Annotated in this window: 85 protein-coding genes, 1 tRNA gene and 12 pseudogenes (2 of these 98 cut by a window edge); 48 read left to right on the forward strand and 50 right to left on the reverse strand. The window is 60.8% G+C overall.

The window, feature by feature from the left end; translation table 11 throughout:
* On the reverse strand, positions 1–313 hold the 5' portion of the coding sequence (locus AC0L4F_RS18750; RefSeq protein ID WP_244690925.1) for an exopolysaccharide biosynthesis protein. It extends 317 nt beyond the left edge of the window; the window shows 313 of its 630 coding nt (coding positions 1–313); the start codon lies at positions 311–313; the stop codon falls past the left edge of the window.
* A 14-nt stretch (positions 314–327) separates the two neighbouring features.
* Positions 328–1,191 (reverse strand): SDR family oxidoreductase, encoded by an 864-nt coding sequence (locus AC0L4F_RS18755; RefSeq protein ID WP_244690926.1) that lies wholly within the window; start codon positions 1,189–1,191, stop codon positions 328–330.
* Positions 1,192–1,325: 134 nt separating this feature from the next.
* On the opposite strand from AC0L4F_RS18755, the gene AC0L4F_RS18760 reads away from it, so the two are divergent.
* A complete protein-coding gene (locus AC0L4F_RS18760; RefSeq protein ID WP_244690927.1) occupies positions 1,326–1,820 on the forward strand; it encodes a transglycosylase SLT domain-containing protein in 495 nt (164 codons plus the stop codon).
* Between the two features lie 219 nt (positions 1,821–2,039).
* On the opposite strand, the gene AC0L4F_RS18765 is transcribed toward AC0L4F_RS18760, so the two are convergent.
* Positions 2,040–4,202 (reverse strand): esterase-like activity of phytase family protein, encoded by a 2,163-nt coding sequence (locus tag AC0L4F_RS18765; protein ID WP_244690928.1) that lies wholly within the window; start codon positions 4,200–4,202, stop codon positions 2,040–2,042.
* A 148-nt stretch (positions 4,203–4,350) separates the two neighbouring features.
* The gene (locus AC0L4F_RS18770) at positions 4,351–4,764 is read right to left on the reverse strand and encodes a DUF7674 family protein (RefSeq protein ID WP_244690929.1); all 414 of its coding nucleotides are present in this window, start codon (positions 4,762–4,764) and stop codon (positions 4,351–4,353) included.
* Between the two features lie 338 nt (positions 4,765–5,102).
* On the opposite strand from AC0L4F_RS18770, the gene AC0L4F_RS18775 reads away from it, so the two are divergent.
* Positions 5,103–6,206, forward strand: coding sequence for a GGDEF domain-containing protein (locus AC0L4F_RS18775; RefSeq protein WP_244690930.1), 1,104 nt, complete (start codon positions 5,103–5,105; stop codon positions 6,204–6,206).
* A gap of 53 nt (positions 6,207–6,259) precedes the next feature.
* Here AC0L4F_RS18775 and AC0L4F_RS18780 read toward each other — a convergent pair.
* A pseudogene (locus AC0L4F_RS18780) lies at positions 6,260–8,283 on the reverse strand (vWA domain-containing protein).
* Positions 8,280–8,816 (reverse strand): RNA polymerase sigma factor, encoded by a 537-nt coding sequence (locus AC0L4F_RS18785; RefSeq protein WP_244691014.1) that lies wholly within the window; start codon positions 8,814–8,816, stop codon positions 8,280–8,282. The pseudogene AC0L4F_RS18780 and the gene AC0L4F_RS18785 overlap by 4 nt, the downstream one beginning before the upstream one ends.
* 208 nt (positions 8,817–9,024) lie before the next feature.
* On the opposite strand from AC0L4F_RS18785, the gene AC0L4F_RS18790 reads away from it, so the two are divergent.
* A complete protein-coding gene (locus AC0L4F_RS18790; protein WP_244690931.1) occupies positions 9,025–9,942 on the forward strand; it encodes a DMT family transporter in 918 nt (305 codons plus the stop codon).
* 19 nt (positions 9,943–9,961) lie between these two features.
* On the opposite strand, the gene AC0L4F_RS18795 is transcribed toward AC0L4F_RS18790, so the two are convergent.
* The 9 genes from AC0L4F_RS18795 to AC0L4F_RS18835 form a co-directional block, all read right to left on the reverse strand.
* Positions 9,962–10,189, reverse strand: a complete 228-nt coding sequence (locus AC0L4F_RS18795; RefSeq protein WP_244690932.1) for a hypothetical protein — start codon at positions 10,187–10,189, stop codon at positions 9,962–9,964.
* 210 nt (positions 10,190–10,399) lie between these two features.
* Complete coding sequence (locus tag AC0L4F_RS18800) at positions 10,400–11,179, reverse strand: alpha/beta hydrolase (RefSeq protein WP_244690933.1); 780 nt, start codon at positions 11,177–11,179, stop codon at positions 10,400–10,402.
* 74 nt (positions 11,180–11,253) lie between these two features.
* Positions 11,254–11,541 (reverse strand): HU family DNA-binding protein, encoded by a 288-nt coding sequence (locus AC0L4F_RS18805; protein ID WP_244690934.1) that lies wholly within the window; start codon positions 11,539–11,541, stop codon positions 11,254–11,256.
* Between the two features lie 131 nt (positions 11,542–11,672).
* Complete coding sequence (locus AC0L4F_RS18810) at positions 11,673–13,157, reverse strand: AMP nucleosidase (protein ID WP_244690935.1); 1,485 nt, start codon at positions 13,155–13,157, stop codon at positions 11,673–11,675.
* Between the two features lie 154 nt (positions 13,158–13,311).
* Entirely contained in the window at positions 13,312–13,626 is a 315-nt protein-coding gene (locus tag AC0L4F_RS18815; RefSeq protein ID WP_244690936.1) for a hypothetical protein, read from the reverse strand.
* Positions 13,623–14,729, reverse strand: coding sequence for a pyridoxal phosphate-dependent decarboxylase family protein (locus AC0L4F_RS18820; protein WP_244690937.1), 1,107 nt, complete (start codon positions 14,727–14,729; stop codon positions 13,623–13,625). The genes AC0L4F_RS18815 and AC0L4F_RS18820 overlap by 4 nt, the downstream gene beginning before the upstream one ends.
* 168 nt (positions 14,730–14,897) lie before the next feature.
* Complete coding sequence (locus AC0L4F_RS18825) at positions 14,898–15,743, reverse strand: OmpA family protein (RefSeq protein ID WP_244690938.1); 846 nt, start codon at positions 15,741–15,743, stop codon at positions 14,898–14,900.
* Positions 15,744–15,968: 225 nt separating this feature from the next.
* The gene (locus AC0L4F_RS18830) at positions 15,969–16,700 is read right to left on the reverse strand and encodes a GNAT family N-acetyltransferase (RefSeq protein WP_244690939.1); all 732 of its coding nucleotides are present in this window, start codon (positions 16,698–16,700) and stop codon (positions 15,969–15,971) included.
* Positions 16,697–17,419, reverse strand: a complete 723-nt coding sequence (locus AC0L4F_RS18835) for a competence/damage-inducible protein A (protein WP_244690940.1) — start codon at positions 17,417–17,419, stop codon at positions 16,697–16,699. The genes AC0L4F_RS18830 and AC0L4F_RS18835 overlap by 4 nt, the downstream gene beginning before the upstream one ends.
* A 47-nt stretch (positions 17,420–17,466) precedes the next feature.
* Here AC0L4F_RS18835 and sfsA point away from each other — a divergent pair, with 47 nt between their 5' ends.
* From sfsA to AC0L4F_RS18875, 8 genes and pseudogenes are all read left to right on the forward strand, one after another.
* A complete protein-coding gene (gene sfsA, locus AC0L4F_RS18840; RefSeq protein WP_244690941.1) occupies positions 17,467–18,174 on the forward strand; it encodes a DNA/RNA nuclease SfsA in 708 nt (235 codons plus the stop codon).
* A gap of 1 nt (position 18,175) precedes the next feature.
* Complete coding sequence (locus AC0L4F_RS18845) at positions 18,176–18,442, forward strand: hypothetical protein (protein WP_244690942.1); 267 nt, start codon at positions 18,176–18,178, stop codon at positions 18,440–18,442.
* A gap of 136 nt (positions 18,443–18,578) precedes the next feature.
* Positions 18,579–19,391, forward strand: coding sequence for a type I methionyl aminopeptidase (gene map / locus AC0L4F_RS18850; RefSeq protein ID WP_244690943.1), 813 nt, complete (start codon positions 18,579–18,581; stop codon positions 19,389–19,391).
* Between the two features lie 116 nt (positions 19,392–19,507).
* A pseudogene (gene gpmI / locus AC0L4F_RS18855) lies at positions 19,508–21,032 on the forward strand (2,3-bisphosphoglycerate-independent phosphoglycerate mutase).
* Positions 21,029–22,150, forward strand: a complete 1,122-nt coding sequence (locus AC0L4F_RS18860; protein WP_244690944.1) for a murein hydrolase activator EnvC family protein — start codon at positions 21,029–21,031, stop codon at positions 22,148–22,150. Before gpmI ends, AC0L4F_RS18860 begins: the two are co-directional and overlap by 4 nt.
* Before the next feature lie 7 nt (positions 22,151–22,157).
* Positions 22,158–23,495, forward strand: a pseudogene (locus tag AC0L4F_RS18865) (S41 family peptidase).
* A gap of 101 nt (positions 23,496–23,596) precedes the next feature.
* Positions 23,597–24,088 carry an RNA pyrophosphohydrolase gene (locus AC0L4F_RS18870; protein ID WP_244690945.1) on the forward strand — a complete coding sequence of 164 codons (492 nt, stop codon included), beginning with the start codon at positions 23,597–23,599 and terminating at the stop codon, positions 24,086–24,088.
* A 69-nt stretch (positions 24,089–24,157) separates the two neighbouring features.
* Positions 24,158–24,583, forward strand: coding sequence for a hypothetical protein (locus AC0L4F_RS18875; protein WP_244690946.1), 426 nt, complete (start codon positions 24,158–24,160; stop codon positions 24,581–24,583).
* Between the two features lie 49 nt (positions 24,584–24,632).
* Here AC0L4F_RS18875 and AC0L4F_RS18880 read toward each other — a convergent pair whose 3' ends face one another.
* Positions 24,633–25,112, reverse strand: a complete 480-nt coding sequence (locus tag AC0L4F_RS18880; RefSeq protein WP_244691015.1) for a L,D-transpeptidase family protein — start codon at positions 25,110–25,112, stop codon at positions 24,633–24,635.
* 2 nt (positions 25,113–25,114) lie between these two features.
* A complete protein-coding gene (gene ribA / locus AC0L4F_RS18885) occupies positions 25,115–26,209 on the reverse strand; it encodes a GTP cyclohydrolase II (protein WP_244690947.1) in 1,095 nt (364 codons plus the stop codon).
* A 153-nt stretch (positions 26,210–26,362) separates the two neighbouring features.
* Between ribA and AC0L4F_RS18890 the strand changes: the two genes are divergently transcribed.
* The gene (locus tag AC0L4F_RS18890; RefSeq protein WP_244690948.1) at positions 26,363–27,049 is read left to right on the forward strand and encodes a response regulator transcription factor; all 687 of its coding nucleotides are present in this window, start codon (positions 26,363–26,365) and stop codon (positions 27,047–27,049) included.
* 264 nt (positions 27,050–27,313) lie between these two features.
* Complete coding sequence (locus AC0L4F_RS18895; RefSeq protein WP_244690949.1) at positions 27,314–27,811, forward strand: shikimate kinase; 498 nt, start codon at positions 27,314–27,316, stop codon at positions 27,809–27,811.
* 118 nt (positions 27,812–27,929) lie between these two features.
* On the opposite strand, the gene AC0L4F_RS18900 is transcribed toward AC0L4F_RS18895, so the two are convergent.
* Positions 27,930–28,799 (reverse strand): branched-chain amino acid aminotransferase, encoded by an 870-nt coding sequence (locus AC0L4F_RS18900; protein ID WP_244690950.1) that lies wholly within the window; start codon positions 28,797–28,799, stop codon positions 27,930–27,932.
* 157 nt (positions 28,800–28,956) lie between these two features.
* On the opposite strand from AC0L4F_RS18900, the gene AC0L4F_RS18905 reads away from it, so the two are divergent.
* The 6 genes and pseudogenes from AC0L4F_RS18905 (at position 28,957) to dxs (ending at position 34,227) form a co-directional block, all read left to right on the forward strand.
* Entirely contained in the window at positions 28,957–29,451 is a 495-nt protein-coding gene (locus AC0L4F_RS18905) for a MarR family winged helix-turn-helix transcriptional regulator (RefSeq protein ID WP_244690951.1), read from the forward strand.
* The gene (locus AC0L4F_RS18910; protein WP_244690952.1) at positions 29,448–30,149 is read left to right on the forward strand and encodes a response regulator; all 702 of its coding nucleotides are present in this window, start codon (positions 29,448–29,450) and stop codon (positions 30,147–30,149) included. Before AC0L4F_RS18905 ends, AC0L4F_RS18910 begins: the two co-directional genes overlap by 4 nt.
* A gap of 96 nt (positions 30,150–30,245) precedes the next feature.
* The gene (locus AC0L4F_RS18915; protein ID WP_244690953.1) at positions 30,246–31,172 is read left to right on the forward strand and encodes a histone deacetylase family protein; all 927 of its coding nucleotides are present in this window, start codon (positions 30,246–30,248) and stop codon (positions 31,170–31,172) included.
* On the forward strand, positions 31,169–31,411 hold the full coding sequence (locus AC0L4F_RS18920) for an exodeoxyribonuclease VII small subunit (RefSeq protein ID WP_244690954.1): 243 nt from the start codon (positions 31,169–31,171) through the stop codon (positions 31,409–31,411). The genes AC0L4F_RS18915 and AC0L4F_RS18920 overlap by 4 nt, the downstream gene beginning before the upstream one ends.
* A complete protein-coding gene (locus AC0L4F_RS18925; protein WP_244690955.1) occupies positions 31,412–32,281 on the forward strand; it encodes a polyprenyl synthetase family protein in 870 nt (289 codons plus the stop codon).
* Positions 32,282–32,299: 18 nt separating this feature from the next.
* Positions 32,300–34,227 (forward strand): annotated as a pseudogene (gene dxs, locus AC0L4F_RS18930) (1-deoxy-D-xylulose-5-phosphate synthase).
* 2 nt (positions 34,228–34,229) lie between these two features.
* Here dxs and AC0L4F_RS18935 read toward each other — a convergent pair.
* Positions 34,230–34,982: a WecB/TagA/CpsF family glycosyltransferase gene (locus tag AC0L4F_RS18935; RefSeq protein WP_244690956.1), complete on the reverse strand. Its 753-nt coding sequence runs from the start codon at positions 34,980–34,982 to the stop codon at positions 34,230–34,232.
* Positions 34,983–35,232: 250 nt separating this feature from the next.
* Here AC0L4F_RS18935 and AC0L4F_RS18940 point away from each other — a divergent pair, with 250 nt between their 5' ends.
* The 6 genes from AC0L4F_RS18940 to AC0L4F_RS18965 all read left to right on the forward strand — a co-directional run bounded on the left by AC0L4F_RS18940 (position 35,233) and on the right by AC0L4F_RS18965 (position 43,070).
* On the forward strand, positions 35,233–36,354 hold the full coding sequence (locus AC0L4F_RS18940; RefSeq protein ID WP_244690957.1) for a Gfo/Idh/MocA family protein: 1,122 nt from the start codon (positions 35,233–35,235) through the stop codon (positions 36,352–36,354).
* 1 nt (position 36,355) lies between these two features.
* Positions 36,356–37,309: an NAD-dependent epimerase/dehydratase family protein gene (locus AC0L4F_RS18945; RefSeq protein WP_244690958.1), complete on the forward strand. Its 954-nt coding sequence runs from the start codon at positions 36,356–36,358 to the stop codon at positions 37,307–37,309.
* A gap of 2 nt (positions 37,310–37,311) precedes the next feature.
* Entirely contained in the window at positions 37,312–38,577 is a 1,266-nt protein-coding gene (locus tag AC0L4F_RS18950; RefSeq protein WP_244690959.1) for a glycosyltransferase family 4 protein, read from the forward strand.
* Positions 38,574–39,548, forward strand: a complete 975-nt coding sequence (locus tag AC0L4F_RS18955) for a glycosyltransferase family 2 protein (RefSeq protein ID WP_244690960.1) — start codon at positions 38,574–38,576, stop codon at positions 39,546–39,548. The genes AC0L4F_RS18950 and AC0L4F_RS18955 overlap by 4 nt, the downstream gene beginning before the upstream one ends.
* Before the next feature lie 3 nt (positions 39,549–39,551).
* Positions 39,552–41,648 (forward strand): NAD-dependent epimerase/dehydratase family protein, encoded by a 2,097-nt coding sequence (locus AC0L4F_RS18960; protein ID WP_244690961.1) that lies wholly within the window; start codon positions 39,552–39,554, stop codon positions 41,646–41,648.
* 108 nt (positions 41,649–41,756) lie between these two features.
* On the forward strand, positions 41,757–43,070 hold the full coding sequence (locus tag AC0L4F_RS18965; RefSeq protein ID WP_244690962.1) for a nucleotide-binding protein: 1,314 nt from the start codon (positions 41,757–41,759) through the stop codon (positions 43,068–43,070).
* Between the two features lie 299 nt (positions 43,071–43,369).
* Here the strand turns inward: AC0L4F_RS18965 and AC0L4F_RS18970 are convergent, their stop codons facing one another.
* The 3 genes and pseudogenes from AC0L4F_RS18970 to AC0L4F_RS18980 form a co-directional block, all read right to left on the reverse strand.
* Positions 43,370–44,686 (reverse strand): GumC family protein, encoded by a 1,317-nt coding sequence (locus AC0L4F_RS18970; protein ID WP_244690963.1) that lies wholly within the window; start codon positions 44,684–44,686, stop codon positions 43,370–43,372.
* 275 nt (positions 44,687–44,961) lie between these two features.
* Complete coding sequence (locus AC0L4F_RS18975; RefSeq protein ID WP_473446899.1) at positions 44,962–45,795, reverse strand: phosphopantetheine-binding protein; 834 nt, start codon at positions 45,793–45,795, stop codon at positions 44,962–44,964.
* Between the two features lie 44 nt (positions 45,796–45,839).
* A pseudogene (locus tag AC0L4F_RS18980) lies at positions 45,840–49,640 on the reverse strand (MupA/Atu3671 family FMN-dependent luciferase-like monooxygenase); the annotation flags it as partial.
* A 508-nt stretch (positions 49,641–50,148) separates the two neighbouring features.
* Here AC0L4F_RS18980 and AC0L4F_RS18985 point away from each other — a divergent pair.
* Positions 50,149–50,583 carry a hypothetical protein gene (locus AC0L4F_RS18985; protein WP_473446883.1) on the forward strand — a complete coding sequence of 145 codons (435 nt, stop codon included), beginning with the start codon at positions 50,149–50,151 and terminating at the stop codon, positions 50,581–50,583.
* Here the strand turns inward: AC0L4F_RS18985 and AC0L4F_RS18990 are convergent.
* The 4 genes and pseudogenes from AC0L4F_RS18990 to AC0L4F_RS19005 all read right to left on the reverse strand — a co-directional run bounded on the left by AC0L4F_RS18990 (position 50,559) and on the right by AC0L4F_RS19005 (position 59,321).
* Positions 50,559–56,992 (reverse strand): annotated as a pseudogene (locus AC0L4F_RS18990) (type I polyketide synthase). The gene AC0L4F_RS18985 and the pseudogene AC0L4F_RS18990 sit on opposite strands and share 25 nt — an antisense overlap.
* A gap of 114 nt (positions 56,993–57,106) precedes the next feature.
* Positions 57,107–58,474, reverse strand: coding sequence for an oligosaccharide flippase family protein (locus tag AC0L4F_RS18995; RefSeq protein ID WP_244690965.1), 1,368 nt, complete (start codon positions 58,472–58,474; stop codon positions 57,107–57,109).
* On the reverse strand, positions 58,471–58,596 hold the full coding sequence (locus AC0L4F_RS19000) for a hypothetical protein (protein ID WP_348524132.1): 126 nt from the start codon (positions 58,594–58,596) through the stop codon (positions 58,471–58,473). Before AC0L4F_RS19000 ends, AC0L4F_RS18995 begins: the two co-directional genes overlap by 4 nt.
* Positions 58,593–59,321, reverse strand: coding sequence for a glycosyltransferase (locus AC0L4F_RS19005; RefSeq protein ID WP_348524133.1), 729 nt, complete (start codon positions 59,319–59,321; stop codon positions 58,593–58,595). The genes AC0L4F_RS19000 and AC0L4F_RS19005 overlap by 4 nt, the downstream gene beginning before the upstream one ends.
* Before the next feature lie 83 nt (positions 59,322–59,404).
* Here AC0L4F_RS19005 and epsE point away from each other — a divergent pair, with 83 nt between their 5' ends.
* Positions 59,405–60,610: an exopolysaccharide biosynthesis GT4 family glycosyltransferase EpsE gene (gene epsE / locus AC0L4F_RS19010; protein ID WP_244690966.1), complete on the forward strand. Its 1,206-nt coding sequence runs from the start codon at positions 59,405–59,407 to the stop codon at positions 60,608–60,610.
* Between the two features lie 42 nt (positions 60,611–60,652).
* On the opposite strand, the gene AC0L4F_RS19015 is transcribed toward epsE, so the two are convergent.
* The 7 genes and pseudogenes from AC0L4F_RS19015 to urtA form a co-directional block, all read right to left on the reverse strand.
* Positions 60,653–63,598 (reverse strand): calcium-binding protein, encoded by a 2,946-nt coding sequence (locus AC0L4F_RS19015; protein ID WP_244690967.1) that lies wholly within the window; start codon positions 63,596–63,598, stop codon positions 60,653–60,655.
* 97 nt (positions 63,599–63,695) lie between these two features.
* Positions 63,696–64,888, reverse strand: a pseudogene (kynU, locus tag AC0L4F_RS19020) (kynureninase).
* A gap of 42 nt (positions 64,889–64,930) precedes the next feature.
* Complete coding sequence (gene urtE / locus AC0L4F_RS19025; RefSeq protein ID WP_244690968.1) at positions 64,931–65,626, reverse strand: urea ABC transporter ATP-binding subunit UrtE; 696 nt, start codon at positions 65,624–65,626, stop codon at positions 64,931–64,933.
* A gap of 1 nt (position 65,627) precedes the next feature.
* The gene (urtD, locus tag AC0L4F_RS19030) at positions 65,628–66,368 is read right to left on the reverse strand and encodes an urea ABC transporter ATP-binding protein UrtD (protein WP_244690969.1); all 741 of its coding nucleotides are present in this window, start codon (positions 66,366–66,368) and stop codon (positions 65,628–65,630) included.
* Positions 66,365–67,543 (reverse strand): urea ABC transporter permease subunit UrtC, encoded by a 1,179-nt coding sequence (gene urtC, locus AC0L4F_RS19035; RefSeq protein WP_244690970.1) that lies wholly within the window; start codon positions 67,541–67,543, stop codon positions 66,365–66,367. The genes urtD and urtC overlap by 4 nt, the downstream gene beginning before the upstream one ends.
* Before the next feature lie 136 nt (positions 67,544–67,679).
* Positions 67,680–69,647, reverse strand: coding sequence for an urea ABC transporter permease subunit UrtB (gene urtB / locus AC0L4F_RS19040; RefSeq protein ID WP_244690971.1), 1,968 nt, complete (start codon positions 69,645–69,647; stop codon positions 67,680–67,682).
* Between the two features lie 79 nt (positions 69,648–69,726).
* Positions 69,727–70,990, reverse strand: a pseudogene (gene urtA, locus AC0L4F_RS19045) (urea ABC transporter substrate-binding protein).
* A gap of 415 nt (positions 70,991–71,405) precedes the next feature.
* Here urtA and AC0L4F_RS19050 point away from each other — a divergent pair.
* From AC0L4F_RS19050 to ureG, 9 genes are all read left to right on the forward strand, one after another.
* The gene (locus tag AC0L4F_RS19050; protein WP_244690972.1) at positions 71,406–72,269 is read left to right on the forward strand and encodes an urease accessory protein UreD; all 864 of its coding nucleotides are present in this window, start codon (positions 71,406–71,408) and stop codon (positions 72,267–72,269) included.
* A gap of 4 nt (positions 72,270–72,273) precedes the next feature.
* Entirely contained in the window at positions 72,274–72,576 is a 303-nt protein-coding gene (locus tag AC0L4F_RS19055) for an urease subunit gamma (RefSeq protein WP_244690973.1), read from the forward strand.
* Positions 72,577–72,619: 43 nt separating this feature from the next.
* Positions 72,620–72,781: a hypothetical protein gene (locus AC0L4F_RS19060; protein WP_244690974.1), complete on the forward strand. Its 162-nt coding sequence runs from the start codon at positions 72,620–72,622 to the stop codon at positions 72,779–72,781.
* Positions 72,778–73,083 carry an urease subunit beta gene (locus AC0L4F_RS19065; protein ID WP_244690975.1) on the forward strand — a complete coding sequence of 102 codons (306 nt, stop codon included), beginning with the start codon at positions 72,778–72,780 and terminating at the stop codon, positions 73,081–73,083. The genes AC0L4F_RS19060 and AC0L4F_RS19065 overlap by 4 nt, the downstream gene beginning before the upstream one ends.
* A gap of 31 nt (positions 73,084–73,114) precedes the next feature.
* A complete protein-coding gene (locus AC0L4F_RS19070; protein WP_244690976.1) occupies positions 73,115–73,624 on the forward strand; it encodes a GNAT family N-acetyltransferase in 510 nt (169 codons plus the stop codon).
* 11 nt (positions 73,625–73,635) lie between these two features.
* A complete protein-coding gene (ureC, locus tag AC0L4F_RS19075; RefSeq protein ID WP_244690977.1) occupies positions 73,636–75,396 on the forward strand; it encodes an urease subunit alpha in 1,761 nt (586 codons plus the stop codon).
* A gap of 72 nt (positions 75,397–75,468) precedes the next feature.
* Positions 75,469–76,068 (forward strand): urease accessory protein UreE, encoded by a 600-nt coding sequence (gene ureE, locus AC0L4F_RS19080; protein WP_244690978.1) that lies wholly within the window; start codon positions 75,469–75,471, stop codon positions 76,066–76,068.
* The gene (locus AC0L4F_RS19085; protein ID WP_244690979.1) at positions 76,058–76,699 is read left to right on the forward strand and encodes an urease accessory protein UreF; all 642 of its coding nucleotides are present in this window, start codon (positions 76,058–76,060) and stop codon (positions 76,697–76,699) included. The genes ureE and AC0L4F_RS19085 overlap by 11 nt, the downstream gene beginning before the upstream one ends.
* Positions 76,696–77,334 (forward strand): urease accessory protein UreG, encoded by a 639-nt coding sequence (gene ureG, locus AC0L4F_RS19090; RefSeq protein WP_244690980.1) that lies wholly within the window; start codon positions 76,696–76,698, stop codon positions 77,332–77,334. Before AC0L4F_RS19085 ends, ureG begins: the two co-directional genes overlap by 4 nt.
* Before the next feature lie 146 nt (positions 77,335–77,480).
* Here the strand turns inward: ureG and AC0L4F_RS19095 are convergent, their stop codons facing one another.
* The 5 genes from AC0L4F_RS19095 to AC0L4F_RS19115 form a co-directional block, all read right to left on the reverse strand.
* Positions 77,481–79,703, reverse strand: coding sequence for an NADP-dependent isocitrate dehydrogenase (locus AC0L4F_RS19095; RefSeq protein ID WP_244690981.1), 2,223 nt, complete (start codon positions 79,701–79,703; stop codon positions 77,481–77,483).
* A 278-nt stretch (positions 79,704–79,981) separates the two neighbouring features.
* Positions 79,982–80,845, reverse strand: a complete 864-nt coding sequence (nadC, locus tag AC0L4F_RS19100; protein ID WP_473446888.1) for a carboxylating nicotinate-nucleotide diphosphorylase — start codon at positions 80,843–80,845, stop codon at positions 79,982–79,984.
* Complete coding sequence (locus tag AC0L4F_RS19105) at positions 80,842–82,413, reverse strand: L-aspartate oxidase (RefSeq protein ID WP_244690982.1); 1,572 nt, start codon at positions 82,411–82,413, stop codon at positions 80,842–80,844. Before AC0L4F_RS19105 ends, nadC begins: the two co-directional genes overlap by 4 nt.
* Before the next feature lie 5 nt (positions 82,414–82,418).
* Positions 82,419–83,468, reverse strand: coding sequence for a quinolinate synthase NadA (nadA, locus tag AC0L4F_RS19110; RefSeq protein WP_244690983.1), 1,050 nt, complete (start codon positions 83,466–83,468; stop codon positions 82,419–82,421).
* A gap of 295 nt (positions 83,469–83,763) precedes the next feature.
* Positions 83,764–83,849, reverse strand: a tRNA-Leu gene (locus AC0L4F_RS19115).
* Positions 83,850–83,998: 149 nt separating this feature from the next.
* Between AC0L4F_RS19115 and AC0L4F_RS19120 the strand changes: the two genes are divergently transcribed.
* On the forward strand, positions 83,999–84,979 hold the full coding sequence (locus tag AC0L4F_RS19120; RefSeq protein WP_244690984.1) for a complex I NDUFA9 subunit family protein: 981 nt from the start codon (positions 83,999–84,001) through the stop codon (positions 84,977–84,979).
* A 27-nt stretch (positions 84,980–85,006) separates the two neighbouring features.
* Here AC0L4F_RS19120 and AC0L4F_RS19125 read toward each other — a convergent pair whose 3' ends face one another.
* From AC0L4F_RS19125 to AC0L4F_RS19140, 4 genes are read right to left on the reverse strand one after another with little or no spacing between them, the layout of a single operon-like run.
* Positions 85,007–85,738: a proteasome-type protease gene (locus AC0L4F_RS19125; protein WP_244690985.1), complete on the reverse strand. Its 732-nt coding sequence runs from the start codon at positions 85,736–85,738 to the stop codon at positions 85,007–85,009.
* Positions 85,739–85,750: 12 nt separating this feature from the next.
* Positions 85,751–86,572: a transglutaminase family protein gene (locus AC0L4F_RS19130; RefSeq protein ID WP_244690986.1), complete on the reverse strand. Its 822-nt coding sequence runs from the start codon at positions 86,570–86,572 to the stop codon at positions 85,751–85,753.
* A 4-nt stretch (positions 86,573–86,576) separates the two neighbouring features.
* Entirely contained in the window at positions 86,577–87,518 is a 942-nt protein-coding gene (locus AC0L4F_RS19135; RefSeq protein ID WP_244690987.1) for an alpha-E domain-containing protein, read from the reverse strand.
* Complete coding sequence (locus tag AC0L4F_RS19140) at positions 87,518–88,942, reverse strand: circularly permuted type 2 ATP-grasp protein (protein ID WP_244690988.1); 1,425 nt, start codon at positions 88,940–88,942, stop codon at positions 87,518–87,520. The genes AC0L4F_RS19135 and AC0L4F_RS19140 overlap by 1 nt, the downstream gene beginning before the upstream one ends.
* A gap of 2,076 nt (positions 88,943–91,018) precedes the next feature.
* On the opposite strand from AC0L4F_RS19140, the gene rimP reads away from it, so the two are divergent.
* The 4 genes and pseudogenes from rimP to infB all read left to right on the forward strand — a co-directional run bounded on the left by rimP (position 91,019) and on the right by infB (position 96,442).
* A complete protein-coding gene (rimP, locus tag AC0L4F_RS19145; RefSeq protein ID WP_244691017.1) occupies positions 91,019–91,624 on the forward strand; it encodes a ribosome maturation factor RimP in 606 nt (201 codons plus the stop codon).
* 5 nt (positions 91,625–91,629) lie between these two features.
* Positions 91,630–93,264, forward strand: coding sequence for a transcription termination factor NusA (nusA, locus tag AC0L4F_RS19150; RefSeq protein WP_244690989.1), 1,635 nt, complete (start codon positions 91,630–91,632; stop codon positions 93,262–93,264).
* Between the two features lie 86 nt (positions 93,265–93,350).
* Positions 93,351–93,950: pseudogene (locus AC0L4F_RS19155) on the forward strand (RNA-binding protein); the annotation flags it as partial.
* 6 nt (positions 93,951–93,956) lie between these two features.
* Positions 93,957–96,442: pseudogene (gene infB / locus AC0L4F_RS19160) on the forward strand (translation initiation factor IF-2).
* A gap of 242 nt (positions 96,443–96,684) precedes the next feature.
* Here infB and AC0L4F_RS19165 read toward each other — a convergent pair.
* The 4 genes from AC0L4F_RS19165 to AC0L4F_RS19180 all read right to left on the reverse strand — a co-directional run bounded on the left by AC0L4F_RS19165 (position 96,685) and on the right by AC0L4F_RS19180 (position 99,537).
* On the reverse strand, positions 96,685–96,822 hold the full coding sequence (locus tag AC0L4F_RS19165; RefSeq protein ID WP_244690990.1) for a hypothetical protein: 138 nt from the start codon (positions 96,820–96,822) through the stop codon (positions 96,685–96,687).
* 150 nt (positions 96,823–96,972) lie between these two features.
* Positions 96,973–97,374 (reverse strand): 8-oxo-dGTP diphosphatase MutT, encoded by a 402-nt coding sequence (mutT, locus tag AC0L4F_RS19170; RefSeq protein ID WP_244690991.1) that lies wholly within the window; start codon positions 97,372–97,374, stop codon positions 96,973–96,975.
* A gap of 84 nt (positions 97,375–97,458) precedes the next feature.
* Positions 97,459–98,685 (reverse strand): bifunctional glutamate N-acetyltransferase/amino-acid acetyltransferase ArgJ, encoded by a 1,227-nt coding sequence (argJ, locus tag AC0L4F_RS19175; RefSeq protein ID WP_244690992.1) that lies wholly within the window; start codon positions 98,683–98,685, stop codon positions 97,459–97,461.
* Between the two features lie 3 nt (positions 98,686–98,688).
* Positions 98,689–99,537: a peptidylprolyl isomerase gene (locus AC0L4F_RS19180; RefSeq protein WP_244690993.1), complete on the reverse strand. Its 849-nt coding sequence runs from the start codon at positions 99,535–99,537 to the stop codon at positions 98,689–98,691.
* Positions 99,538–99,709: 172 nt separating this feature from the next.
* Here AC0L4F_RS19180 and secA point away from each other — a divergent pair, with 172 nt between their 5' ends.
* The 6 genes and pseudogenes from secA (at position 99,710) to AC0L4F_RS19210 (ending at position 109,599) form a co-directional block, all read left to right on the forward strand.
* A complete protein-coding gene (gene secA, locus AC0L4F_RS19185; protein ID WP_244690994.1) occupies positions 99,710–102,463 on the forward strand; it encodes a preprotein translocase subunit SecA in 2,754 nt (917 codons plus the stop codon).
* A 233-nt stretch (positions 102,464–102,696) separates the two neighbouring features.
* Complete coding sequence (locus tag AC0L4F_RS19190) at positions 102,697–104,040, forward strand: hypothetical protein (protein ID WP_244690995.1); 1,344 nt, start codon at positions 102,697–102,699, stop codon at positions 104,038–104,040.
* Between the two features lie 24 nt (positions 104,041–104,064).
* Positions 104,065–105,630 (forward strand): substrate-binding domain-containing protein, encoded by a 1,566-nt coding sequence (locus AC0L4F_RS19195; RefSeq protein ID WP_244690996.1) that lies wholly within the window; start codon positions 104,065–104,067, stop codon positions 105,628–105,630.
* Between the two features lie 328 nt (positions 105,631–105,958).
* Positions 105,959–106,953: pseudogene (gene deoC, locus AC0L4F_RS19200) on the forward strand (deoxyribose-phosphate aldolase).
* 4 nt (positions 106,954–106,957) lie between these two features.
* Positions 106,958–107,257, forward strand: a complete 300-nt coding sequence (locus tag AC0L4F_RS19205; RefSeq protein WP_244690997.1) for a hypothetical protein — start codon at positions 106,958–106,960, stop codon at positions 107,255–107,257.
* Positions 107,254–109,599, forward strand: a complete 2,346-nt coding sequence (locus tag AC0L4F_RS19210) for an aldehyde dehydrogenase family protein (protein WP_244690998.1) — start codon at positions 107,254–107,256, stop codon at positions 109,597–109,599. Before AC0L4F_RS19205 ends, AC0L4F_RS19210 begins: the two co-directional genes overlap by 4 nt.
* Before the next feature lie 66 nt (positions 109,600–109,665).
* On the opposite strand, the gene tdh is transcribed toward AC0L4F_RS19210, so the two are convergent.
* The 3 genes from tdh to AC0L4F_RS19225 all read right to left on the reverse strand — a co-directional run bounded on the left by tdh (position 109,666) and on the right by AC0L4F_RS19225 (position 112,593).
* Positions 109,666–110,700: an L-threonine 3-dehydrogenase gene (gene tdh / locus AC0L4F_RS19215; protein ID WP_244690999.1), complete on the reverse strand. Its 1,035-nt coding sequence runs from the start codon at positions 110,698–110,700 to the stop codon at positions 109,666–109,668.
* Positions 110,697–111,884, reverse strand: a complete 1,188-nt coding sequence (locus AC0L4F_RS19220; protein ID WP_244691000.1) for a glycine C-acetyltransferase — start codon at positions 111,882–111,884, stop codon at positions 110,697–110,699. Before AC0L4F_RS19220 ends, tdh begins: the two co-directional genes overlap by 4 nt.
* Positions 111,885–112,020: 136 nt before the next feature.
* Entirely contained in the window at positions 112,021–112,593 is a 573-nt protein-coding gene (locus AC0L4F_RS19225) for a helix-turn-helix domain-containing protein (RefSeq protein ID WP_244691001.1), read from the reverse strand.
* A 117-nt stretch (positions 112,594–112,710) separates the two neighbouring features.
* Here AC0L4F_RS19225 and AC0L4F_RS19230 point away from each other — a divergent pair.
* Positions 112,711–113,888: pseudogene (locus AC0L4F_RS19230) on the forward strand (acetyl-CoA C-acyltransferase family protein).
* A gap of 16 nt (positions 113,889–113,904) precedes the next feature.
* Here AC0L4F_RS19230 and pbpC read toward each other — a convergent pair.
* A protein-coding gene (gene pbpC / locus AC0L4F_RS19235; protein ID WP_244691002.1) for a penicillin-binding protein 1C crosses the window boundary here: on the reverse strand, positions 113,905–115,343 show its 3' portion. It continues 592 nt past the right edge of the window; 1,439 of the gene's 2,031 nt are visible here — the last part of the coding sequence; its start codon lies off the right edge, out of view; its stop codon occupies positions 113,905–113,907.

The raw sequence follows: 115,343 nt of genomic DNA on the forward strand, positions 1-115,343 counted from the left end.
TCCAATGCGCAATCGGGGTCAGCCATTCGATCGCCCGCGCCAGCCGGGCGCCGGGCACCTCGCGCCGCAACAGGAATTTCGGCAACCACATATAGGGCCGCCGGGTCAGCCATTGCACCGAAATCAGAATGATCATTGTCGCGCCAAGCGTCGGCGCGCCGGGTATGGCCGACAGCGGCGAAACCAGAAGCACCGCAATCACCAACACAAAAGGCGCAAAAGACCTTTGGCCGATTTCGGTCAGCACGTTATCCACCGACACAGGATCATGACAGTCCGGATCTGGTTGCAGCGCCACCAGAATATCACTCAAACTCCGCGGTGGGGTCATTCCTGGGCAGCGCTGCGCAACAGCGCCTGCAAACCGGTACGATATTCTGGATGTATCAACTGCACACCCAGCTCCTGCTTGATCCTGTCATTTTTCACCCGCTTGCTTTCGGCATAGAAACTGCGCGCCATTGGCGTCATCTCGGCCTGTTCAAATGGGATGGCATCCGGAATAGGCAAGCCCAAAAGACCGGCGGCATAGGCAATCACATCCTGCGGCGGCGCGGGATCGTCGTCACAGAGGTTATAGATCGCGCCGGGATTGGGCTGGTGGATCGACGCCAGCAACGCCTGGGCAATATCGGCGACATGGATGCGGCTGAACACCTGTCCCGGTTTGATGATGCGTCGCGCCGTGCCGGCCCGCACCTTGGCAAAGGGGCCGCGCCCGGGGCCATAGATCCCGGCCAGACGAAAGATATGCAACGGCAGATCCGCAATGGCGCGCCAGTCGTTTTCCGCCGCAACCCGCATCTCGCCCCGTTTGGTGCTGGGGGTCAGTGGCGGTGTGGTCTTATCCACCCAATCGCCGCCATGATCGCCGTAAACCCCGGTGGTCGACAGATAGCCAACCCATTGAAATTGCGACGCACGTGCCGTGATCTGGTCGCGCAGATGGGCCAGCACCGGATCGCCATCACCATCCGGCCCGGCGGAAATCAGAATGTGGCTGGCCTGCTCCAGCGCGTCAGTCATACCATCACCGGGAAACAGCCGCGCCTCGGCCCCTTGGGCCGACAATTCCGCCAGCTTTCCCGGGCTGCGCGTGGTGCCGATCACCCGCCAGTCAGCCGGGTTCAGCACCTGTGAAAGCGCCCGCGCGGAATAGCCGTGACCAAAAGAAAGCAATGTGTTTTTCATCGTCCGCACCCTGTGGCGTGATGGGGCGAATTGCAACCCTCGGCAAGGCTTCGCCGAACCAGATCCTGCCCGATGCGCAAGGCTTTGCGACAGGCTAAAATACCACTGTATTCACAATTCCCGAGTCGTTGCTGATGACCTGTTTTACCCGCCGGACCCTATTGCTGGGCGGTCTCGCCGCTGTTTCCCTGCCGCTTTCCGCCTGTGCCATGCCGGCACAAAAGGCAAAGCCAAAGACCAAGGCACATAACCCGCCGCTCTACCCGAACGAAACCCCGGCGCTGCGGGCCTCGATCAACAAATGGGCCGATCATTACCAAGTGCCCCGCACCCTGGTGCACAAGCTGGCGATCCGCGAAAGCACCCATCGCCCCTGGGCACGCAATGGCCCCTATTGGGGCCTGCTGCAAATCCTGCCCCAGACCGCGCGCAGCATGGGCTTCAAAGGTCAGGCCAAAGACCTGCTCGATGCTGATACAAATCTGAAATACGCGGTGAAATACCTGCGCGGCGCCTGGCTGCTGGCCGACGGCAGCGAAAAAACCGCCATACGCTGGTACGCGCGGGGCTATTATTACGAAGCCAAACGGCGCGGCATGTTGGTGGAAACCGGACTTCGCCCCGGCTGAGATTTGGCATCGCCTCGGGGCTGGATCATCCATTGTTGGGGTTGGGGCGGGCATTGCCGCCAATCACGGCGACCCGTCGCTTTGTCAGGGGCGAATTCGCCGACCACGGGAATGGAACCGCATCGGTCCAAAGGCGGCTTTGGTCATTTCGTGCCATCTGAATGAAAAAGGGGCCCCAAAAGGCCCCTTTCCTGATCAAAGTGATGTCAGCCAGCTGGCTTACATTGCGCCGCCGATCGAGAAGAACATGGTCTCGCCCGAATGGTCGTCGACACCGTCGTTGTCGGTCGAGACGAACATTTCGCCATCAGCGGTGATTGCCAGACCTTCGACCTTGTCCAGAACATAGCCGCCGGTCGATGTCAGATCGGGCAGCAGGTCATGCACCAGCTCTTTGGTCACAACCGGAAGCTCACCGCCCAGCGCGGCGGGCACCATGTCGGCCATCGCGATGCGATAGACCTTCTTGGTCACGGCGCGGTGGTCGTGCTGGTTGTCACGCTCAACGATATAAACGTAATCGCCATGCGCAGTGATTTCCGACAGACCAACCCAGCCGGTTGCGGGCTCGGCCTTTTCATAAAGAACGGCGCCCCATTCCTTGGTCTCGGTGTTATAGGCCACCAGTTTCACGTGGTTTTTCGGATCGTCTTTCCATTCGCGCTGAACGGCCATCCAAAGCGTATCACCAACCTTGGTCACACCTTCAAAGCCAAAACGCTTTTCCACAGCCATCAGTTCCGCTGGCAGACCGATTTCTTCTTCGATCTCGCCCTCGGCATTCACGTGATAGAGCGCATGCGGGATAACCCGGTCGGTGCGGCCTTCGCTGGCGAGCCAGAAGCCACCTTCGCCGTCCAGCGTGATGCCTTCGAGGTCAAGTTTCTGTGCCACACGGCCCGCGCGGGTGATCTGCATCGCATCGGTGATCCGCGCCGGTTTGGAGGACGCGTCGATGGTGAAGATCGTCGGCTGATAGCCATAGAAGCTGTCGTTGACGGCATAGATTGTCTTGCCTTCGCCAGCGACCATGCCGGAAATCGCACCCCAGCCTGTCAGCTCGTCCATGCCTTCGGATGTCAGATGCGGGTATTGTGCGGGGGCATCCTGATATTCAAACAGCATGACATGCGCACGCGCGCCGCCGTCTTCGATCAGGTCGGATTCATTGGCCGAAACCAACAGGTTGCGTTCCGGGATCACAACGTAACCTTCCGGGCCAACACCCGAGGGCAGAAGTTGCTTCAGCACCGGCGCACTGGGATCGGTCACGTCATAGACACCGACGACCGAAGCGCGCTCGGCCCCAACAAACACATAAGGCGTGCCGCCAAATTCGCCAAATGTCACCAACTCGGGCTCTACACCTTTGGCATCAGAACGTTTGTCGGGGTAATGGCCGATCTGAATGATCGCATGTTCGAACGACGTGCCGCTGTCATAGACGACGGTGCCGTCCTTGTGGAAGATCGTCCAGCCGCGCGAACCGCCTTCGTAGTCGCCTTCGTTGGCAGTGGCAAAATGGGTGTCGTCGATCCAGGTCACCGCATCGGGTTCGCGTTTGCGGCCCTGTTGGCTCTCGGTAAAGATCAGCGCGCCACGTTCGTCGGTGGCGTCGATGCCTTCCAGATCAACCGCACCGGCCGAGAAATGGTTCAGGATTTCGCCGTCTTTGGACACAACAACCATGTGGTTGTTTTCCTGCATGGTCACGACAACTTCGCCAGCGGCGTTGATCGAGACATACTCCGGCTCAGGATCGGATCCGGCAACCTCGGCCAGACCGGTCAGGTCCACGGATTTCATCGAAGCACAATCAAGGGTGCCGTCTTTGACGCCCACCATGATCAGCGACCCGGCAGGCATCTGCGGGATCACGCCGTCGTTCAGGTCTTCGTCACGTTCGTTTTCAATCGCCACCGCGATAAAGCTACCGTCCTTGGCCTTGGCCAGGCTGTCAGGTTGACCGCCCAGATCACAAGCGCCCAGCTCGGAACCGTCGGCGGTGTTGATCGCCTTGATCACGCCCGAAGGGGCGACATAGCTTTCCGAGGTGTTCACGCCGACAAAGGCAGTGGTGCCGACAACAGCAACCGAGGTCGGCTCGCCGCCCATGTCGATATTGCCTTTGGGGGCCGGGTTGGCGGGGTCGGTGATGTCGACCAGACCGATCGCGCCCAGCGGGCTGTCGGTATAGACAAGCGTCATGCCATCCGCAGTGACATCAATGATCTCAGGCGAGGTTTCGCGTGACGTATCTTCGCCGTCGGCCATGTTGGTGACGACCGGAAAGGATGCGATGCGATTGAAATTCATCTCGGCCATGGCAGACCCGGCGGTCAGCGCAATGACAGAGGTCAGGCAGATGGTGCGAACGACCATAATACGTCCCCTAATTGGAAAATGCTCCGACCTCCTGCGCGCGGGATGTAACGCACCCATGACAAAAAGGGCACATTCCGATGAAGATCACATTCCGGGCCGTGCCCAGGCGGACCCCAAGCACATAGCCAAATGGCGCAGCTTCGCCTCAGTCCCTGAGGATCGGCTCGGATTTTGACCAAAACCGGTCGACCTTTTGCCAAGAGCGAGCACTCAGCGGGCCCAGGAATTCTTTGAAATCTTCCGGTTGGGTGCCATCGTGCAGGTTTGCGTTTTGCAGATCCTCGATAAAGCCGACGATTGCCATGTCATGCACATATTTGTCGCCCTCGGCGATCCACCGCTCTATCAGGGTAAAAATCCCGGCAATTTCGCGCTTTTTGCCGGCTTGCAGATGTGCCGAGCACCCCCTCACCAAATCCCCCATCAGGATGTAAATTGGCAACTTGTCTTCTGCCAGGCCTGCGTATTCTGCCCGGAACGCGGCGATCACCGGACGAAAGGACGGGCAATTGGCCCACAGATTATCCACGACATTGAACCGGGTTATGATCATCGTCATGGCTTAAATCCCGTTTTACTCAGGCGCATTCTGTCGGCATCTGGTGGACCCGGATAAGGATGACCCGATCTGACGGTGAAGTCGATAATTTACAGGCCCATGCCCAAGACCGCTCGCGATTCGCAGCCCATAGGCGACGGTGATTGCGGCCCTGATTGCCCGGCATTTCCACTTGATTTAGCTGCCCATCGGGCAAAGATCCCCCTGACGTTGCTTGACCCATCAATTAAATTACCCCACAGGCTGGTCATTAGGTTTTCGTTAATAATTACAAACTAGATCTTGCCTAAAATTTTATCGACGTAGATTGCCCCGCTTTTTTCAGATAGGAATCTCAGATGCAGTTCGATCTGACGGCGGTCCTCGTCGCGATCATTTTCGGGGGCGGGGTCATGGCGCTTTTGGCCATTTCCTATGGCGTTATTCATCGGTCCATAACACGTCTCTGGCTGCGATCTGTGCTGAACGGTTTCACCTTTGCGCTTGGCTCGATCCTGGTGATGTTGCAGCCGGTGCAACTGAGCGAGGGTATCATATTTGACGCGCGTAGCATCATTGTTGGCATCGGCGCCGCGTTTGGCGGCTGGCCTACGGCCCTGATCGCCGGGGGCATTACGGCTGGATATCGGCTCATGCTTGGGGGTGTCGGGGCCCCGACCGGGGCAGTCGGCATTTTGCTGGCTGCGGGTCTGGGGCTGGTCTGGGCCTGGAAATTGAAGCCCAAAGGCAAATTGCGGCTTCCGGCCTTTGTCGGGCTTGGGGCGCTGCTTGCGTTGAACACCGCATCCGTTTTGATATTGCCATATGATATCATGCTAAACGTTCTGACCACTGCGGTTCCGGTTATCGCCATTTTCTGTGTCATTGGGGCCGCCATGATGGGCCCGTTGATCGAACGGGAGCGGCATTACATCAGATCCGAAAAACTACTGTTGACCAATGCGTTGACCGACCCGCTGACCACATTGCTGAACCGCCGGGGTTTCCGGGACAGCGTTGACCGGAAACTGTCGGTCGACAATTTGAATTCCAATGCCCTGGTCCTGGTCGATGCAGATCATTTCAAGCGGCTGAACGACAGATACGGTCACGCCGCTGGCGATGAGGCGCTGGTCAAAATTGCACAAATCCTGCGATCCATAACGCCCGATTTCGGTGATGTCGGGCGTGTGGGCGGCGAAGAATTTGCGGTTTTCCTTCCGAACATTTCCCGCAACTCGACAAAACACTTTGCGGAATTGCTGTGCATGGGCATTGGAAAGACTGAATTTCGGTATGAAGGGTCAATTGTCCCGCTGTCTGTCAGCATCGGCGTGGCAATGTCGCCCGGCAGGTCCGGGACAGATTTGCAGGACTTGCTGAAATCTGCGGATCGCGCCCTGTATTTCGCCAAATCAAACGGACGAAACCGGGTGATCTTTGCCGATGCGATCGGCGATTGAAGAGGCGCGCGAAACCGCCCGCCTCTTTTATCCTGTCGTGTGGCCCGCAGATCTTACTCTGCCAGGGTTTGCGCCAACCGCATCAACCGCACCGCTTCGGCCCGATAGCCAAAGTCATCCGCACCTTTGGCCCCATTGGCCAGTGCGATGGCGTCGCCAAAGCTCCAGTCGCCCAGATACGCACCGCCGCGCAGCAATTGCCCGAAACCGGCAATGGCAAAGGCGAACCGCATATCGGCCGTTGACTGCCCCCCGCAACAATCGGGGTTTCAATCAGGCGGCTGCTGTCCTCGCCCGGGGCCTTGTAGCGCAGGCGCAGAAGACCCAGCTCGTCACTGTCATTGGCCGCCGGTTCCGCGCCATAGCGCAGCGGATCGGTCAATCGCGCATCAGAGCCAACCGGCGTGACCTCGTATATCGCGGTCACCTGATGGCCCGCGCCGATATCGCCGGCATCGACCTTGTCATTGTTGAAATCCTCGCGCCGCAAGGCACGGGTTTCATAGCCAATCAACCGGTATTCCGCGATCTGGGCCGGGTTGAATTCCACCTGAATCTTCACATCATCAGCAATCGGGAACAACGCGCCTGTCAGCTGATCAACCAGCACCTTCTGTGCCTCGCTCAGCGTGTCGATATAGGCCGCCTGACCATTGCCGTTCTGCGCCAATGTCTGCATCGTGGTGTCATCAAGATTGCCACGGCCAAAGCCCAGCACGCTTAGATAGGTGCCGCTGTCGCGCTTGACCTCGATAAAATCCCTTAACGCGTCTGGGTCGTGAATGCCGATATTGAAATCGCCATCGGTGGCCAGCAACACGCGGTTGATCTCGCCCTCGCCCTGCATCTTTTCGGCCATGGCATAAGCCGTTTCAATGCCCTGCGCGCCCGCGGTGCCACCGCCCGCGCCCAGCCCCTCAAGCGCGGCCAAGATGGTTTCGCGCTCTGCGGCTTTGGTTGGCTCCAGCGCCACACCGGCCGACCCGGCATAGGTGACAATCGCCACCTTATCCTCTGGGCGCAATTCACCCAACATCAACCGCAGGCTCTGTTTCAGCAGCGGCAGTTTGTTGGGGTGGTTCATCGAACCAGAGACATCGACCAGAAAAACAAGGTTCAGCGCCGGGCGTTCATCGACCTCGGGCAGGGCACCCTGAATGCCGATATGCACCAACCGTGTGCCAGCATTCCAAGGCGTCTCCGCCACCATGACCCCCGCACGAAAGGCCGCGCCGCTATCAGGCCCGGCATCGGGCCCAGCATAGTCATACGGGAAATAATTGACCATTTCCTCGATCCGGACCGTGTCCTTTTGCGGCAATTGGCCGTTTTCCAACATGTTGCGCAGCACCGACCAACCGGCGGTATCCACATCAATGGAAAAGGTCGACACCGGGGATTGCGCCGTCACCTTCAACGGGTTGGTTTCCGCCTCCGGGAAGGCTTCGGTGTCGCCCTCGGGCACAGATGTCACCGGGTCCGGCGCAGGCCGGACATACATGTCGTTGACGCCCTGCTTGGTCCGGGCCAACCCCGTGGAATAGCTGCGCGGCGTCGGGGCCTCCATGCTCAGCAAACCGCCGATCGGCGCATCCGCCATGTCGATCGTGGGCTCTGCCATTGGGGCGGGCGGCGCGCTGGCGGCCCCATCCCGAGCGCCGTTGAAAAACACCTGTGGCCGGGTCACAGCGGTATCAACGTCGCTGGCAATCAGCGCCTCTTCTACCGGGGCATCCATATCCGACACTGTTTTCGGCACCTCCTGCACCGATCTTGGCCCCACTGTCAGCACATCACGGTCCAACGTCGGCAGGATCATGACAACCCCGATCAGGGCAATGGCGGTAGTGGCACCCAGGGCGGCGCGCGGCGACAACGTATTCAACATGGCGGTCAATCCTCTCTGAAACACGCTCCTTTTGGGGCGTTCAAGAGTATGACGGGCGCTGTCATGGTATCCTTGGGCATCGGCAAAGATTTTTTTCGCCGCCGCGATATTGGCCGCTTTGTGTCCTGCGTCCGGCGTGGGCGTCGCAGCGCGCAATGCCTTGGCCAATTTGTCCAATTCGTCGCTCATCTCTCGGCCTCCGATCGCGCTTTCAGGCGCTTGCGTATCTCTGACATGCGCCAGCTTACCGTGCCTTCGGAAATGCCCTGAATTTCCGCGACCTCGGCATGGGTCAGCGGTTCGAGCACCAGCACCAGCGTCTCGCGCAGGTCTTCGGGCAGGTCCAACATCGCCTCGGCAAGCCAGCCCAGCTGATCGCGGGTTTCATCCGCTTCGGCACGGCGCGCCAATTCGACATCCCCCCAGCCAACAGCCGCCCGCGCATGTGATGCCGCGCGCCGCCGCCGGTCATGGGCGGCATTGACCACCACACGGTAAAGCCAGGTGGTCAGCCGGGCGCGGGCGTCAAACCCCCGCAGCTTTGCAGGCAAGGCAGCACAGATATCCTGCGTCAGATCCTCGGCCTCGGCCCGGCTACCAGTCAGACGAAAGGCCAGCGCGAACACCCGGTCATAGACACGGCTCAGCAATTGGGAAAACGCCTCTCGGTCGCCCTCCGATGCCGCAAGGGCCAGGGTTTCATCGCTCACCATATCCCGCATATCCTTGTTAAGACGCGGGTCGGGCTTTGATCCTTGGAACAGGCGTGGAAGAAATTTCATCTTTGGCAATCTTGGCGAAACGGCCCCTTGGTCATCCCAGCCTGCCCGCAAAATGGCAAGCCTGACGAATCACGCATTCCCCAGGCGCATAGCTGACATGCGTCCCGCGCAATTGACCTTTTGCAACAACCGACGCATGTTTCCAAACATGCATATTAGTCGCGGTATCGCGCTCAAAATTTTCGCACTTGCCGTTTTCACGTTCATGACCGTGCTGATCAAGGCCACGGCGGATGTTGTCCCCCCAGGCGAGGCTGTATTCTTTCGCTCCGCATTTGCAATTCCGGTCATTCTGGTCTGGTTGCTGGCCAAGGGCGAGTTGACCACCGGTCTGCGCACCGCGAACCCCATTGGCCATGTGTGGCGTGGGCTGATCGGGGTCGGCGCGATGGGGCTTGGCTTTGCCGCGCTTGGCATGTTGCCACTGCCCGAAGTCACCGCCATCGGCTTTGCCACGCCATTGATCACGGTCATCCTTGCGGCGCTTATGTTGGGTGAAAAGGTGCGGTTGTTCCGCTTGTCCGCCGTTGCGCTTGGTTTGGTTGGGGTGATCATCATCCTGTGGCCACGGCTGAATTTCACCGGCGAACTGGATCAGGTGGCCGCTCTGGGCGCCGGGCTGATGTTGATTTCCGCCGGGATGCGGTCGCTCGCCCAGGTGCATATCCGCCGCCTTGTCCAGATCGAACACCCGGCGGCGGTGGTGTTCTACTTCATGTTGACGGCCACCCTGTTTTCCCTGCTGACCCTGCCCTTTGGCTGGACTGTTCCCAACACCACAGAGACCCTGATGCTGGTTGCGGCCGGAATCACCGGCGGAATCGGCCAGATCCTTGTGACCTCGGCCTATCGGTTTGCCCCGGCCTCGACCCTGGCGCCGTTTGATTATGTTGCGATGCTGTTTGCGGTTGTGGCGGGTTATACCGTGTTCGGCGAACTGCCGACGTCGGCCACCATACTGGGGTCGCTGGTGGTCATTGTGGCGGGCGCGTTGATCATCTGGCGCGAACGCAAGCTGGGCCTGCAACGGGGCAAGGCAAGGCCCAACATGGGACATATGAGCTAGCCCATTCCCGGCGCGAACCCTAGTCAGGCCCCAAATTGGCGCTGTCATGTGGTTTCAGGTCAAGCTCTGCGGTCCCCGCGGTTGCATTGTATTTCGCCGTCAATCTGCCGCGAGACAAAATCAACACAAGGGCGATCACGGCGGTCAGCGCCGCCAAACTTACGATTGCAACAATGGTCAGGGACACGATCAAAGGGTCAGAGAATACGGCAGCCCAGCTGCCGTGCACAATATCAGACTTCAACATGTGACGTTCCTCTCGTGATGTCACGGGCAGAATACGGCACGGATCCACAGACATGTTGCTTCAAGCCAGAGAGGGGGAATCGGCCTTCCGGCTACCTCGTGCCAGACTCTTAAGCGCGCCAATCGACTCGAACGTTAAAGGTTTTTTGACGGTTTTGTGACGGCCCCAGACGGGGGAAGACGGGGGGCAGACAGGGGCAGAAGCCGCCAATCAGCCAAGCAGATCCTCGATCATGTCGCTTTTGGGGTTTTGCAACGCATCAATGACGTCGAAATGATGCCGCCCTTCGGCGATCCGCATCGGGGCCTTCCACGCCTCGGCCAACCACCGCGTCTGGTCCAGAAACGCCGGGCGTTCATCACCGCCAACCCAGAGCCGCACGGCGCAATCGGGTTTCGGTTGAAAGACCGGGCTTTCTGCGGCCGCTTCGACCGGGTCGAGCGCCAGATCAGCATTCATCGCGGTCTGCATCAGCGGGCGCAGGTCGCTCAACATCGAGATCGGCACCACCCGTTGCAGGCGCTGATGTAGCGATGTCGGCAGCATCCCCGGCGCCAACATGCGCGCCACCAGATGGCCGCCCGCCGAATGTCCGACCAGCACGATCGGCCCGCTGGTGGCGGCGGCGATTGCCTGGACTGCCTCTGCCACCTGATGTGTGATGTCGCTGATCCGCACGTTGGGGCATAAATCATACCCCGGCAACGCCATCGCCCAGCCCTGCGCCAAGGCCCCGGCGGCAAGATGTGTCCAGTCGCCGCGCGACATCGCCCGCCAATAGCCACCATGCACAAAGATTACCGTTCCTTGCGCCGCCCCATCAGGCCGCACCATATCCACGGCGCGGCGTGACCCCGCACAGAACCCCGGCAATTCCTGCACATCATGACAGGCACGGAACGCCGCCGCATCTTGGGGCCATCGGCTGCGATACTTGTCCGCACCGGGAATATAGGCGCCATTTTCATAGGCTTCTGTCAGATCTTCCATACCATCCGCCACTTATTGCAACGAAAAAGGGCCGCCCATTGGGCGACCCTTTTCCTGTACTGTCGAGGTCACGATCAATCGTTGACACTGTCTTTCAGCGCCTTTGCAATGGTCACTTTGACCACTTTGTCGGCCTCTTTCTTGAACTGATCACCCGTGGCAGGGTTGCGCACCATCCGCTCGGGGCGTTCGCGCAAATAGAATTTGCCCACGCCCGGCAGGGTCACGGCGCCGCCGCCCGACACTTCGTTGGTGATCACGTTGCATACCGCGTCCAGCGCCGCGCCTGCGGCTTTCTTGTCCGCGCCCATTTCTTCGGCCAGTGCTGCGACGAGCTGGGTCTTGGTCATAGGTTTTGCCATTTTCTGGTCTCCTTACATCTGCCCAGCTATTGGGCCTCATTTGGCGCATTTAACGGTATGTAGGGGGTAAACACAAGAATATGTGTCGCTTGACCCCATAAAAATATGGGTTTTCCGCCGCTGACCCAACGTCAAAGAAATGCGGTTTCGTCAAATGCGCGCAATTTCCGGCTGTGGATACGTTCCAACGGCATTTCGCGCAAGTGCTCCATCGCGCGGATCCCTATGCGCAGATGGCGCGCTACCTGGGTTTGATAGAAATCGCTGGCCATGCCCGGCAGTTTCAACTCGCCATGCAACGGCTTGTCAGAGACACAGAGCAGCGTGCCATAGGGCACCCGGAAACGGAATCCATTCGCCGCAATTGTCGCGCTTTCCATGTCCAGCGCCACGGCGCGGGACTGTGACAGACGTTGCACGGGGCCCTCTTGGTCCCGCAATTCCCAATTGCGGTTGTCGACACTGGCCACGGTGCCGGTCCGCATGATCCGCTTGAGGTCAAAACCGGACAGCTGGGTTTCCTGTGCCACCGCCTCTTCCAGGGCGATCTGAATCTCGGCCAACGCCGGAATCGGCACCCAGACCGGCAGGTCATCGTCCAGCACACGATCCTCGCGCAGATAGGCGTGTGCCAGCACAAAATCGCCCAGCGCCTGGGTATTTCGCAGCCCGGCACAATGGCCCACCATCAACCAGGCATGCGGGCGCAGCACGGCAATATGATCGGTCGCGGTCTTGGCGTTCGATGGGCCGACACCGATATTGACCAGCGTGATTCCCGCGCCCCCCGGCCGCTTCAGGTGATAGGTCGGCATCTGCGGCTGTTTCAACGTGGCGGGAATGTCCTGATCTGCTTCGGTGATCTCGACATTTCCGGTGCTGACAAAGCTGGTATAGCCGCTGTCAGGATCGGCCAGCATCTGGCGGGCATAGGCCTCGAACTCACTGACATAGAACTGATAGTTGGTGAACAACACGTGGTTTTGGAAATGCGCCGGGTCGGTGGCGGTATAATGCGCCAACCGCGCCAGCGAATAATCCACCCGCTGCGCTGTAAACGGCGCAAGCGGCTCTACCCCGTCGGGACCGGACACATGGGTGCCATTGACGATATCATCATTGGTGGTCGACAGATCCGGCACATCAAACACGTCCCGCAGAACAAATTCGGCCGCCCCTTCCTGGGGAACGGTGACATCGGTCCGCGCGGCCACCGCGAAATGCACCGGGATCGGGGTCTCTGACACCGTGACACAGACCGGCACGCCGTGGTTTTCCATCAACAGACGGATTTGCTGCGTCAGATATTGCCGAAACAATTTCGGATGCGTGATTGTCGTTGCATGGGTGCCGGGCTGGGCGACATGGCCAAAGCTCAGCTGGCTGTCGACCTGGGCATAAGACACCGTCGTAATGCGCAGTTCGGGGTAAAACGCGCGAAACCGGGTGGCGGGCTGACCTTCGGTCATGGCATTGCGAAATGCCTCGGACAGAAACGCCGTGGCGCTGTCATACAAGAAACACAGGTGATCAACCGCCGCCTCGGCATCGGTGAAAAACTGATCTCCCGGCAATTCCGGGGTTTGTACCGCGCTGCGCGGATCTCTGTACTGCATGGCTCGCCTCATTCAAATCCGGTGCGCCCCGGGTGGCCATCGCCTGCCACATGGGTCTTTGCGGACCATGCCGCGACGCGACGGGCGGACGCAATGGGTTTCGTCGTGGCATGTGGAATTTCGCATCAGCCCGCCGGTCGGGACGACCGCCGGATCAGAGATCGCGTTCCGCGCGCCAGGCCGCAATGATTTCAGCGACCAACAGATCGGCATCTGGCATCTGCATGCCATAACCGGACACGGAAATCCGAATGATGTCGCGCCCGCGCCAGGCCCCATGTGACGGATAGACCCGGCCCCGGTTCTGCACCCGCGCCAGAACCCGCCGGGTCAGCGCATCACCTTCGGCCCCGGTGGCACAGGTCATTGCCACCTGATTGAAGGCCACTTCGTTCAACACATGCAATCCCGGCTCGGCGCGCAATCCCGCCGCAATATGGCGGGCAAGATCATGGTGCCGCAGGATCATTTCGCGCAGGCCTGAACGACCAAGATGCCGCAGAATCGCATAACTTGGCACGCCACGCGCCCGGCGAGACAGTTCTGGTGTGCTGTCCGAAGGTTCCCAATGTCCCGATTGCGCGGCAGATAGGCCCCGCGCGCCGCCATCGCCTGCACCAGCGTCGAACGATCCCGCACCAGCACCACGCCGGCATCAAACGGTGCATTCAGGCTTTTGTGCAGATCGACGGCCCAGCTGTCGGCCAGTTCCACCCCGGCACAGCGCGGGGCAAGTTCCGGCACCGCCGCCGCCCAAAGACCAAAGGCCCCGTCAACATGGACCCAGCCGCCCCGCGCCTTGACCTGCGGAATTAATTCGGCAAAGGGGTCAAAAGCCCCGGTATTGATCTGACCGGCCTGCAAAATCACCAACGGCGGCGCATCACAGGCGCCCAGCGCCTCGGTCAGCGCATCGGGGCGCATCCGCCCCTGATCATCGGTGGCCACCGGAATGGCCCGCCCGGCCCCCATGCCGGCATAACGCAATGCGGCGGTCACGGCCGAATGCGCATCCTGGCTGATCAGCACCGGCAGCTCGGGCGCCCCGAAAAGCCCATTCCGATCCACGTTCCAACCACGATCAGCCAACATCGCATTGCGTGCCGCCATCACAGCACAGAAATTCGCCACGCTCGCCCCGGTCACAAGCCCGACCCCGGTTGCAGATGGCAGGCCAAACAGATCAATCAGCCAGTTGCACAACGCACGCTCCATCGCCGCCACAGCCGGAGATTCAAGGGTCGACGCGGCATTCTGGCCCCAGGCGGACACCAGCGCATCCGCCGCCACGCCCACAGGATGGGACGCGCCACAGACATAGGCGAAAAATGTTGGCGCACTCATGGCGTGAATGCCGCCGCGCGACGAGTCCACAATCGCGGAAATCACCTGATCCCCGGCGGTTGCCCCATCCGGCAGCGGGGCTTCGAACCGGGTTGCCATTTCATCCATGCTCGCGGTCGGCCGCGCCAAGCCATCCGGCAATCCGGCACGATATGCCACGGCCGCGCGATAGCCGGCCTCCAGCGCTGCGCGCTCTTCCGGCGTCAGGCCTGTTTCCGCAGTTGTCATTTTGCACCCAACCAAACACAAAGCATACAGACACAGAAAACATCTGCCTTCAGTGTACCATAATCCGGCCGCTTACGGCGAAGAATGACATCCGACACATGTGCCGCCGCTTTTTGCCGAATTTTGGCTGGACGCCGGGCTGGGTGTCAGGCTGGACGTCAGACGGGCCTATTCGGTTGATACCAAAACCGCTTCGACGCGGCGATTGGCTTCGCGGCCTTGCAGTGTCAGATTGCTGGTCAGCGGCGCAAGATACCCCATGCCCCCGGCCTCTAACTGGCTGGCAGAAACGTCATATTCCCCGGTCAGCCGCGACAGTACCGATTGGGCCCGCCGACGCGAAAGCGCAATGTTCCCGTCAAGCCCGCCGATACTGTCGGTATGCCCCACCAGGGCAATTCGCCGATTCGGATGGGCGCGCAGATAGGCTGCGATGTCTTGCAGGCTGGCAAAATCGCCAGCGCCCAACGTCGCCGCCCCGGAGTCAAAGGTCAAATCCGCCAGAACCACCCGGCCCGACGTGTCCAATTGCTGAGCAAATGACCCGGTGGCGGGGGGTGGAACCGATGCGGACGGACCTTTCTTGTCGGTTTCAATGCGCCCTGCCCCAACCGCGCCGACCGTGCCAACGCGGATCACCTGGACAAAGCCGGCCGCAGCGCTGCGCGACACCAGCACCGAAATGGCGGTGTTTTCTGGCCCCCGCGCCGAAAGAAACCGAAAATCGGTCAGGTCGACATACATGCCGGGGCCGGGCAGGACCTCTGTCGCGAAGCGAAAATCAAACCCGCCGCAGGCCTGTGTCTTGCAATCCAACAGGGTGTCATAACCCGCATCGACAATTTGCTGACGCAAAGGCGACAAAAGCGCCAAGGTCGATCCAATATCCCCCGGCACCCGCCAGGATTGGCGCAGGACCGCGCCCTCCAGAACCTCGGCCGGCACGATGCCTGCCTTGAACCCTGCGGTGGGCACGGCATAAGAGCCAAGCTCGCGGTGGTCTTCATAGGTCAATTCGGCCCCGGCCTGGCATGATCAGCGCCGACATGCCCCCCTGTGCCAGGCTTGCACTGGCAAAACCCGTGAGCACGCCAAAGGCCACCACCAGACATCCCGGAAATGACGCCCGCCACCGCATCACCAAACCGCGCCCAGAAAGACCGGCGCGGGGCGTGCGGGATCAGAAAGAAGGGAAACACCGGATTGGATCATCATCCTGCGCCAAAGCCTTTCGTGCTGTCAGTCGGCCTTGATACGATAGTGATAGCTGCCGACCTCTGCAAAGCCCAAGGCGCGATACAGCGCATTTGCGCCGGTATTGTCCGAAACACATAACACCGCCAGCCGTGTTCCCCCCTGTTGCACCGTCCAGAAGGCCGCCGCCCGCATCATCCATTGCGCCAACCCCTTGCGGCGCTTTGGCGGAAGAACCTCAAGCGCGTGCAGCATTGCGGTGCCTTCGTGAAGACCAACATAGGCCACGGCGGCGGGGCTATCCTCGATCCGGCCCATCAGCGCGGTTTTTCGACATGCCGCCCGTGTCATCACGGCAATCCGCTCCGGTCCGATCCCGGATCTGGCCCAGAGATCAAGCATCACCGCCAAGGGTTCCCATATGGCAAAGGTCATGATCTTTGGCAGCGGCAGATCAGTCAGGGCAACTGCATCAATGGCATAGAGGGTCACCGGATCAATGATCCTGTACCCGTCCGCCGCCAATGCGGCATCAAAATCCGCATCCTCGGGGCGGATCTGAAACAGCGGGGTTTGATGCATCTCGCGCATCACCTCTTCGGCCCTGCGCAGGTCCTCATCGGTGGCGGTCGCGCCCGGGTTCAATGTTGCGGCAGAAACCCTTTTGCCGCCGCCCGCACCGTCGCGAAACGTGAAAGGCCCCTCGGCAAACTGCCGTGCGGGGGGCCAGGTGGCCTCGCAGACCTGCATCAAGTGATCAGCGGTGGTGGCGCTCATTCAGGAAACAACCCACGCAACCGGATCATGGCGGCATCAATCCGCGCGCCGTCCTGGCCCCGAATGACGATATTGGCACCATAGGCCCCATCCTGCTGAAAGGGGTAAGAGCCAATCGAAAGATCGGAAAATTCTGTGGCCAGCTCTGCCAGCGGCCCGGCAATGTCGCCTTCTCCGCGCTGCAAGCGCAGGGTCTGGCTAAGCAGCGGCGCCCCACCCGCCAATGTCGGCAGCACCGTCGCCACCATCGCCTGAAACACATTTGGCACCCCGGCCATCACATGCACGTTCTGGACCGTGAAACCCGGCGCAATGGACACCGGGTTGTCAATCAGCGTCGCGCTGTCGGGAATGCGCGCCATGCGCAGGCGGGCGTCGTTCAATTCGCGCCCGGTGCTGGCATAGTGATCGGCCAGCAATGCGCGGGCATCATCGCGGACATCAATATGATCATTGAACGCGGCGGCAATGCAATCCGCGGTGATGTCATCATGGGTCGGGCCAATCCCGCCAGAAGTAAAGACATGGTCGAACCCGGCCGACAGCGCCCGCACCGCGGCCACAATCGCCGGGGCATCGTCGCTGACGACACGGACCTCTTTCAGGTCGATGCCCTGTTTCGTCAAAGCGCCCGCCAGAAAATACATATTGGCATCACGCGTGCGCCCCGACAGGATTTCATCCCCGATCACCAGCATTGCGGCGGTTGGATTGGCCATTCTTCCGGCTCCTTGAACCTTGGTTTCCAGAGGTATAGGCCGGGTTCATGCGGTTTCAAACCCCTCTTGTCCCGGCAACGCTGATCCGGCGTTACAAACGGTTCCTTGCCGATTGTCGGCTTGCGGACGGGCGCGAGGTGGTGGCCCATTGCGCCAACCCCGGCTCTATGCTGGGACTGGCCGAACCGGGGTTTGCCGTCTGGCTGGAGCCGAACGACGATCCGAAAAAGAAGCTGGATTATGGCCTGCGGCTGGTGTCGCCGGCGTCCGGCGTGCTGGTCGGGGTGGATACATCGGTGCCGAACCGGGCCTTGCGCGCCGCATTGAATGCCGGTGAAATTGTCGGTCTGGACGGGTATGACACCCTGCGACCAGAGGTGAAATATGGCCAGAACAGCCGGATTGATTTCCTGTTGCAGGGGGCGGGGCGACGCGATGCCTATGTCGAGGTGAAATCCGTGACGCTCAGCCGCCAGCCCGGACTGGCGGAATTTCCCGACAGCGTGACCGCGCGCGGCACCAAACATCTGGGCGAACTGACGGCCATGGCCGAGGCGGGGCACCGGGCGGTGATGCTCTATCTTGTTCAGCGCAATGATTGCACAGAGATGCGGTTGGCAGATGACATCGACCCGGCCTATGCCGCCGCATTTGATGTCGCCCGCGCAGCCGGGGTCGAGGTCATGGCGCTGGGCTGTCGATTAAGCCCCGAAGGGATCTGTCCCGGCGAACCGGTCCCGTTCACAGGCGCATGACATGACGCCGTTCTTTCCGCTGGCACATGCGACGATCCTGCTTTTCCTCGGCATTGCCTTTCAATTTGTCACACGCCCAAAAGTCTGGGACCGCCTTGTGGCGCAACGCCCCGGATATGATCCCGTTGCCGGTTTTGTCGCGAAACGCTGGCCTGTGGTCGCGGGGGCCATCTGGAAATCGGCCCGTTATGCGCTGCGGGTTATCGGGCTGATTGCCATTGCATACGGGATGGTCGTCTGGGCGATTTTTGTGCTGAACTTACTATAAGCGGGATCTGACGCGCGGGCATCCCGCCCACACGGGCTCACCTTGCCTTGTGGATCGCGGAAATATCGCATGGTCTGGCGCTTTTCGCTGCAAGCGCATAAGTAGGACACAAGACGTATTTGATCGGAGCATTTGCATGAACCGCCACAAAGGCCGGATGACCCGCGACGGGATCAGGATTCATGAACAGGCAGACTTTGCCGGTATGCACGCGGCTGGCGCGATTGCTGCGCAGATTTTGGATGAGGTTGCCGAACTTGTAAAAGTTGGCCAAACCACCGGCGCGCTTGATGCCTTTATCGAGCGGCGGGTGACAGAGCTGGGCACGACGTCGGCCACCATTGGCTACAAGGGCTATCAGCACGCAAGCTGTATCAGCGTCAATCATGTGGTCTGTCACGGCATCCCCGGCGACAAGACGCTCAAAGACGGTGATATCCTGAATATTGATGTCACGGTGGTCAAGGATGGCTGGTTCGGCGACACCAGCCGGATGTATGTCGCAGGCAAGCTGCCACGCAAGGCCGAGCGCCTGATACAAGTGACCCATGACGCGCTGATGCGCGGGATCGAGACCGTGAAACCCGGCAATACCTTTGGCGACATTGGCCATGCGATCCAAAGTTATGTTGAAGGCCAGCGCATGTCCGTGGTGCGTGACTTTTGCGGTCACGGTCTTGGCACTGTCTTTCATGCGCCGCCCAATGTGCTGCACTATGGCCGTGCGGGCACGGGCCCCGTGCTGGAGGAAGGCATGTTTTTCACGATCGAGCCAATGGTCAATCTGGGCCGCCCAGAAACCAAGGTGCTGCCGGATGAATGGACCGCGGTCACGCGGGACCGGTCCCTGTCTGCACAATTCGAACATTCGGTCGGTGTGACGGCGGATGGCGTCGAAATCTTCACCCTGTCACCACAGGGAAAGTTTCATCCAACCTACACCCCATAAACGTTGCACCCTTGGCCCCGCCGTGCATGCGTATTTAAAAAGAGAAGAAGCCCTGAATCCGGCCGGGTCATTGCGCCGCCGCGTGACCCGGACCAAATCTGAACGAGGAATTTGACATGTCAGCGCCCAAACCCGTGGTTCTTTGCATTCTTGATGGCTGGGGCCTGAGCGATACAACCGCCTGGCAATGCCGTCGCCCTCGGGGATACGCCAAATTTTGACCGCTTGATGGCGGATTGCCCCAATGCGACGCTGACCACACATGGACGTGACGTTGGTCTGCCGACCGGCCAAATGGGCAATTCAGAGGTCGGCCACACCAATATCGGCGCAGGTCGGGTTGTGGCGATGGATCTGGGGCAGATTGATCTGGCAATCGAAGACAAATCCTTTTTCGACAATGCGGCAATCCTGGCGTTTATCGACAAGCTGAAGGCCACCAAGGGCAGCGCGCATTTGCTGGGGGTGATTTCTGACGGTGGGGTGCATGGCCATATCGAACATGTTCTGTCCGCAGTCGAGATGATCGCCGGCGCCGGTGTGCCAGTGGTGCTGCATGCGGTCACCGATGGCCGCGATGTCGCGCCGAAATCGGCAGATATCTATATGAAAACACTGGTCGACCGCCTGCCTGCCGGGGCGCGCGTTGGATCTGTTGTCGGGCGGTATTTTGCGATGGACCGCGACAACCGTTGGGAACGGGTGGAAAAGGCATTTCGTGTCATGGTGAATGGCACAGCAGAACAGACCGCCGACAGCGCAAGTGCCGCGGTCACCGCCGCATATGAGCGTGGCGAGACCGATGAATTCATCGCCGCAACCCGGATCGGTGAATATGCCGGTGCGCGCGATGGCGACGGGTTTTTCTGTCTGAATTTCCGTGCCGACCGGGCGCGCGAAATCCTGATGGCGGTGGGCGCGCCCGAATTTGACGGTTTTGACACCGGCCCGCGCCCGGACTGGGCCGGACTTTTGGGCATGGTGGATTATTCCAAGACACATGACACCTTCATGACCGCCGCCTATCCAAAGAAAGTGGTGCAGAACACTCTTGGTGCCTGGGTTGCGGCCAAGGGCCTGACACAATTCCGCCTGGCCGAGACCGAGAAATATCCGCATGTCACCTTCTTTCTGAATGGTGGCAAGGAAGCGCCAGAGGTTGGCGAAGACCGCTATATGGCGCCCTCGCCCAAGGTGGCGACCTATGATCTGCAACCGGAAATGAGCGCAGGCGAGGTTTCCGACAACCTCGTGAAGGCCATTGAAACCGGCTATGATCTGATCGTGGTGAATTTCGCCAATCCCGACATGGTTGGCCATACTGGTGATCTTGAGGCCGCCAAGGCCGCCTGTCATGCCGTGGACAGCGGGCTGGGCCGGGCTCTGGACGCGCTGAAAAAGGCGGGCGGGGCGATGATTGTCACTGCCGACCACGGCAATTGTGAAATGATGATCGACCCCGAAAGCGGCGGGGCGCATACCGCCCATACGCTGAACCCGGTGCCGGTGATCCTTGTCGGCGGTCCGGCGGGCGCCACATTGCGCAGCGGCGGGCGTCTGGCCGATCTTGCCCCGACCCTGCTGGGCCTGATGGGGCTGGAATTGCCGGAAGAAATGACCGGAGAGAGCCTGATCGCATGATCCTGCGCGCGTCCTGTTTTCTGGCGGTCCTGGCGGGGGGGGCGCTGGCGCAAACCACCGACCCGGCGGCCCTGGCGCTGGACGCCTTGCGCATTCTGGAAGAATCATCCCAGGCGCTGGAGGCCGCCGAAGGCGGGCGCGAGCGGGTCAAGGCATTGACCGAAACCGTGCAGGGCTATGAAACCGGATTGGCCGCCCTGCGCGATGGTCTGCGCGCCGCCGCCCTGCGCGAGGCGCAATTGGCCGAAGATCTGCGCATCCGCGAAGTCGAAATTGCCCAGCTTCTGGGTGTGCTGCAATCCATGTCGCGCGCACCCACGCCCGCGACGCTGTTGCATCCGGCGGGACCGACCGGCACGGCGCGTGCCGGGATGCTGCTGGCGGATGTCACGCCGGGGCTACAGGCCAAGGCCGACAAATTGCGCCATGATCTGGAAGAGGTGCAATCGCTGCGCCAATTGCAGGAAGAGGCGACCCTCAAATTGCAGGACGGGCTGGAAAACGTGCAAAACGCCCGCACCGCCCTGTCCAAGGCCGTGGCCGACCGCACCGACCTGCCGCAACGGTTTGTTGAAAACCCGATCCAGACCGCCGTGCTGCTGGCGGCGACCGAAACGCTCGAAGAATTTGCCAGCGGTCTTGCCAGCTTTGCCGAAGGAGAGGCCGCCGGCAGCCTGCCCGACATCAGCCATCGCAAGGGCAAACTGTCCCTGCCGGTTCAGGGCCAGCTTCTGCGCCGCGCGGGCGAGGCCGACGCCGCCGGCGTGCGCCGCCCCGGGATTCTGGTCGCCACCGGCGCCCAGGCGATTGTCACCACACCGACCGCCGCCACCATCCGCTATCGCGGGCCGCTTTTGAATTATGGTCTGGTGACCATTCTGGAACCCCAGGCCGACACGTTGTTTGTCTTTGCCGGTCTGGATGCGGTCTATGGCGAGATCGGCCAGGTCGTGCCCACGGGCGATCCGATCGGCCTTATGGGCGGGGAATTGCAAACAGATGTCTCACTATCGGGTGAGGGGGCTGGAAACACCCAGCCGGAAACGCTCTATATAGAAATCAGAGAGCATAATCAGCCTGTGGACCCGCTGGACTGGTTCCGCACCGACAAGGGATAAGAACTTCATGAAGAAATTCGTCATGGCCGCCGTTGGCGGGACGCTGGCAGGCATTATTGCAACAACCCAATTGGCGGGGCCGTTGCTGGCGCAGGACAATGGCAAACAGACGAATGTCTATGAACAGCTGGATCTGTTCGGCGACATTTTCGAACGCATTCGCGCGCAATACGTTGAAGAGGTTGATGAAAGCGAACTGATCGAAGCCGCGATCAACGGCATGCTGACCTCGCTTGATCCGCATTCCAGCTATCTGTCGCCCGACGATGCGGCCGACATGCGGGTGCAGACACGCGGGGAATTTGGCGGTCTGGGGATCGAAGTCACCCAAGAAGAGGGCTTTGTCAAAGTGGTGTCGCCCATCGACGGCACACCGGCGGACGAGGCCGGTGTCGAAGCGGGCGATTTCATCACCCATGTCGATGGTGAGTTCGGTGCTGGGCCTGAATCTGGACGAAGCGGTCGAACTGATGCGCGGACCGGTGGGGTCGGAAATCATCATTACCCTGGTACGCGAAGGCGAGCCGGAGCCGTTTGATGTGTCGATCATCCGGGACACGATCAAACTGACTGCCGTGCGCGCCCGCACCGAGGGCGAGACCGTTGTGATGCGGATCACAACCTTCAACGACCAGACAACACCCAATCTTGAATCCGGTCTCGCCGAACAGATCGAGGCCGCTGGTGGCATCGACAATGTCAACGGCATCGTGCTGGATCTGCGCAACAACCCCGGCGGCCTGCTGACCCAGGCGATCCGGGTGTCGGATGCCTTTCTTGAAAAGGGTGAAATCGTGTCGACCCGTGGCCGCAAGGCAGAAGACGGCGAGCGTTACAACGCCACCCCCGGCGATCTGGCGATGGGCAAGCCGCTGGTGGTGTTGATCAATGGCGGCTCGGCCTCGGCTTCGGAAATTGTTGCCGGCGCCCTGCAGGATCACCGCCGCGCGATTGTGGTTGGCACCAAATCCTTTGGCAAAGGCTCGGTTCAGACGGTAATGCCGCTGCGCGGCGACGGGGCGATGCGCCTGACCACAGCGCGCTATTACACCCCATCGGGCCGCTCATTTAGGCGCTGGGTGTGTCCCCCGACATCGTAGTGCAACAACCCCGCCGCGACCCCGCCACCGAGGAAGAGGAAGAGACCACAAATCGCCTGCGTTCCGAGGCAGATCTGCGCGGATCGCTGGACAATGACAGCCTGACCGAGGACGAGATCAAACAGATCGAAGCCGACCGCGCCAAGGCCGAAGCCGCCGCCGCGCTGCGGGAAGAGGATTATCAGCTGGCCTATGCCATCGACATCCTCAAAGGTCTGTCGGCGCTGGGCCCCAACGCCGAATAAGTCCCCTGTATAACTTCCCTGCGCCGGGGTCGATGATCCCGGCGCAGCCTTTCCTGCGTGCCGAACAATCCGCCACGCACTGACCAGGACAAGAGACCCCGATGACCCCCGAAGACATCGCCAAACTGCCCTATCGCCGCAACGTCGGTGTCATGTTGGTCAACAAGGACGGCCATGCCTTTGTCGGGCAACGCACCGACAGCGACGTGCCCGCCTGGCAAATGCCACAGGGCGGCATCGACAAGGGCGAAGACCCCCGCGCCGCGGCGCTGCGGGAATTGCGGGAAGAAACCGGCGTCCTGCCCGATCTGGTGACAATCGAGGCCGAAAGCACCGGTTGGATCGGCTATGATCTGCCGCATGACCTTGTGCCAAAGATCTGGAAAGGCCGGTTTCGCGGTCAGGAACAGAAATGGTTCCTGATGCGGTTTCACGGAACCGATGATCAGATCGACATTGCCGCGGACGATTTCCAGGAGTTTTCAGAATGGCGCTGGCTGCCGACCGGGGATCTGGTGGCCAATATCGTGCCCTTCAAACGCGAGGTCTATGCCCGCGTGGTTGCAGAGTTCGCCCCCCATCTGTTACCCTAGGTCATGTTTGGAAAAATTGCGGTTGTCCTTTGTGCTTTGACGGCAAGCGGGGCGCAGGCCCTTAGCTGTTTGCCACATGACGTCGCGGCGGTGTTTCATCAGGCAAATACCGGCGAAGATCGCTTTGTCGTCGTGCTGGGCCAAATGAGCTTTGATGCCACTCTGCTGCCCAAGACCGATTTGGCCAACCAGTTGTCCACGCCACCCGATACATGGATTCCCGCACAGATCCGTGGCAAGGCGCTGACAGCCGCCGGTTTCACCTATGACTATGACGCCGCCATCAATTTGAACGCCCAATGTCTGGGGCCGTGGTGCGCCGGGGCGGTCAGCGACACGCAATATCTGGCCTTCGTCAATCTGGACCGTGATGTCCCCGAGGTGACAATCAACCCCTGCGGCGGCTTTGCCTTTGCCGAACCGACCAAGGCGATGGCCGATCAGGTGGTGCAATGTCTGAACGGTGGCACATGTGAGCCGCGCCAGCATCGCTAGGCCCCGGTCCCGGCTCCATTCCCAACGACACCCCCGGCAATAAAACCTGTCACGGCACCAGCAACGGTGTGCCGGGCGCGGCCAGCATCGCGATCTGACGCAGATGATCGGGGCGAAACGCAATGCAGCCCTCGGTCGGAAACCCCGGTCTGCGCCAGCGATGCAAAAAGATCGCAGAGCCCCGACCGGGCTGGGCCTCTGGCCAGTTCCAGTTGGTCAACAGCACCAGATCATACAGCGGATCGGCCCGGCGCAGGCCCTCGTGACTATGAGGGTAAGGCGCGCGCACCGGCTGATTGTAATCGGGTTGCGTGGCATCGTCGGACCAAAGATCGCCGACCCGTATCGGCCGGGCCCAAGCGGTGGGGCGTGCCATACGATCAGGACGGTATAACAGGCCGGTGATCCGGTGGCCGCCGCGTGGTGTGGCGCCGTCGCCCTCGCGCTTGTTGGTGGTCGCCCCGCCGCGCCCGATGGTACAGGGCCAGATCCGTCCGGCAAACCGCAGCCCGCGCGGCGTCAGAACCATGGTCACAACAGATGCCCGGATTTCGCCGCCTTGGTCGCCAGATAGGCCGCGTTCTGATCGGTTTCGCCCACCTTCAACGGCACACGTTCCGACACCGTGACCCCGGCCTTTTCCATCATCGCGATCTTTCGCGGGTTGTTGGTCAGCAAAAGCACAGACCCAAACCCCATGCGTTGCAGGATGTCGGCCCCGATACGGAAGTCGCGTTCGTCATCCTCAAACCCCAGCCGGTGATTGGCCTCGACCGTATCAAACCCCTGATCCTGAAGCGAATAGGCCCGCATCTTGTTGGCAAGGCCAATGCCGCGCCCCTCCTGGTTCAGATACAGCAGCACCCCTGCCCCCGCGTCCCCCATCTGGGCCATGGCGGCATGCAATTGCGGGCCACAATCGCATTTCAGCGACCCCAGCACATCGCCGGTGAAACAAGCCGAATGCAGACGGGCCAAAACCGGTTTCGCCCGGTCCGGGTTGCCGATTTCGAATGCATAATGTTCGACGCCACCATCATCGGGGCGAAAGATCTGCAACCGCCCCCCGCGGGCCAGACGCGTCGGCAGGCGCGCCGCCACCACCGGATGTGGATGATGCGCCCGCGTCAGCAACGGCCCGGCGGTTTCCGCGTCCAGCCGCGTCAGCAACGCCAAATCCGCCTTTGGCAGGAAATCGCCCTCCAGCACCAGTGCCGCCGGCAAAAGCTGGGCCGACTTGACCAGCGAAATGGCCAACCGGTGCAGCGCCGCATCGCCATCACGCAGGGAAAACAACGGGCCTTTCATTGGCACACGCAGATCATCCGCCGGATCGGCCATCGCCCGAATCCAACGGCAATCTGCATCCTCGGGCAATGGCAACCGCGCGACATCACCGTCATAGGCCCGGGCCTTCAGCGTCTCGGCCCGCCGCCCGGTCAGCGCCAGCACCGGCGCGCCGCCCAGATCGCGCAGCGCCGCCAGCCGCTTTGGCCCCATGGTCTCTGCCGCCAACACCAGCGCCGCAGATCCGTGCCCACAGAGCACAACCGGCACCCCCATGCGAAGATCGGCACGGGCGCGGTTGATCAGCTCATTGGTGTCGGGCGTAAAAAATCCTGTCATCACGCCAATCCTCTAGCTGACAACAGATGGAAATTGAAACATTTCTTGTCAAAATTGGCGATGAACACACGAGCGCGTGAACAGCTTGCAGCATTTCTTGTTACTGGCCGTGATCGCCCCAATGTCATTGGCAAGCGAATTGGAGGCCCTGAAATGGCACAACTCAAAAATCTGCTCCTTGTCGATGACGATGATGACCTGCGCGAGGCGCTGGCGGAACAACTGATCATCACCGAAGACTTTGAAGTCTTCGAGGCCGGCACCGGTGCGCAAGCAATGGAAAAGGTCAAGGAATCCCATTTCGACCTGATCATCCTGGACGTGGGCCTGCCCGACACCGATGGCCGCGAATTGTGCCGCCTGATGCGCAAACAGGGGGTGAAGGCCCCGGTTTTGATGCTGACCGGCCACGACAGCGACGCTGATACCATTCTGGGGCTGGATGCCGGCGCCAATGATTACGTCACCAAACCGTTCAAATTTCCGGTGCTGCTGGCCCGTATCCGCGCGCAATTGCGCCAGCACGAACAAAGCGAAGACGCGGTATTTGCGCTTGGTCCCTATACCTTCAAACCGGCGATGAAGACGCTTGTCACCGAAGACGACAAGAAGATCCGCCTGACGGAAAAAGAGACCAATATCCTGAAATACCTCTACCGCGCGCCCGAAGGTGTTGTGCCACGTGACGTGCTGCTCCACGAGGTTTGGGGATATAACGCCGGGGTCACAACGCATACGCTAGAGACACATATCTACCGATTGCGCCAGAAAATTGAGCCCGAACCCTCGAATGCACGTCTTCTCGTGACAGAATCCGGCGGATATCGGCTGAATGCCTGAAAGGTCGCATGGATTGCCGCGCAACAAAGTGCTACTTTGGGGTGACCGCGAAGACGAATAAGTTCCCGTTGCATGTGCGGGTCATCACATGCACCTCCCTGTTGGACTGACCCGGGCTTCGGCTCGGGTCTTTTTTTTGGGGGGCCATTGCCAAGTGATCAAGGTGAGGGTTGATCCAGCTGTGGTGGGGGACAAATCCGGCCCTGGCTGCTAAAATCCGGCCAGATGCGCGCACCGGACGCGTACACCGCGAAAGGATGCACCATGTCGCCCACTGTCATCGCCTTTGAAGGTCCGGTCGGCGTGGGCAAAACAACCCTGGGGCGGGCGGTTGCAGAGCGGCTGGATTTTGGTTTCATTGACGGCGATGCCCATTGCGCCCCCGGCCCCTGGCTTCATTCGGTTCTGCGGACCAGCCGCAGGATCGCAACCGCCTGCGAAGAGCAGCTGGAAAACCGGCCTGCGGTGATCATGGCCTACCCGTTGCGTTGCACGAATTGGCTGTTTTACCGGGAAACTTTCCGGCGACGCGGCATAGATTTCCATTGTATTGGCCTGACCGCCGATATTGCCAGCATCGCCACGCGGGAACGCAGCCTTGCCCCGCATGAATTGGCCAGGGCCGCGCAGATGATTTCCGAGGGATATGGTCAACGCGCGTTCAGCGATGTTTTGATCCGTACCGACGCTGGCAGCTTTGATCTGACCTGTGATCGTCTGGTGGATGCGGTCGCGGGTTTGCCAGGCGGGCGGCCCGGCTGAACCACTTATGCCGATCTGCACGCCGCGTCAGAATATATGTCCGCGCAACAACAAGGTTCCAAAACAAAAAAGAGGCCGCAAATTTGCGGCCTCTGAAATGCGTTGCTGTCAGCGGGGGTTATTCCCGTACCAGCTTCTCATAGGCTTCGGCCATCTCACGTGTCAGCGCGCCAACCTCGAACGTATGTTCGCCGATTTGTGACACCGGAGTCACCTCTGCCGCCGTGCCGGTCAGCCAGCATTGTTCAAAACCTTCCATCTCTTCCGGCATGATATGACGTTCATGCACGGCGATCTGGCGATCTTTCAACATGCCGATCACGGTCTGGCGGGTGATGCCGTTCAGGATGCAATCGGGCAGCGGCGTGTGCACTTCGCCATCCTTGACGAAGAAGATGTTGGCGCCGGTCGCCTCGGCCACGTAGCCACGGTAATCCATGAACAACGCGTCAGAGCATCCTTTGGCCTCTGCTGCATGTTTCGACATGGTGCAGATCATGTAAAGACCAGCAGCCTTGGCCGATGTCGGGATGGTTTCCGGGCTGGGGCGTTTCCATTTGGAAATGTCCAGCTTGGCACCCTGCATCTTGGCGTCACCATAATAGGCGCCCCATTCCCAGGCTGCGACCGCAACCCGCACCGGGTTGCGCGCGGCAGCGACACCCATGTCTTCGCCTGACCCACGCCATGCCACCGCACGCACATAGGCATCGGTCCAGCCATTGGCCTCCAGCACCTCGTATTTTGCGGCCTCCAATTCATCCACTGAATAGGGGATCGGCATATCCAGCAATTCGCCGGATTTGTGCAACCGTTCGGAATGGCGGCGGGATTTAAAAATCTTGCCGTTATAGCACCGCTCACCTTCGAATACCGAACTGGCGTAATGCAACCCGTGGGTCAGGATATGCACATTTGCATCCCGCCAATCCACCAGCTTGCCGTCCAACCAGATCTTGCCGTCGCGGTCATCATAAGCGCCAGCCATGTCGTGTCTCCTGCTTGTTTATTTCCATTTATTGCGCCGCATCGGTCCGGTTCGGACATAATATTGCGTAAAAACTGTGAATCGCTACCAGTTCGGTCTTGGAATGTCAACAAGGCTGACATAGTGTGACCAGAAGATTTGAAATGGGAGGGGCAAGATGGCCGAGCCAAGCGGAGAACAGCTTCTCTATCTGACAGATGAACAGCTGCGTCAGGGCATCGAGGCAATGTTCTTTGCCTATCGTGGATTTACCGCCGATCCCGACCGGATATTGCAGGACCAATCCTATGGCCGCGCCCACCACCGGGCGGTGCATTTCATCAATTGCGCCCCCGGCACCACGGTCAATAACCTGCTGAATATCCTTGGGGTCACGAAACAATCGCTGAACCGTGTGTTGCGGACCTTGATTGCGGACGGTCTTGTGGAAAGCAGGGTTGGGCGATCCGACAAACGCGAACGCCACCTGTACCTGACCGAGGAAGGAAAAGCATTGGAAGCACAATTGTCGGACGCCCAGAGGGCACGGATGCGATCCGCCTATCGCAAGGTCGGCCCCGAAGCGGTGGCCGGCTTTCGTCAGGTGCTGGAGGCGATGATGGATTCCGACATGCGGCGCAATTACCAAACCCTGCGGGAGACAAAATCATGATGATGCCCGACGTACATCTGCTGATTGTCGACGATGATGAACGCATTCGGGTGCTGTTGCAGAAATTCCTGATCCGTAACGGGTTTCTGGTGTCTGCCGCGCGGGACGCGGCCCATGCACGGCGGGTGCTGACCGGGTTGGACTTCGATCTGATCGTGCTGGATGTGATGATGCCGGGCGAGGATGGCATCAGCCTGACCCGCGATCTGCGCCAGACATCCACCACGCCGATCCTGCTGCTGACCGCCAAGGGCGAAACCGAGGACCGGATTGCCGGGCTGGAGGCCGGGGCGGATGATTATCTGGTCAAACCGTTCGAACCCAAGGAATTGTTGCTGCGGATCAACGCCATCCTGCGCCGGATGCCCGAAGTGGCCGAAGAATTCGCCCTGCCCAAGGTGCTGATGCTGGGGCCGCTGCGCTATGACATCGAACGCGGCGAATTATGGCAGGGCGAAGAACAGGTCCGCCTGACCGCGACCGAAAACCAGTTGATGCGGATCTTTGCCGCCAAACCCGGAACCGCCGTCAGCCGTGCGCAATTGGTCGAGGATCTGGGCCGCGACAAGGGGCAGAGCCAGGAACGTGCGGTGGATGTGCAAATCACCCGGCTGCGCCGCAAGCTGGAGGGCGATCCGAAACAGCCGCGCTATCTTCAGACTGTGCGCGGGGCGGGATATATGCTGGCGCCGGATTAAAGGAACTTGCCAGGATGACGCCCATTTGGCGAGGTCCGCGTTGGCGGAACGCGCGGGATTTGCGTATTTAAAAAGAGAAGAAGCAGGGGGAATGCGATGGCAACTTTGGTTTTGAGCCACGAGGCCGGATTGGGGCATGTCACCCCCGACGGCCATCCGGAACAGGTGGCCCGGCTGGACCACATCCTGCACGCGTTGCGCGCCGCCGATATTGCGGTTGAAACCGCACCGGAAGGAAGCCGCGAAGATGTGCTGCTGTGCCATCCGGAAAGCTATCTGACCCGATTGCAAGAGGCCCTGCCCGTCTCCGAGGCTGTTGCGCTGGATGCCGATACCTGGCTTTCGCCGGGTTCGTTGCGCGCCGCACTACATGCCGTGGGCGCGATCCGCGAAGCGGTGGACAGGGTGGTGGCGGGTGACGTCGGCAATGCCTTTTGCGCCATGCGCCCCCCGGGACACCACGCCGAGACCGAAACCCCGATGGGGTTTTGTCTGTTTGGCACGGTGGCGATTGGCGCGAAACATGCGCTGGAACGCCATGGGCTGGCGCGTGTCGCGGTGGTGGATTTCGACGTGCATCATGGCAATGGCACTCAGGCCCTGCTCTGGGATGAGCCGCGCGCCCTGCTTGCCACCAGCCAGCAAATGCCGCTTTGGCCCGGTTCCGGCGATCCATCCGAACGCGGCGCGCATGACAATATCCTGAATGTGCCGTTGCCGCCCGGCAGCGATGGATATGAAATGCGCGACGCCTATACCCACGACATCCTGCCGCGTCTGCGTGCCTTTGCACCCGAGTTGATCCTGATTTCCGCCGGCTTCGATGCCCACCGCGACGACCCATTGGCCGGGCTCAATTGGTCAACCGAAGATTTCATCTGGCTGACGCGCGAAATCTGCATTCTGGCGGATGAAGTCTGCTCTGGTCGGGTGGTCTCTGCTTTGGAAGGGGGGTATGATCTGGCCGCATTGGCAGAGTTTGTCACTGCCCATGTAAAAACACTCCAGGAGGCATCGGCATGAGCGAGAAAAAGGTAGAAGACCTGACATTTGAAGAGGCGATGGCCGAGTTGGAACGGGTCGTTGGCCAGCTGGAACGCGGCGACGTGGCGCTGGACGATTCCATCAAGCTTTATGAACGCGGCGCGGCATTGAAGAAACGCTGTGAGACGAAGCTGAACGAAGCCGAGGAAAAGGTCGCAGCGATCACCGCTGATGCGGATGGGAATGCCGTTGGGCTGAAGCCGGTTGAAGGGCTCTGAGTGTTTCAAGAGTGGCTATTGAACGACGCGCTACAGGTCGCGGCGCATCTGGATGCGCAGATCGCAACCTTGGACGACGTGCCCGTCACCCACGCGATGCGGTATGCAGCCAGCGGTGGCAAAGGGTTGCGCGGTTTTCTGGTGATGGAAACCGCGTATATTTATAATGTGAACCGTGAAAATGCGATTTGGGCGGCTGCCGCGATTGAAGCGATCCATGCTTATTCGCTGATCCACGACGATCTGCCGTGTATGGACGACGACGATTTGCGCCGGGGTCAACCCACCGTGCATGTCAAATGGGACCAGGCGACCGCCGTGTTGGCAGGCGATGCTCTGCATACGCTGGGCTTTGAATTGGTCTGTGATCCGCGGTGCCATGAAGACCCGGCTATCCGGGCCGATCTTGCGCTGTCACTGGCACGGGCCGCTGGTGCGCGCGGCATGGTTTTGGGGCAAGCGCTTGATATAGCGGCCGAAACCGCAGATACGCCGCTCAACCTCGAAGAAATCACCGCCCTTCAAGCAGGCAAAACCGGCGCATTGATCCAATGGTCTGCCGAAGCGGGCGCCCGGCTTGTGGGCGAAGACCCTTTGCTGTTGACCCGCTACGCCAAAGCGCTGGGGCTGGCATTTCAAATTGCCGACGATCTGCTGGATGTCGAAGGCGACGCAGCCGAAGCGGGGAAACGCCTGCAAAAAGACGAAGCGGCGGGCAAAGCCACCTTTGTTTCGCTGTTGGGTGTGGAAGGGGCAAAAAGCCGCGCGAAATCCCTCGTGACAGAGGCCTGTGATGCCCTATCTGTGTACGGTGAAAAGGCCGAAACCTTGCGCGAAGCGGCCCATTTCGTTATCTCGCGCCGAAGCTAGTCGCCTGAAGGGACGTAGATGTCTGACCGCCCAGAAACCCCGCTGTTGGACCGCGTCCTTGGTCCCGCCGATCTGAAACAATTTTCCGATCCGGAATTGGTGCGGCTGGCGCATGAACTGCGCGAGGAAACCATCAGCGCCGTGAGCGAAACCGGCGGCCATTTGGGTGCGGGGCTGGGTGTGGTCGAATTGACCGTCGCGCTGCATTCGGTGTTCGCTGCCCCGCGTGACAAGATCATCTGGGACGTCAGCCACCAATGTTACCCGCACAAGATCCTGACCGGGCGGCGGGATCGTATCCGCACCCTGCGGCAAAAGGACGGGCTGTCCGGGTTTACCAAGCGCAGCGAAAGCGCGTTTGATCCCTTTGGCGCGGCGCATAGCTCGACCTCGATCAGCGCGGCGCTTGGATTTGCCGTGGCGCGCGATCTGGGCGGGGCCTGTGATACCGGGCATGGCGATGCGATTGCGGTGATCGGCGACGGCGCGATAGTGCCGGAATGGCCTATGAGGCGCTGAACAACGCCGGGCATTTGAAAAAGCGGCTGATTGTCATTCTGAACGACAATGAAATGTCGATCGCCCCGCCGGTCGGGGCGATGTCGAATTACCTTTCGCGGCTGTATGCCGAAGCGCCGTTTCAGGATCTGAAAGCGGCGGCCAAGGGCGCGGTGTCGATGCTGCCCGAACCCTTCCGCGAGGGCGCGAAGCGCGCCAAGGAAATGATCAAGGGCATGGCCGTCGGTGGCACATTGTTCGAAGAGTTGGGATTTTCCTATCTTGGCCCGATTGATGGCCATGATCTGAACCAGCTTCTGCCGGTGCTGCGCACGGTGCGGGCGCGGGCGACGGGCCCGATCCTGATCCATGTGCTGACCAAAAAGGGCAAAGGCTATCACCCGGCAGAGAGCGCCGAGGACAAGGGCCATGCCACCGCGAAATTCGACGTGGTGACGGGCAAACAGAAAAAAGCGCCCTCCAATGCGCCGTCTTATACCAAGGTCTTCGGCCAGGAGCTGACCAAAGCCGCCGAGAAGGACAGCCGGGTCTGCGCGGTCACGGCGGCGATGCCGGATGGCACCGGGCTGAACCTGTTTGCTGAACGCTACCCGAGCCGCTGTTTCGATGTCGGCATTGCCGAACAACATGGCGTGACCTTTGCCGCTGGTCTGGCGGCGGGGGGGATGCGGCCGTTCTGTGCGATCTATTCGACGTTTCTGCAACGCGGCTATGATCAGGTGGTGCATGATGTGGCGATCCAACGCCTGCCGGTGCGCTTTGCGATTGACCGTGCGGGATTGGTCGGGGCCGATGGCGCGACCCATGCCGGGGCGTTTGACATTGCGTTCATGGCCAACCTGCCGGGCATGGTGGTGATGGCGGCGGCGGATGAGGCCGAATTGGTGCATATGGTCGCCACCGCAGCGGCGCATGACGAGGGGCCGATTGCCTTTCGCTATCCCCGTGGCGAGGGTGTTGGCGTCGATATGCCCGAACAAGGCGAGATCCTGACGCTGGGCAAGGGCCGGATGGTGCGCAAGGGCAAGGGCGTGGCGATCCTGTCCTTTGGAGCGCGGCTGAAAGAGGTGCTGGACGCCTGTGACGGGCTTGCCGCCAAGGGGATTACCCCCACCGTGGCCGACGCGCGTTTTGCCAAACCGCTGGACCGCGACATGATCCTGCAACTGGCGGCAGAGCACGAGGTTTTGATCACGGTCGAAGAAGGCTCAATCGGCGGTTTCGGCAGTCACGTGGCCCAGCTTCTGGCCGAAGAAGGCGTTTTTGACAGCGGGTTGAAATATCGGTCGATGGTGCTGCCCGACACGTTCATTGACCAAAGCAGCCCGCGTGACATGTATGCCTCGGCCGGGTTGAACGCCGAAGACATCGAAGCCAAGGTGCTGGATGTGCTGGGTGTGACCGATATTCACGCCGGGCAAGCCTAGGGTCAGCCCCGGCGCATCTGCCAGGCATTTCGGACATGCCCCGGCAGGATCGCAATGCATTTGGCATAGCGTGACACCAACCGGCGGGGATTGGCGAGCATCCGCCAGAGCCATTCCAACGCCAGCTTGCGAACAATCCGTGGCGCGCGCACCTGGGTGCCGGCCAGAAAATCCAACCCCGCCCCGATAGAGGCAAAGCCGATCTTTGGCGTGGCCACACGACCGCGCGCCGCCAGCAATTCCTGTTTCGGCGCGCCCAGCGCCAAAAAGGCCAGACGCGCGCCGCTGGCCTCGACCTCGGCCAGAACCGACGCGCCGCCGGGGCCCGTGGGATCGAACCCCATCGGCGGCGAAATGCAAACCGCGATCTCCAGCCCCGGCACGCGGGATTTCAGATCCGCCGCAGCAGCGGCCAGCGCCGCATCGGTGCTGCCAACCAAAGCCACCGAAACCTTGGCCGACGCGGCAAGTTCCGCTAGCGGAATGACCAGATCGGCCCCGGGAATAAGCTCTACCGGGTCGCGCGCCAGACGCGACAGCCAGACCAGCGGATTGCCATCAGCGACCACCATATCCTGTGCGGCATAGGCCACGCGGAACGCCGACGAGGCCCGCAATTTCACCAGATGATCCAGGTTGAGCGTCGCCAATGCAAATCCGTTGTCCCGCAGGAATCGCCGCGCGATTTCCGCCATCAGGCTGTCGCGGTTCGGGATGTTGATTGTGACCTGATAGTCGCTGTCTTTGAAATGCACGCCACTGCCCCAATTGTTTGCGCCTTCTATTGCCGGTCAAAGTGGCAAAGATAAGGGCAATTTGCGAAATCACCTGTGCCCGATGCGGAAATGATGCGATGTAGAATACGCAATGGTGCCATTTCCGGCGAAAAGGCCGAAAAATTGCCATGATCCCATGTTTGAACGGGCGAAAATCAGTAAAATGTTACGAAAAAATTCATATGTGTGATTGCCTTTCCCATCGTCATTCCTGCCTGAGGGGCCTGTGATGGCCGCGCTTGGTATCATTGGCTGCGGCTTTGTCGCGGATCTGTACATGCGGTCCTTTGCGCTCTACCCCGACGTGACCATCGCGGCGGTGCACGACATCGACCCGGCACGTCTGGCGGCGTTTTCGAGCCATTGGAATGTGACGCCACAGGCGGATTTCAAAAGCTTTCTGGCCGCTCTGCCCGAAGACGCGATCATCGTGAACCTGACCAACCCAGCGGCGCATTTTGACATCAACCTGGCCTGCCTGAACGCCGGGCGCCATGTGTGGTGCGAAAAGCCGCTGGCGCTGACGCTGGAAGATGCCCGGCATTTGCATGGCGTGGCGGCGGAAAAGGGTCTGATGCTGTCCTCGGCCCCGTGCAGCGTGTTGGGCGAAGCGGCGCAGATCCTTCTGCGCGAGGTGCGGCGCGGCACGGCGGGGGATATTCGGCTGGTCTATGCCGAATTGGACGACGGGTTCATCCCCCAGGCCCCCTATCAGGATTGGCAGAGCGAAAGCGGCGCGCCCTGGCCCGCTGAGGATGAATTTCAGGTCGGCTGCACGCTGGAACATGCCGGATACTACCTGACATGGTTGATTGCCGCCTTTGGCCCGGTGCGCCGGGTTGTTGCCGCCTCGGCCGAGGTGATCCCCGACAAGCCGGGCAGCGACGGCACACCGGATTTTTCGGTTGGTGTGCTGTATTTCCAGTCCGGCGTGGTCGCGCGGCTGACCTGTTCGATTGCCGCGCCGCATGACCATCGCATTCGCCTGATCGGCGACCGTGGCGTGCTGGCGATCAAGGCCGCCTGGAACAATGCCGCCCCGGTGCGGTTTCACAAACGCATGCGCCTGCGACGGCGGTTGCTGGAATTGCCGATCGGGCGGCGGATCAAGCCAGGCGGCGCAACACATGCCAAGGTGGGTCGCAAAGGCGCGGCTGCGATGAATTTTGCCCTTGGCCCGATCGAGATGCTGGAGGCGCTGCGCGAAGACCGGCGCAACCGTCTGGACAATGACTTTGCCCTGCATATGACCGAGGTGACATTGGCGATCCAGAACGCCCGCGACGCTGGCGGCGCACAAGATATGGCCACCACCTGTACGATGCCGGAACCAATGACATGGGCGCGCTGATATGGACAGGCTGACGCTATTGATCACGGGCGCGGCCGGTTATGTCGGGCGGCATACCGTCGCCGAGGCGCGGGCGCGCGGCCATGCGGTGATTGCCGTGGTGCGCAGCTTTGCGACGCCAAAGGCATGGCAGGGTGACGATGGCATTACGGTGCTGGCCTGCGATCTGAGCGAACCAGAAGGTCTGAACGCCGCCATCGCCCGCGCCGATGTGGTGCTGCATCTGGCGGCGTCGATGTCGGGGGACGCCGCGGCACATGCGCGCGACACAATCGCCGCCACCACGGCCCTGCTCGATGCAATGCCCGACGGCGGCAAGCTGGTGCAGCTCAGCTCGATGGCGGTTTATGACATGTCGACGGTAGAGCCCGGCGATATGCTGGATGAAAGCGCGGCGCTTCTGACACCCGGCGCCCCTGCCGACGCCTATGCCCTCGCCAAAGGCGCACAAGAAAAGCTGGTTGCCGATGCTGCATCGAAAGCCGCTTTGTCCCTGACCATCCTGCGCGCCGGGGCGGTGTTTGGCCCTGGCCGTCTGTGGAATGCGCATCTGGGGTTTTCTCTCGGCCCGGTGCTGGTGCGATTAGGATCGCAGGGGCAAATCCCGTTGTGCCATATTTCGACCTGTGCCGCGGCGTTGGTCAGTGCGGCGGAACGGCCAGCCACCGGGGCAATCAACGTGCTGGACGAAGATCTGCCGGATCGGCGGCGGTACCTTGGCTGTCTCAAGGCCGGTCCAAAACTGACACTTCCGTTCAGCTGGCGGGTGATGATGCCGCTGGCTCTGATGGCGGCGCGGCTGATCCCGGAGACCCGTCTTCCGGGATTGTTGCGCCCAAGCGTGCTGCGGGCGCGGTATCTTCCGATACATTTCGACAACAGCCGCATGCGCCGGGTGCTTGGCCTGCGTCAGGCCAAGGCGTTTGAAACTTTGATGCATGAGGCCCAGGAATGACCATGGCAAGCCAGACACCACCGGGGCCGATTGCCTATCTGACCGGCGAATACCCCCGTGCCACGGATACCTTTATCCAGCGCGAGGTTGCAGCGCTGCGGGCGCAGGGAATAGAGGTCATGACCTGTTCGATCCGGCGCACCGGGGCCGAACATCTGGTTGGTGACGAACAACGCGCCGAGGCGGCCTGCACCTTTCATGTTCTGGAGGCGGCGAAAAACCCGCTGCGTCTGGTCACCGCGAAACTGCGGCTTCTGCGCCGTCCAGGGCGGTTTTTTCGCGCCTTTGCCCTGGCTTGGCGCACCGCGCAGGCGGGGTTTCGCGGCTGGCTCTGGCAGATGTTCTACTTCGCCGAGGCGATGATGCTGGCCGACCAGATGGAACGCAACGGCATCACCCATGTGCACAACCACATTGCCAAGGCCAGCTGCACGGTCGCCATGCTGGCCTCAGAGCTGAGCGGCATTCCCTATAGCTTCACCCTGCATGGGCCTGACATCTTTTTTGCGCCAGATCACTGGCGCTTGGACGAGAAAATCCGGCGCGCCCGGTTTGTCGCCTGTATCTCTGATTTCTGCCGGTCACAGGCAATGCTGTATTCACCGCGCGAGATGTGGGGCAAGCTGCATATCGTGCATTGCGGCATTGAACCGGCGCGCTATGACCCGACGCCGCGCACCGGACCGCCACATCTGTTGTTTGTGGGCCGATTGGCGGCGGTCAAAGGCGTAGGCGTGCTGCTGGATGCTTTGGCCACGCTCAAGACGTCCCTGCCCGATCTGCGCGTGACCCTGATCGGGGACGGGCCGGAACGGGCGCAATTGACCCGGGATGCCGCAGAAATGGGGCTGACCGACACGGTGGATTTCATCGGCTATCGCAGCCAATCCGAAGTGGCCGAGGCCCTGAAAGACACAGATGCACTGGTCCTGCCCAGCTTCGCCGAAGGCGTGCCGGTGGTGCTGATGGAGGCGATGGCGGCGGGGCGGCCGGTGATCGCCACCAATGTCGGCGGCGTCGCGGAACTGGTGACCAATGGCCAAAGCGGCTGGCTGGTTCCACCGGGCAACGCCCCGGCGCTGGCCGAGGCGATTACGGGCGTTCTGACGGATGATCAGGCACGGGCCCGGATGGGGGCCGCCGGACGCGCAAAAGTGACCGAAGACTTTGATATCACCAAGGAATCCAACTGGTTGGCGCGGCTCTTTGCCAGCTATTCCGACACGACGTCAACGCTAGGGACTTCAAAACCAGGGAAACGCCCATGAGCGTGGTTGATCTGGTGCTGATTGGCCGCAACGAAGGCGCGCGCTTGCACCGCTGTCTTGCTTCGGCCAAGGGCGCAGCGCGGCGGGTGGTCTATGTCGACAGCGGGTCACGCGATGGCAGCGTCGATGCCGCACGTGATGCCGGGGCCGAGGTTGTGGAACTGGATCCCGCCCTGCCCTTTACTGCGGCGCGGGCGCGGCACGAAGGTTTCCAACAGCTGGAGTCCTACGGTGGTGCCGCCGAGATCGTGCAGTTCATCGACGGCGATTGTGCGATTGTGCCGGGCTGGATCGAAGCCGGAGTCGCGGCGCTGGAGGCTGACCCGAAACTGGGCATGGTCACCGGCTGGCGACAGGAAATCGCGCCACAGGCCTCGGTCTATAACGCGCTGACCCAGGTGGAATGGCGTCGCCCGGCGGGGGTGATCCAGGCCTGCGGCGGCGACATGATGGTGCGGCGCACGGCCTATGTCGCGGCGGGTGGATTTGATGGCCGGGTGATTGCGGCCGAAGATGACGAATTTTGTTGCCGACTGCGCAAGGCGGGCTGGGTGCTGCGCCGTCTTCCGGTGGAAATGACGCAACACGATGCGGCGATGACCCAGTTTGGCCAATGGTGGCAACGCGCCGTCCGCTCGGGGCATGGCTTTGCCCAGGTCGGGCATTTGCACCCGGACTATTTCTTGCGGGAGCGGCGGCGCGTCTGGGTCTGGGGCCTCTGCGCGCCCTTGCTGGCGCTTGTCGGCCTGATGATTGCGCCCTGGCTGACCGGTTTGGTATTGCTGGCCTATGTCGCAAGCTGGCTGCGCAGCGCCAGGGGGCTGATGCGCAACGACGGATTGGACCGCGGTCCCGCACTCCATCACGGGGTCTTTCTGACCCTTTCGAAATTTCCCAATCTTCTGGGCATGATCCGGTTTCATCTGCGGCGGCTGATGCAACGGGACATGCGCATTATCGAGTACAAGTGAGGCATGAGGCATATGCGGACAGGCATTATTGGCGCAGGATATATTGCGGATTGGCATGGCGACGCGCTGCGCCAGACCGGCGCGGCACAGCTGGCTGCGGTTTGTGATGTGTCACAAGAGGCGGCACAGGGGCTGGCCGATGCCCATGGCGCGGCGGTCTTTACCTCGGTCGAGGACATGATCGCCGCCAATGCGGTGGATGCCGTGCATATCTGCACGCCACCGCAGCTGCATGCCGCGCTGGCGCAACAATGTCTGAACGCCGGGTTGCATTGCTTGGTGGAAAAACCCGTTGCCCTGTCTGTGGCGGAAATGCAGTCCATGGCGCAGGCGGCGACGGACGCGGGCAAGCTGTTGGCAAGTGGTCATAATTTCATGGGCATTCCGGCGTATCAGCGCCTGAAGGCGCGGATTGCCGAGGGGCAATTGGGCCGCATCGCCAGTGCCGAGATCAACTGGAACTTCCCGATGGCACCGCTGCGGTCGGGGCCATATGGTCTTTGGCTGCTGCGCGAACCGGAAAACATGCTGCTGGAACTTGGTCCGCATCTCTATGCCTTTGCGGTGGATCTGTTTGGCCCGGTCGAGGTGCTGCACCTGGAGGTTGGCAAACCTGTCGACCTGCCCGGAATGGGCGCGCGTCCCCAGGTGTGGCGGGTGCTGGCGCGGGCGGGCCATGTCGAAGTGACCTTCAACATTTCTCTGGTCGAGATCATGGATGACCGGTCCCTGACCCTGCGCGGATCATCCGGCATGGCGCGGTTGGACTATGCCCATGACCGGCTGGTGATCAGCCGTGACAACACCGCCGATCTGGTGGCCAATCCGTTTCTCTTTCAGATGGCACAAGCCGGGCAGCATCTGCGCGAAGGTTTCGTCAACGGCGCGCGGCAATTGACCTCGCTGAACCGGAAATCGCCTTATGCCCTGTCGTTTCAGGGGCTGGTCACGGCGTTTTATGAGGCGGCGAAATCAGGCCGCCCATTGGATGCGCGGTTTGCGCCCGAAGCGGGGCTTGAAGTGTCCAAGGCGCTGGCCGCGACATTGGACCGTCTGCCCGTACTGGCCGCGCCGAATATCCCGACCCCATCCCGCACCCCCAAGCCAAAGGCGCTGGTGATTGGCGGCACCGGCTTCATCGGTCGCCATTTGACGCGGGCCCTAGTGGCCAAAGGCCAGGATGTGCGGGTGCTGTCGCGCGGGCGCAGCGGGCCCTTTGCCGATCTGCCCGATCAGGTGGAAACCGTGGGCGTATCGCTCAAGGATGCTGACGGTCTGCGCGCCGCGATGAAGGGCATTGATGTGGTCTATAACCTGGCCAAGTCGATGGACACCACATGGGAGGCCGCGTTGGAAAACGATGTCGGGGTCGCGGTCGGCGTGGCGCGCGCGGCGATGGACGCCGGCGTCAGCCGATTGGTCTATACCGGCACCATCGCCAGCTATGACATGTCCAATCCCGATGTGACCATCACCGAGGCCACCGGATTTGGCGGTGATATGTCGGACCGCAATCTTTATGCCCGGTCCAAGGCCGAATGCGAACGCCAGTTGATGCAGATGCACCGCGACGACGGCCTGCCGCTGACCATTGCCCGGCCCGGTATCGTGGTTGGCCCCGGCGGGCCGCTGCAACACTGGGGGATCGGACGCTGGCACGGGGCGGGCGCGGTCAAGATCTGGGGCCCTGGGCGCAATATCCTGCCATTTGTGCTGATCGACGATGTCTGTGACGGGCTGATCAGGATGGGCGAAGATCCGGCGGCGATTGGTGAGAGCTTTAATCTGGTGGGCGAACCGATGATGAATGCGCGGGACTATTTCGATGCCATTCGCACCGCCACCGGCGCGGGCATTCGGGTGACGTCGGGCAATCTGCATCTGTTCTGGGCCTCGGATGCGATCAAATACCAGCTGAAACGCCGAGTGCTGGGCCGCAAGGGCGCGATCCGCGCCTCTCTCAGCGATTGGAAAAGCCGCGCGCATCTGTCGCCGTTTGACAATTCACGCCCCAAGGACATCCTGGGATGGACCCCAGAGGTCGACCAAAAGGCGTTTATCGACCGCGCCATCACCCGCGCCAATCTCTTTGGGTTTTAGGAATGCACATAAATCGGCTTAATTCTGCCTGATTTTTAGGGCTTCTTGGGCGCAAAGGTATAAAAACCGTAAGCAGAACCGGGTTACCCTCGGCACAGGCAGATGAACATGGAAAAACGCTGGACCAGAAAAAAGCGCGCCGCGCGAGAAGCCGTCGGACAAGAGCCAACACCGGCTTTGTCCGACGCCGCACCCATTGTGCCCGCTGCCGAAACCCCGGAACCAGAGACGATTCAGCCTGCGATTGACCTCGCGCCACAGCCCAAAACCGGCGCACGGCGTCGGCCCCAGCGCTACATGGCGCCGGACCCGACGCGTGCCGCGTCGGCCGAGCCTGAGGTGCAGCTACCAGAGACCCCGGAACCGCAGAACACGAAAAGGCCAATGCCGGATACTTCGGCGCGGCCGACCGGAACGGCGACCAGCGCGCCGAACGACATGCCCGACGATCCCGCGTCGCCGGAACCAGAACAGACGCCGGACATAAAACCAACACGCCCCGCCGCCGCCCGGGTTTCCGAACAAACCGCTGCGGATCGCGCCGATGTCGCCACCGCGCGCCCAACTCAGAGCGCGCCGGAACCGGAAATGGCCCCCGAAACCACGCCCGAACCTGCGGCGAAACCCGCGCCAGTAGCTGACCCCGCGCCTGCGGTTGAACCTGCTGCGGTGCCCACGCCCGCGCTGCAAACTGCACCGGATGGCTGGGACACCCTTAAACGGTTTGAGATCAATGCCCGGCAATTGGAACGCAACCGGATCATCACAGCCACGCGTGAAGACCCGGTGCATTCGGCATTTGACGTGCTGCGCACCAAACTTCTGCGCGCCATGCGGGAAAAAGGCTGGACACGGGTGGCCGTGACCTCGCCCACCGAAGGCTGCGGCAAGACGTTTACCGCCGCCAATCTGGCATTGTCCCTGTCACGGCAAAGCAATTGCCGCACAATTGTTCTGGACCTTGATATGCGTCATCCGGCGCTGGCCAAGGTGATGAACATCCCCAATCCGCCGGACATCACAGCCTTCTTGCGCGGGGAAACCCCGGCGGAAGATTTCCTGATGCGGCCCGGCAAAAACACGCTGCATATCGGCGAAAACATCGCCTTTGGCGTTGCGGGCCGTCGCGAAGAATATGCAGCAGAGCTGTTGCAGGACCAGACCACGGCAGAGACCCTGGATCGGCTGCAAGCCAGCCTGTCGCCGGATTTGATGCTCTTTGACATGCCGCCGGCCCTGGCCAATGATGACGTTCTGGCCGCTCGGTCGCTTTATGATGGTATCATCCTGATCGTCGGCGGCGGGATCACCAAGCCGCAGCAAGTGCGCGATGTGGAACGCCGTCTGGGCGTCGATACGCCGCTTCTGGGCGTGGTGTTGAACAAATCCGAAGGCGACCACACCCAAGCCTACGCGTATTAAGCCAAAGCCGTTGCAGCATCCCAGAATTGCGATGCGCCGCTCGACAGCCCCTTAACAATAATAAGCCGACCACATCGCAGGATGGGGCCGGTTAAAACCGCTGTGTTTTCAATCGTTTTGCGCATGCAGGGACCGGCGGATCAGCTTCGCGGGGACCATCGTGTCCGGCTCACATACCGGTTCAGCGGTTTACATCTGCGCTGGTTCATCCAACGCACCTGAAATGCGTTGGATAATGACCGCCGCCCCAAAGCGAAACGCCGCTGGACTACCGGCCCGTATAGGGCGGCGCTTGTCGATCAGAGCCGGGCTTCCTGGCGCTCGCCCACCTTAAAAGGGGACAGGTTCGCGAGGTTCGGCCACCTTTCGTTGATCAGTCGCACCACCGCCGGGATCAGGGCCAAGGCCCCCAATATCCAGCCAATCACCAGCAATTTCCGCAACCGCCGTTCGCGCCGGGTGGAAACCGCCGGAATGGACACCACGGCCTCGATTCCCAAAGCACGTTCCAATTGGGCGGAACTGCGGATCGCGGGATTGGACATCTCCAGCATGAAGGCCAGCCCCAATGCGAAAATCACACTGGCAAAGCCCCCCATGACCGCGGTTTTCTTGCGGCTGCGCGACACCGGATGTTCCGGCACCAGCGCAGTTTCGAGCACCTCGAAACGCTCTGTTTGTTTTTGTTCCTGAAGCGACCTGTCGGTTTGGGCCGCGGCCTTGCGGGTGGTGACAAGCCGCAGCTGTTCGCGCAATTGGTCCAGATCGCGGTTCAGAATATTCAATTCCTGCTCGACCCGTGGCGCAGCGTTAAGCGCGGCCTCCACCTCGGCGATGCGTTCCTGCACCAGACGGCGCTGTTCCTCCAGCTGGGCAATCTGGCCTTCAACCACACCTTCGCGGGCACGCCGGGTGTTGGTTTGCAATTGAATGATATCGCGATCAATATTCAACTCGGTCTGGCGCAGTGTTTCCAGCCGGGTCCGCTGTGACGTGACGGCGGTTGGCAAACTGTCGGAATGAACCTGTTTGTATTCGGCCAATTGCCGTTCCAGAATCAGGATGTCATCCGTCAGGCGGCGCTCTTCTCCGGTGAAAAACGCCAAGGCCTGTTCGGTCTGTTCCTCTTGGCGCGACCGCCCCTGATCAACAATCCGCGCCAAAAGCTCATTTGCCACATCTGCGGCCTGTTGCGGATCGGACATGGATACCGTGATGGTCAGGCCCGTGGGGCTGCCATCGGTCAGCCAGGGCTGGGCCGAATCCATCACCGGGGTGATATGGGTTAATTCACGGAACAGCGCGACCTTAAAGCCGATCGAGTTGTCGACATCCTGGTACAGGCCGAAATCCTCAATGATCTCGATAACATTGTCGCGGGCCATCATCCGCTGTTCAATCAACTGCAATCGGTGGCCGGCATCGGTGCGCCCGGTGCGGCTATCGACAATTTTCGCATCCTCGATCTGGACGACGGCAATCGCCTCATAGACCTTGGGTTGCCCCAAGGCGAAATAGACCGACAGCGCGCTGCCAAGCAATGCAATCAACATGATCAGGGGCAGCCGACGCCGGATCATCGACTTCAGATCACTAAACGATCCCAACTGGTTCATCATAACGCTCCAACATCGCGCCCCCGCGAGGGCATATTTTCCGACCAACATCGGTCGGTTTGGCCACGAAATGCGCCGAGGTCCGCAAGCGGCCATCGGGCACAGTTCGGGCGTAATGCCCCTCAGAGATCATAGGGCGGCGCCCGAAATTTCGCCACCTTTTTCGATAAATCCTATGGAAACAATCTGTTTCCGTGGCGTATTTTTCATATTAGAATCAATAAATTACCGATCAGTTCACGACTGCGGCACCCTGTTGCCGACCACATCATGGCCTATGCCCCGCGCCGGGCGCGCATTTCACGCCGACGGGCCATAGCATAGAGTCGCGCCGAGGCGCGTGGATTGTCGCTTTCTGGTGTGGTGTCGGCCTGGGCCGGGCGCGGCACCGCAACAGAATTTGCAGGCGGCGGTGGCACATTGCGCACTTTTCGTGCTGGCGCTGCGCCGCCGATTTCGCCAATGCGCGCGGTCAGCCCGGCAAGCGTCGGAAATCCGAACACATCGGCAATCGACAACCGGGGCAGGCCCAGTTCCTTGCGCAATTCGCGATGCACCTGCACCGCCAAAAGCGAATGCCCGCCAAGATCAAAGAAATTCGAACTTGGTGAAATGTCAGCAACACCCAATGTCGCACGCCAGATATCGGCAATTCGGGCCTGAATATCATCGAGGTCAATCTGCCCCTTCGGCGTTGCGACCGGCGCTTCAGCCACAGTCGATTGTGGTGCAACAGGCGCCGCAACAGGTTTTGTGACGGGCGCGGGGCTCCGCTCTGACAGGGCTTTGCGGTCGACCTTGCGATTGGGCGTCAACGGAAATTCGGATACGTTTTCAAACCGTTGCGGCACCATGTAATCTGGGACATCCGCCGCCAGATCCCGCCGAAGATCGTCAGCAGAGGCACTGCCGTTCAGGAAGGCCACCAGCGTTTGACCGCCCTGCACCACCACAACCGCCTGTTTGACGCCAGCCATCGCCTCCAGCCGGGCTTCGATTTCGCCCAGTTCGATGCGATAACCGCGCAGCTTGACCTGGGTATCCGCCCGGCCAAGGAAATCAATCCGACCATCCGCGCGCCAACGGGCCAGATCGCCGGTGTTATACATCCGCCCCGGGGCAAATGGATTGGCAACAAAGCGTTCTGCGGTCAGATCGTCACGCTGGAAGTACCCCCGCGTGACCCCGTCGCCGCCAATGAACAATTCCCCGACAACGCCCACCGGCACCGGATCGCCCGCCTCGTCCAGCACATACATCTGGGTGTTGGCGATGGGGGTGCCGATGTCGCAAATCGCCTCTCCGCCGGTGGCGGGTGCCGTCGACGACCAGATCGTGGTTTCCGTCGGCCCATACATGTTCTCAATTTTCGCGTCGGTCATAGAGCGCAGCTCGTCAACCAGCGCGCCTGCCAGCGGCTCTCCGCCCAGCATGATCTGATCCACCCGGCTCAATGCCGCGCGGGTGTCTGGCGATAACAACAAAAGCCGCGCCATCGACGGGGTGCATTGCAGATGGGTCACGTCATGCCGCGCGATCTGGGCCGCAATGGAATAATCGGTGTCCGCCCCGATGTTGCAACGGCGCAGAACCTCGGCCAGCGGGCGCAGCCCATCGAGCACCTGATCCACCGCAATGCCATAGTCGATCAAACAGGCAACTTCGGTCACGCCAATGGTTTTCAGGCTGTCCACCCGCGCGACACAATCCTCGACCGTGCCAAACAGACCGGAATCGTCGAAATAACGCTGGAACGCGAAATCCAAGATCGCGTCCATCTCCTCATCCGTGAGCCCATCAAGCGACAGATCAAAGGCATTTGTCGCCCCTTCGGGACGTTTGAACGCCGGAAAAGCCCAGGCATATTGCTTGATCAGCCCGGCGGCGGAACGCAAATAGCCCTTCATCGGTTCGCGCGCCACGTCCCGCGCCGCGTCACGGGTGGCGGCAACATAGGTGTGCAGCATCAGCGTCACCTTGAAATCCGCCGGGTCATGACCGGCCTCGCGCAGGGCGGCGTGATAGATCTCGATCTTGCCCGCAACCTCATCCACCGACTGGCCAAGCAGATGGGTCAGGACATTTGCCCCGATCTTGCCCGCCTCTTTCCAGGTTGCGGGATTGCCCGCTGTGGTCACCCAGATCGGCAGCTTTTTGGATACCGGGCGCGGCTGGGTCACGACGGCATGCATTGTGCCGTCCTTTTTGGCATATTCCACCGGTTCCCCGGCCCAAAGACGGCGCAGCTCGTCAATCTGGCGCAGCATTGCCGGTTTGTTGTCGGGCGGGGTGTTTTCCGGGCGCAGCACGAAATCATCCGGCTGCCAGCCACTGGCGATGGCCAGCCCGGCGCGCCCATTGGTGAGGTTGTCAATCACCGCCCATTCCTCGGCAATGCGCGCGGTGTGATGCAGCGGCGCAACGCAGCTGCCGGCCGCACGGCGATATTCTTGGTCGCGCCGGCCACCGCGGCACCGGTCACCGATGGGTTCGGATAGGGGCCGCCAAAGGCATGGAAATGCCGTTCCGGCGTCCAGACCGCGCAGAACCCGTTTTCATCGGCGAATTTCGCGCCTTCCAGCAAGGACCGGTATTTGTCCCGCCCGACGCCATCGTCATTGCCCCAGTAAAACAGGCTGAATTCCATGCCGTCGCCCGCAACCGAGGTTTCAAGCTTCTGCTCCTCGTTCACCAGCACCAGTTTGTAGCCACGGGCAAGGCTGTAGAAAATTTCCAGCACCGAGATGTCGAACGACAGGGATGTCACCGCCAGCCAGCTGCCGGGGGTGTCGCGGCCAATACGGGCATCCATGCCGGTAAAGAAATTCGACACATTGCGGTGTTCGACCATCACGCCCTTGGGCCGCCCGGTCGAGCCGGAGGTATAGATCAGATAGGCAAGGTCGGTCGCCATCGCCGTTGCTGTGGGATTGTCATCCGCCGCGCCGTTCAGTGCCTCGTCACTGTCGAGCAGCAAAACCTCGGCGTTGCTGTCCGGCAATGTGTCGCGCAGCGCGCTTTCGCTTAGCACAACTGTCGCGCCGCTGTCTTCGAGGTAAAGCGCAAGCCGATCGGCGGGATAAGCCGGATCCATCGGCACATATGCCCCCCCGGCCTTGAGGATCGCCAGCGCGCCCGCCACCAGATGGGCATTGCGATGGGTGCACAGCCCAACCAGCGACCCCGGTCCCACCCCCTTGGCACGCAGCACATGCGCGGCGCGATTGGCGCGGGCATTCAGCTCGGCATAGGTCAGGGTATCACCGCCGGTGACCAGCGCCGGGGCGTCCGGGGTTTGGCTGGTCTGGATTTCAAAGAACCGGTGAATTGTCGTGGCCTCGTCAAAGGCGGTTTGCGTTTGGTTCCACCCATGCAACAGCAGATCGCGTTCTGTCGCGGGCATCTGCGGCGCGCTGTCCCCCTGCGCCATGGCCTCGGCGATTGTGGTCAGACGATGGGCCAGCAATTGCGCCATCGCATCGCCGATACGTGCCCGGTCATGGTACAGCGTGCCATCGGCGGTGACCGTGACCTTGGCCCCGGCCAGCGGCGCTTTGCCCGCCAAAACCAAGGCAACATCCGGCACATGTACCGCACCGATTTCGGGATCGCGCAGCCCAATATCAGCTGCAACGCCGGCGCGCGCCAATAGTTTCGTCAGGTCATCACCGGCCCGAAACGGCACCCAGTTCAAAGCGAAATCCTGCGACCCGTGATCCAAACCGGCGTGGGTCAGGGCAATGTCGGCCTGTGCCGCGCCCATGCTCTGTGCAGCCCAAAACGCAACCGCCTCGGCCTTTTGATCCGGCGAAAGCGCCGCAGGCCAGGCAAAGGAAATTGCCGCCATTCCAACGCCCTCGGCGGTGGTATCGACCAGCGCCGCCGGGGCAAAATCGCCCAACCGTTTGCGCCAATACCGGTCTGCGGGGGCCAGTGTCGCGCCCAGTTCCGTCAGCGCCTGCGCATCCGCCTCTGAAACCACAGGCAATTGATCGCCAACGGCGAGACCACCCGCCACATCAAGGTCTGCGCCATCCAATCCGCGCAACCCGGACAGGCGCACCGCGCCCTCACCACAGGCCACCGTCACGTTTGCCGGATCCACCGCCAAAACAGTGCCGGCACTGCCGGAACCGGGGACAACCTCGGCCCGGGACACAACGACCAGCCGATCCCCGATCCGCAGTTTCGCGGTGGTCAGCGGGTTAAGATACCCCCCATGATCCAATGCCCGCACCATACGCGCCACATCCGTCGCCGGGAGATCCAGACGCAACATGCCCATCGCAGCGGGGCGATCATTCAGGCCAAAATAACTGCGGGCCGCCAAATCCTGAGTCTGGGACTGCGGCGCGGGGGATTCCAATTGGGTCAACAGCTCAGCAAAGCTTTCGACCGCCGCCGCGTAACATTTCAGATTGAGGCTAAGGGCGGTGTCCTCTGGCGCGACATCAAACATGCGCTGCACGAGAATATCACCTTCATCTACCCCGCCCTCGATCTTGTGCCAGGTGATGCCGTGACGGGCCTCGCCCTGCAGAAGCGCCCAGACCGGCGCGTTCAACCCGGCATAGCGCGGCAGCGGCCCGTCGTGGAAATTCACCGCACCGCGTTTCGGCAAAGCCAACAGATCGGCCTGCAGGATGTCCAGATTGGCAATCGACAACAGCCAGTCACAGGCCAGCCCATCCAGCCGCGCGCCAAGATCACGCCCCGGGGCTTCGACCCGGATACCTTTATCGGTGGCCCACTGGCGCAGATCGGCGTTGCGGGTGACCAAAGCGGCAATGCGATGCCCCCGGTCCAGAATCTGGCGGGCACATTCACCGGTCAGCGTGTCATGGCCAACAATCACGGTCTCAAAGGGGGTCATGACAATCTCCTTGCTGGTCAGAACGGGGGGCCGGTGTGGCACCCTTGGTCGGGCGACGCCCAAATGCGGCGCACACATCATGTTTCAATAGATCACCGAGGAAATGCGGCGGATCGGCATGGGGTTTCCGCTGGATCACCCGCCGCAACCGCCAAAGAACCCCGCCGCCGACATGGGCCAGGGTTGCGAGCGCGGCATAAAGGCGACCATGGTTCTTCATGAAATAATACAGCCGCGAATCCAGCCAATATTGCGGGATACGGTCCCATTTGCGCATGCCGGTCGACACCGATCCGATATGCATCACCCGGCTTTGCGGCAGATACCAGGTGTCCCAACCATCGCGCGCGGCACGCAGGCAGAGGTCGGTTTCCTCGAAATACAGGAAAAAGGTCTCGTCAAAGACGCCAATGCGATCCAGCATCTCGCGCCGCATCATCATCGACGCCCCGGCCAACCAATTGACCGGCATGGCATGATCGGGGATCTCCATTGGCACGCGGCTGTTGCGCAGCGCGCGGCTGACCGGGCCAAAGCGGATGGCATGTTCAAATTCGCCCGCGACCGACGGGAACCGAAAGGTCGTGACATGCGGCGCGCCATCCTCGCCGTAAATCCGGCTTCCGGCAATGCCCGCCATCGGATGCGCAATCAGCCAATCCCGCAAGACCCGGATTGCGTCCGGTTCCGGGAAGGCATCGGAATTGAGGATATAGACAAAATCCGGCGCGCTGCCGTTGGACAGACCGGCGTGAATGCCGACGTTGTTGCCCGCGCCAAAGCCACCGTTGTGGCCCGACGCCACAACCCGCACATGCGGCCAGTCCTGTGCGCGCACATAGTCCCGCAGGATCTCATAAGATCCATCGCCACTGTCATTGTCGACAATCACCAATTCGCCGTTCAATCCGTCCAACGCAGCAACCGCCGTCTCGGCGGCGCGTTTGCACATGTCGGGGGTGCGGAAATTCAACAGAACAGCCAGCAGGCGGGGATCGCTCATTCGGCGGCCTTTCTTGGGTGATGTTGTGACGTGGTGGCAACCTCGGTCGCGTCGATGGCCGCTTTTATCCGGGCGGCCAGCACCCGCACATTTGGCTCCAGCACCATGGAATCATGATCGCCCGGCACTTCTTCGACCTGGACCCCCGGCACATGCCCGGTCCAATCGTTGTCATGCAGGACATAGGCCCGGTCACTGTCCACCAAACGGCCCTCGGACACCTGCCACTTGCCATGCAGCGGCGGGCGGAACAAATGCAGGTTGCCGGACCAATCGCGCATCGGATAGCGCGCAATCGCCTGATAAAACGCGGCTTCAATGGCCCCGTTGTGGAATTGGTGTTCAGGTGAAGCATCCGCAGGCACAGCCCGGCGTTTGGCAATTTCCCAGCGGATGCGGTTGGCCGCCCAGCGCAGCGGATACATCACGCCCTGTTTGCGCAGCTCTTGCCATTGAATCAACAGCCGGTCGCGCCATTCCAACCCGCGCCGCACCGGCAATGGCGTGTCGAGCATCACCACAAGGGCAACCTCTTCGCCCGCGGCCTCCAGCTGATGTGCCATTTCATAGGCGGTGATCCCGCCGCCGGAAAATCCACCCAGCAGATAGGGGCCATTGGGCTGGACCTGGCGAAGTTCGACAATGTAGTCGCGCGCCGCTTCGCGGATGTCGTCATGTGGCGCGTCATCGCCATAAAGCCCGCGCGCCTGAAGCCCGTAAAACGGCCGATCCGCCCCGATCAGATGCGCCAGATGACGCAGGTTCAGCACATTGCCAAACATGCCGGCGACCAGGAAGAACGGAGTTTTCTGACCCGCCTCGCCCTCATGCATGGGCACGATATGGGTATAGCGGCGGGGGGCGGTTTCTGACGTCTGTGGCGCGGCGCTGCTTTCCGACGGGCCGACCCGCGCCTCGATCAATGCGGCACAGGCGCGGATTGTGGGCGCCTCGAACAGGACCGAAATCGGGAATTCGGTGCGGTAGGCCTTTTTGATCATCGAAAACAGCCGCACCGCGATCAGGGAATGACCGCCAAGATCAAAAAAACTGTCTTCGACCCCGACCTGGCTTACCCCCAGAAGATCCTGCCAGAACCCCGCCAGGGTGCGTTCGATATCGGTCTCTGGCGCGACGAAATCGCTGTCCAGTTCAGGCCGTTCAAATGCCGCACCGCCCGAGGTGTCATCGCGTGTTTCACCGGCCTGGGCAATCAGGGCGTTCAGATCAAGCGAGGACACCACAAGCTGGGACACATCCGTTTCCAGGGCGCGCAAAAAGGCCTCGGCGCCTTCTTCCGGGCGAATACCCTGACCCAGATTATGTTGCAGCCGTTCCTCGGCGGCGGACAGGGGTTGCACCGTATCGGCGTCGTCAAATTCCAGCTCATTTGCATTCGGCTTTGGCGCGGCGGTCAAACCGCCCTCGATATCCAGGCGTTTGATGGAAAACCCTTCGATGGCGACACAGACCGTGCCGGCCTCATCCATCAATGTGATGTCGAAACGCGCCACCGGATCGGACATGCTGTTGGCCCCGGCGTTGCGCACCCAACTGACCAGCCGATCGGGCAAGGGGCCAAACACCCGCACCCGCCCATAAGACATCGGCACCCAAAGGGCGGCGGCGTCATAGCCTTCGATCAATTCCATTGCCCAGCCTGTGGCAATGTCCATCATCGCCGGGTGCAACAATGTCCCGGCTGCGCCATCCCCGGCCGCCTCTGGCGGCAGGGCCAGATCGGCAATGCCCTCGCCTTCGCCCAGGGATTTGGCGTGCAGAACCCGCCACCGCGGACCAAAGTTGAGATGCACCTCTTGAGCTGAACGCAGGGGAATGTCGCTGTAATTTGTGCCCGCGCATCGGGCGCGAATGGCCGCCAAATCCACCTGTTGCGGCGCGGCCAGCGGGGCCAGCGACAATTCCGCCTCGGCATGCATCTGCCAGCCGGTGCGCCCGGCGTGATCCACCGCACTGCGCAAGGACATGACATATCCCGCATCGCTGCGGTGAAGCCGCAGGCGCACATCGGTTGCGACGTCATCCGGGGTTTGCAGGGCACGCAGGAAGGTGAGATCGCGAATTTCAAAGGCGCCGGTCTCGCCCTGCGCCTTCAGCGCCTCGGCGGCCAGCTCCAGATAGCCGGTGCCGGGCAGCACGGCGACACCGCTACGGGTGCGGTGTTCGTCCAAAACCCAATTGTCCTTGGGCTGCCAGGATGCCTCGAACTGACGATCGCCATTGGTGGCGAATGTGGCGTGGTCCAGCAACGGCATATCCAGCGGCAGGCTGGGGGGTTCGGGCGTGACACCGGTCCGCTCTGCGACCGCATCGGCGGCCATGCCAACCTCGGCCCAGATCCCCCAGTTCAACGCCAGCACACGGGTCTTGCCGCCGTCCCGCGCGCGGGCAAAGGCGTTCAGATATTCGTTGGCCGCCACGTAATCGACCTGACCCGCCGGGGCCGTGACCGTCGAACTGGACGAAAACAGCACCAACCAGTCGAGATCGCCATCGGGAAAGACCTGGCCCAGCACCTGGGTGCCATGAATTTTGGGCGTCAGCACATTTTCAATGCCGATCTGGTTCTTGGTCAACAGCGGCGCGTCGTCGATCACACCCGCAGCGTGTATCACCCCATGGATGTCGCCAAACCGGGCGCGGGCATCCGTCGCAACCGCCTGCATCTGTTGCAGATTGCTGACATCTGCGGCGGCGATCATCACCTCTGCGCCGCGCGCCTCCAGCGATTGAACCGCCTGAATGCGGCGGGTGATTGCGTCTTGTGGGCCATGGCCACGCAGATGGCGATCCCATTCGGCACGATCCGGCAGGGCGCTGCGGGCCACCAACACGATATTGGCGGCGCCCTCTGCAATCAGGCGGGCCGCGATGCTTTGGCCAATGCCGCCAAAACCGCCGGTGATCAGATATGTCCCGCCTGCGCGCACCGCCGGGGCCTTCACCTCTGGCAGGGGAATGGGGCGCGGCACACGCACATAGCGCTTTGTGCCACGCAATGCGGCCTGAACATTCGTCGGCGGCGCAACCAGATCTTCGAGCACCTGATTGGTCAGATCCGCCAATTGCGCCTCGCGTCCCCGGCCACGCCCTTCGGGCAGGACCAGATCCACCAGCGCCGTAGTCACCCCCGGCAATTCGCGCGGCATCACCCGCAGCGGACCGGCAAGTGTCGATTTCTCGGGCCATGGCAGCGCCTCGTTCCGCACCCGCGCCGCGCCATTGGAAAAGGCCGTGATATGCAGCGGCTTTGGCAGGTTTTCGTCTTCCATCGCCTGCGCCAGGAACAGAAGCGTGTAAAAGCCATGTTCCGCAACACGATGAAAAAACGATGATCCGGGCCGGTGGCTTTCGTCGCGGGTCACCAACCAGAAATGCGCCACACGCGATGGCACGATCCCCCGCGCCATCAGATCGCGGATCAAAAGGTCAAACCCTTCGCGCCCCCGTTCTGGTGACAGGACATAACTGGTATCTGACGCGCGGGCGAATGTATCACCCGGCCAGACTTCGATCACCGAATGATCTGCCGCCCGCAGCCGGTCCACCACCGGGCGCGCCAGTCCGGCATCATCCATAAAGACAAGCCAGGTTTCCGGGGTATGAGTGACAGCTCACTTTCTACATCCACCTCGCAGGCCGCAAGCTGGGGCACCCAGGCCATACGGCTGGCCCATCCGGCAATGTCATCATCGCGCATGAGAAAGGCCTCTGCGCGGCTGTCCTGAACCTTGCCCGGTTCGATGAAATACGTCTGGTGCTGAAAGGCATAGGTCGGCAGGATCACCCGATTGCGCCGTGCCTCGCCCCAGATCTGCGGCCAGTCGATGGCAACGCCCAGCGCCGAAAGCTGGCCAAGCGCGGCCATGAAATAGCTGTCATCGGCAATGTCATCTTCGGGGTGGCGCAGCGTGCCCAGCACCTGATTTCCCGGCAGGTCGGGATGCAGGCGCGCCAGCGACGACAGCGCCTTGCCCGGACCGACCTCAAGAAATACCCGGTTCGGGGTTTTGGCCAATGTGGCGATGCAATCGGCAAAAAACACGGTATTGCGCAGATGCCCGACCCAGTAATCCGGGTCGGTGGCGTCGGCATCGCTGAGCGGCGCGCCGCTGCGGTTGGAAATGATCGGAATGCGCGGCGGATGCAGGTCGATGCTGCGCAGATAGGCGCGGAAATCATCCAGGATCGGATCAAGCATGGCGGAATGCGCCGCAATGTCGATGGCCACGCGCTGGCAATCAATCCCGTCCGCCTGAAGCCGTTTCTGCAAATCTTCCAGGCCCTTGTCGGAACCTGACGCCACCGACAGATCCGGTGCGTTCACGCTGGCAAGGTCCAGCCCGTCGCCAAGGTAAGGCCGCAGGGCCTCTGCCGAGAGTGAGACCGACAGCATGCCACCGGCAGGCACGGTATCAAACAATTGCCCGCGCAAATGCACCAGACCAATGCAGTCTTCGAACGACATCACGCCCGCCAGACAGGCGGCGGTGTTTTCGCCCATCGAATGGCCGACCAGCGCCTTTGGCGTCACATCCCAGGACAGGCAAAGCTGCGCCAGCGCATATTCAACGATCATGATCAACGGCAACTGGACCGAGGGTTGCTTCAACCGCTCATCGGCCCGTTGCCGGTCCTCTTCGCGCGGCAACCAAAGCGCGCGGATGTCGTAATCCAGCTTCGGTTGCAGAATATCGAGGCCACGATCAATCCAGTCGGCAAAGACCGGCTCTGTCTCGTAGAGATCCCGCGCCATACCGGCATATTGCGCGCCACCGCCGGGGAACATGAAGACCACATCGGGCGCCGCGTCCAACGCGGTATGGGCAAACACCCGGCGCGGATCGAGCGTTTCCAATTGTTCCGCCGCCTGTTCATGGTTTTCAGCGACCAGAACACGGCGGTGTTCAAACTTGCGTCGACCGGTTTCCAGCGTATAGGCCACATCTGCGAGTTTTTGCTCAGGATGTGCGCGCAGATGGGCCGCCAGCGCGCGGGCGTTTGCCTCGACCGCTGCTTTGCTGCGTCCGGTCACGGTCAGGATCTGAAACGGCCAATCGCTCTCTTCCGAGGCGGCGCGTTCCGGGGCCTCTTCCAGCACCACATGTGCGTTGGTGCCGCCAACCCCCAGCGAATTCACCCCGGCGCGACGCGGACCACTGCGGCGACCCCATGGGGTCAGTTGGTCATTCACCGAAAACGGCGAGTTTTCGAAATCAATCGCCGGATTTGGTTTTTCGTACCCCAGGCTGGGCGGCATTTCCGCATGGGTCAGCGCCAGAGACGCTTTGATCAGGCTGGCAACCCCGGCAGCAGTGTCCAGGTGGCCGATGTTGGTTTTCACCGATCCGATGCGGCAAAATCCGGTTTCGTCGGTGGTTTCGGCAAAGGCTTCGGTCAGGGCCGCGACCTCGATCGGGTCACCAAGATAGGTGCCGGTGCCGTGGCATTCGATATAATCGACGGTCTCGGCACTTATGCCCGCCATCGCCTGTGCCTCGGCAATCGCAGCGGCCTGACCCGCGACCGAGGGCGCGAGATAGCCGGCCTTGGCCGCGCCGTCATTGTTGACCGCGCTGCCCTTGATCACCGCCCAGATGTGATCCCCGTCGGCAATGGCATCCGCCAGCCGCCGCAGCACCACCACACCAACGCCAGAGCCAAACACCGTGCCCTCGGCCCGGTGGTCAAAGGCGTGGCACGCGCCGTCCGGCGACAGGATCTCGTTTTCCTTGAAAAGATACCCCCGCCCCTGCGGCAATTCGATGGTCACGCCCCCCGCCAGCGCCATGTCACATTCGCCGTTGATCAGCGATTGCGCGGCGTAATGCGTCGCGACAAGCGAGGTGGAGCAGGCGGTTTGCAGGTTCAGCGACGGCCCTTTGAGGTCAAGGATATGGCTGAGACGCGTGGCCATGAAATCCTTGTCATTGCCAGTATGGCGCAACAGGAACATGCCGGTGCCATCCACCAGATCGGGGTTGGAACAGACATTGAAATAGAAATAGCTGCCCATGCCGCTGCCGGCAAAAACACCCACCGGGCCGGGGGCTGTGTCGGGCATATGGCCGGCAGTTTCCATCGCCTCCCAGGCGCATTCCAGAAACTGGCGATGCTGGGGGTCCATGATCGCGGCATCCTTGGGCGACAGGCCAAAGAATTCGGCATCGAAATCGGCAAAATGATCCAGCGGCGCAGCAAAAGGCACATAGTTGCGGTGATGGATCAGACCGGGGCTTTCGCCTGCGTCGCGCAGATCCTCGTCACTGAGCCGGCGAATTGAGGATCGACCGTTGCGCAGGTTATCCCAAAACGCGGCAATATTGGCCGCACCGGGCAAACGGGCCGCCATTCCAACAATCGCAATATCAGTCTCGCTGAAATGAGCGAGGTCATGTTCAATAGACATCCGACAATCCCGTATGCCCCCGGTAAACGGAGGTAGTTTCAAATTGAGGTAATTTAAGGGCAAGTTCCCGGCGCAAGCGCCGCATTCGCCCGTCTGGCAGGGCCCGATTCCACATCATGTCGCCGCCCCCGGAAAGAGTGTCATGATCGCCGCGCCATTGATCATCCAGGCCAAAAGCGCAATCAAACCGCCGACCACGGCAAACACCAGATCATGCATCGGATCCCAGGCCTTCATCTTGCGGGCAAGGCGAACAACCACCGGATAGACCGCAATCATCGCCACGCCCTGGCCAGCAATCGCACCAAACAACCCGCCAAAATGCACACCGGCCAACAAGCCGATGATCATAAAGGTGGCCCGCGCCGATTGCAGGCCAAAGAATCTGCGGCTGTCCCCGGCGGCGACCGCCGTCTGATCATAGGTCAGCGCGACGATCAGCGGCAATTGCGCAATCGCAATCACCACCGCAACCGGCCCCGCCATGGCATAGCGATCATCATACATCACCCCGACCAACCACACCCCCGACGCGGCAAAAATCGCCTGAAGCACCATCAAGCCAGAGGTCACCATGACCCGCATCCGCCGCAGCTTGGCAAAGTTTTCGGGCGCGGCACCGGGCGGTGTTTCGCGGTAAATCGGGATCAGCACCTTGCGGGTGACCACCATTCCCAACAACATCGGGAAGGACGCCAGAAAGAAACCGATGTTATAGACGCCAAACTGATCAATCGGCAGGTAGCGGCCCAAAATGATCTTGTCGCCCTGATGGAACAGGAACCCGACAAGGGTGGACAGGAAAATCCACTTGCCGAAATTTATCAGCTCCTGCACCGCAGGTTTTTCCCAACGAAACTGATTGCCCCGTCCGGGCAGGAATTTCATGTTCAGCCAAAGCTGGGCCGCCATCGACACGATGCCCGACACCACCAAGGCAAAAACCGATTGCAGCCAATAGGCCAGCAAAATTGCGAAAAACACGCCCACCAGCTGGGTCGCGATTTCCAGAAGCGTCACCCGCCCCAGAATCAGGTGGCGGTTCGCGGTTTCCATTTTGGTCGGATTGAACCCCTGAATGATCAGCGTCAGGCTCATCAATGGCAAGAGCATCACAAGCTGCGGCTCGTCATAGAACTGCGCCAGCGGCCAGGCCATCGCACAGGCCGCCAGCCAAAGCCCAAACCCCCGGACAACCTGAATGGTCCAGGCGGTATCAAGGAAATCTGCGTCGTCGCCCCGTTTGCTTTGTTGAATTGCGGGCGAAACACCGACATCGGAAAACATCTGCAACCCTTGCAGAAACACCATGGTCAGCGCCATCAGGCCAAAAGCCTCGGGGAAGAGGATGCGGGTCAGAATGAGGTTCGAGCCCAGGCGCACCAGCTGGGTCATGCCAAAGCCACCAACGGTGAAAAGACCGGACCGCAAAGCACGCGCCGTCAGGGACCCGCCGCTCAATTTCCGCGCAATTGCCCTCATCTGCCGCGGCTCCATCCTGCGTCGCCGCCGAATTTTGTCGCCAGCGCCACCCCGGCATAAACCGCAAAGCCAAACGGATCGCGCAGCGCCAGCCCCAGCTTGCCGCCCAGACCTGGCGTCACCGAATCATCATTGGCGACCAGCGCGGGAAACTTTTCCCGGATCTCATCAACACCGATGTTCTGGCGCCTGCGCACCCGCACCAGCGCGGGCCAACCTTCGACCAGGGGCCAGCGATACCGCCCGGGCACCGCATGACGTTCCGCGCGGCAAACTGCAAACGGGCAAATGTGTCATCGGAAATGATCGCGGGCCAATCGCCCCAGCGCGCACGCCCGGCGGCATTCACCGCGAACAACCCGCATCCCGGAACACCCTGACGGATAAACGGCACCCGGCGGTAAATCCGGGCATAGGCGCGTGACAGGGCGCTGTCCGGATCAGGAATTTCCAGCGTGCCACTGGCATAGGCCGCGCCGTCCTGCTGCAAAAATTGCGCCAATTGCCCCAACACATCACCATCCACAACCACATCAGCATCCAGGTAGGCACGCACCGGCGCGCGCGCAATTGCATCCCCGGCATTCAACGCCGCGATCTTGCTGCCCTCGGCCAGCTCAACCACATCCAGATGCCAGCCCCGCGCGGCAAATTCTGCCGCATACCCGCGTGCCACATCACCGGTCCGATCCGTACAGCCATTTGCGACCACAATCACCTGCGCATGATCCGGACCTTTCGACCCAATTATCGCATCAAGACAGGCACCAATCCAACGCTCTTCGTTGTGGGCAGGGATTACCACCGCCAAAATAAAGTTTTGGTTCAACGACACGATAAAACTCATAACAATTTTGTTCTTCTCTGTGGACTATACATGCAACTGTGGCCAAACCATGATGCGGCAAGGGAAAACGATGGATGGGCTGCATGTCACAAGGGGAAAAAATCGGGTATCTCGTCCCGCAGTTTCCGGGACAGACACATATTTTCTTTTGGCGTGAAATTGCGGCGATGGAAAAAACCGGCATCACGCCGGTGCTGTTTTCCACCCGCAAGCCGCCCGCTGGGCTGATCTCGCATGAATGGTCGACGGCGGCGATGGCCCGCACAACCTATCTGGGCGAGGTGTCTCTGACCTCTGCCTTGTCGGTTCTGCCCCGGCTGCCGTGGCCTGCGCTCTGGCGGGAAATCCGCCGCGATGGCCTCTCGGTGGTCAAGGATGCTGCAATCTGTGCGGCGGCGGCACAGGCGCTTTGCGATCACTGTGCGGAGCAGGGAATTTCCCATGTGCATGTCCATTCCTGCGCCCGCGCGGCGCTGATTGCGGCGCTGGCACAGGATCTTGGCGGGCCAAGCTATTCCCTGACCTTGCACGGGCCGTTGTCCGATTATGGCAGCGCCCAGCGCTATAAGTGGCGCAATGCCAAATTCGCCACCGTGATCACCCGCAAATTGATTGCCGAAATGCAGGCCGATCTGCCGGACGATCTGCCGCGTCTGATTCTGCGCCCGATGGGGGTGGATACGGATTACCTCCGGCGAGACGCCCCCTATGTTCCGTCCGAACCGGGCGGGCCGATCCGGGTCTTTTCCTGCGGGCGGTTGAATGTGGTCAAAGGCCATCAGGATCTGATCGAGGCGGTGCGCCAATTGCGTGCAGACGGCCATGATGTGACGTTGGAAATCGCCGGACAGGATGACGACGGTGGCAGCGGCTTCCGTCTGGTGCTGGAACAATTGATCAAGCAACATGGGCTGACGGAACATGTCACCCTGCTGGGCGCGATTGACGCCGCCGCGGTCAAGGCGAAACTGCTGGGGGCAGACATCTTTGCCCTAGCCAGCTGGCATGAACCTCTGGGCGTCGCCTATATGGAGGCGATTGCCTGTGGCGTGCCGACCATTGGCACCAATGCCGGCGGGGTGCCGGAATTGATCGACGACGGCGTCGAGGGTCTGTTGGTGGCGCCAAAGTCGCCAGAGGCGCTGGCCGCAGCGATTCTACGCATCCATCAAGATCCCGCATTGGCCAGCCACCTCAGCGAAACCGGACGCGCGCGGATCGAACGCGACTATCGCGCCAGCCTGGGCGCAGAGGTGATTGTCGAAGAAATGCGGCGGTCGCAGGGCTGAACGCGACACCGTTCGCGTCCCCTGTCCCCCTGCCTGCAACCTTTACTGCGCCTGCAACAGGTCGGCACCAATTTCGATATCCGCAAAGCGCACGGTTTCAATATCGCGCAGATGGCTTACCTGTGCGCCGCGCCAAATCCGCAGAACATCCCCCGCCATATCAAACCCGTAATCGCCATAGGCCCCCGGCAGAACGGCGACATCATTGCCGGCCCCGCCATGCAGAAAATCGCCGCGCCCATGTGCGATCAACACATCATCACCGCCCAACCCGATCAAGACATCTTCTTCGCTGCTGCCTTCGATCCTGTCCGCACCATCAGTGCCGCGGGACATCACACCGTTTCTGAAGGTCTCTGCTGTGCGGACCTCCCACCATGCTGGCGTGTCGCGGTCAAAGGCCATCAACGCATCCCAACGCGGGTTGCTGTCGTCCAGATGCCGCAAATGCCCCCAACTGCCGTATTTCGACGGCGCGCCGACATCGACAAACGCATTGAACATCGTTCCGCCGACGGCCCGCCAGGCCTGCAACAGATCGGTATAGATCTCGGCCATGTCCGGCGTGTAGTTCAGCTGATGGAAATAGGCGGTCATATCCGCATCTTCCAGCCATGGCCCCTGGCCCTGAATATGTGTCCCGCCCTCATACATCACCAGCGCCAGACCATGTTTGGCGGCAACCCCGGCGTGATAGGGCCAAAGCTCCTCGGTCAACTCGGCCAAAGATCCTTCGCGCAGCCGGGCAATTGTCGGGGCAATTGTGCCCTGGAACCGATGTTCCCGCACATATTCGCGCAGCGCCACCCGCTGCAATCCCTGCGCCGCGCCGGCCGCGCGGGCGGTTTCCGCCGCTTCATCCAACAACGACCGAAGCTGACCGCCCCCGTCCTCACTGCCAATGGAATGGCCGAAATAGCCCGACACCGCATAGGCCTGAAACCGGGTGACCGGTGCTTCATGGCCCTCGGCCTGCCACAACGGCGCTTGCAACAACGGTTCCTCCAACCCGGGCCAGCCGGTCTGGACAGCGATCACATTGACCAGCCGCGCCGGGGCGTCATCGCCAAACACATCGGTCCACAGATCAGCGACCTCTGCCGCGCGCATCCCGGCAAATTGCATCCAGCCGTTGTCGCCCGCCGCATCCCCCCAACGTGCCTCGGCCTGTTGACCGGCCCAGATCGCTTGCGGAAAAATCCGGTTCCAGAGCTCGTTTGAATATTCCACATAGACCTTCAATCGCAGATCAAGCCCGTCGCGGACCGTTTCGGCGTAGCGGCGGATGAAATCGTCATCGGCCATATGTGGCATCGGAATCCAAGGGTCCGCCCCAACCAGATTGGCCAAGGTCAGCAGATGTTCCACCGGCACGCCGCGTTGGGCATAGCTGTAATCACTGACCCTTGCGCGATCCTGCCATGTCACCTTGTCAGAGCCATTGGTGAACATCCAATCCATGAACCGCAGGCTGCGCAGATCGGCAATCCGGGCCACAAAATCGGGATTGAACACCATGCCGACCTCATGCAGCGGAATGTGATTTTCATGCACAATCGCGATGTCGCGGATGTAATCCCCGGTGCCTTCGGGGTCGGTTTCGCGGATCTGAACCGCAACCGTGTCATCGTCAGGCCGGAAGTTGAACCAGATTTCGTGATCGTTGCGCGCCTGCACCTTTGCCAGCCCGACAACATCCAAAGTCCCGCTGCCCTTCCATGTCATCCGGTAACTGCCCCGGAGCGATTGCACCTCTTGTGGCAATTCCGTCAGGACAAAGGTCTCGATCCGGTCAACCCCATCCGGCAGACGGGTGACCCAGCCCTGATCATCGAACACCCCATCCGCCAACAGATCCTCATAGCTCCATGCGCCCCATGTGCTCTGGGTGTGCCCCACCCATCGGCGCGCGGTTTTCATCACATCGACAAACGGCTGCTGGGTTGACCAATCCGCAATCCCGTTCAACCCCATCCCAAGCGAAGGATTTTCCAGCCCGGTGGTATTGGCGGCCGGGATCGGCACAGGGGCCTCTGCCTGTTTGAGCGGTGTGTGACTGCCCCGCTCAACCTCGGTGTTTTCTGCCCGCTGCCGGGGGGCAGTGAAATCTGCCAGATGGCGCCAGATGAATTCGGCGGTGGCGGCATAATTGGCAACCAGCAGCGGATGCGCATCCTCGAACCGGGAAAAATCGGCGGGCGGCGGGGCATTATACAGCGCGGAATAGGTGATCAGCGCCGCGATCAGATAGGTGGTCGGCGTGCCGTGCGGCGCATCGTCCGTGTAAAGATCCACCGGCGTGAGTTCCTGCAAGGGGCCTTCGGTCAACAACCCGGTCAGGATCGACCCAACCGGGATCAGACGCACATCCAGCTCCGGCACCGCCGCCGCAACCCCGGCGTGATAATCCAGATACCAATCGTGATAATCGCCGGTGGTGAACGCCTGATACCGCCTATATTGCCACCACAATGGCGGGAACCGTTTCATTTCGGCCCAGCCTTCATAAAGAAACACGGTCGGACGCGCCCCATCCTGCATCGCCCATTTCGCCAACTCTACCGTGCCGCTGATCGCAGAGCGTTGGTCGGGAATATTCCCTTCATAGACGGCATCCGGGGCCTGATACTGGATGAAATTTTCCGGGTTTATCAACACGGTATCAATATCCGCAGCGGCAAAAGACCCCTGTTCCGCCGTATAGGACGGGGTGACGCCGGGAAAGGTCCACGTCGGGCTTGGCGGGATTTTGTCAGGAAACTCAATGCCAAAGGTATATTCACCGCTCAGGGCGAGATCACGCCCATCCGCCGCCGCCAGAAGGTTCAGCCAATAAGGCACCGCCGTGCCATCAGATTCGGTCGGATGGTCGATCAGCGAATTGCCCCAGACATAAACCCGCAGCTTGTCGACCTCTTGCGCCGGGGCAAGCCCGGGCAAAGTGGCTGCCAAGACAAAGCAAATCACCCGGCTAAGAGAATTGAACATGAGCCTCACCTTGTATTGTTCCGCACCGACATATCCGTGAAGCTTATGACGACATTTTGGCAAATCACTTCACAATATCGCGTCCCGGGCCCCCGGATCACGTCACGGCATTGCGCTGATGATATTCCGGCTGATCCCAGGCCCCGGTTGTCATGATCTCGGCCAGGATTTCAACCGCGCAGTCAACGTCATCGACCCCGATGTACAGCGGGGTAAAGCCAAAGCGCATGATGTTCGGCGCACGGAAATCGCCAATCACCCCACGCGCAATCAACGCCTGCATCGCAGCATAGCCAGCGTCGAACCGGAACGATACCTGAGAGCCACGCTGATCGGCATCCCGCGGGCTGGCCAGCGTCAAATCAGGACAGCTGGCCTCGACCCCTGCAATAAACCGGTCACAAAGCGCCACCGATTGCGCGCGGATATCGGCCATCGTCACATCATCCCAGACATCCAGCGCCGCATCCAGTGCCGCCATTTGCAGGACCGGCGGCGTACCAACCCGCATCCGCGCCACGCCCGAGCCGGGGCGATAATCCGGCTCAAAGGCGAATGGCGCGTCATGGCCAAGCCACCCCGCCAGCGCCGGGCGCACCTGTGCGGCGATGTCGGGGCGCAAGCTTATGAATGCGGGCGCGCCCGGCCCGCCGTTGAGGTATTTATAGGTGCAGCCAACGGCAAATTCCGCGTGCGAGCCGGCGAAATCCACCGGCACCGCGCGGCGGAATGTGCCAGATCCCAGATCACCACCGCACCGGCGTCCTGCGCCCGTTTGGTCAACCGCGCCATGTCATGCATCCGCCCGGTGGCATAATCGACATGGGTCAGCATCAGCACGGCAATGTCATCACCAATCGCCGCCTCAACAGCCTCGGGCGCGACGACCCGCAATTCATGACCGCGGTTCAGACTGCCCAAAAGCCCCTGCGCCATATAGAGATCGGTGGGAAAATTGCCGCTGTCGGACAGAACCACCCGGCGATCCGGGCGCATTTCCAACGCGGCGGCCAGCGCCTGATAGACCTTGATCGACAGGGTGTCGCCCAGCACCGTATTGCCCGGCGCGGCCCCGATCAGCGCCCCGATCCGATCGCCAAGGCGGGTCGGCATATCCATCCATCCCGCCCGGTTCCAACCGGTGATGAGCATGTCGCCCCATTCGTCCACTGCCGCCTGTTGCAGACGCGCCGCAGCGGCGCGCGGCAAAGGGCCGAGCGAATTGCCATCAAGGTAAATCATCCCATCCGGCAGATGGAACATGGCGCGGGTCTTGGTGAAATCTGTCATGGGCTCAACATGCCACAACGCGCGGCAATGAAAAGCCGGTTTCTAGACCGAAACGTGTTTCAGCAAAGTCTCGCGGTCGGCGTCTTCGCGATCACGTTCCAACACCACTTCGCCGCGTTTCAGCACCACAAAATGATCCCCAAGATCATAAGCGAAATCAAAGAACTGTTCGACCAGAATGATCGCCATTCCGCCTTTGCCGCGCAGGTATTTGATCACTTCGCCGATCTGCTGGATGATATTGGGCTGAATGCCTTCGGTTGGTTCGTCCAACAACAAAAGTTTCGGCTTGGTGATCAGCGCACGGGCAATCGCCAGCTGCTGCTGCTGCCCGCCCGAAAGGTCACCACCGCGACGGTTTCGCATTTGTTTCAGCACGGGGAACAATTCGAAAATCTCATCCGGAACAAAATGTTCGGATTTCGGCAGACAGGCATAACCGGTTTCGAGATTTTCCATCACCGTCATCAAGGGAAAGACATCCCGCCCCTGCGGCACATAGCCGACGCCCTTTTGCGCCAAGGCATGTGCCGGCAAACGGCCCATGGATTCGCCATCAATCAAGAGATCCCCGCCTGCGCGGGGATGGGTGCCGGAGATCGCCTTCAGAAGGCTGGTCTTGCCCACCCCGTTGGTGCCCATCACACAGGTGACCTTGCCCGCCTCTGCCTGCATCGAAATGCCGTGCAGAATTTGGGAATGGCCGTATTTCAGCGTCAAATCGCGGGTTTCAAGCATGTTATCGCCCCAAATAGACGTCAATGACGTCTTTGTTCTGTGTCACATGATCAAGGCTGCCTTCGGCCAAGACAGAGCCTTCGTTCAACACCGTGACCTTGCAATTCAGACGGCGGACAAATTCCATATCGTGTTCCACCACCACAACCGCATGTTTCTTGGCCGCTTCGACCAGCATGGTGGTGGTTTTCTCGCGTTCCGCCGGGGTCATGCCCGCCGCCGGTTCGTCGACCAGCAACAGCCGGGGATCCTGGGCCAGCAACATGCCGATTTCCAGCCATTGTTTCTGGCCGTGGCTCAGCTCGCCCGACTGGCGTTTCAGCTCTTCGGTCAGGCCAATCAATTCGGCGATTTCTTCGATCCGTTCCGCCCCGCGTTTGCTTTTGCGATAAAACAGCACATCAAACGGGCCGCGTTTGTTGGCCAGCGCCATGGCAAGGTTTTCGCGCACGGTCTGGGCCTCGAACACCGTGGGTTTCTGGAATTTGCGCCCCACACCAGAGCGGGCGATTTCGCTTTCGCTCATCTTCAGCAACGACACGGATTTTTCGCCAAACAACACCCGGCCCTCGTCGGGTTTGGTCTTGCCGGTGATGATGTCCATAAAGGTTGTCTTGCCCGCGCCATTGGGGCCGATGATGGCGCGCATTTCCGGCTCACCGATCTGAAAGCTGAGGTTGTTGATGGCGCGAAAGCCATCAAAGCTGACCGTGACGCCGGACATTTCCAAAAGCGTTTTCATGGCTTGTCCTCTGCCTTTTTCATCACGATCAGGTCAAACAACCCGCCAATCCCCTTGGGGAAGAACAGGGTCACAGCAACAAAGCTGAGACCAAGCAGCACCAGCCACCAATCGGTCCATTTGATTTCATAAAACCCAAGATTGATGTTGGGCGCGCCGCCGCCGGTGAACCAGCTGGACAGAAGCGAGACAAAGGCCGCGCCGATCACCGCGCCGTAAAGCCGCCCACGCCCGCCAATGGCCACCCAGACCGCAAGATAGATCGAGGCAATCGGCGCGATTTCCGCCGGATTGATGATGCCCGCCTGCGGATAATACAGCGCGCCGGCAATGCCCGAAACGATGGCCGTCAGGGTGAAAACAAAGAGTTTGTAGCTTTCGACATGATAGCCAAGGAAACGCACCCGTGCCTCGTTGTCGCGAATGGCGCGGATCACGCTGCCCATCTTGCCGTCGACCACATAGGCAAACAGCAGATAGCCCGCCCCCAGCGCCAGCGCCGAGGCCCAGAAAAAGGCGATGGAAATCGTGGCCTGTGGCGTCGCCTCAAACCCCGGAATATTCTGTAACCCGGAAAGACCGTTGTTTCCACGCAGGCCGGTGTCGTTCTGAAACAGATAGAGCGACAGGGCGAGTGTCATCGCCTGGGTCAGGATCGACAGATAAACGCCGGTAACGCGCGAGCGGAAGGCGAGCCAGCCAAAGACCAGCGCCAGAAGGCCGGGGATCAAGATGACGGCCAGAAGCTGCAATGGCAGCGAATGGGCAAAGGCCCAGATCGTGGGGAATTCCGAAGAGCCAACAACGCCGAAGATCTGGCTGCCGATGGCGTCTGTTATCTCGCCCGATGTGGGCGGAATGGCCCCGGATTGCAGGCTTTCGACGACAATCGCCTCTGTCCGGGCGTACATCAGCCACATGCCGACGGCGTACCCCCCGATGCCGAAGAAGGCGAAATGGCCCAACGAAAGGATGCCGCAATAGCCCCAGACCACGTCCATCGCGATGGCGATGAGACAGAGGCAGAGGGTTTTGCCCAGAGTTTTCACGAAAGAGGTCGAGATGAAGCCAATGCCTGTGGCCTCGGAGAGGGCGGTGACCGACAGGGTGAAAAGCCCAAGCGCCGCGAGGAAGATCAGGATCGACGGATTGCGGAAGACGAGAGAGCGGTTCATTGCTGCTGGCCCTTGATTTGGTTGCGCCGCGCTGCTGCGCGTCGCTGGGGGGTGGCGCGCGTTGCGCGCCGCGGGGGCGCCGCCCCCGGAACCCCCGGGATATTTCTGAACAGAAGAAGGTATGGCGTTTTCATGATCAATCTCCTGCTGCCCGGCCTTTGAGGGCGACGATGCCCTTCGGGCGGAACTGAATGAACAGGATGATGAAGAGGATCATGTAGGTCTGGGCGGCGAGGGTGTTCGAGGGGTTGAAGAATTCGATCCCCTTTTGCAGGAAGCCGATCAGGGTGGCGCCCGCAAGCGTGCCCCAGACGTTGCCGACACCGCCGACAACCACGGTCATGAAGCTCTGCACGATATAGTCGGCGCCCATTTCCGAGGTGACCTTGGCATAAAGGCCGATGGCGACACCGGCGATCCCGGCGATGCCGGAGCCGAGACCGAAGGTCAGCATGTTGATGCGATCGGGGTTGATGCCCATCGACGACGCCATGCGCGGATTTTGCGTGACGGCGCGGACCTCTAGCCCGAGGCGGGTTTTCTTGAGGATGAACAACAGCAGCGCAAGGAACATCAGCGCGAGCACAAAGATGGCGATACGGATGTAGGAGATCTGCACCACGTCGTTGATCACCCATGCGCCGTCGAGCCAGCCCGGTGAGGTCAGCGGGCGCGCCTGGGTGCCGAAGATGTTCTTGGCCAGCTGTTGCAGCGCGATGGAGATGCCGAAGGTGGCGAGCAGGGTTTCCAGTGGGCGATGATAGAGCCAGCGGATCACCAGGCGCTCCATCGCAACGCCGGCGGCAAACGTGACGGCAAAGGCCAGCGGCAGGGCGACAATCAGCGACAGGGTGTAATCAGGGATGAACAGCTGCACCACATAGCCGGTGTAGGCGCCCATCATGATGAATTCGCCATGCGCCATGTTGATCACGCCCATCACGCCAAAGGTGATGGCAAGGCCGATGGCGGCGAGGAAGTAGATCGAGGCCAGCGACACCGCGTCCATCGTCAGGTCGATGGTCTGGCCAACGCCAACGCGGGTTTCGACCGAGGCCAGCGCCGTTTCGGCGGCATCGGTGATGGCGGCGTCGGGCTCGTCGTAAGCTTCGTAAAACACATGGGCGTCGAGCGCGGCATCGACATCGGCGTCGGTGACCATCTGCGGGACTGTGCCCTCGGCGGCGAGTGCGGCATAGGCTTCTGCGCGGGCGTCATCGCGGCCCAGACGGGCCAGTGCCAGCCCGCCGACACGGCCGTCGACGATATTGGCCTCAAGCGCGGCACGCACATCGGAAGGGGTGACCAATGGCGGCGCAAGATCGGCCGAGACCAGTGCGGCATAGGCCACGTCGCGGTCAATCGTGTCGCCTGCGGTCAGCACACGGGCAATATTCGCGCCCTCTGGCACCTCATTGGCCGCGGTGAATTTCACTGTCAGAATCTGATTGAGAACTGCGCGGCCCTCGACGCTGAGATCGCGGGACAGGCCCGCGATAGCCGCAATGCGTGCGGCAGTGTTGTCGCCAAAACGCGCGGTCAGATAGGTGACCAGACGCTCTTTGCGGGTCTTCAGGGCGGGATCTGTTTCCCCGGCGATCGACGCGGCCAGCGCCGCAAGCTGGGTCGGATCGGGATTGCGGGAAATGGCATCCAGCGCCTCGCGGCGGCGATTGATATCGGGGTCGGACAGTTGAAACTGGACCAGCGCCGCGCCGATTTCACGACGCACACCGCCGTTGGGTTTGATATTGGACAGGCCATCACTGGACACCGCCGTTGCGACCACTTCGCCGCTGTCAATATCGGTCAGGTCATAGCCATCACCGGATTTGGCTGCATAGAAGAACATGCCATCCGCGTCGCGTTCCCAGACATCGCGTTCCACAAACCGATTGAGAAACCCGGGCACCTGGGGATTGCCAGAGCCCACCAGCGCATCGAGCACCGTACCGATGGAGCGGCGCGACGGCTTGGCGACCAGCGCCTGATGCTCTTGCAAGATGGATTGGATTGTCTGGGCTGGGTCGGGCGAACCGTCCTGAGCCGTCGCCGTGATGGGCAGACACAGCAAAGCCAGACACACGAGAAGAACGCGGTGCATAAGGGGGGCCAATTCTTGCGAGGAAAAGGAGAGCGGGAGCGCGACCAAAGCCGCGCCCCCTGGGAGGAGACCGTTTAGATCAGTAGTTGGATTTGATCTGTACGCAGGTTTCGGTTTCGGTGTTGTACATACCGCAACCCAGATCTTTCCAATCGGATTTCAGAACCGCCAATTCCGGCAGATAATCGGTCCAGGCATCGCCCGGCACTTCCGAGGTTTGGCTGATGATATCGAACTGGCCATCGGCGGTGATTTCGCCGATCAGAACAGGCTTCGACAGGTGATGGTTCACCAGCATCTCGGCGGTGCCGCCGGTCAGGTTCGGGAAGGTCTGGCCATACATCGCGGTGCGCACGGCATCGACATCGGTGGTTTCAGCCTCGGTCGCGGCGTTCACCCACATGTTGAAGCCGATATAGTGTGCTTCCATCGGGTCGTTCGTGACGCGCTCTTCGCCCATGCGGGCCTTCCAGGTTTCGATAAACGCTGTGTTGTCGTCGGATTCTGCCGACTGGAAGTAGTTCCAGGCCGCGAGGTGGCCAACGAGGTTCGATGTATCAAGGCCCGAGAGCTCTTCTTCACCAACCGAGAACGCCACAACGGGGATGTCATCCGCCGAAATGCCAGCCGCTGCCAGTTCCTTGTAGAAGCCGATGTTGGCGTCGCCGTTGATGGTGGAAATCACGCCAACCTGTTTGCCGTCGGCGCCCAGCGCGACAACATCCGCCACAATGGTGGCCCAGTCGGAATGACCAAACGGCGTGTAGTTGACGAAGATATCTTCTTCGGCAATGCCCTTGGACTTCAGATAGGATTCAAGGATGTTGTTGGTGGTACGCGGATAGACATAGTCGGTGCCGAGCAGGGCGAATTTTTCAACGCCCAGTTCGTCGAGGAAATAATCTGTGGCCGGGATCGCCTGTTGGTTGGGGGCGGCACCGGTGTAGAACACATTTTTCGAGGATTTCTTCGCCTTCGTACTGCACAGGGTAGAACAGCAGGCCGTTCAGCTCTTCGATCACCGGCAGAACCGATTTCCGCGACACGGAGGTCCAGTTGCCAAAGATCACGTCAACTTCGTGAACCGACAGAAGTTCACGTGCTTTTTCGGCAAACAGCGGCCAGTCGGACGCAGGGTCAACAACAACAGCCTCAAGGTCACAGCCCAGCAGGCCGCCCTTTTCGTTCTGCTGCTCGACCAGCATTTCAATGGTGTCTTTCAGGGTGGTTTCCGAAATCGCCATGGTGCCGGACAGCGAATGCAGAACCCCGACTTTGATCGGGCAATCGGCGGCCAGCGCGGGCGTAGCAGCAAAAAGCCCAAGCGCGGCAATGGATGTCATGGTCTTTGTGAAACGGATCATCAATCTTTTCTCCCCGCAGGGTATCTGCATTGCCATTGCACCGAAATGGGCGCGGACATAGATACAGACCCTGCAACGTCGTTGTTGCGAAATGTGTGGCGGCCGGAAGAATGCCAGTTCAGCGGTCGTCACACGCCCATCACGTCGGTTCATCCCCTCGGCTGAGCACGGATATTGGTTCTGCATTGCGGCAACGGGATCAATTCTGGCGGCGCGTTTTGGCCACGATCAATGGTTAATGATTAATTTATAGGCACAACCAGCCACACATGCACAATAATTGATCTAAATTTCCGGCGCGATGTCTCGAAACTGCCGCGAATCTGGCCATTCACCGGTTGGCTATGCTCAATACGTGGCAATTCAAGCAACCAACCGGAATCGTCCCATCACCTTGCAACCCCGTCATATGATTGCCCCCGAGGCCAAGACCCGCACCGGCAAAACCGCTGCCAAAGATCAGGGTCAGCCGCGCACACGTGGCGGAATCATCCTGTCAGCCAAGCGGCGCGGCCCCGACAGCGTGATTGATGGTTTGCGCCAGGTTGGCGCGTACAAGGCGCTGTTCCCGCGCGGACGCGGGATGCTGCAATCGATCCTGATCAATACATCTGGCGGCGTGACGGGCGGCGATCAACTGGCCCTGACGGCAGAAGTCGGATCAGGTGCCGCGCTGGGCCTGACCACGCAGGCCGCGGAACGCGCCTATCGCAGCCGCGAAGGCGACTTTGGTCATGTCACCTCTGCCATCAAGGTGGCCGAGGGGGCGACGCTGCATTGGTTGCCGCAGGAAGTGATCCTTTATGATGGCTGTGCGCTGTCGCGACGTCTGGACATTGATCTGGCGGCGGATGCGCGGCTCTTGCTTGTGGAACCGGTGGTCTTTGGCCGTGCTGCCATGGGCGAGTGCCTTACCTCTGGCCGGTTTCATGACCGGATCACAGTCACGCGGGGCGGCCGACCGCTGTACCGCGATGCGCTGCACCTGGAGGGGGCAATATCGGATCAACTGGCCCTGCGCCCCGTGGCGGATGGCATGGGCGCGATGGCGTCGCTGGTTTATGTCGCGCCGGACGCCGAAACCCGGCTGACCACCATCCGCAGCCAACTGCCCGCCACCTGCGGTGCCAGCCTTCTGGCACCTGATTTGCTGGCCCTGCGGCTGCTCTGCCCGGACAGCCACATGCTGCGCAAACATCTTATTCCCATACTCGACCTGTTGTCGGGCGATACCCTGCCTGTTTCCTGGAGACTTTGACCACATGCAACTGACCCCCCGAGAAAAGGACAAACTGCTGATCGCCATGGCCGCAGAAGTCGCACGCAAGCGGCTGGCCCGTGGTGTGGTGCTGAACTACCCCGAGGCGATTGCCCTGATCACCGATGCCGTGGTCGAAGGCGCGCGCGATGGCCGATCCGTTGCCGACATGATGGAGGCCGGCGCCCAGGTCATCACCCGCGACCAATGCATGGAGGGCGTGCCGGAAATGATCCACGAAGTTCAGGTCGAAGCAACCTTTCCCGACGGCACAAAGCTTGTCACCGTGCACAACCCCATTCGGTAGAGTGGATTTCCAACCCACCGCCCCCCTCAACAGGAGACCCAACATGACCCGTATGCTTGCCCCCGCCCTTGCGCTTACTGCCACGCCCGCGCTTGCCCATTCCGGCGCGCATCTTCACCCGCATGGCGCGGGAAACTGGCTGACCGTGGTGCTGGGTCTGGCCGTTGTTGCGCTGGCAACCGCGCTGATGGTGCGGCGCAAATGATCCCCGGAGAGCTGTTTCCCGCCGAGGGCACGCTGACGCTGAACCCCGGCGCCGAGGTGACAACGCTGATGGTGGCCAATACCGGCGACCGCCCGGTGCAAGTCGGCTCGCATTACCATTTCGCCGAAGCCAATCCCGGGTTGGATTTCGACCGTGATGCGGCACGCGGCAAAAGGCTCGACATTGCGGCGGGCACCGCCGTACGATTTGAGCCCGGCCAACGGCGCGAGGTCAATTTGATCCCGGTTTCCGGTGCGCGACGGATTTTTGGCTTTAACCAGCAGGTGATGGGCGATCTCTGACGCGCCCGCGCCCGCATCTCAGGACGCCATAATGCCCCATGCTATCGAGAAGGTTCGCACCGATTCCCAAATCGCCGCCGCACGTGCCATGGTTTGGGAATTCTTTGACGTGCTGCGCGAGCGCTATCCCGACATGCTGGATATGATCGACGATTATATCAAAAATCAGGATGTTGCGGGCGAGCTTGCGGCCTTTGACCGGTTCTTCCTGCCACCGCATGGTGAATGTTTTCTGGCAATGCTGGATGGCGCGCCCGCCGGTCTGGTCATGCTGAAACCGCATGGCGACACCGGCGGCGAAATGAACCGGATGTATGTTCGGGCGTCTGCCCGTGGCAAGGGTCTTGGCCGCAAGCTGGGCGAGGCGATCATCACAGAAGCCCGCGCCCTGGGCTATGACACCCTCTGGCTTGATGCGGTCTATCGCCATGTTGAGGCATTGCCACTCTACGAAAGCCTCGGCTTTGAATATTTCACCGATCCCAGCGTGTTCCACGGCGACGACGATCGCATCCTTCACATGAAACTATCCCTTCAATAGAGAGCCCAGACATGCCCGCCACGATCAAACGTTCCGATTACGCCGCCATGTTCGGCCCCACTGTGGGCGACCGCCTGCGCCTGGCTGACACTGATCTTGTTATCGAGGTCGAGCGGGATTTGACCGCTGAACTGGCCGGCAGCGCCACCTCTGGCGGCAGCGGCGCCAATGCGCTGGCCTATGGTGAAGAGGTCAAATTCGGCGGCGGCAAGGTGATCCGCGACGGGATGGGCCAGGCCCAGACCACGCGTTTGGATGGCGCAGTGGACACTGTGATCACAAACGCGCTGATCGTTGATCACACCGGCATCATCAAGGCCGATGTCGGGTTGAAAAGCGGGCGGATCGTGGCAATTGGCAAGGCGGGCAACCCCGACACGCAACCCGGCGTGAACATCATTGTCGGGCCGGGCACCGAATGTATCGCGGGCGAAGGTCGCATTCTGACCGCAGGTGGCTTTGACAGCCACATCCACTTTATCTGCCCGCAACAGATCGAGGATGCGCTGCATTCCGGCCTGACCACCATGTTGGGCGGCGGCACCGGCCCCGCGCATGGCACGCTGGCCACCACCTGTACCCCCGGCCCCTGGCATATGGGGCGGATGTTGCAGGCGGCGGATGCCTTCCCGATGAACCTGGCCTTTGCGGGCAAGGGCAACGCGTCTCTGCCTGCCGCGCTGGAGGAACAGGTGCGTGGCGGGGCCTGTAGTCTCAAACTGCACGAAGATTGGGGCACCACCCCGGCGGCAATTGATTGCTGTCTGTCGGTGGCCGATGCCATGGACGTGCAGGTGATGATCCACACCGATACGCTTAACGAATCCGGTTTTGTCGAAAACACCGTCAAAGCAATGAAGGGCCGCACCATCCACGCCTTTCACACCGAAGGCGCGGGCGGCGGCCACGCCCCCGACATCATCAAGATCTGTGGCGAAGAGCATGTTCTGCCCTCCTCCACCAACCCGACGCGGCCCTTTACCGTGAACACGATCGAGGAACACCTCGATATGCTCATGGTCTGTCACCATCTGGATAAATCCATCCCCGAAGACGTGGCATTCGCCGAAAGCCGCATTCGCCGCGAAACCATCGCCGCCGAGGATATCCTGCACGACATGGGCGCGTTTTCGATCATCGCCAGCGACAGCCAGGCGATGGGCCGGGTCGGCGAGGTGTTGATCCGCACATGGCAAACCGCCGACAAGATGAAGAAACAGCGCGGGCGGCTGGCCGAAGAGACCGGCGACAACGACAATTTCCGCGTCCGCCGCTATATCGCAAAATACACCATCAACCCTGCCATCGCACATGGGCTTTCGCATGAGATTGGCAGTGTCGAGGTGGGCAAGCGCGCGGACCTGGTGCTGTGGAACCCGGCGTTCTTTGGCGTGAAGCCGGAAATGGTCTTGCTCAGCGGGACAATTGCCTGTGCGCAGATGGGCGATCCCAACGCGTCGATCCCGACACCGCAACCGGTCTATTCCCGGCCGATGTTCGGCGCCTATGGCCGGTCTGTCGAAAACTCTGCCGTGACCTTTGTCTCTGCCGCCGCCCAAGCCGAAGGCATCGGCGACGCGCTGGGGCTGGCCAAACAGACCGTCGCGGTGACAAACACCCGCAAGATCGGCAAAAAAGACCTGAAGCTGAACGACGCCACCCCGCATATCGAGGTGCATCCAGAAACCTACGAGGTGCGCGCCGATGGCGAGTTGCTGACCTGTCAGCCGGCAGAAGTGTTGCCCATGGCGCAGCGCTATTTCCTGTTTTAGCGCCCCCACCGGCCCGAGCCCTGCCCAAAAAAATTGCCACCAAAGCGCCTGCATTTCTGAAGGACAGCAGTCATGACCCTGCCCGCCACCCAAACCATCGTAACGCGCGCGCATGCGCCCGACTGTCAGGATCTCGTGACGCTGTCTTATGATGATCGTTTCTTTCGCCGCAAGGTGCTGACCACGGTCCAGGGCACGCGGTTTCTGGTGGATCTGGAACACACGACTTCGGTGGATCATGGCGATGCCTTTCAATTGCCGGATGGCACGTTGATCGAGGTGGTGGCCGCCGAAGAAGACCTCTTTGCCGTGACCGGTGATCTGACGCGGCTGGCCTGGCACGTTGGCAACCGCCACACCCCATGCCAGATCGAAGAAGGTCGTCTCTTGATCCAGCGCGACAAGGTGATCGGCCATATGCTGGAACATCTGGGCGCGACGCTGACCGAAGTGTCGGAACCGTTCACGCCAGAGGGCGGGGCCTATGGCCATGGTCGCACCCATGCGCATGAACATGGCGCGACGGCGCATTCCCACGGGCACGAACACAGCCACGGGCACAGTCACGATCACGGGCCCGACCACAGTCACAATCACGGGCACAGCCACGAACATGGGCACAGCCACACACATTCGCACCAAAACGCCCATGCGCATGACCATGAACACTGATCTTCTGACGCTGCAACAATGGCTTTCGCCGTCCTTTCCGGTTGGCGCATTCGCCTATTCCCATGGCCTGGAAACCGCCATTCACAACGGCTGGGTGACATCCGCGGACGACCTGCGCAACTGGCTGACGCCGCTGTTGGCGGATGGCAGCGGGCGCTCTGATGCGGTGCTTTTGGCCTGCGCCTATCGCGCCGGCACGACCGCCGAGTTGGAGACGGTCGAGGCCAATGCACGGGCCTTTGCCCCCGCCGCCGAACGGCTGACCGAAGGCGCGTTGCAGGGCGCGGCATTCGCCCGCACGGTGCGCGACGTCTGGGGGTTTGATCTGCCGGACATGATGCTGCCGGTGGCGGTGGGGCGCGCGGCGCGTCTGGCGGGCCTGCCCCTGCACACCACCTGCGCCATGTATCTGCATGCATTCATCGCCAATCTGACCTCTGCCGCGATCCGGCTTGTGCCGCTGGGCCAGACCGAGGGGCAAGCCGTGCTGGCCACCCTGACGCCGCTTTGTGGTACAATCGCAGACGCAACGGCACAGGCGACGCCCGACGATATTTATTCCAATTGCCTGCTCTCGGATGTGGCGGCAATGACCCATGAAACCCTCGAACCAAGGCTTTTTCGCGCATGACCACGCTAAACGGACCTCTTCGTATCGGCATCGGCGGCCCTGTCGGTGCAGGCAAAACCACATTGACGGCCAAACTGGCCGGTTTGATGCATCCGGGCTATTCCATCGCCGCGATCACCAACGACATTTACACGCAGGAAGACGCCGAGGCGCTGATGCGGATGCAGGTTTTGCCCGGGGATCGGGTGATGGGCGTGGAGACCGGCGGCTGCCCCCATACCGCGATCCGTGAAGATGCCTCGATCAATCTTGCGGCCATCGCCGACATGCGGGCCCGGCATGCGGATCTTGAGGTGGTGCTGGTCGAATCTGGCGGCGACAATCTGTCGGCCACCTTCAGCCCGGAACTGGCGGATTTCACCATCTACGTGATCGACGTGGCCGCAGGCGAGGAAATCCCGCGCAAGGGCGGGCCTGCCATCACCAAATCCGACCTGCTGATCATCAACAAAACCGACCTCGCGCCGCATGTCGGGGCGTCACTGGAGGTGATGGAACGCGACGCGAAACGGATGCGCGGGGATCGGCCGTTTCTGTTTGCCTCGTTGAAACACGGCAAGGGACCGCAAGAGATTTTGCAGGCGATTTGTGATCTGGCCGGATTGCGTGAGTTGGAGGCGATCCCGGCGGAGTAGAACGCCGCAGTCCCGGACTTGATCCGGGACCTCTTCTCAAACCTGCGGGAGGTCCCGAATCACGTCCGGGACTCTGACAGAACCTCTGGAAACGAAAAAGCCGCCCGTTTGACCGGGCGGCTTTTGTTTTGTCAGGGCTGATCAATTCAGCCGATGATCGCGTTCAGTGTCGCGCTTGGGCGCATCACTTCGGCTTTCTTTTCGACGCTCGCCAGATAATAGCCGCCGATATCCGCCGCGCCGCCCTGGGCTGCGGCCAGTTCACCGGTGATTTCAGCTTCCTTGCCTGCCAGTTCGGCTGCGATAGGCGCGAAATGCGCGGCCAGTTCGGCATCCTCGCTCTGCGCCGCCAAAGCTTCGGCCCAGTAACGCGCAAACCAATAGTGGCTGTCGCGGTTGTCAGGCTCGCCCAGCTTGCGCGACGGCGATTTGTCATTGTCGAGAATGCCCTGCGTTGCGGCCTCGGCCGCCGTGCCCAGCACACCCGCTTTGGCGTTGCCCTTGCTGTCGGCCAGGAAATTCAGGCTCTCGCCCAGGGCACAGAATTCACCCATCGAATCCCAGCGCAGGTGGTTTTCCTCGACCAGCTGCTGCACGTGTTTCGGCGCAGAGCCACCGGCACCGGTTTCGAACAACCCGCCGCCCTGCATCAGCTTCACGATCGACAGCATCTTGGCCGATGTGCCCAGTTCAAGGATCGGGAACAGGTCGGTCAGATAGTCACGCAGCACGTTGCCGGTGATGGCAATGCTGTCCTTGCCTGCGGTGATGGTTTCCAGCGAGGCGCGGGTCGCCTCACGCGGGGCCATGATCGCGAATTTGTCGGCCACACCTGCCGATTCCAGAACCGGGGTCACATATTTGATCAGCTCGGCATCATGGGCGCGGTTCGCGTCCAGCCAGAAGATCGCCTCGGCACCGGTCAGGCGCTGACGGTCCATCGCCAGCTGAATCCAGTTCTCGATCGGCGCCTTTTTGGTTGTGCAGGACCGCCAGATGTCACCGGCCTCGACGTCATGGCTGTGCAGTACATCGCCATTGGCCAAAACAACGCGGATTGCGCCATCTGCCGGCGCCTCAAACGTGGTTGGGTGGCTGCCGTATTCTTCGGCTTTCTGCGCCATCAAACCGACGTTCTGCACCGACCCGGCAGTGGCCGGGTTCAACGCGCCGTTGGCTTTGAAGAAGTTGACCGATTCCTCATAGACCGGCGCATAGCAATTGTCGGGGATGACACAGTTGCTGTCGCCCTCGTTGCCATCCGGGCCCCAGCCTTTGCCGCCGGCACGGATCAATGCAGGCATGGAGGCGTCGATGATCACATCGGACGGCACATGCAGGTTGGTGATGCCCTTGTCGGAATTCACCATGTACATTTGCGGGCGGGTCGCCTCGACCGCGGCAATCTCGGCCTGAATCTCGGCGGCATTCGGCATCTCGGCGATGCGCGCCAGAACGTCACCCAGACCGGAGTTCGGGTTCACGCCAGCGGCCTCGAGATCGTCGCCGAATTTGTCGAACACCGGTGCCAGCCATGCCTTGACCGCATGGCCAAAGATGATCGGGTCCGAGACCTTCATCATTGTGGCTTTCATATGCAGCGAAAACAGCGTGCCGTCGGCTTTGGTCGCTTCGATCTGTTCCGCCAGAAACGCCGAAAGCGCCTTGGCCGACATGAATGTCGCGTCGACAACGGTGCCCTCGTCCAGCGGCCAGCCGTCTTTCAGAACCGTTGTCGTGCCATCCTTGGCGACAAATTCGATCTTGGCTGCACCGGCCTGAGCGGCGGTCAGGGTTGCGGAAACTTCGTTCGAGAAGAAGTCATTGCCGGACATCGACGACACTTTGGTCTTGCTGTCGCTCGACCATTTGCCCATGCGATGCGGGTTGGATTGGGCGTATTTCTTGACCGGCTTTGCAGCGCGGCGATCAGAGTTGCCTTCGCGCAGAACCGGGTTCACAGCCGAACCTTTGATGCCGTCATAGCGTGCGCGGATCGCTTTTTCTTCGTCGGTCTGGGGGTCTTCGGGGTAATCAGGCAGGGCATATCCCTTTTCCTGAAGTTCCTTCACCGCTGCCACCAGTTGCGGCACCGAGGCCGAAATATTCGGCAGTTTGATCACATTGGCATCCGGTGTTTTCACCAACTCGCCCAATTCCGCCAGATCGTCGCTTTGGCGCTGATCCTCGGTCAGGTTTTCGGGGAAAGTCGAAATGATCCGACCGGCCAGCGAAATATCCTTGGTGCCGACGGTGATTCCGGCGGCGGCGGCGAATTTGCGGATGATCGGCAGGAACGATGCGCTGGCAAGCTCGGGCGCTTCGTCTACGATGGTATACAGAATGTCGGGATGCTTTGGATCGGCCATGAAATTGTGCCCTTTTCTGACAGTGGAAAACGCGAGCGAAACGCGGGTTGCTTTGGTCGTGACGTCCCGTTTGTGAACGGTTGCCCCGTCCGGGCGCAACCCGGAATTCGCCAAATGACGTCGATTACCGCCGGATTAGCCCAGAGCGCATTCCGTTTCAACAGGACAAAGCCGCGCGGCAGCCCCCGGGCAGGGTCCCGGACAGGATCCGGGACCTATCGAACGTTTGAAGAAAGGTCCCGGATCACGTCCGGGACTGCGACCGTCGCAAATCGGCCTTAGAAATCGAGGCCCAGATCAAGCGTCTGCGCCGAATGGGTCAACGCGCCGGACGAAATATAGTCCACCCCGGTGGCCGCCACTTCGGCGATGCGGCCCAGTTTCATATTGCCCGACGCCTCAACCACCAAACGGCCCGCCACCATTTCCACCGCTTTGCGCAGGGTCGGCGTATCCATATTATCGAGCAGCACGACATCTGCGCCGCCAACCGCCAGCACCTCGGCCAGTTGATCCAATGTATCAACCTCGATCTCGACCCGGATCATATGTGACGCATGCGCCTTGGTTGCATCCAGCACGGCACGCACGCCACCGGCCGCCGCGATGTGGTTGTCCTTGATCAGGATCGCATCCGACAGCGAGAATCGGTGATTGAACCCGCCGCCATGCAGCACCGCCAGCTTTTCGACGATGCGCAGCCCCGGCGTGGTCTTGCGGGTACAGGTGACGCGGGTGTCCGTGCCCTTGGTCTCGGCCACGAAACCGGCGGTCAGGGTGGCAATGCCCGACAACCGCCCGGCAAAATTCAGCGCCACACGTTCGCCCGACAGGATCGAGGCCGCCTCGCCCTCGATCTCCATCAACACGTCACCGGGCGCGCAGGGGCTGCCATCGGGGGAATGCAGCGTGAGTTTCAGCGCAGGATCGACCAATCGAAACGCCAGGGCCGCGACCTGCATGCCCGAAACCACACCGGTTTCGCGGGCATTCAGCCGCGCGGTATACCGCGTGCCCGGGGCAATTGTGGTGCGGGTGGTGATATCGCCATAGCTGCCGAGATCCTCAAGCAGGGCATTGCGCACCATTGGTTCCAGCACCAGATCGGGCACAGTCATATGTCCGGTGTTTTGCTCCGTCATCTGGCGTCCTCTTTTGCTACTTTGTCCCGCACCGCCACAGCCTCGGCCAAACTGATTTTGGTCCGTTTGGCTTTGACATCCAGATCCGGGAAATCCTCGCGGAATTGCGCGCCACGGCTTTCTTCGCGCATCAGCGCGGCGGCGGCGATCAATGTCGCGGTGGCGGTCATGTTAAGAAATGTTTCGCTATGGCCCGGTGCCGCCTCCAACCGGGCGATCCCGGTCAGTGCCGAACGCAACCCGGCCGCGTTGCGCACCACGCCCACGTGATCGGTCATCAAATGGCGCAATTCCGACACAGCGCTCTCATCGGTCGCTTGCCCGCCCTCTTCGAAATGCAGTGCGATCTCGGGCGTGGCCAGATCCGTGCCTTGCAGTGTTTCCGCAATGCCAAGCGCGCAGGTGCGGGCATAGACCAGCGCCTCAAGCAGGCCATTTGACGCCAGCCGATTGGCACCATGCAGGCCGGTCGAAGAAGCCTCGCCGCAGACCCAGAGATTGGCGAGGCTGGAGCGCCCGGTAGAATCGGTGTCGATACCGCCCATGTGGTAATGCGCGGCGGCGGCGACGGGAATCGGTTCTACCGCCGGATCAATACCGTTGCGCAGACAGGCGGCGACCACACCGGGAAACAGCGTATTGATTTTCGCGCCCAGCGCCTTGCGGGTATCAAGCATCGGGCGAAGCCCGGCCTGGGTTTGGGAAAACACGGCACGGGCCACAACATCGCGCGGGGCCAGTTCCGCGTCGGGGTGCACCGCCATCATGAAGCGATAGCCATCTTTGTTGATCAGCACCGCACCTTCGCCGCGCAGCGCCTCGGTTGCGAGGGGGGCTGGATCTTCGCCGACATCTATGGCCGTGGGATGGAACTGAACAAATTCCGGGTCGGCAATTGCCGCGCCCGCCCGTGCCGCCATGCCAATCACCTGGCCCCGGATGCGTCTTGGGTTGGTGGTCAGGGCATAAAGCCCGCCGGACCCGCCCCCCGCCAGAAGCACCGCCGCGCCGCGCAGCAGGATCGGCTGCGATCCTTTTGCATCCGCCCGTTCCAGCATGACGCCCGTCACATCGCCATCAGTGACCTGAACCCCACTGGCGAGAACACCCTCAAGCACCTGCACCGAAGGCGTTGCACGCACCTCGGCGATCAGCGCCTTCATGATGGCGGCCCCGGCCTGATCCCCCTGCACGCGGACAACACGGGCAAAACTATGCGCCGCTTCCCGCGACAGCACGTATCCGCCGGTTTCGGTCCGGTCAAAAGGCGCACCAAGCTTGGTCAGATCAAGGATGTGATCGCGCGCCTCATGCGCGACCTGATCGGCGACAGCGACACTGACAATGCCCGCACCGGCCCGCACCGTATCGGCGGAATGGGCGGCGGCACTGTCCGCCGGGTCCATCGCGGCGGCCACACCGCCCTGAGCCCAGGCGGAACTCGCCCCCTCGCCCAGCGTTTCGGGCGAAATCATCACCACCGGACGCGGCGCCAGTTTCAGCGCAGCATAAAGCGCGCCCAGCCCGGCACCGATGATGATGACGCGCCCGGTGTCAATTGTGTTCACCTGGTTCAGATCCCCAACTTGCGCGACAAGTCGATCATGCGCTGCACCGCCAGACGGGCGTTTTCCGCAACAGCCGGATCAACCTCGACCGGGGTCTGCATGGTGTGCAACGACCACAGGATTTTCTCAAGCGTGATCTTTTTCATATAGGGGCAGGCATTGCAGGGCTTGGTCAGATCAACTTCCGGCAATTCCTCGGCCACGTTGGCGGCCATCGAACATTCGGTGACCAGCAGCACCTGCTCGGGCCGGTTTTGCCGCACCCAGTCGATCATGCCCGTGGTCGAACCGGTGAAATCGGCCTCGGCCACCACTTCGGGTTTGCATTCCGGGTGCGCCACAATCTTCGTACCGGGATTGGCGGCCCGGTAATCGCGCATCTCCTGCGCCGAATATTTCTCGTGCACCACGCATTCGCCGGCCCAATAGACCACATTCTTGGTCGATTGCGCGGCAACGTTCTGGGCCAGAAACTGATCCGGGGTCATGATGACGGTGTCGCTGTCCATCGCCTCGACGATTTGCAACGCATTGGCAGAGGTACAGCAGATGTCAGAGGCGGCTTTGACCTCGGCGGTGGTGTTCACATAGCTGACCACCGGCGCGCCGGGGTATTTCGCCCGCATCTCGGCAATGCCATCAGCGGTGATCGATTCCGCCAGCGAACATCCCGCGCCCATATCGGGCATCAGAACCGTTTTGGACGGGTTCAGGATCTTCGACGTTTCCGCCATGAAATGCACACCGCATTGCACGATCACATCGGCCTCGACCTCAACCGCCTTGATCGCCAGCGCCAGACTGTCGCCCACAAAGTCGGAAATGCCGTGGAAAATTTCGGGCGTCATATAGTTATGCGCCAGAATGACCGCGTTCTTTTCCTTTTTCAGCTTGTTGATCGCTGCGACATAGGGCGCATGGGTCGCCCAATCGGGAAAAGGCACCGCGCGGGCCATTTTCGCATGCAGATCGGACATGGACGCCGCAAGATCAACATTTGGGGCAAGATCATATTGCTCAGCAAGCGTGCTGCGCATTTCTACATGGTCCAACATCGGCGTGTTCCTTTGCCTGTTTCCGGCGGCATTTATGCCCCCAATGGGGAGGAACGCCATACTTATGCGCTTCATGACGCAAGGTCAAAACCATATCGGGGGGAAAAATACACCGATTTCGCCCCTGTTTGCGGTATCAGCTTTGCAATCCGCACAATCGGCGCGTGACATGATCCAAGGGGAAGGCGAGCGCCACGAAGCACCAGCGTGCACCATGCGGCGAGAAAGGCGATACACCCATCTGGCCCCCGAAGTCGGGCGCTACATAATATGGCAAAAGCGGCAAAGCCGACTTTGGTGCCCAGGAGAGGACTCGAACCTCCACGTCCTTGCGAACACTAGCACCTGAAGCTAGCGCGTCTACCATTCCGCCACCTGGGCAGGTGTCGTGAAGCAGGCGTTTAATGTGAGCCTCGGGGCGTGTCAACGCAGAATCTGAAAGAATTGCACAAGAAGGTGCAGCTATTCGCCTTGTCACGTCCCTGCCCCGGCGATATTCCCTGTAAAGACACAGAAAACACGAGGCTCCCATGTCCAAACTGGTCACGATCTACGGCGGTTCCGGCTTTTTGGGCCGATATATTGCGCGACGCATGGCCAAAGAGGGCTGGCGCGTCCGTGTGGCGGTCCGTCGCCCGAATGAGGCGATGTTTGTTCGTCCCTATGGCGCGGTCGGTCAGGTCGAGCCTGTGCTGTGCAATATTCGCGATGACAACTCTGTGCGGGCGGTGATGCAGGGCGCCGATGCGGTGGTGAACTGTGTCGGCACATTCGACGCCAAGGGCCGCAACAATTTTGACGCGGTTCAGGTCGAAGGCGCGGAACGTATCGCCCGCATCGCAGCGGAAACCGGTGTGGACCGCATGGTTCATACCTCGGCCATTGGTGCCGACGCCGCGGCCGACAGCGACTATCAACGCACAAAGGCCGAAGGCGAGGCCGCGGTGCTGGCGCATATCCCGGATGCCATGATCCTGCGCCCTTCGATCATGTTCGGGCCAGAAGACGGATTCTTTAACCGCTTTGCCAGCATGTCACGTCTGGGGCCGGTTCTGCCGGTTGTGGGGGCGGACACGAAATTTCAGCCGGTCTACGTCGATGACGTCGCAAAAGCCGCTGTCATGGGCGTGAAGGGCGAGGCCAGCGGCGTTTACGAGCTTGGCGGGCCAGAGGTCGCGACCTTCCGCGCGTTGATGCAGGAAATGCTGACTGTGATCCGCCGTCGCAAGCTGATCCTGAACGTGCCGTTTGGCGTGGCGCGCATGATGGCCTGGGGATTTGACGCCGCATCCAGCCTGACGCTGGGATTGTTCCACAATGGCATCCTGACCCGTGATCAGGTGAAATCGCTGAAAACCGACAATGTGGTGTCCGACGGGGCCAAGGGCCTGAGCGATCTGGGCATTCGCCCCACCGCAACCGAAGCCGTGTTGTCGGATTACCTCTGGCGGTTCCGGCCCTCGGGCCAATATGACGCCATCAAGGAATCGGCAGGCAAACTGGGGGCGTAAGCGCCCCCAATTGGCATTTGGCTTGGTTCAGAGTTCGAAGCGCGGCAAGCTGTCGAGCGCGTTTTTCAACGCATCGCCCCAACCCTGACTGATTTGTTGGAATCGCGGGTCTTCCAGCTCGATCCGCCCCACCAGGCCGGTTTTCATGCTGTCGGTGTCATAGAAATGATAATCGAACGGCGCGCCGACCGACAGGTTGGCCTTGACCGTCGAATCAAAGCTGACAAGCATCAGCCGCATCGCATCGCCAAAGTCCATCGCCGGATCAAACGCCCGCACCAGGATCGGGCGGCCATATTTGGTTTCACCCATCTGGAAATACGGGGTGTCGGTGCCAGCCTCGATAAAGTTGCCCTCTGGATAGATCAGGAACAACCGGGGTGGCCCGCCCTTGATCTGGCCGCCCAGAAGCATCGTGGCGTTGAACCCCGAGCTTGCGTTCTGGCCCGCCATTTCATGTTCGCTGATCACCTCGCGCAGGGTGTCGGAAACCAGCCGCGCGACCTGAAACATTGATGGCAATTCCAACAGCTTGGGATTGCGATCATCATGCGCCTTGGTGCGTTCGTCCAACAGCGACACAACGGCCTGGGTCGTTGCCAGATTGCCGGCACTCAACAGGGTGATCGACCGTTCGCCGGGGGTTTCCCAGATGTTCATCTTGCGAAAGGTCGAAATATTGTCGAGCCCGGCATTGGTCCGGGTATCGGACATGAAAACGATGCCGCGATCAAGCAACATGGCGAGACAATAGGTCATCAGACGGGGCCTTTACTGCTGAAACTGGCTTTGCGCCCCCGATTGGGCGATGGCGATTTCGACCGCCAGCGCCTCTTGGCCGCCACCGATACGCGTGCCTGTTACAGGCGCGGCATCGGAATAATCAAGCCCTGTCGCAACCCGCACGTAACGTTCATCCGGCGATTGCTTGTTCGAAACATCGAAACCAACCCAGCCAAGCCCTTCAACATGGGCCTCGGCCCAGGCATGCATGGCATCCTGTTCGGTGGTGTGATCCAGCATCAAATAGCCCGAAACATAACGCGCAGGCAGCCCCATTTCACGGGCCCCCGCCAGGAAGATATGGGCGTGATCCTGACAGACGCCGGTTCCGGCCTCGATCGCCTGTTCGGCATTCCAGGCCGAATCGGACGACCCGGTCTTGTATTCAACCCGGTCATAGATCAGCCCCATGAGCCAATGCAGCCGATCAAGGTCACTGTCGCCTTCCAGCGCTGTCACCAGCTCGCGGACACCGACGCCCGCACGGGTGCGCGGTGTGACCCGCGCATACATCCAAAGCGGCGACGGACCGGGATGGGGGCCAACAACCCCGTGATTTTCATGGATATCGACCTCGCCGGTGGAATGCATCACCACCTCTTCGATGTCCTTGTCCAGATTGATCAGGGTCACGGTATTGTTGTGATGGTCCTCAAAGCTCAGCTCCTCGTGACCGCCCTCGATCTGGGTGGTCCAGCTCACAACCTCCTGATTGTGGCTGGATTTCGGCATATTGCGCAATTGCTGCAATCCGTAGACCACAGGGGTATCAAACCGATAGCGCGTCGTGTGGGTGATTTTCAGTCGCATATATTCACTCCGAAAACCTGAAATCTATTTCAATTTGCGCGCCCAGCGCGCTGAAATGCCCAAGGATCTTTTGTATGAATTCATGCAACCCAAACCGAAAGATCGCATCAATATCCATATTCAGGAAATCCTGTTCGATACGCGCAACATTTTCGCAAGATGGCGGATGAATGTCATAATTCTTGGCCAGATAGTCGAGGTTGCCGCGAATCTTGGACACACAAAACCCAAGACTGCGGGGCATGCGCCCATCCAGAATCAGGAATTGGGCAATGTCGCGGGGGTGCAGGGTGCTGCCATAGCTCATGCGGAACCCGCCACGGGCCGACACCGACCGCAGGATGGTTTCCCACTGCATGTTGTCGATTGACGACCCCACAGACATGACCGATGGCAACAGGACGTAATATTTCACGTCCAGAATGCGCGCGGTGTTGTCCGCCCGTTCCAGAAATGTGCCGATTCGGGCAAAATCATAGATGTCATTGCGCAGCATCGTGCCATGGGTCGCGCCCCGTACCAATGCCGTTTTCTGCCGAATCGCCCCCAGAACCTGGGGCAGATCGCGCGCGGGCACCGCCCGGGCAAGAACCGTTTTCGCGTCGATATAGGCGCTGTTGGTTGCCTCCCAGACCTCATGTGTCAGGGCAGTGCGCACCAGACGGGCGTTCTGGCGCGCGGCCTTGATCGCCGACAACACCGAAGACGGATTGTCCGGCGACCGCAGCAACCAATCAATTGCGGCTTCTTTGGTGGTGGTTTCGTGTTTTTCGTCAAAGGCTTCGATGGAACCGGCGGTTTGCAGCACCGATCGCCATTCGGAATCCGTCGCGCCCAGCCGTGTCAGGGCAATGCGTTCGCCGGTTTCCACCAGCCGTGAAGTATTTTCTGCTCGCTCAAGATAGCGGAACATCCAATATAGACCGTTTGCCGTCTTGCCGAGCATCAGTCCTCCAACACCCAGGTGTCCTTGGTTCCGCCGCCCTGCGAGGAATTGACCACCAATGAGCCTTTTTTCAGTGCCACCCGCGTCAATCCACCGGGCGTGATGCGAATGCCTTCGGGGCTGACCAACACATAGGGCCGCAAATCGACGTGGCGCGGCGCAAGCCCCGCCCGCGAGAAAATCGGCACCGTCGACAACGCCAGGGTGGGCTGCGCAATGTAATTACCGGGACGCGCAATCAGCTTCTGACGGAATTCCGACAGTTCCCGCTTGCTGGACGTCGGGCCAATCAACATGCCGTAGCCGCCAGAGCCATGCACCTCTTTGACCACCAGATCCGCAAGGTTGTCGAGCACATAGGCAAGCGAGTCCTTGTCCGAACAGCGCCAGGTCGGCACATTTTCCAACAAAGGCCGCTCGCCGGTGTAAAACTCAACGATTTCCGGCATATAGCTGTAAATCGCCTTGTCATCGGCAATACCGGTGCCCGGCGCGTTGGCAATGGTGATCCCGCCGCTGCGATAGACATCCATGATGCCGGGCACGCCCAGCTGGCTTTCGGGATTGAAATTCAGCGGATCAAGGAAATCATCGTCAATCCGGCGATAAATCACATCAATCGGCTTGTATCCCTGGGTGGTGCGCATCGCGACGCGACCATCCACAATCTGAAGATCGTGGCCTTCGACCAGCTCGACCCCCATCTGATCCGCAAGGAACGCATGTTCGTAATAAGCCGAGTTATAGATCCCCGGCGTCAACACCGCGACCGTCGGCGACCCACCCGCCTTGGACGGCGCACAGGCCGCAAGCGAACGGCGCAAATCCGTCGGATAGCTCTGGACCGGTTGCACGCGGTTTTGCGAAAACAATTCCGGGAACATCCGCAACATCGTCTCGCGGTTTTCCAGCATATAGCTGACCCCGGACGGCGTGCGGGCGTTGTCCTCCAGCACATAGAACTGATCATCGCCAGTGCGCACCAAATCAATCCCGACAATATGGGTATAGATGCCGCCCGGCGGATCGACCCCCATCATCTGGGGCAGAAATGCCTCGTTATTGGCGATCATCTCGATCGGGATACGCCCGGCTTTGATGATTTCCTGACCATGATAGATGTCATGCAAAAAGGCGTTGATCGCGCGCACCCGCTGCTCGATGCCACGGCAGAGTCTCTGCCACTCCTGGCCAGCAATAATGCGCGGGATGATGTCAAAGGGGATCAACCGTTCTTCCGCCTCGGCCCGGCCGTAGACGTTAAAGGTGATCCCGGTCAGCCGGAACAGCTCTTCCGCTTCTCGCTGCTTCGCTCGAAGACGCTTGGGGTCTTCGACATCGAACCAGGCGTTGAAATTCCGGTAGGGGCGCCGCAAAACGTCGTCGCGGCCCCACATTTCGTCAAAGGTCGATGTGTCATTCATGGTTATGACCCTAGCCGCCACAATCCGGCCTGTCTTGTGCTTGTTTCACACCGACAGGCCAATTTGACGGTTTTATCCAAAAATTTCAGGGGACTTATCCGCATCTGCCTTTTTTTTTGGCAGGCTTCGCGGCAAAAAACACCCCCGACGAAAGTCGTCCTCATCGCGGCGCAAGTTCAGTGAAGTGTCAAGGGGTTGGCCGATTATTTCCGCCCTTCAAAGCGCCGCGATTCGCGGTTCTGCGCTGCTGGCCCATTGATACGAGCGCCCGGGAAAATTCAATCGAATTTGAAAAGTTTACGTTTGATTAACCTTGAAACGCAAAAATCCAAAAGCTCTGATAGTGCGCGCCGGAACCAACACGCCAAATCACGGCACATTATGAAGCAGGGTGAATCAAGGCGCGGAAAAGATTTGCATCGTATCCGCGGCAACCGGAATGATCGTTAGGTATGGGATCGCTTTATGCCGTCACAGGTTAATCATTACATTCTCGGCAACTCCCTGATCAATCACACAGGTGGGCTGCACACCAATGTTCCGCATTGGGTGGATTACTTTGCCGATGCGGCTGGGCATGGTTATGCGGTCAATGGCAGTTTCGGTTTCCTGCGCCAATTCGCCGAGGCCGACGGCGCACAATCGGGCTGGGGTTTCGCCGGCGTCAATTCCGCCTGGAATGCCGATGACACCGCATTTGAAGATGTCGACTTTGATGTCATTACCATTGCCCCGGCAAATTTCATTCAGGATCAGTCACCTGATGCCAATTACTATGGCGATGACATTTCGCCACTTGCGGCAACCCAGGAAATCGTCGCCGACCTGACCACTGCCCAGCCGGGTGCAGAGGTTTTCATCTATCAGGGCTGGGCCGACATGGCCTATTTCACCGATGATCTGGGCGCGGCAGACAGCATTATCGAAGAGTATTACGCCTATAACCAAGGGGCCTATCTGGATTGGTACGACACGCTGGCAGATGGGATCAATGACGCCGACCCCGATGCCAATGTCACGGTCCTGCCGGTGGGGTCGATCCTGTCGGAATTGCTGCAAGAGGACGGTGTTCTTGGGGATTTGTCGATTGCGGATCTCTATGTCGATTCAGCGCCGCACGGCACGGAAACGCTCTATTATCTGGCCGGAATGGTGCAATACACCGCGCTTTACGGCGAACCTGTGCCCACGGATATTGCGCCGCCCGAGGGAATCGATCCCCGCGTGATCGCCCGCATGGACGACATCAACGACGTGGTGGTGGCCGAATTGCAGAGCGCCGGGTTCGACATTGTCTCTACGCCCGAATCAGAGCCACAGGCAGATGAGACAGCCCCAGACGACACCGCCGAAGCCGAACCGGATCAAGAGACCGACCCCACCGCAACGCCAAATCCGCAGCCCGCACCCGATTCTGCGCCCGACTCCGTGGCCGAGCCGGACACATCGCCAGAAGACGACACAGAAACCACACCGGACCAAAGCTCTGAGCCGGACACGCCAAAGACTGAGACTGAGACTGAGACTGAGACTGAGACTGAGACTGAGACTGAGACTGAGACTGAGACTGAGACTGAGACTGAGACTGAGACTGATCACGAAACCGACGTCACGTCGTCGTCCAAGTCGAAATTCTTTGCCGCATTGTCGGGCCTGATGTCCAAATCCGAAGCCACCGAACCAACACCCGAGGCGCAAGTCCCTGACGAACAGGACAGCCCCCCGGACACCATACCAGAGCCGGCCCCGGCGAAGTCTGACCCGACCGAGCAGGGCCAAACCAGCGACGAAAGCGGCGCCTTCTCGGACCTGCTGGACTTTCTTATGGCCAACGCAGTCCCCCCAAGGAAGGCGAGACCGATGACACCCCCGAGGCCGAAGAAGAAGATGCGGATTTCCTGTTTTGACGCAAAGCCGCGCCTAGCCCCTTGCGTCAAGCGGTGTCAAAGCGTATATGCCCCATTAATAGCGGCGCGTCGGGCCAGACCTGAAGCACCACCGGGAAATTTCGACGGGCCGCGCGCCCGTTTTTTTGTGCCCGATGGCAGGACCCACAGGACCCGCATGAGTGACATTTTGTCCAATACACTGATCGCCAAAGCCGCGATTGACCGCCGCCTCGCCGAGATCATCAGCCCGGTGATCGAGGATATGGGATTCGAACTGGTTCGGATTCGCCTGATGAGCGGCAAAACCCAAACGCTGCAAATCATGGCCGAACGCCCGACCGGCGGCATCGAGGTCGATGAATGCGCCGATATTTCGACTGCGATCAGCGCGGTTCTGGATGTCGAAGACCCGATTCTCGATTCCTATGCGCTTGAGGTCTCAAGCCCCGGCATCGACCGCCCGCTGACCCGGCTGAAGGATTTTGAAACCTACGAAGGCTGGGAGGCCAAGCTTGAAACCTCCGAGCTGATTGACGGTCGCCGCCGCTTCAAGGGTGAGCTGGCCGGCGTCGAAGGCGACGAGGTTCTGGTGAATGTCGAAGGCTCGTCCGAGGGCGAGGATACCGTGACACTTGGCCTGAAATTCGATTGGCTGAGCGATGCCAAACTTTTGCTGACCGACGATCTGATCCGCGAAATGCTGCGCCAGCGCAAAGCCGCCGGTGACGACGGCGCCGCCGACGAGACCAAATTTGACGATATCGAGACCGACGAGTCTCGCGAAGGGGAGTAATACTCATGGCAATCACCTCAGCCAACCAGCTTGAGCTGCTGCAAACCGCCGAAGCGGTGGCGCGCGAAAAGATGATCGACCCCGGTCTGGTCGTCGAAGCGATGGAAGAATCCCTCGCCCGGGCCGCCAAGTCGCGCTACGGCAGCGAAATGGACATCCGCGTCCATATCGACCGCAAGACCGGTCGCGCCACATTCACCCGTGTGCGCACCGTGGTCGAAGAAGAAGAGCTGGAAAACTATCAGGCTGAGATGACCGTCACTCAGGCCAAACAATATATGGCCGATCCCAAGGTAGGCGAGCAATTCGTCGAAGAAGTGCCGCCGGTCGAAATGGGCCGGATCGCCGCGCAATCCGCCAAGCAGGTGATCCTGCAAAAGGTGCGCGAAGCGGAACGTGACCGTCAGTACGAAGAATTCAAGGACCGCGCCGGCACCATCATCAACGGTCAGGTCAAGCGCGAAGAATACGGCAATGTCATCGTCGACGTGGGCCGGGGCGAAGCAATCCTGCGCCGCAACGAAAAGATCGGCCGCGAAAGCTATCGCCCGAACGACCGCATCCGCTGTTTCATCAAGGACGTGCGCCGCGAGGCCCGCGGCCCGCAGATCTTCCTGTCGCGGACCGCGCCGGAATTCATGGCCGAATTGTTCAAGATGGAAGTGCCGGAAATCTATGACGGCATCATCGAGATCAAGGCCGTGGCCCGTGATCCGGGCTCGCGCGCGAAAATCGCCGTGATTTCCTATGACGGCTCGATTGACCCGGTCGGTGCCTGCGTTGGTATGCGCGGCAGCCGGGTTCAGGCGGTGGTGAACGAGCTTCAGGGCGAAAAGATCGACATCATCCCCTGGAACGAAGATCAGCCGACCTTCCTTGTGAACGCGCTGCAACCGGCAGAAGTGACCAAGGTTGTTCTGGACGAAGAAGCCGAGCGCATCGAAGTTGTGGTGCCCGACGAACAGCTGAGCCTCGCCATCGGGCGTCGCGGCCAGAACGTGCGGCTTGCCTCGCAGCTGACCGGTCTTGATATCGACATCATGACCGAGGAAGAAGAATCCAAACGTCGTCAGGCCGAATTCGAAGCCCGCACCAAATTGTTCATGGACAACCTGGATCTGGACGAATTCTTTGCCCAGCTCCTGGTCTCGGAAGGGTTCACCAACCTCGAAGAAGTGGCCTATGTCGAAGTTGACGAACTTCTGGTGATTGATGGCGTCGACGAAGACACCGCATCGGAACTGCAAACCCGTGCCCGTGAGTTCCTGGAAGAACAGGCCCGCAAGGCGCTGGAAACAGCCCGCGAACTGGGTGCCGAAGACAGCCTTATTGACTTTGAGGGTCTGACACCCCAAATGGTTGAAGTTCTGGCCAAGGACGGCATTAAGACGCTGGAAGATTTTGCAACCTGTGCCGATTGGGAATTGGCCGGCGGCTGGACCACCGATAACGGTGAACGGGTCAAGGATGACGGCCTGCTGGAACCATTTGATATGTCGCTGGAAGAAGCCCAGGCGCTGGTGATGACCGCCAAAATCGAATTGGGTTGGGTTGATCCGGCTGAGCTGGAAACCACAGAAGACGACGCAGAAGAAACTGACGAAGCGGATGCTGACGTGGCGGAGGAGGCCCGGGACTAAAGGTCCAGGGCGCGAGAACCGAACATGACCAGTGACGCCGACAAGGTAGATAAGGTACAAGACTCTAAGAGTCGGAGCAGGACACCGGGACCACCGGGCCGAAACGCAAATGCATCGCCACCGGCGAGGTGCGGCCAAAGGCCGAGATGATCCGTTTTGTGGTCGGCCCCGAGGCCCAGGTGGTGCCCGATATTCTGGGGCGTTTGCCCGGGCGTGGTATTTGGGTTCTGGCAACGCGCGCCGCCGTGACAAAAGCGGCGGACAAAAAGCTGTTTTCGCGCAGCGCCAAGCAACCGGTTCAGGTGCCGGACGGTCTGGTACAGGAAGTGGAACGCCAGCTTGCGCGCCGTGTGGTCGATTTGATCTCACTGGCCCGCAAGGGCGGCGGCGCGGTAGCAGGCTATGAAAAGGTCAAGGACTGGCTGATGAAAGACGAGGCCGAGGTTCTGATCCAGGCAAGTGACGGATCGGAACGCGGCAAGACCAAACTGAGCACACCCTATGGTGGCAGCTATATCGGCTGGCTCACGGCGGGTGAGTTAGGATTGGCTTTTGGACGACAAACTGTGATACATGGCGCGCTCGCGTCTGGTGGACTCACGGAACGTGTAGTAGAGGAAGCCGCAAGATTAAAAAATTTGCGCGTGAATGACGACGGTGGCAGCGGCCGCCGGAAAGGAAAATAGAGCTTTATGAGCGATAATGACGGCAAAAAGACCCTTGGTGTGCGTAGCGGCCCCCGTGCGGGAAATGTGAAGCAGAGCTTCAGCCATGGCCGGACCAAGAACGTCGTGGTGGAAACCAAGCGTAAGCGCGTTGTCGTGCCCAAACCCGGCGCAGCCAAACCCGCAGCGGTGGGTGCAGGCGGCGGTGCGGGTCCGGGCAGACGCCCGGCCGGGATCACCGATGCCGAAATGGAACGTCGGCTGAAGGCGGTTCAGGCCGCCAAGGCCCGCGAAGGCGAAGAAGCCGCGCAGCGCGCAGCAGCCGAAAAGGCCCGCGCAGAAGAGCGTGAGCGCCGCCGCGCCGAAGCCGAGGCCAAGGAAGCCGAGCAACGCGAGGCCGAAGCCAAAGCCAAGGCGAAAGCCGAGGAAGAAGAGCGCAAGCGCCGCGAATCCGAAGAGGCCGCCAAGGCCGCGGCCAAACAGGCTGCTGACCCCTCCCCTGCCCCTGACGATGCCCGCGCCAAAGTTGCCCCCGCCAAAAAGGTGGAGCAGCGCGCGCCTGACAAAGATCAAGACCGTCAGAACCGCAACAAGAACCGCGGCGACAACAGCCGTCGCTCCGGCAAGCTGACCGTGAACCAGGCATTGACTGGTGGCGAAGGCGGACGGCAGCGGTCGATGGCTGCCATGAAACGCAAACAGGAACGCGCACGTCAAAAGGCGATGGGCGGTCAGGTCGAGCGTGAAAAGGTTGTGCGCGAAGTCAAACTGCCGGAAACCATTGTGGTATCCGAATTGGCGAACCGCATGGCGGAACGTGTGGCTGACGTGGTCAAATCGCTCATGAATATGGGCATGATGGTCACCCAGAACCAACCTCTGGACGCCGACACAGCCGAGTTGATCATCGAAGAATTCGGCCACAAGATGGTCCGGGTCTCTGATGCTGACGTCGAAGACGTGATCAAGGAAGTGGAAGACAAGGAAGAAGACCTGAAAGGTCGTCCGCCTGTCATCACCATCATGGGCCACGTCGACCACGGCAAAACCTCGCTTCTGGATGCGATCCGCAACACCAAAGTGGTGTCGGGCGAAGCGGCGGGATCACCCAGCATATCGGCGCCTATCAGGTCGAAACAAAGGACGGCGCAATTCTGTCGTTCCTCGACACACCGGGTCACGCGGCCTTTACCTCGATGCGGTCACGCGGGGCCCAGGTGACGGATATTGTTGTGCTGGTGGTTGCGGCGGATGACGCCGTGATGCCGCAGACGATCGAGGCGATCAACCACGCCAAAGCTGCCGAAGTTCCGATGATTGTCGCAATCAACAAATGTGACAGACCTGCTGCGAACCCGGACAAGGTGCGCACCGATCTGCTGCAACACGAAGTGATTGTCGAAAAGCTTTCGGGTGACGTGCAGGACATCGAAGTCTCGGCCATCACTGGCCAGGGCCTGCCTGAATTGCTTGAGGCCATCGCGCTTCAAGCTGAAATTCTGGAACTGAAAGCCAACCCTGATCGCGCTGCCATGGGTGCCGTGATCGAGGCCCAGCTGGATGTGGGCCGCGGCCCTGTCGCAACGGTTCTGGTCCAGAACGGGACGCTGAAACAGGGCGATATCTTCGTCGTGGGCGAACAATGGGGCAAGGTCCGCGCGCTGATCAGCGACACGGGCGACCGCATTACCGAAGCCGGACCATCGGTCCCGGTCGAGGTTTTGGGCCTGAATGGCACACCCGAAGCCGGTGACGTTCTGAACGTTGTCAGCACCGAATCGCAAGCGCGTGAAATCGCGTCCTACCGCGAGCAAGCGGCCAAGGACAAACGTGCAGCGGCCGGTGCGGCCACCACGCTGGATCAGCTTTTGGCCAAGGCCAAGGAAGACGAAAACGTCTCCGAGCTGCCGATTCTGGTCAAAGCCGATGTGCAGGGGTCTGCCGAGGCCATCGTTCAGGCGATGGAAAAGATCGGCAACGAAGAGGTGCGCGTGCGCGTGCTGCACTATGGTGTGGGTGCGATCACCGAAAGCGACATCGGCCTGGCCGAAGCGTCCGGCGCGCCGGTTCTGGGCTTTAACGTCCGGGCCAATGCATCGGCCCGCAACACCGCCAACCAGAAGGGCGTGGAAATCCGCTACTACAGCGTGATCTATGACCTTGTGGACGATGTAAAAGCTGCGGCATCGGGTCTGTTGTCGGCAGAGGTTCGCGAAAACTTCATCGGCTATGCCAAGATCAAAGAGGTCTTCAAGGTCTCCAACGTCGGCAAGGTCGCGGGTTGTCTGGTCACCGAAGGGGTGGCACGCCGCTCCGCCGGGGTACGCCTGCTGCGCGACGATGTGGTGATCCACGAAGGGACGCTGAAAACGCTGAAGCGCTTCAAGGACGAGGTTGCCGAAGTGCAATCCGGCCAGGAATGCGGCATGGCGTTTGAGAACTATGATGATGTCCGCGCCGATGACGTTATCGAAATCTTTGAACGCACCGAGGTCGAGCGCCAGCTCGATTAATCGACCCAATCTGCGTTTACATCCGACCCCCGCGACATGCGGGGGAAAATGGAAACATTTAGCGGCCCGAAATCCTGGATTTCGGGCCGCTTTTCTTTGTGGTCAGGTTCTTGCCCGCGAACATTGTTCGAGAGAAAGACATGAAAAAGGGGCAGATTGCTCTGCCCCTTCCTCGTTTTGCGCGGTGAATTTTGCGTGGTGAGTGTCGCGCAATAAATTCGGTATTCTTGCGTTTCCGCGGTTCAGGCGGTTTTGGACGAAACCGGCCGACCTTCATAAACGCGGGCCCCATCGCGAACCGCGATTCGGCCATCGGACAATTCACTTACGAATATGCCCTGAACGGCAATATACTTGCCCAGAGTGATGGTTCTCAGCATTTTTCTCTCCCCAATGCCATTGTAAACAGATTACGACAAAAAGCATTAAAGTCGAGCTAAAATCCGCGGAAGCACTGCGCAAATATCCGCATGTGCGCGGAAATATTAATCATTTGGCCGAGCTACAGCGCCAATCGGGTGAGAGAGACTTTACAACCAATCCCGCAAGATAGGGATCAGCGGGATATCCGCCGCCGGCATCGGGTAATCCCGCAGGGCGTTGGCATGCACCCATTTCAATGTCTGGCCCTCTTGTGGTTGGGGCACACCCTGCCATTTCCGGCAGGCAAACAGCGGCATCAAGAGATGGAAATCATCATAAGAATGGCTGGCAAAGGTCAACGGAGCAAGACAGGAGGCCCAGGTGTCTATGCCCAGCTCCTCGTGCAATTCACGGATCAGGGCCGCTTCCGGGGTTTCGCCGGGCTCGACCTTGCCGCCGGGGAATTCCCAAAGCCCGGCCATGGATTTGCCTTCCGGGCGTTGCGCCAAAAGGACACGACCATCGCGATCAATCAGGGCAACGGCAGACACGAGAACAATGTTTTTCATAATACCGCAATTCGTTGACCGGACAGAGCGAGGGGCCAGCCCCTCGCGCTCCCCGGGATATTTGGAAACAGAAGAAGGGCCAGTTCAGGACCGGTAATCGGCGTTGATGTCGATATAGCCGTGGGTCAGATCACAGGTCCAGACGCGACGCGCGCCAGATCCGAGGCCAAGATCCACCGCAATACGGATGTGTTCGCCTTTCATATGTGCAGCAGCCTGCTCTTCGCGATACTCGGGCGAGACCCAGCCCTTGTCCGCCACCAGCACATCGCCAAAACGGATTGTGATCAGGTCGCGATCCGCCGCAGCGCCGCTTTTGCCGATCGCCATGACAACCCGGCCCCAGTTGGGATCTTCGCCCGCGATGGCAGTCTTGACCAGAGGTGAGTTGGCAATGGCCATGGCATGGGTATGGGCCTCGGCATCACTGGCCGCGCCTGTCACGTCGATTTGAACGAACTTGGTTGCGCCTTCGCCGTCGCGCACGACCTGATGCGACAGGTCCATCATCACCTCGAACAGCGCCTCTTTGAAGGTCGCATTGTCGGACACATCCACCCCCGACGCCCCGGTTGCCGCCAGAAGCAGCGTGTCGGACGTGGAGGTGTCGCTGTCGACGGTGATGCAGTTGAAGGTCAGGTCGGTCAATTCCGAGAGCATGCCCTGTAATTCCGCCTGGCTGATTTTGGCATCCGTAAAGATATACACCAACATCGTCGCCATATCGGGCGCGATCATGCCAGAGCCTTTGGCGATACCTGCGATCTGTACCTTTTGACCGCCGACCTCAACGTCGCGCGCCGCGCCCTTGGGGTAGGTGTCTGTCGTCATGATAGCCCGGGCCGCGTCCGCGATCCCGGCATCGGTCTGGCTGCTGGCCAATTGGTCGAGCACGGTGATGATCCGGTCATGCGGCAGGGGTTCCCCAATCACGCCGGTGGACGAGGTAAAGACCCGCGCCTGGGGCAAGCCGGTTGTGGCGGCAACAGCGTTGCAGATCGCCGCAACCGATTCGTCGCCATGCCGCCCGGTAAAGGCGTTGGAATTGCCTGCATTGACCAAAATCGCCGCCCCGGCGGCAGGGTCGCCGCCAAGTTTGGCCTGACAATCCAGCACCGGCGCCGAGCGGGTGGCGGAGCGGGTAAAGACCCCCGCCACCGCCGTACCCGGTGCCAGCAGCGCCAGCATCACATCCTTGCGCCCGGCGTATCGCACCCCGGCCTCCGTCGCGGCGAAAGTGACCCCGCCAATCACCGGTAGATCCGGGAACTTTGCAGGGGCGAGAGGCGATACTTTGAGCGATTTGGCCATGATTTATTGTCCGATAAGATCGAGGTTTTTCAGAATTGCCGTGTCAATTTCTTCCTTTTCGGTGCGCGTGACCTCTGCTGCGTCGGTCAAAGCGTCCAGCTCGGCCTCCAGGGCCTGGTTGCGCACCTTTTCTTCCAATTCGCCGCGTACGGCCTCCAGCTCCGGTGCTTCCTGCACGCGGGTGTCATTCAACTTGATCACGTGCCAGCCGAATTGGGTCTGCACCGGCTCGGAAATATCGCCCTTGCCCATGTCTTTGACTGCATTCTCGAATTCCGGCACCATCATGCCTTCGCCGAACCAACCCAGGTTGCCGCCGTTGGGGCCAGAGGGACCGGTCGAATGGGCCTTGGCCAGTTCCGCGAAATCTTCGCCGTCACGGGCGCGGGTCACCAGATCGGCAGCCTCTTCTTCGGTTTCCACCAGAATGTGCGAGGCATTGAATTCAACACCGCGATCCGCGCCTTCGTAGCTGTCCGCATAAGCGGCGGCGATGGCCGCTTCGCTGATCGCGCCATCCATCACCGATTGCGCATGTTCCGCCGCACGCAGGGCGCGCTCTTCGTTGTCCAGCGCCATGGCCACCCGTGCAGAGACCGTATCGGGGCCGGATTGCACCAGAACGGTCTGCTGAATGATCTGGTCCAGGATGCCATCCCAAAGCACGTCATCGGGCAATTGCTTCAGCTGTTCCGGCAGGCTGGCGCGGATCATGATCATGTGACCCAGGGTCACTTCGGTGCCATTGATCGTTGCCACCACCGTATCGGCAGTTGGGGCGCTGTGCTGCTCTGCATATGCCGGAACGGCAAGGAGCGCCGCAAAGACCGTGGATTTAAGGCATTTCAACATCATCTGTTCCTTCAATCATTGCCGCAACCATGGGCGACGTTGACACTGCTTGGGGTGGCCCTTACATCGCTTTTGTCCAGCCGGGCACCTGTTTCCCCAAATCCATATGGGTTGCGGCGATGACGGGCAAGGCGGGCACACGCAGATTTGCGCATTATTCGACGGAGAGATTATGCTGGGCTTTGGAAAAATCGCCAGATCGGTGTTTGGAACGCCGAACGACCGCAAGATCAAGGCGACCCGCCCGCTGGTCGACAAGATCAACGCGCTGGAGCCCGAGTTCGAGGCGCTGACAGATGACGGTCTGAAACAAAAGACCAAGGATCTGGCCGATCGCGCCAAGGGCGGCGAGAGCCTGGATGACCTCCTGCCGGAGGCTTTTGCCAATTGCCGCGAGGCCGCCAAACGGGCGCTGGGCCTGCGGGCCTTTGACGTGCAGCTTCTGGGCGGGATTTTCCTGCATCAGGGCAATATCGCCGAAATGAAAACCGGCGAAGGCAAAACCCTGGTGGCGACCTTCCCGGCCTATCTGAATGCGCTGACCGGCAAGGGCGTGCATATCGTGACGGTCAACGATTACCTTGCAAAACGTGACGCCGAATGGATGTCCAAGGTGTATGGCGCGCTGGGGCTGACCACTGGCGTGGTCTATCCGTGGCAATCCGAACAGGAAAAACACGACGCGTATAATTGCGACGTCACCTATGCGACGAACAATGAGCTTGGGTTTGATTACCTGCGCGACAACATGAAATCCGAACTGAAGGATATGTTCCAGCGCGGACATAACTTTGCCGTGGTGGATGAGGTCGACAGCATCCTGATCGACGAAGCGCGGACCCCGCTGATCATTTCCGGCCCGGCCGAGGATCGCAGCGACCTCTATCAGACCATCGACAAGCTGATCCCGTTGCTGAGCGAAGATCACTACACCATCGACGAAAAGACCCGCAACGTCACCTTTACAGACGAGGGCAACGAATATCTGGAAAACCAGCTGCGGGCGCATACGCTGCTGCCCGAGGGGCAGTCGCTTTATGATCCGGAAAGCACCACCGTGGTGCACCACGTCAATCAGGGGCTGCGCGCCCACAAGCTGTTCCAGAAGGACAAGGATTACATTGTTCGCGACAATGAAATCGTACTGATTGACGAATTCACCGGGCGGATGATGTCCGGGCGCCGTCTGTCCGATGGCCTGCACCAGGCGATCGAGGCAAAAGAGGGCTGCGAAATCAAACCCGAAAACGTCACATTGGCCAGCGTGACCTTTCAGAACTATTTCCGGCTCTATGGTCGTCTGTCCGGCATGACCGGCACCGCTGTGACCGAAGCCGAGGAATTTGCCGAAATCTATGGTCTTGGCGTGGTCGAAATCCCGACCAACAAGGGCATTGCCCGCGTCGACGAAGACGACAAGGTGTTCCGCTCGGCGGAAGAAAAATACAAGGCAGTCATCGAAGAGGTGAAGGCCGCACATGAACGGGGCCAGCCGGTGCTTGTCGGCACCACCTCGATCGAAAAATCGGAAATGCTGAGCCAGGCGCTGACCCAGGCCGGGTTGAAACACAATGTTTTGAACGCGCGCCAGCACGAACAAGAAGCCCAGATCGTCGGCGATGCCGGCAAACTGGGCGCTGTGACCATCGCCACCAACATGGCCGGGCGCGGCACCGACATCAAATTGGGCGGCAGCGTCGAATTCAAGATCATGGATGCCATTGCCGCCGCCCCGGATGCCGACCCCGAAGAGATCCGGCAACGGATCGAAGAGGGCCACACCGCAGACGAAGAAGCGGTCATCAATGCAGGCGGGCTTTATGTGCTGGCCACCGAACGCCACGAAAGCCGCCGCATCGACAACCAGCTGCGCGGTCGTTCGGGCCGGCAGGGCGATCCGGGGCGGTCGTCCTTCTTCCTGTCGCTTGACGATGATTTGATGCGGATTTTCGGCTCTGAACGTCTGGACAAGGTGCTCAACACCCTTGGCATGAAAGAGGGCGAGGCGATCGAACACCCTTGGGTGAACAAATCGCTGGAACGCGCCCAGGCCAAGGTCGAAGGCCGCAACTTTGACATCCGCAAACAGCTTCTGAAATTCGATGACGTGATGAACGATCAGCGCAAGGTGATCTTCTCCCAGCGCCGCGAGATCATGGAAGCCGAAGATCTCTCCGAGATTGTGCGCGACATGCGTCACGATGTAATCGACGAGCTGGTCGATCAATATCTGCCGCCAAAATCCTATGCCGATCAATGGGACATCGAGGGGCTTCAGGGCGCTGCGATCCAGTATCTTGGCATGGATTTGCCGTTGCGGGATTGGGCCGACGAAGAAGGTGTCGACCAGGAGGTCATGCGCGAGCGTCTGGAAGACGAGAGCGACAAATACATGGCGCAAAAGGCCACGGCATTCGGCCCCGAAACCATGCGCAACATCGAAAAGCAGGTGCTGCTACAGACCATCGACGGCAAATGGCGCGAGCACCTTCTGACGCTTGAACATCTGCGCTCGGTTGTGGCGTTCCGCGGATACGCCCAGCGTGACCCGTTGAATGAATACAAGAACGAGGCCTTCCAACTGTTCGAAACCATGCTGGAAAGCCTGCGCGAAGAAGTCAGCCAGAAGCTCGCCCAGATCCGCCCGATGTCGCAAGAGGAGCAGGCCGAATTGATGCGCCAGATCCAGGCACAGCAGGCGGCGCAGAAAGAGCTGGAACAACAGGCCCAGCCCGTTGGTCAGGCCGCCCCCGAACCCGAAGCGCCGGCTCAGCCCCAAGGCGAGGCGATCGCCGCCGCCGGAGAAGACGGCGCATTGCCGGGCTTTGACGAAAATGATCCCACCACCTGGGGCACTCCCGGCCGCAACGAACTCTGCCCCTGCGGATCCGGCAAGAAGTTCAAACATTGCCACGGTCGCGTTTGACCGCATGAACGACAATTGATTTTGCAAAAGGCCGGGCGGATTGCCCGGCCTTTTTGCTTTCACGATTTGTGAAGGCGGCGGGAACAATATCCGCATAACCGCCGGATTGTGGTGCAAATGCGAAAATTGTGGCGACAATCGTCCGAATCTCTCCGCGTAACCGCCGCATCTCTGCCCCGTTCTTCCACCATACCAGTCTGCGGAAAATCCCGACGACGGGTGTGGAGTAAAAGATGAAACTTCGGTTCGGTAAAATCATCACTGGCACATTGCCCAAGCTGCCCAAAGGCAAACTGACGCTGGGCGCGATGCCCCTGGGCAAATTTGCCCGTGGCAAAGCCACCGGCGGCGCATCTGGTGCAAAAAAGGGCGGAGCCAAATCCATGCTGCGCGGTATCCCGGTCAACCGGGCCACTCTGGCGCTTGGCAGTGGGGCGGCGATCTTTGCCATCGGGTTTGTCATGCAGAATTTCGGCGGTCACCCCGCTGCGGATCAACTGCGACACGCCGAAGCCATCGCACGGGTCAACACACCGGCCAACGCCACATCACCCAATTCCAATCACACCGCCGACCTGAGCACGGCACAGATCTTGCCGCAAACCGCATCGGTCTCCGAACTTACCAGCGCCCTTGGGCTGGCCAATGTCACGCCGACATCTTCTGCGATCCTGCCAGACGACGCGCCCCCGGCCGCATTGCCACAGGATCAAATCGCCGCACTTCAAATAGAGCCGGAGGCCGAGCCAGCCCCGCTGGAAGTCGCGCTGTTGCAGGATGCTGACGCGCCCAATCCGTTTCAAACCTCCCCCGAGGACACCGCCGGAATTCTGGTCGCCGCCGCCGCACCCATGCAAGTGGCGCCAAACTCCGCCCCCGCCAGCGTGCCATCGACGGCCTGTGACATCACCATGACCGCAGATCCCGCGCCAACCGCCATGGCCGATCTGATGGTCACTGCCAGCTGCCTTCCCGATGCCCGATTTACCCTGCATCACAATGGCATGATGTTTCACGCGCTGACCGACGCCAACGGCCAAAGCAAACTGCGGGTGCCCGCATTGTCGGAAAACGCCGTGTTCATCGCATCTTTTGCCAATGGCGAAGGCGCCGTGGCCCAGATCGACGTGCCCACGCTGGCGTTTTATGACCGGGTTGTCGTCCAATGGCACGGCAATGCCGGTCTTGGATTGCATGCGCTGGAATTTGGCGCGACATATTTTGACAAGGGCCATATCTTCAGCGGGGCCCCCGGCAACATGAAGGATGCCGCCAATGGCACCTCTGGTTTCCTGTCCCGTTTCGGCCATGACACCGGGCCTGCGGCATTGATGGCGGAAATCTATACCTTCCCCACCCGCACCAGCGAAAATGATGGCCAAATCGGCCTCTCGATCGAAGCAGAAGTGACCTCGGCCAATTGCGACCGCGAAATTGATGCCCAAACATTGCAGCTGACACCGGGTCAAGCCCTGCGCACCAATGATCTGACGCTATATATGCCCGCCTGTGACGCCTCTGGTGACTTTCTGGTGTTGAATAATTTGCTCCAAGACCTGAAAGTCGCCCGCAACTGAACAGCGACCTGAGGGCCGAGCCAAATGACCAAGCAATGTGCGGCGTTCTGCGCCGCACTTTTCCTATTTCTGACAGGCCTGGCTCCGGCGGTCTCGGCACAGGATGTCACCCTGACATCGCTCGACGGCGCCGTCGAAATCGAAGGCACGCTGCGTGGCTTTGATGGCGAATTCTATCGTTTGGATACGGTTTATGGCGAAATCACCATTGATGCCTCTGGAGTAAGCTGCGACGGGCCGGGATGTCCCAACCTCGAAGCTTACGTCGCCGAAATGCGGGTTTCGGGCTCTGCCACCATGGGAGAGGTGCTGATGCCGGCCTTGATCGAGGCCTTCGCCCTGCGCAATGACCTGCAAGCCCTGCGCCAGGTCACGGGACCAGAGCGATTCACCTATGCGCTGCGCGACCGCGAAAGCGGCGACACCAAGGCGCTGTTCCACTTTCACAACACCAACACTAACGAAGGCTTTGCCGATCTCCTGGCCGATGACAGCGACATTGTCATGTCCCTGCGCGAGGTGCGCCCCTCCGAAGTGCGCAATGCACGCGAGGTCGGCTTGGGGGATCTGACCGGGGCGAATCGCAGCCGGGTTCTGGCGCTGGATGCGATGGTGCCAATCGTGTCGCCACGCAATCCAATGGCGGCCATCAGCCCGGCCCAACTGGCGCGCATCTTTGGCGGTGGCATTACCAATTGGCTGCAATTGGGCGGGCCGGACGCGCCGATTGTCCTGCATCTGCGGGATGCACAATCGGGCATCGCGCAATCGGTTCAGGATCGGCTGATGGCGCCTGCGCGTCTGTCGCTGGCGAATGACATCACCCGCCATGCCACCAACAGCGATCTGGCTGATGCGGTGGCCAATGACGTGTTGGGCATTGGCATCGCCAGCTTTTCCGAAATCGGCAATGCCAAACCGGTGCTGCTGTCGGGACGCTGCGGGTTTCAGCTGCGCGCCACCCGGCTGGCGATCAAAACCGAAGATTACCCGTTGACCGCGCCAATGTTCCTCTATCTGCCCGCCCGCCGCTTGCCAAAACTGGCGCGGGATTTCCTGACCTTCACCCGGTCCGACACAGCCCAGATCGTCATCCGCCGCGCCGGCTTTGTGGATCAGGCCCCGGAAGAGGTCGCAATCAACGCCCAGGGCGATCGCTTTGCCAATGCGATCTCTGCCGCCGGATCGGAAACCAGCCTGGATGAACTGAAACGCATGGTCGCCACCCTTGGCACACGGGCGCGCCTGTCGACCTCTTTCCGGTTTCGCGCCGGATCGGCACTCCTGGATGCGCAATCCCGCTCCAACGTCCAACAATTGGCCCGTGCGCTGGAGGCCGGCAAATACGACACAAGATCCGTGATGTTTGTCGGTTTTTCCGACGGTGACGGCCCCGCCAGCGGCAATCGCGACATCGCGATGAAACGCGCCGCTGCCGTGCGCGACGCCGTGATTGCCGCCGCCGAAACCGCCAATTTCGACCGGGTTGTGGTGGAAACCGATGCCTTTGGCGAAGCGCTGCCCATGGCCTGTGATGACACCGCATGGGGCAAACAGGCCAATCGCCGCGTCGAGGTCTGGGTGCGCTGAACACGCCCCCCCACCTTTCATCTGACCAGAAATATCCCGGGGGGTTTGGGGGGCTGGCCCCCCATCCGTCCTGTGGTTTGGGGGGCTGGCCCCCCATCTATCCTGCGGTTTGGGGGGCTGGCCCCCCATCCGTCCTGTGGTTCGGGGGCTGGCCCATCTATCCTGCGGCTTGGCGCACCTGGCCCGCCAACCTCCCACAATCCCGCCGCCTCCCCCACATACACGCGCCTTCGCACGCTCTGCCCGCGACCTTCCGCAAAGCGACCCCTTGCCGCCCTTGCCCCATCATGGCACCGTTGCAGCAATTGATCCAAGGGGGAGGGAGCCCATGGCAACCACGACCAAAACCGCAGAAGACACCACACATCTTCCCCAGACATTTGAGCCACGCAATCCCGGAATGGAGCTGGACCTGGACTGGGTGCTGGGGGTAGAGGCCAACCGATCCGCCATCGAACGCCGCGCGGCGACCTTGCCGGGGCGGCGCAGTGTGAAAAAGGACTTTCAGGCGGCCTGGCTCTGCCGGGCCATTTCCTGCATCGACCTGACGACATTGGCCGGTGACGATACCGAGGGCCGGGTGCGGCGGCTCTGTGCCAAGGCGCGCCAACCGGTGCGGGCCGACATCCTTCAGGAACTGGGGATGGAGGGGCTGACCACCGGCGCGATCTGTGTCTATCACGACATGGTGGCCACCGCCGTCGCCGCGTTGGAGGGCACGAATATCCCTGTCGCGGCGGTCTCGACCGGGTTTCCCGCCGGGTTGTCGCCGTTTCACCTTCGCGTGGCCGAGATCCATGAAAGCGTCCAGGCCGGTGCCCGCGAGATCGACATCGTGATTTCCCGCCGCCATGTCCTGACCGGCAATTGGCAGGCGCTTTATGACGAGATGCGCGCCTTTCGCGCCGCCTGTGGCGAAGCACATGTCAAGGCGATCCTGGCGACTGGCGAATTGGGCACGTTGAAGAATGTCGCCCGCGCCAGCCTGGTTTGCATGATGGCGGGGGCGGATTTCATCAAGACCTCGACCGGCAAGGAAAGCGTCAATGCCACCCTGCCCGTGTCGCTGGTGATGATCCGCGCAATCCGCGAATACCATCAACGCACCGGCGTGCGCGTCGGATACAAACCCGCCGGCGGATTTCCAAGGCCAAGGATTCGCTGACCTATCTGGCGCTGATGAAAGACGAGCTTGGCGACCGCTGGTTGCAACCCGACATGTTCCGCTTTGGCGCATCGTCCCTGCTGGGCGATATCGAACGCCAGCTGGAACACCACGTAACCGGGCGGTATTCCGCCAGCTATCGCCACGCAATAGGCTAACGCCATGCAGCTCTCTCCGGAAACCGCTGCAATTGCCCTGTTTGCGATGCTTGTCATTGGCAGTTCGCATTGGCGCTGGCGGCGCATTCGCCGCGCCATGCGGGGCTTGCCGACGCGGATGCAACGCCTTCTTGGGCCTGATCCGCTGTTCTTGCCACCCCCTGACGACCGGTTGCCGGATGAGCTGCGCGCCTATGCGGCGCTGCACCGGCGATCCGCCTGGGTGCAATATCTGCTTTGGGGTCTGGCGTTTGTCTGGATTGGCTACATCATTTACTCTGTTCTGAAAGGAACGCCGCAATGAGTGTGAAAGAGATTTTCGAAACCATGGAATACGGCCCCGCCCCCGAAAGCGCCGGTGATGCACTGGCCTGGATCGTTGATCAGGGCAGCCGGTTTGGCATGTACATCAATGGCGACTGGACCGCGGCACGGGGCGAATTCACCTCGAAGAACCCTGCCAATGGCGAAACGCTGGCCGACCTGACCCAGGCCATCCCGAGCGAGATTGACGACGCCGTCGCCGCCGCGCGCAAGGCCCAAGTCAAATGGCAGGGGCTGGACGGGCATGGCCGGGCGAAATACCTCTATGCCATTGCCCGTCTGTTGCAGAAACATGCGCGGCTGTTTGCGGTGCTGGAAACGCTGGACAACGGCAAACCGATCCGCGAAAGCCGTGATATCGACGTGCCCTTGGCGCAGCGGCATTTCTACTATCACGCCGGCATGGCGCAACTGATGGATTTTGAACTGCCCGGACGGGTGGCGCATGGCGTCTGTGGCCAGATCATCCCGTGGAATTTCCCGCTGTTGATGCTGGCATGGAAAATCGCCCCGGCGCTGGCGGCGGGCAATACGGTGGTGCTGAAACCGGCGGAATATACCTCGCTGACGGCACTGCTGTTCGCCGATATCTGCTCCCAGGCTGGTCTGCCCAAGGGTGTCGTCAATATCGTCACCGGCGATGGCGCGGTTGGTGAGGCCATCGTCAACCACCCCGGTATCGACAAGATTGCCTTTACCGGGTCCACCCCCGTGGGCCGTGCCATTCGCGCCGCGACGGCGGGCAGCGGCAAGGCACTGACGTTGGAGCTTGGCGGCAAATCGCCCTATATCGTGTTCGAAGACGCCGATATCGACAGCGCGGTCGAGGGGCTGGTCGATGCGATTTGGTTCAATCAGGGCCAGGTCTGTTGCGCCGGGTCCCGCCTCATCGTGCAGGAAGGCATTGCCGACACGTTCCACAGCCGTCTGCGCGCCCGGATGGACAAGCTGCGGATGGGCAATCCACTGGACAAATGCATCGACGTCGGTGCGATTGTCGATCCGGTGCAGCTCCAGACGATTTCCGCGATGGTGGACGGCAATACCGCCGGCGAGACCTATCGCGCCAATGTCGACATGCCGGCGCAGGGTTGTTTCTATCCGCCAACGCTGATCACCGGGCTGCACCCCAGTGACACGCTGATGCAGGACGAAATTTTCGGGCCTGTTCTGGTCGGAACCACCTTTCGCACCCCGGCAGAGGCGGTGCAGATCGCCAACAACACCCGCTATGGCCTTGCCGCGACGCTGTGGAGCGAGAATATCAATGTCGCGCTGGATATTGCGCCGAAACTGGTGGCCGGTGTGGTTTGGATCAACGGCACCAATATGTTCGATGCCGCCGCCGGTTTCGGGGGTGTGCGTGAAAGCGGTTTTGGCCGCGAGGGCGGTTGGGAAGGCATGTCGGCCTATACCCGTGATGCGGGCGAGGCCAAGGCGCAAGATCCCGTTGTGGCCTTCGCCGGGACCAAAGGGCCGGTCGACCCGCTGGACCGCACCGCAAAGCTCTATGTCGGGGGCAAGCAGGCGCGACCAGATGGCGGTTATTCGCGTGGGGTTTACGGGCCCAAGGGCGCGTTGCTGGGCCATGCCAGCCTCGCCAATCGCAAGGATGTGCGCAACGCGGTCGAAGCGGCCAAGGGTGCGGCATCCTGGGGCGCGACCACCGGACATTTGCGGGCGCAGATCCTGTATTACATCGCTGAAAATCTGTCGGCGCGGGCGGATGAATTTGCCGCGCGCATCGACGCGCTGACCGGTGGAAAGAAAGGCACAAAAGAGGTCGAGACCTCGATCAAGCGCCTGTTCACCTATGCCGCATGGGCCGACAAATTCGACGGCCAGGCGCATAATGTGCCGGTCCGCGCCGTTGCATTGGCCATGCGCGAACCTGTGGGCGTGATCGGCGCGCTCTGTGATGATGCGCTGCCGCTTCTGGGGCTGGTGTCGGCCATGGGTCCGGCGATGGCGATGGGCAACCGCTGTGTGCTGGTCGCCTCCGAAGCCTTTCCGCTGGCGGCAACCGATTTTTATCAGATCCTCGAAACCTCTGATGTGCCGGGTGGCGTGGTCAACATCCTGACCGGATCACATGGCGAGTTGGCCAAAACCCTAAGCGAACATATGGATGTCGATGCGGTCTGGAGCTTTTCTTCGACCGATCTCGCCGCGGACATCGAACGCGGGGCGGCGGCAAACCTCAAACGGACCTGGGTCAACAACGCCAAGGCGCGCGACTGGTTTGGCCCCTCGGGCGAGGGTCGTGCATTCCTTGATGCCGCGACCGAGGTCAAGAACATCTGGGTGCCTTACGGCGCATAGACCGGCGTGAAAATCTTCGGCTGCGCCTTCATTGCGCAGCCGAAAGACCGACGGGCGGCCAGGCCTCTACCACTCCAGCACCACCTTGCCGCTGTTGCCGGACCGCATCGCAGCGAACCCCTGTTCAAACTCTGCCGCGCGGAAACGGTGGGTGATGACGCCGCGCACATCCAACCCGTTTTCCAGCATGGCAATCATCTTGTACCAGGTTTCGAAAATCTCGCGGCCATAGACCCCTTTCAGGGTGATCGCCTTGAACACGATGCGGCTCCAATCCACCGGGGATTTGCCCGGCGGGATACCAAGCAGGGCAATACGCCCGCCCATGACCAGCGCCTCGACCATTTGGTCCAATGCGCGCTGATTGCCGGACATTTCCAGCCCGACATCAAAACCTTCGCGCATTTTCAGCGATTTGATCACGTCGTTCAGATCCTGTTCGGCGACATTCACCGGCACCACATCCGTCACCCGCGCCGCCAGCGCCAGCCGGTCGGGGTTTACATCGGTGATCACCACATGGCGCGCACCGACATGGCGGGCCACTGCCGCCGCCATGATGCCAATCGGACCGGCACCGGTGATCAACACATCTTCGCCCACCAGATCGAAGCTGAGCGCGGTATGCACCGCATTGCCCAATGGGTCGAGGATCGCGCCGATTTCATCGTCGATCTTATCCGGAAGCGGCACAACGTTGAACGCAGGCAGGCGCAGATATTGCGCAAAGGCCCCCTGTTCATTCACACCAATGCCCCGGGTTTCCGGGTCAAGATGGAACTTGCCTGCCCGGCTCTGGCGTGAATGCTTGCCAATCAAATGCCCCTCGCCGGAACAGCGTTGACCGATTTTCAGATCTTCGACCCGCGCGCCGATTTCAACAATCTCACCGGCAAATTCATGCCCCGTCACCAGCGGCACCGGCACGGTTTTCTGTGCCCAGTCATCCCAGTTCCAGATATGCACATCAGTGCCGCAAATGCCGGTCTTGTTGATTTTTATCAACACATCATCCGGCCCGATTTCCGGCACCGGCACGTCATGCATCCAAAGCCCTTCACGTGCTTCGGATTTGACCAGCGCCTTCATGTCATTTCTCATTTCAACACTCCCACGGCACGGCCTGCGCGTTCAAACGCGGCCAGCGCCTGATCCAGATCATCCTGTGTCAGGGCGGCGTTCATCTGGGTCCTGATCCGCGCCTGCCCCTTGGGCACAACCGGAAAGAAGAAGCCCGAAACATAGACGCCTTCGTCAAACAGCTTTGCCGCCATCTCTTGGGCCAGTTTGGCCTCGCCCAGCATCACCGGGATGATCGGATGCTCACCGGGCAACAGGTCAAACCCCAAATCCGTCAATCCCTTGCGCCAATAGGCGGCATTGGCGAACAATTTCGCGCGCAGATCATCCCCCTGTTCAACCAGATCGAGGGCAGTGATCCCCGCCGCAACCACGGCCGGCGGCAATGAGTTGGAAAACAGATAGGGCCGCCCGCGTTGCCGCAACAAGTCCACAACCGGTTGCGCCGCCGCGATATAGCCGCCAATCGCCCCGCCCAGCGCCTTGCCCAATGTGCCGGTCAGAATATCCGCTGAGACCCCGGCATGCGCCGGGGTGCCGGCACCCTTCGGGCCCATGAAGCCCGTCGCATGGCAATCATCGACCATCAGGATCGCGTCATATGTGTCGGCCAGCGCCCGGATCTCGTCCAGTTTGGCCAGATAGCCATCCATCGAAAACACACCATCGGTGGCAATCATCACGTGCCGCGCACCGCCTTCACGCGCTTCTTTCAGCTTGGCCTCCAGATCCGTCATATCGGAATTGGCGTAGCGATAGCGTTTGGCTTTGCACAGGCGGATGCCGTCGATGATGCTGGCATGGTTCAGCGCATCAGAGATCACCGCATCCTCGGGCCCCAACAGCGGTTCGAACACCGCGCCATTGGCATCAAAACAGGCGGCAAACAGAATCGCATCATCCGTTCCCAGAAACGCCGCCAGCTTCTGCTCCAGCGTACGGTGAATGTCCTGTGTGCCACAGATAAACCGGACAGAGGCCATTCCATAGCCGTGGCTGTCCATCGCATCCTTGGCAGATTGGACCAGCGCCGGGTGATTGGCCAGCCCGAGGTAGTTGTTGGCGCAAAGGTTGATCATCTGGCGGTCGCCAACCTGCATTCGCGCGCCCTGGGCCGAGGTGATCGGCCGTTCAATCTTCATCAATCCATCCGCTTCGATCCCGGACAGGGTGGATTTCAGGTGGTCAAGAAACATCTGTGCCATAGAGCGACTCCTTTGCTGGCCGCACTTCTAACACAACAGACAGAATTCCGAAATAACGGATTTTTCGACAGGCGAAAATTTTCCACCCCGGTCGATCCCGGCCTTTCCGCGGGTCAAACCCACAATTGCCGGTGATCTAGCCAGAGAAGTCCTGGACAATCAGAAACGCCTTGGCATCGCCATCCAGCGCCCGGATACGATGCGGTAAATCCGCCGCGTAACGTGCACTGTCGCCCGGCTCCAACCGGGCAATGGCCTCGCCAGAGGTGACCTCCAGACGGCCTGAGATCACGCTGAGGGTTTCCACCGTGCCGCGTTTATGGGCCTGGCTGTCCAGCCGCCCGCCCGCGTCAAACAGCAATTCATAAAGCTCGTTGCGCCCGGCCTCTTCCGGCGGTGAAAAGATGCGAATGCGACAACCCGCGCCCATATTGTCGATGGTCGGGATCTGGTCGGCGCGCAGAACCTCGATCCGGTTGGTCTGAACTTCTTCTTCCAACAGCCCGGCAAAATCGACCTGTAACGCCCGCGTCAAATTCCACAGGGTGGCAATTGTCGGGCTGCTTTCGCCGCGTTCGATCTGGCTGACCATGGACCGCGACACCCCAGACAGCTTTGCCACCGCATCCAGCGACAACCCCTGGGTGCGGCGCGCCTCTTTCAGGCGGGCGGGCAAAAGTGCCAGAATATCGTCCGATGTTTCCGTCATGACGGAATGATGCCGAGAAGCCGGGCAAATATCAAGCAGGTTCCGTGACGGAACGTCGTTGTGACAGGCCGCGATCCTCGGCGCATATTGGCGCTGAAACGGGGAAAGAGGACCATCATGTCACAGGATATCGTAATTCTGGCGGGCGCGCGCACCGCCATCGGCACCTTTGGCGGCACGCTTAGTGGCACGGCGCCCATTGATCTGGCCACCGCCGCGTCAAAGGCGGCCCTGCAACGGGCCGATGTCGCACCAGAGCAGATTGGCAATGTGGTCTTTGGCCATGTGATCAACACCGAACCGCGCGACATGTACCTGAGCCGCGCCGCCGCGATTGCCGCGGGCGTGCCGGACACCACCCCGGCGATGAACGTGAACCGGTTGTGTGGCTCCGGGGCGCAGGCCGTGGTGTCGGCGGTTCAATCCCTTTTGCTGGGGGATGCGGATTTCGCACTGGCGGCGGGGCGGAAACCATGTCCCGGTCCCCTTTCATCAACCCTGCGCAACGGTTTGGCGCCAAGATGGGCGATATTACGACGGTCGACATGATGCTGGGGGCGCTGACCTGCCCGTTTGGCACCGGCCACATGGGCGTCACAGCGGAAAACGTCGCCGCCGAACATGGGATCAGCCGCGCGGATCAGGATGCTTTCGCGTTGGAGAGTCAAACCCGGGCCGCACGTGCGATTGCCGAGGGCCGTTTTGCCGATCAGATTACACCGGTCGAGGTGCGGGTAAAACGCGACATGGTGCCGTTTGCGGTGGACGAGCACCCCAAACCCAGCACAGCCGAGGCTCTGGCCGGGTTGCGCAGCGTGTTCCAAAAGGACGGCACCGTGACCGCCGGCAATGCCAGCGGCATCAATGACGGCGCGGCAGCACTTGTTCTGGCGCGGGGCGAAGCCGCAGAGAAATCCGGGTTGAAACCGCGTGCGCGGGTTCTGGGCTATGCCCATGCCGGTGTCCGGCCCGAGGTCATGGGCATCGGCCCGGTGCCAGCGGTCCGCAATCTGATTGCGCGCACGGGTCTGGCGATCAGCGATTTCGATGTGATCGAATCAAACGAAGCCTTTGCCGCCCAGGCCCTGGCGGTGAACAAGGAACTGGGCCTTGATCCGGCCAAGGTGAACCCGAACGGCGGGGCGATTGCGCTGGGCCATCCGGTGGGCGCGACCGGCGCGATCCTTGTGGTCAAAGCGCTCTATGAACTGGAACGCACCGGCGGGTCCAGGGCGCTGATCACCATGTGCATTGGCGGCGGACAGGGGATTGCACTGGCGATTGAACGGGTGTGATCCTGGGGTCAGGATCCTAGGGACGTTGGATCATGGCGCCAACCGACGCTCCGGCTGCGTCAATCACCGCCAGTCGCGAAAACCCGCGGGACGGTAGCACCACGGGCAAAACGCGGTCACGGGCGCCGGTAATCACCGGTGCCCCATCAACCAAAAGGGTAAAGGGCGGCACGCCGTGGCGCAGTTTCACCGTCACATGATTTCCCGCCATCACCGCACCATCGGGCGGAAAGGCCATTTGCAGCGATGTCCCTGATCTGCTGAACAGCCCGTCACGCGCCCGAAAGCGGCGCAGCGGCTGCGGCAGATCCGCATTGCGCAACATCAGCGTGGCGGCGGGCGGTGGCGGCAAATCATCGGGCGCGGTTTTCAACAGCTGAAACGCCTCGAACAGCACAGGCGCGGCCATATCGCCGCCAAAGGCACCGGGCACCGGCGTGCCATCGGGCCGCCCCATCCAGACGCCCGCCACATGGCGACCATCAAACCCAAGCGACCAGGCATCGCGGTGGCCATAAGATGTACCGGTCTTGTAGGCCAGCCAATCGCGCGGCGCGCCCGGCGGCGGCACCATATCCGCCAGGATATGCCCCACCTGCCAGGCGGCAATATCGCCGGTGACATCCGCGCCGGCCTGGGGCGTTGCGCCCTGCCGCCAGTATAGCGGGCGCGCCCGGCCCATCTGGGCCAGTGATGCATAAAGCTGCACCATATCCTCCAACGTCAGCCCCAAACCGCCCAAGGCAATCGCCAATCCCGGCTGCGTGCCCTGCAAGGCCGGTTCAGCCCCGGAACGGCGCAGCGCCGCCATAAGATGCGCTGGTCCCAACGCCTCGGTCAGTTTGACGACGGGAATGTTCAGCGACATCTGCAACGCCCGTTCGACCGTCACCTCGCCCCGGAACTGGCCATCGAAATTCTGTGGCGCATAGGCCCCGAAGCGGACAGGCGTGTCGTCGATCAACGTCTGTGGATGGGCCAGCCCACGGTCAAAGGCCAGCGCATAAATGAGCGGTTTCAATGTCGATCCCGGCGATCGCAAGGCCTGGGTCATATCTATAAACCCATCGCGCGCCTCGCCCGCTGTCAAACCCGCTGATCCGACCGAGGCCAGAACCTCGCCCGTGACATGATCGGCCACCACCATCGCGATGGAAAGGTGGTCGCCCTCGCCGCGCACCGCACGGGCGGCCAGATCTTCCAGACGCGCTTGCAGGTCACGATCAATTGTCAGGTCATGCACAGCGGCAAACGGCGCGTCATCGCGCGCGCGATCCGCCAGATGCGCCGCAAGAACCGGAAAATCATGCCGCGTTGTCGGCACCACTTCGCGCCGGGCCGCCAAGGCCGTGTCGGCATCAATCACGCCATAACGCTGCATCCGCGCCAATACCCGGTCGCGGGCGGCAACGGCGCGGGCATGGCGTTTGTCGGGGCGGCGGCCTTCGGGGCTTT

Source organism: Marinovum sp. J2-8, assembly GCF_055808435.1.

What these genes read in the sequence shown, in the direction of transcription:
- AC0L4F_RS18755 (WP_244690926.1), bottom strand. Translation starts at nt 1,191, where the DNA reads ATGAAAAACACATTGCTTTCTTTTGGTCACGGCTATTCCGCGCGGGCG.
- AC0L4F_RS18760 (WP_244690927.1), top strand. Translation starts at nt 1,326, where the DNA reads ATGACCTGTTTTACCCGCCGGACCCTATTGCTGGGCGGTCTCGCCGCT.
- AC0L4F_RS18765 (WP_244690928.1), bottom strand. Translation starts at nt 4,202, where the DNA reads ATGGTCGTTCGCACCATCTGCCTGACCTCTGTCATTGCGCTGACCGCC.
- AC0L4F_RS18770 (WP_244690929.1), bottom strand. Translation starts at nt 4,764, where the DNA reads ATGACGATGATCATAACCCGGTTCAATGTCGTGGATAATCTGTGGGCC.
- AC0L4F_RS18775 (WP_244690930.1), top strand. Translation starts at nt 5,103, where the DNA reads ATGCAGTTCGATCTGACGGCGGTCCTCGTCGCGATCATTTTCGGGGGC.
- AC0L4F_RS18785 (WP_244691014.1), bottom strand. Translation starts at nt 8,816, where the DNA reads ATGCGGGATATGGTGAGCGATGAAACCCTGGCCCTTGCGGCATCGGAG.
- AC0L4F_RS18790 (WP_244690931.1), top strand. Translation starts at nt 9,025, where the DNA reads ATGCATATTAGTCGCGGTATCGCGCTCAAAATTTTCGCACTTGCCGTT.
- AC0L4F_RS18795 (WP_244690932.1), bottom strand. Translation starts at nt 10,189, where the DNA reads ATGTTGAAGTCTGATATTGTGCACGGCAGCTGGGCTGCCGTATTCTCT.
- AC0L4F_RS18800 (WP_244690933.1), bottom strand. Translation starts at nt 11,179, where the DNA reads ATGGAAGATCTGACAGAAGCCTATGAAAATGGCGCCTATATTCCCGGT.
- AC0L4F_RS18805 (WP_244690934.1), bottom strand. Translation starts at nt 11,541, where the DNA reads ATGGCAAAACCTATGACCAAGACCCAGCTCGTCGCAGCACTGGCCGAA.
- AC0L4F_RS18810 (WP_244690935.1), bottom strand. Translation starts at nt 13,157, where the DNA reads ATGCAGTACAGAGATCCGCGCAGCGCGGTACAAACCCCGGAATTGCCG.
- AC0L4F_RS18815 (WP_244690936.1), bottom strand. Translation starts at nt 13,626, where the DNA reads ATGATCCTGCGGCACCATGATCTTGCCCGCCATATTGCGGCGGGATTG.
- AC0L4F_RS18820 (WP_244690937.1), bottom strand. Translation starts at nt 14,729, where the DNA reads ATGACAACTGCGGAAACAGGCCTGACGCCGGAAGAGCGCGCAGCGCTG.
- AC0L4F_RS18830 (WP_244690939.1), bottom strand. Translation starts at nt 16,700, where the DNA reads ATGAGCGCCACCACCGCTGATCACTTGATGCAGGTCTGCGAGGCCACC.
- AC0L4F_RS18835 (WP_244690940.1), bottom strand. Translation starts at nt 17,419, where the DNA reads ATGGCCAATCCAACCGCCGCAATGCTGGTGATCGGGGATGAAATCCTG.
- sfsA (WP_244690941.1), top strand. Translation starts at nt 17,467, where the DNA reads ATGCGGTTTCAAACCCCTCTTGTCCCGGCAACGCTGATCCGGCGTTAC.
- AC0L4F_RS18845 (WP_244690942.1), top strand. Translation starts at nt 18,176, where the DNA reads ATGACGCCGTTCTTTCCGCTGGCACATGCGACGATCCTGCTTTTCCTC.
- map (WP_244690943.1), top strand. Translation starts at nt 18,579, where the DNA reads ATGAACCGCCACAAAGGCCGGATGACCCGCGACGGGATCAGGATTCAT.
- AC0L4F_RS18860 (WP_244690944.1), top strand. Translation starts at nt 21,029, where the DNA reads ATGATCCTGCGCGCGTCCTGTTTTCTGGCGGTCCTGGCGGGGGGGGCG.
- AC0L4F_RS18870 (WP_244690945.1), top strand. Translation starts at nt 23,597, where the DNA reads ATGACCCCCGAAGACATCGCCAAACTGCCCTATCGCCGCAACGTCGGT.
- AC0L4F_RS18880 (WP_244691015.1), bottom strand. Translation starts at nt 25,112, where the DNA reads ATGGTTCTGACGCCGCGCGGGCTGCGGTTTGCCGGACGGATCTGGCCC.
- ribA (WP_244690947.1), bottom strand. Translation starts at nt 26,209, where the DNA reads ATGACAGGATTTTTTACGCCCGACACCAATGAGCTGATCAACCGCGCC.
- AC0L4F_RS18890 (WP_244690948.1), top strand. Translation starts at nt 26,363, where the DNA reads ATGGCACAACTCAAAAATCTGCTCCTTGTCGATGACGATGATGACCTG.
- AC0L4F_RS18895 (WP_244690949.1), top strand. Translation starts at nt 27,314, where the DNA reads ATGTCGCCCACTGTCATCGCCTTTGAAGGTCCGGTCGGCGTGGGCAAA.
- AC0L4F_RS18900 (WP_244690950.1), bottom strand. Translation starts at nt 28,799, where the DNA reads ATGGCTGGCGCTTATGATGACCGCGACGGCAAGATCTGGTTGGACGGC.
- AC0L4F_RS18905 (WP_244690951.1), top strand. Translation starts at nt 28,957, where the DNA reads ATGGCCGAGCCAAGCGGAGAACAGCTTCTCTATCTGACAGATGAACAG.
- AC0L4F_RS18910 (WP_244690952.1), top strand. Translation starts at nt 29,448, where the DNA reads ATGATGATGCCCGACGTACATCTGCTGATTGTCGACGATGATGAACGC.
- AC0L4F_RS18915 (WP_244690953.1), top strand. Translation starts at nt 30,246, where the DNA reads ATGGCAACTTTGGTTTTGAGCCACGAGGCCGGATTGGGGCATGTCACC.
- AC0L4F_RS18920 (WP_244690954.1), top strand. Translation starts at nt 31,169, where the DNA reads ATGAGCGAGAAAAAGGTAGAAGACCTGACATTTGAAGAGGCGATGGCC.
- AC0L4F_RS18940 (WP_244690957.1), top strand. Translation starts at nt 35,233, where the DNA reads ATGGCCGCGCTTGGTATCATTGGCTGCGGCTTTGTCGCGGATCTGTAC.
- AC0L4F_RS18945 (WP_244690958.1), top strand. Translation starts at nt 36,356, where the DNA reads ATGGACAGGCTGACGCTATTGATCACGGGCGCGGCCGGTTATGTCGGG.
- AC0L4F_RS18950 (WP_244690959.1), top strand. Translation starts at nt 37,312, where the DNA reads ATGGCAAGCCAGACACCACCGGGGCCGATTGCCTATCTGACCGGCGAA.
- AC0L4F_RS18955 (WP_244690960.1), top strand. Translation starts at nt 38,574, where the DNA reads ATGAGCGTGGTTGATCTGGTGCTGATTGGCCGCAACGAAGGCGCGCGC.
- AC0L4F_RS18960 (WP_244690961.1), top strand. Translation starts at nt 39,552, where the DNA reads ATGAGGCATATGCGGACAGGCATTATTGGCGCAGGATATATTGCGGAT.
- AC0L4F_RS18965 (WP_244690962.1), top strand. Translation starts at nt 41,757, where the DNA reads ATGGAAAAACGCTGGACCAGAAAAAAGCGCGCCGCGCGAGAAGCCGTC.
- AC0L4F_RS18970 (WP_244690963.1), bottom strand. Translation starts at nt 44,686, where the DNA reads ATGAACCAGTTGGGATCGTTTAGTGATCTGAAGTCGATGATCCGGCGT.
- AC0L4F_RS18975 (WP_473446899.1), bottom strand. Translation starts at nt 45,795, where the DNA reads ATGTATAACACCGGCGATCTGGCCCGTTGGCGCGCGGATGGTCGGATT.
- AC0L4F_RS18985 (WP_473446883.1), top strand. Translation starts at nt 50,149, where the DNA reads ATGCGGCGCGCCATCCTCGCCGTAAATCCGGCTTCCGGCAATGCCCGC.
- AC0L4F_RS18995 (WP_244690965.1), bottom strand. Translation starts at nt 58,474, where the DNA reads ATGAGGGCAATTGCGCGGAAATTGAGCGGCGGGTCCCTGACGGCGCGT.
- AC0L4F_RS19005 (WP_348524133.1), bottom strand. Translation starts at nt 59,321, where the DNA reads ATGAGTTTTATCGTGTCGTTGAACCAAAACTTTATTTTGGCGGTGGTA.
- epsE (WP_244690966.1), top strand. Translation starts at nt 59,405, where the DNA reads ATGTCACAAGGGGAAAAAATCGGGTATCTCGTCCCGCAGTTTCCGGGA.
- AC0L4F_RS19015 (WP_244690967.1), bottom strand. Translation starts at nt 63,598, where the DNA reads ATGTTCAATTCTCTTAGCCGGGTGATTTGCTTTGTCTTGGCAGCCACT.
- urtE (WP_244690968.1), bottom strand. Translation starts at nt 65,626, where the DNA reads ATGCTTGAAACCCGCGATTTGACGCTGAAATACGGCCATTCCCAAATT.
- urtD (WP_244690969.1), bottom strand. Translation starts at nt 66,368, where the DNA reads ATGAAAACGCTTTTGGAAATGTCCGGCGTCACGGTCAGCTTTGATGGC.
- urtC (WP_244690970.1), bottom strand. Translation starts at nt 67,543, where the DNA reads ATGAACCGCTCTCTCGTCTTCCGCAATCCGTCGATCCTGATCTTCCTC.
- urtB (WP_244690971.1), bottom strand. Translation starts at nt 69,647, where the DNA reads ATGCACCGCGTTCTTCTCGTGTGTCTGGCTTTGCTGTGTCTGCCCATC.
- AC0L4F_RS19055 (WP_244690973.1), top strand. Translation starts at nt 72,274, where the DNA reads ATGCAACTGACCCCCCGAGAAAAGGACAAACTGCTGATCGCCATGGCC.
- AC0L4F_RS19060 (WP_244690974.1), top strand. Translation starts at nt 72,620, where the DNA reads ATGACCCGTATGCTTGCCCCCGCCCTTGCGCTTACTGCCACGCCCGCG.
- AC0L4F_RS19065 (WP_244690975.1), top strand. Translation starts at nt 72,778, where the DNA reads ATGATCCCCGGAGAGCTGTTTCCCGCCGAGGGCACGCTGACGCTGAAC.
- AC0L4F_RS19070 (WP_244690976.1), top strand. Translation starts at nt 73,115, where the DNA reads ATGCCCCATGCTATCGAGAAGGTTCGCACCGATTCCCAAATCGCCGCC.
- ureC (WP_244690977.1), top strand. Translation starts at nt 73,636, where the DNA reads ATGCCCGCCACGATCAAACGTTCCGATTACGCCGCCATGTTCGGCCCC.
- ureE (WP_244690978.1), top strand. Translation starts at nt 75,469, where the DNA reads ATGACCCTGCCCGCCACCCAAACCATCGTAACGCGCGCGCATGCGCCC.
- AC0L4F_RS19085 (WP_244690979.1), top strand. Translation starts at nt 76,058, where the DNA reads ATGAACACTGATCTTCTGACGCTGCAACAATGGCTTTCGCCGTCCTTT.
- ureG (WP_244690980.1), top strand. Translation starts at nt 76,696, where the DNA reads ATGACCACGCTAAACGGACCTCTTCGTATCGGCATCGGCGGCCCTGTC.
- AC0L4F_RS19095 (WP_244690981.1), bottom strand. Translation starts at nt 79,703, where the DNA reads ATGGCCGATCCAAAGCATCCCGACATTCTGTATACCATCGTAGACGAA.
- nadC (WP_473446888.1), bottom strand. Translation starts at nt 80,845, where the DNA reads ATGACGGAGCAAAACACCGGACATATGACTGTGCCCGATCTGGTGCTG.
- nadA (WP_244690983.1), bottom strand. Translation starts at nt 83,468, where the DNA reads ATGTTGGACCATGTAGAAATGCGCAGCACGCTTGCTGAGCAATATGAT.
- AC0L4F_RS19120 (WP_244690984.1), top strand. Translation starts at nt 83,999, where the DNA reads ATGTCCAAACTGGTCACGATCTACGGCGGTTCCGGCTTTTTGGGCCGA.
- AC0L4F_RS19125 (WP_244690985.1), bottom strand. Translation starts at nt 85,738, where the DNA reads ATGACCTATTGTCTCGCCATGTTGCTTGATCGCGGCATCGTTTTCATG.
- AC0L4F_RS19130 (WP_244690986.1), bottom strand. Translation starts at nt 86,572, where the DNA reads ATGCGACTGAAAATCACCCACACGACGCGCTATCGGTTTGATACCCCT.
- AC0L4F_RS19135 (WP_244690987.1), bottom strand. Translation starts at nt 87,518, where the DNA reads ATGCTCGGCAAGACGGCAAACGGTCTATATTGGATGTTCCGCTATCTT.
- AC0L4F_RS19140 (WP_244690988.1), bottom strand. Translation starts at nt 88,942, where the DNA reads ATGAATGACACATCGACCTTTGACGAAATGTGGGGCCGCGACGACGTT.
- nusA (WP_244690989.1), top strand. Translation starts at nt 91,630, where the DNA reads ATGGCAATCACCTCAGCCAACCAGCTTGAGCTGCTGCAAACCGCCGAA.
- AC0L4F_RS19165 (WP_244690990.1), bottom strand. Translation starts at nt 96,822, where the DNA reads ATGCTGAGAACCATCACTCTGGGCAAGTATATTGCCGTTCAGGGCATA.
- mutT (WP_244690991.1), bottom strand. Translation starts at nt 97,374, where the DNA reads ATGAAAAACATTGTTCTCGTGTCTGCCGTTGCCCTGATTGATCGCGAT.
- argJ (WP_244690992.1), bottom strand. Translation starts at nt 98,685, where the DNA reads ATGGCCAAATCGCTCAAAGTATCGCCTCTCGCCCCTGCAAAGTTCCCG.
- AC0L4F_RS19180 (WP_244690993.1), bottom strand. Translation starts at nt 99,537, where the DNA reads ATGTTGAAATGCCTTAAATCCACGGTCTTTGCGGCGCTCCTTGCCGTT.
- secA (WP_244690994.1), top strand. Translation starts at nt 99,710, where the DNA reads ATGCTGGGCTTTGGAAAAATCGCCAGATCGGTGTTTGGAACGCCGAAC.
- AC0L4F_RS19190 (WP_244690995.1), top strand. Translation starts at nt 102,697, where the DNA reads ATGAAACTTCGGTTCGGTAAAATCATCACTGGCACATTGCCCAAGCTG.
- AC0L4F_RS19195 (WP_244690996.1), top strand. Translation starts at nt 104,065, where the DNA reads ATGACCAAGCAATGTGCGGCGTTCTGCGCCGCACTTTTCCTATTTCTG.
- AC0L4F_RS19205 (WP_244690997.1), top strand. Translation starts at nt 106,958, where the DNA reads ATGCAGCTCTCTCCGGAAACCGCTGCAATTGCCCTGTTTGCGATGCTT.
- AC0L4F_RS19210 (WP_244690998.1), top strand. Translation starts at nt 107,254, where the DNA reads ATGAGTGTGAAAGAGATTTTCGAAACCATGGAATACGGCCCCGCCCCC.
- tdh (WP_244690999.1), bottom strand. Translation starts at nt 110,700, where the DNA reads ATGAGAAATGACATGAAGGCGCTGGTCAAATCCGAAGCACGTGAAGGG.
- AC0L4F_RS19220 (WP_244691000.1), bottom strand. Translation starts at nt 111,884, where the DNA reads ATGGCACAGATGTTTCTTGACCACCTGAAATCCACCCTGTCCGGGATC.
- AC0L4F_RS19225 (WP_244691001.1), bottom strand. Translation starts at nt 112,593, where the DNA reads ATGACGGAAACATCGGACGATATTCTGGCACTTTTGCCCGCCCGCCTG.